The sequence below is a fragment of the Paenibacillus sp. BIHB 4019 genome, assembly GCF_002741035.1.
Classification (GTDB): Bacteria; Bacillota; Bacilli; order Paenibacillales; family Paenibacillaceae; genus Pristimantibacillus.
The window spans coordinates 1,832,501-1,947,843 of record NZ_CP016808.1; the positions used below are offsets into that span (position 1 = coordinate 1,832,501).

At 49.3% G+C, this 115,343-nt stretch carries 98 protein-coding genes, 1 tRNA gene, 1 other RNA gene and 3 riboswitches (2 of these 103 running past the window's edge); of the genes, 32 read left to right on the forward strand and 68 right to left on the reverse strand.

Annotated features, from left to right (window positions below):
* The 14 genes from BBD42_RS07720 to rpoE form a co-directional block, all read right to left on the reverse strand.
* Positions 1–11 carry the start of a pro-sigmaK processing inhibitor BofA family protein gene (locus tag BBD42_RS07720; protein WP_237163412.1) on the reverse strand. It extends 256 nt beyond the left edge of the window, so only the first 11 of its 267 coding nucleotides appear in the window; it begins with the start codon at positions 9–11; its stop codon lies beyond the left edge, outside the window.
* Positions 8–301, reverse strand: a complete 294-nt coding sequence (locus BBD42_RS07725) for a DUF2508 family protein (RefSeq protein ID WP_237163413.1) — start codon at positions 299–301, stop codon at positions 8–10. Before BBD42_RS07725 ends, BBD42_RS07720 begins: the two co-directional genes overlap by 4 nt.
* Before the next feature lie 214 nt (positions 302–515).
* Complete coding sequence (gene recR / locus BBD42_RS07730) at positions 516–1,115, reverse strand: recombination mediator RecR (protein WP_046229552.1); 600 nt, start codon at positions 1,113–1,115, stop codon at positions 516–518.
* Between the two features lie 43 nt (positions 1,116–1,158).
* Positions 1,159–1,470: a YbaB/EbfC family nucleoid-associated protein gene (locus BBD42_RS07735; RefSeq protein WP_056037661.1), complete on the reverse strand. Its 312-nt coding sequence runs from the start codon at positions 1,468–1,470 to the stop codon at positions 1,159–1,161.
* 22 nt (positions 1,471–1,492) lie between these two features.
* Positions 1,493–3,280: a DNA polymerase III subunit gamma/tau gene (gene dnaX / locus BBD42_RS07740; protein WP_099517698.1), complete on the reverse strand. Its 1,788-nt coding sequence runs from the start codon at positions 3,278–3,280 to the stop codon at positions 1,493–1,495.
* A gap of 178 nt (positions 3,281–3,458) precedes the next feature.
* Positions 3,459–3,726: signal recognition particle sRNA large type (ffs, locus tag BBD42_RS07745), an RNA gene on the reverse strand.
* Between the two features lie 134 nt (positions 3,727–3,860).
* Positions 3,861–4,277: a hypothetical protein gene (locus BBD42_RS07750; protein ID WP_099517699.1), complete on the reverse strand. Its 417-nt coding sequence runs from the start codon at positions 4,275–4,277 to the stop codon at positions 3,861–3,863.
* An 86-nt stretch (positions 4,278–4,363) separates the two neighbouring features.
* Complete coding sequence (gene rpmE / locus BBD42_RS07755) at positions 4,364–4,561, reverse strand: 50S ribosomal protein L31 (RefSeq protein ID WP_056037655.1); 198 nt, start codon at positions 4,559–4,561, stop codon at positions 4,364–4,366.
* 240 nt (positions 4,562–4,801) lie between these two features.
* Positions 4,802–6,058 carry a radical SAM family protein gene (locus BBD42_RS07760; protein WP_099517700.1) on the reverse strand — a complete coding sequence of 419 codons (1,257 nt, stop codon included), beginning with the start codon at positions 6,056–6,058 and terminating at the stop codon, positions 4,802–4,804.
* Between the two features lie 22 nt (positions 6,059–6,080).
* On the reverse strand, positions 6,081–7,448 hold the full coding sequence (rho, locus tag BBD42_RS07765) for a transcription termination factor Rho (RefSeq protein WP_056037649.1): 1,368 nt from the start codon (positions 7,446–7,448) through the stop codon (positions 6,081–6,083).
* A gap of 131 nt (positions 7,449–7,579) precedes the next feature.
* A complete protein-coding gene (locus tag BBD42_RS07770; RefSeq protein ID WP_056037646.1) occupies positions 7,580–8,839 on the reverse strand; it encodes a UDP-N-acetylglucosamine 1-carboxyvinyltransferase in 1,260 nt (419 codons plus the stop codon).
* Between the two features lie 418 nt (positions 8,840–9,257).
* A complete protein-coding gene (locus tag BBD42_RS07775; RefSeq protein ID WP_056037642.1) occupies positions 9,258–9,653 on the reverse strand; it encodes a response regulator in 396 nt (131 codons plus the stop codon).
* Positions 9,654–9,792: 139 nt separating this feature from the next.
* Positions 9,793–11,397, reverse strand: a complete 1,605-nt coding sequence (locus tag BBD42_RS07780; protein WP_056037640.1) for a CTP synthase — start codon at positions 11,395–11,397, stop codon at positions 9,793–9,795.
* 397 nt (positions 11,398–11,794) lie between these two features.
* Positions 11,795–12,367 (reverse strand): DNA-directed RNA polymerase subunit delta, encoded by a 573-nt coding sequence (gene rpoE / locus BBD42_RS07785; RefSeq protein ID WP_056037638.1) that lies wholly within the window; start codon positions 12,365–12,367, stop codon positions 11,795–11,797.
* Between the two features lie 411 nt (positions 12,368–12,778).
* On the opposite strand from rpoE, the gene BBD42_RS07790 reads away from it, so the two are divergent.
* Positions 12,779–13,912, forward strand: a complete 1,134-nt coding sequence (locus tag BBD42_RS07790) for a S8 family peptidase (protein WP_237163414.1) — start codon at positions 12,779–12,781, stop codon at positions 13,910–13,912.
* A 198-nt stretch (positions 13,913–14,110) separates the two neighbouring features.
* On the opposite strand, the gene BBD42_RS07795 is transcribed toward BBD42_RS07790, so the two are convergent.
* The 22 genes from BBD42_RS07795 to BBD42_RS07900 form a co-directional block, all read right to left on the reverse strand.
* A complete protein-coding gene (locus BBD42_RS07795; RefSeq protein ID WP_099517701.1) occupies positions 14,111–15,490 on the reverse strand; it encodes an ABC transporter substrate-binding protein in 1,380 nt (459 codons plus the stop codon).
* A 51-nt stretch (positions 15,491–15,541) separates the two neighbouring features.
* Complete coding sequence (locus tag BBD42_RS07800) at positions 15,542–16,162, reverse strand: YdcF family protein (protein WP_099517702.1); 621 nt, start codon at positions 16,160–16,162, stop codon at positions 15,542–15,544.
* A gap of 12 nt (positions 16,163–16,174) precedes the next feature.
* Positions 16,175–17,572: an MBOAT family O-acyltransferase gene (locus BBD42_RS07805; protein ID WP_056037626.1), complete on the reverse strand. Its 1,398-nt coding sequence runs from the start codon at positions 17,570–17,572 to the stop codon at positions 16,175–16,177.
* A 4-nt stretch (positions 17,573–17,576) separates the two neighbouring features.
* Positions 17,577–18,623, reverse strand: a complete 1,047-nt coding sequence (locus BBD42_RS07810) for an SGNH/GDSL hydrolase family protein (protein WP_099517703.1) — start codon at positions 18,621–18,623, stop codon at positions 17,577–17,579.
* 396 nt (positions 18,624–19,019) lie between these two features.
* Positions 19,020–20,690 (reverse strand): pectate lyase family protein, encoded by a 1,671-nt coding sequence (locus BBD42_RS07815; protein ID WP_150131527.1) that lies wholly within the window; start codon positions 20,688–20,690, stop codon positions 19,020–19,022.
* The gene (locus tag BBD42_RS07820; RefSeq protein WP_099517705.1) at positions 20,690–21,565 is read right to left on the reverse strand and encodes an SDR family oxidoreductase; all 876 of its coding nucleotides are present in this window, start codon (positions 21,563–21,565) and stop codon (positions 20,690–20,692) included. The genes BBD42_RS07815 and BBD42_RS07820 overlap by 1 nt, the downstream gene beginning before the upstream one ends.
* A 16-nt stretch (positions 21,566–21,581) precedes the next feature.
* Positions 21,582–22,157 carry a sugar transferase gene (locus BBD42_RS07825; RefSeq protein ID WP_099517706.1) on the reverse strand — a complete coding sequence of 192 codons (576 nt, stop codon included), beginning with the start codon at positions 22,155–22,157 and terminating at the stop codon, positions 21,582–21,584.
* Positions 22,158–22,195: 38 nt separating this feature from the next.
* Positions 22,196–22,945 carry a glycosyltransferase family 2 protein gene (locus BBD42_RS07830; RefSeq protein ID WP_099521511.1) on the reverse strand — a complete coding sequence of 250 codons (750 nt, stop codon included), beginning with the start codon at positions 22,943–22,945 and terminating at the stop codon, positions 22,196–22,198.
* Between the two features lie 66 nt (positions 22,946–23,011).
* Positions 23,012–24,322 carry an O-antigen ligase family protein gene (locus BBD42_RS07835; protein ID WP_099517707.1) on the reverse strand — a complete coding sequence of 437 codons (1,311 nt, stop codon included), beginning with the start codon at positions 24,320–24,322 and terminating at the stop codon, positions 23,012–23,014.
* 43 nt (positions 24,323–24,365) lie between these two features.
* Positions 24,366–26,186 (reverse strand): polysaccharide biosynthesis protein, encoded by a 1,821-nt coding sequence (locus BBD42_RS07840; protein WP_099517708.1) that lies wholly within the window; start codon positions 26,184–26,186, stop codon positions 24,366–24,368.
* A gap of 43 nt (positions 26,187–26,229) precedes the next feature.
* Entirely contained in the window at positions 26,230–27,372 is a 1,143-nt protein-coding gene (locus BBD42_RS07845; RefSeq protein ID WP_099517709.1) for a glycosyltransferase, read from the reverse strand.
* 27 nt (positions 27,373–27,399) lie between these two features.
* Positions 27,400–28,926: a lipopolysaccharide biosynthesis protein gene (locus BBD42_RS07850; protein ID WP_172455426.1), complete on the reverse strand. Its 1,527-nt coding sequence runs from the start codon at positions 28,924–28,926 to the stop codon at positions 27,400–27,402.
* Positions 28,907–30,235 (reverse strand): UDP-glucose 6-dehydrogenase TuaD, encoded by a 1,329-nt coding sequence (gene tuaD / locus BBD42_RS07855; RefSeq protein ID WP_099517711.1) that lies wholly within the window; start codon positions 30,233–30,235, stop codon positions 28,907–28,909. Before tuaD ends, BBD42_RS07850 begins: the two co-directional genes overlap by 20 nt.
* On the reverse strand, positions 30,235–31,119 hold the full coding sequence (gene galU, locus BBD42_RS07860) for a UTP--glucose-1-phosphate uridylyltransferase GalU (protein ID WP_056037596.1): 885 nt from the start codon (positions 31,117–31,119) through the stop codon (positions 30,235–30,237). Before galU ends, tuaD begins: the two co-directional genes overlap by 1 nt.
* Positions 31,120–31,151: 32 nt before the next feature.
* Positions 31,152–32,399 (reverse strand): Wzz/FepE/Etk N-terminal domain-containing protein, encoded by a 1,248-nt coding sequence (locus BBD42_RS07865; RefSeq protein WP_172455427.1) that lies wholly within the window; start codon positions 32,397–32,399, stop codon positions 31,152–31,154.
* Between the two features lie 68 nt (positions 32,400–32,467).
* Positions 32,468–34,666 carry a glycosyltransferase gene (locus BBD42_RS07870; protein WP_237163505.1) on the reverse strand — a complete coding sequence of 733 codons (2,199 nt, stop codon included), beginning with the start codon at positions 34,664–34,666 and terminating at the stop codon, positions 32,468–32,470.
* 421 nt (positions 34,667–35,087) lie between these two features.
* A complete protein-coding gene (locus BBD42_RS07875; RefSeq protein WP_099517714.1) occupies positions 35,088–36,035 on the reverse strand; it encodes a glycoside hydrolase family 26 protein in 948 nt (315 codons plus the stop codon).
* An 85-nt stretch (positions 36,036–36,120) separates the two neighbouring features.
* Positions 36,121–36,209, reverse strand: a riboswitch (cyclic di-GMP riboswitch).
* Between the two features lie 81 nt (positions 36,210–36,290).
* A riboswitch (cyclic di-GMP riboswitch) is annotated at positions 36,291–36,378 on the reverse strand.
* A gap of 88 nt (positions 36,379–36,466) precedes the next feature.
* Positions 36,467–37,726 (reverse strand): mannosyltransferase family protein, encoded by a 1,260-nt coding sequence (locus BBD42_RS07880; RefSeq protein WP_099517715.1) that lies wholly within the window; start codon positions 37,724–37,726, stop codon positions 36,467–36,469.
* Between the two features lie 3 nt (positions 37,727–37,729).
* Positions 37,730–38,740 (reverse strand): glycosyltransferase family 2 protein, encoded by a 1,011-nt coding sequence (locus BBD42_RS07885; RefSeq protein ID WP_099517716.1) that lies wholly within the window; start codon positions 38,738–38,740, stop codon positions 37,730–37,732.
* A 610-nt stretch (positions 38,741–39,350) separates the two neighbouring features.
* The gene (gene argS, locus BBD42_RS07890) at positions 39,351–41,030 is read right to left on the reverse strand and encodes an arginine--tRNA ligase (protein WP_099517717.1); all 1,680 of its coding nucleotides are present in this window, start codon (positions 41,028–41,030) and stop codon (positions 39,351–39,353) included.
* A gap of 2 nt (positions 41,031–41,032) precedes the next feature.
* Positions 41,033–41,479, reverse strand: a complete 447-nt coding sequence (locus BBD42_RS07895; RefSeq protein ID WP_099517718.1) for a YwiB family protein — start codon at positions 41,477–41,479, stop codon at positions 41,033–41,035.
* A gap of 81 nt (positions 41,480–41,560) precedes the next feature.
* Positions 41,561–42,079: a DNA-deoxyinosine glycosylase gene (locus BBD42_RS07900; RefSeq protein WP_099517719.1), complete on the reverse strand. Its 519-nt coding sequence runs from the start codon at positions 42,077–42,079 to the stop codon at positions 41,561–41,563.
* Positions 42,080–42,240: 161 nt separating this feature from the next.
* Between BBD42_RS07900 and BBD42_RS07905 the strand changes: the two genes are divergently transcribed.
* On the forward strand, positions 42,241–42,522 hold the full coding sequence (locus tag BBD42_RS07905; RefSeq protein ID WP_099517720.1) for a hypothetical protein: 282 nt from the start codon (positions 42,241–42,243) through the stop codon (positions 42,520–42,522).
* A 54-nt stretch (positions 42,523–42,576) separates the two neighbouring features.
* Here BBD42_RS07905 and BBD42_RS07910 read toward each other — a convergent pair whose 3' ends face one another.
* Positions 42,577–43,260, reverse strand: a complete 684-nt coding sequence (locus tag BBD42_RS07910; protein WP_099517721.1) for an LrgB family protein — start codon at positions 43,258–43,260, stop codon at positions 42,577–42,579.
* Positions 43,257–43,631: a CidA/LrgA family holin-like protein gene (locus BBD42_RS07915; protein WP_099517722.1), complete on the reverse strand. Its 375-nt coding sequence runs from the start codon at positions 43,629–43,631 to the stop codon at positions 43,257–43,259. The genes BBD42_RS07910 and BBD42_RS07915 overlap by 4 nt, the downstream gene beginning before the upstream one ends.
* A gap of 113 nt (positions 43,632–43,744) precedes the next feature.
* Between BBD42_RS07915 and BBD42_RS07920 the strand changes: the two genes are divergently transcribed.
* A complete protein-coding gene (locus tag BBD42_RS07920) occupies positions 43,745–44,638 on the forward strand; it encodes a LysR family transcriptional regulator (RefSeq protein WP_099517723.1) in 894 nt (297 codons plus the stop codon).
* Between the two features lie 166 nt (positions 44,639–44,804).
* Positions 44,805–45,356 (forward strand): guanylate kinase, encoded by a 552-nt coding sequence (locus tag BBD42_RS07925; RefSeq protein WP_056035029.1) that lies wholly within the window; start codon positions 44,805–44,807, stop codon positions 45,354–45,356.
* Positions 45,357–45,431: 75 nt separating this feature from the next.
* On the opposite strand, the gene BBD42_RS07930 is transcribed toward BBD42_RS07925, so the two are convergent.
* The 3 genes from BBD42_RS07930 to BBD42_RS07940 form a co-directional block, all read right to left on the reverse strand.
* Positions 45,432–46,643, reverse strand: a complete 1,212-nt coding sequence (locus BBD42_RS07930; protein ID WP_099517724.1) for an acyl-CoA dehydrogenase family protein — start codon at positions 46,641–46,643, stop codon at positions 45,432–45,434.
* Between the two features lie 24 nt (positions 46,644–46,667).
* The gene (sfnG, locus tag BBD42_RS07935) at positions 46,668–47,744 is read right to left on the reverse strand and encodes a dimethylsulfone monooxygenase SfnG (RefSeq protein WP_099517725.1); all 1,077 of its coding nucleotides are present in this window, start codon (positions 47,742–47,744) and stop codon (positions 46,668–46,670) included.
* A gap of 330 nt (positions 47,745–48,074) precedes the next feature.
* Positions 48,075–48,689, reverse strand: a complete 615-nt coding sequence (locus BBD42_RS07940; protein WP_172455429.1) for a TetR/AcrR family transcriptional regulator — start codon at positions 48,687–48,689, stop codon at positions 48,075–48,077.
* Between the two features lie 243 nt (positions 48,690–48,932).
* Here BBD42_RS07940 and BBD42_RS07945 point away from each other — a divergent pair, with 243 nt between their 5' ends.
* Positions 48,933–50,372 carry a 4-hydroxyphenylacetate 3-hydroxylase family protein gene (locus BBD42_RS07945; protein WP_099517727.1) on the forward strand — a complete coding sequence of 480 codons (1,440 nt, stop codon included), beginning with the start codon at positions 48,933–48,935 and terminating at the stop codon, positions 50,370–50,372.
* Positions 50,373–50,423: 51 nt separating this feature from the next.
* On the forward strand, positions 50,424–51,575 hold the full coding sequence (gene ssuD, locus BBD42_RS07950) for an FMNH2-dependent alkanesulfonate monooxygenase (protein ID WP_099517728.1): 1,152 nt from the start codon (positions 50,424–50,426) through the stop codon (positions 51,573–51,575).
* 212 nt (positions 51,576–51,787) lie between these two features.
* Here the strand turns inward: ssuD and speB are convergent, their stop codons facing one another.
* Together speB and speE are read right to left on the reverse strand one after the other, a co-directional pair.
* Positions 51,788–52,657 (reverse strand): agmatinase, encoded by an 870-nt coding sequence (gene speB / locus BBD42_RS07955; RefSeq protein ID WP_046229589.1) that lies wholly within the window; start codon positions 52,655–52,657, stop codon positions 51,788–51,790.
* A 31-nt stretch (positions 52,658–52,688) separates the two neighbouring features.
* Positions 52,689–53,516 carry a polyamine aminopropyltransferase gene (gene speE / locus BBD42_RS07960; protein ID WP_099517729.1) on the reverse strand — a complete coding sequence of 276 codons (828 nt, stop codon included), beginning with the start codon at positions 53,514–53,516 and terminating at the stop codon, positions 52,689–52,691.
* A 370-nt stretch (positions 53,517–53,886) separates the two neighbouring features.
* On the opposite strand from speE, the gene BBD42_RS07965 reads away from it, so the two are divergent.
* The 7 genes from BBD42_RS07965 to BBD42_RS07995 all read left to right on the forward strand — a co-directional run bounded on the left by BBD42_RS07965 (position 53,887) and on the right by BBD42_RS07995 (position 61,574).
* Complete coding sequence (locus tag BBD42_RS07965) at positions 53,887–55,941, forward strand: transglycosylase domain-containing protein (protein ID WP_099521512.1); 2,055 nt, start codon at positions 53,887–53,889, stop codon at positions 55,939–55,941.
* 139 nt (positions 55,942–56,080) lie between these two features.
* Entirely contained in the window at positions 56,081–56,356 is a 276-nt protein-coding gene (locus tag BBD42_RS07970; protein ID WP_056035225.1) for a hypothetical protein, read from the forward strand.
* A 392-nt stretch (positions 56,357–56,748) separates the two neighbouring features.
* The gene (gene cyoA / locus BBD42_RS07975; protein WP_099521513.1) at positions 56,749–57,711 is read left to right on the forward strand and encodes a ubiquinol oxidase subunit II; all 963 of its coding nucleotides are present in this window, start codon (positions 56,749–56,751) and stop codon (positions 57,709–57,711) included.
* A 24-nt stretch (positions 57,712–57,735) separates the two neighbouring features.
* Entirely contained in the window at positions 57,736–59,709 is a 1,974-nt protein-coding gene (locus tag BBD42_RS07980) for a cbb3-type cytochrome c oxidase subunit I (RefSeq protein WP_099517730.1), read from the forward strand.
* Positions 59,709–60,341, forward strand: a complete 633-nt coding sequence (gene cyoC, locus BBD42_RS07985) for a cytochrome o ubiquinol oxidase subunit III (RefSeq protein ID WP_056035047.1) — start codon at positions 59,709–59,711, stop codon at positions 60,339–60,341. Before BBD42_RS07980 ends, cyoC begins: the two co-directional genes overlap by 1 nt.
* 1 nt (position 60,342) lies before the next feature.
* Positions 60,343–60,666, forward strand: a complete 324-nt coding sequence (gene cyoD, locus BBD42_RS07990; protein WP_056035051.1) for a cytochrome o ubiquinol oxidase subunit IV — start codon at positions 60,343–60,345, stop codon at positions 60,664–60,666.
* A gap of 179 nt (positions 60,667–60,845) precedes the next feature.
* Entirely contained in the window at positions 60,846–61,574 is a 729-nt protein-coding gene (locus BBD42_RS07995; protein ID WP_099521514.1) for a peptidylprolyl isomerase, read from the forward strand.
* 51 nt (positions 61,575–61,625) lie between these two features.
* Here BBD42_RS07995 and BBD42_RS08000 read toward each other — a convergent pair whose 3' ends face one another.
* The 3 genes from BBD42_RS08000 to BBD42_RS08010 form a co-directional block, all read right to left on the reverse strand.
* Positions 61,626–62,612, reverse strand: coding sequence for a LacI family DNA-binding transcriptional regulator (locus BBD42_RS08000; protein WP_099517731.1), 987 nt, complete (start codon positions 62,610–62,612; stop codon positions 61,626–61,628).
* Between the two features lie 727 nt (positions 62,613–63,339).
* Positions 63,340–66,702: a GH36-type glycosyl hydrolase domain-containing protein gene (locus BBD42_RS08005; RefSeq protein ID WP_099521515.1), complete on the reverse strand. Its 3,363-nt coding sequence runs from the start codon at positions 66,700–66,702 to the stop codon at positions 63,340–63,342.
* A gap of 130 nt (positions 66,703–66,832) precedes the next feature.
* Entirely contained in the window at positions 66,833–67,033 is a 201-nt protein-coding gene (locus BBD42_RS08010) for a hypothetical protein (protein WP_099517732.1), read from the reverse strand.
* A 344-nt stretch (positions 67,034–67,377) separates the two neighbouring features.
* On the opposite strand from BBD42_RS08010, the gene BBD42_RS08015 reads away from it, so the two are divergent.
* The 4 genes from BBD42_RS08015 to BBD42_RS08030 all read left to right on the forward strand — a co-directional run bounded on the left by BBD42_RS08015 (position 67,378) and on the right by BBD42_RS08030 (position 71,331).
* Positions 67,378–68,640, forward strand: coding sequence for a sugar ABC transporter substrate-binding protein (locus tag BBD42_RS08015; RefSeq protein ID WP_099517733.1), 1,263 nt, complete (start codon positions 67,378–67,380; stop codon positions 68,638–68,640).
* 97 nt (positions 68,641–68,737) lie between these two features.
* Positions 68,738–69,625 (forward strand): carbohydrate ABC transporter permease, encoded by an 888-nt coding sequence (locus tag BBD42_RS08020; RefSeq protein WP_099517734.1) that lies wholly within the window; start codon positions 68,738–68,740, stop codon positions 69,623–69,625.
* 21 nt (positions 69,626–69,646) lie between these two features.
* Positions 69,647–70,477, forward strand: a complete 831-nt coding sequence (locus BBD42_RS08025; RefSeq protein WP_099517735.1) for a carbohydrate ABC transporter permease — start codon at positions 69,647–69,649, stop codon at positions 70,475–70,477.
* A gap of 62 nt (positions 70,478–70,539) precedes the next feature.
* The gene (locus tag BBD42_RS08030; protein WP_099517736.1) at positions 70,540–71,331 is read left to right on the forward strand and encodes an alpha/beta hydrolase; all 792 of its coding nucleotides are present in this window, start codon (positions 70,540–70,542) and stop codon (positions 71,329–71,331) included.
* Between the two features lie 76 nt (positions 71,332–71,407).
* Here the strand turns inward: BBD42_RS08030 and BBD42_RS08035 are convergent, their stop codons facing one another.
* From BBD42_RS08035 to BBD42_RS08050, 4 genes are read right to left on the reverse strand one after another with little or no spacing between them, the layout of a single operon-like run.
* Positions 71,408–72,040, reverse strand: a complete 633-nt coding sequence (locus BBD42_RS08035; RefSeq protein ID WP_099517737.1) for a hypothetical protein — start codon at positions 72,038–72,040, stop codon at positions 71,408–71,410.
* Entirely contained in the window at positions 72,037–73,239 is a 1,203-nt protein-coding gene (locus BBD42_RS08040) for a hypothetical protein (RefSeq protein WP_099517738.1), read from the reverse strand. The genes BBD42_RS08035 and BBD42_RS08040 overlap by 4 nt, the downstream gene beginning before the upstream one ends.
* A 25-nt stretch (positions 73,240–73,264) precedes the next feature.
* Positions 73,265–74,014 (reverse strand): zf-HC2 domain-containing protein, encoded by a 750-nt coding sequence (locus BBD42_RS08045; protein WP_099517739.1) that lies wholly within the window; start codon positions 74,012–74,014, stop codon positions 73,265–73,267.
* Positions 74,011–74,505, reverse strand: coding sequence for an RNA polymerase sigma factor (locus tag BBD42_RS08050; RefSeq protein WP_099517740.1), 495 nt, complete (start codon positions 74,503–74,505; stop codon positions 74,011–74,013). Before BBD42_RS08050 ends, BBD42_RS08045 begins: the two co-directional genes overlap by 4 nt.
* Positions 74,506–74,773: 268 nt before the next feature.
* On the opposite strand from BBD42_RS08050, the gene BBD42_RS08055 reads away from it, so the two are divergent.
* Positions 74,774–75,679: a nucleotidyl transferase AbiEii/AbiGii toxin family protein gene (locus tag BBD42_RS08055; RefSeq protein WP_172455430.1), complete on the forward strand. Its 906-nt coding sequence runs from the start codon at positions 74,774–74,776 to the stop codon at positions 75,677–75,679.
* 41 nt (positions 75,680–75,720) lie between these two features.
* Here BBD42_RS08055 and BBD42_RS08060 read toward each other — a convergent pair whose 3' ends face one another.
* The 3 genes from BBD42_RS08060 to BBD42_RS08070 form a co-directional block, all read right to left on the reverse strand.
* Complete coding sequence (locus tag BBD42_RS08060) at positions 75,721–76,605, reverse strand: type IV toxin-antitoxin system AbiEi family antitoxin domain-containing protein (protein ID WP_099517742.1); 885 nt, start codon at positions 76,603–76,605, stop codon at positions 75,721–75,723.
* Between the two features lie 433 nt (positions 76,606–77,038).
* Positions 77,039–77,551, reverse strand: a complete 513-nt coding sequence (locus BBD42_RS08065) for a YwhD family protein (protein WP_056035079.1) — start codon at positions 77,549–77,551, stop codon at positions 77,039–77,041.
* Between the two features lie 21 nt (positions 77,552–77,572).
* On the reverse strand, positions 77,573–77,824 hold the full coding sequence (locus BBD42_RS08070) for a hypothetical protein (RefSeq protein WP_099517743.1): 252 nt from the start codon (positions 77,822–77,824) through the stop codon (positions 77,573–77,575).
* On the opposite strand from BBD42_RS08070, the gene BBD42_RS08075 reads away from it, so the two are divergent.
* The 5 genes from BBD42_RS08075 (at position 77,805) to BBD42_RS08095 (ending at position 83,811) form a co-directional block, all read left to right on the forward strand.
* Positions 77,805–79,850, forward strand: coding sequence for a M1 family metallopeptidase (locus BBD42_RS08075; protein WP_099517744.1), 2,046 nt, complete (start codon positions 77,805–77,807; stop codon positions 79,848–79,850). The two genes, BBD42_RS08070 and BBD42_RS08075, sit on opposite strands and share 20 nt — an antisense overlap.
* 15 nt (positions 79,851–79,865) lie before the next feature.
* Positions 79,866–80,681 carry a hypothetical protein gene (locus tag BBD42_RS08080; RefSeq protein WP_099517745.1) on the forward strand — a complete coding sequence of 272 codons (816 nt, stop codon included), beginning with the start codon at positions 79,866–79,868 and terminating at the stop codon, positions 80,679–80,681.
* Between the two features lie 430 nt (positions 80,682–81,111).
* Positions 81,112–81,283: riboswitch (cyclic di-AMP (ydaO/yuaA leader) on the forward strand.
* A 1-nt stretch (position 81,284) separates the two neighbouring features.
* Positions 81,285–81,755, forward strand: a complete 471-nt coding sequence (locus BBD42_RS08085; RefSeq protein ID WP_056035094.1) for a C40 family peptidase — start codon at positions 81,285–81,287, stop codon at positions 81,753–81,755.
* Positions 81,756–81,889: 134 nt separating this feature from the next.
* Complete coding sequence (locus BBD42_RS08090) at positions 81,890–83,281, forward strand: cryptochrome/photolyase family protein (RefSeq protein WP_099517746.1); 1,392 nt, start codon at positions 81,890–81,892, stop codon at positions 83,279–83,281.
* Between the two features lie 2 nt (positions 83,282–83,283).
* Positions 83,284–83,811 (forward strand): GNAT family N-acetyltransferase, encoded by a 528-nt coding sequence (locus BBD42_RS08095; protein ID WP_099517747.1) that lies wholly within the window; start codon positions 83,284–83,286, stop codon positions 83,809–83,811.
* Positions 83,812–83,869: 58 nt separating this feature from the next.
* Here BBD42_RS08095 and BBD42_RS08100 read toward each other — a convergent pair whose 3' ends face one another.
* From BBD42_RS08100 to BBD42_RS08115, 4 genes are all read right to left on the reverse strand, one after another.
* A complete protein-coding gene (locus BBD42_RS08100; protein ID WP_099517748.1) occupies positions 83,870–85,078 on the reverse strand; it encodes an aminotransferase class I/II-fold pyridoxal phosphate-dependent enzyme in 1,209 nt (402 codons plus the stop codon).
* 54 nt (positions 85,079–85,132) lie between these two features.
* Positions 85,133–86,596, reverse strand: a complete 1,464-nt coding sequence (pdxR, locus tag BBD42_RS08105) for a MocR-like pyridoxine biosynthesis transcription factor PdxR (protein ID WP_099517749.1) — start codon at positions 86,594–86,596, stop codon at positions 85,133–85,135.
* A gap of 166 nt (positions 86,597–86,762) precedes the next feature.
* Complete coding sequence (locus BBD42_RS08110) at positions 86,763–88,043, reverse strand: EAL domain-containing protein (protein ID WP_099517750.1); 1,281 nt, start codon at positions 88,041–88,043, stop codon at positions 86,763–86,765.
* 163 nt (positions 88,044–88,206) lie between these two features.
* Complete coding sequence (locus BBD42_RS08115) at positions 88,207–88,500, reverse strand: hypothetical protein (RefSeq protein WP_056035103.1); 294 nt, start codon at positions 88,498–88,500, stop codon at positions 88,207–88,209.
* A 163-nt stretch (positions 88,501–88,663) separates the two neighbouring features.
* Here BBD42_RS08115 and motA point away from each other — a divergent pair, with 163 nt between their 5' ends.
* Complete coding sequence (gene motA / locus BBD42_RS08120; protein WP_099517751.1) at positions 88,664–89,464, forward strand: flagellar motor stator protein MotA; 801 nt, start codon at positions 88,664–88,666, stop codon at positions 89,462–89,464.
* On the forward strand, positions 89,448–90,287 hold the full coding sequence (gene motB / locus BBD42_RS08125; RefSeq protein ID WP_099517752.1) for a flagellar motor protein MotB: 840 nt from the start codon (positions 89,448–89,450) through the stop codon (positions 90,285–90,287). Before motA ends, motB begins: the two co-directional genes overlap by 17 nt.
* A gap of 107 nt (positions 90,288–90,394) precedes the next feature.
* On the opposite strand, the gene BBD42_RS08130 is transcribed toward motB, so the two are convergent.
* The 3 genes from BBD42_RS08130 to BBD42_RS08140 form a co-directional block, all read right to left on the reverse strand.
* Positions 90,395–90,925 (reverse strand): DinB family protein, encoded by a 531-nt coding sequence (locus tag BBD42_RS08130; protein WP_099517753.1) that lies wholly within the window; start codon positions 90,923–90,925, stop codon positions 90,395–90,397.
* 101 nt (positions 90,926–91,026) lie between these two features.
* Complete coding sequence (rluF, locus tag BBD42_RS08135; RefSeq protein WP_099517754.1) at positions 91,027–91,782, reverse strand: 23S rRNA pseudouridine(2604) synthase RluF; 756 nt, start codon at positions 91,780–91,782, stop codon at positions 91,027–91,029.
* A gap of 45 nt (positions 91,783–91,827) precedes the next feature.
* Positions 91,828–93,705: an ATP-binding protein gene (locus BBD42_RS08140; RefSeq protein WP_237163416.1), complete on the reverse strand. Its 1,878-nt coding sequence runs from the start codon at positions 93,703–93,705 to the stop codon at positions 91,828–91,830.
* Between the two features lie 215 nt (positions 93,706–93,920).
* Between BBD42_RS08140 and tadA the strand changes: the two genes are divergently transcribed.
* Positions 93,921–94,391, forward strand: a complete 471-nt coding sequence (tadA, locus tag BBD42_RS08150; protein WP_056035119.1) for a tRNA adenosine(34) deaminase TadA — start codon at positions 93,921–93,923, stop codon at positions 94,389–94,391.
* Between the two features lie 4 nt (positions 94,392–94,395).
* Here tadA and BBD42_RS32825 read toward each other — a convergent pair whose 3' ends face one another.
* The 4 genes from BBD42_RS32825 to BBD42_RS08170 form a co-directional block, all read right to left on the reverse strand.
* Entirely contained in the window at positions 94,396–94,590 is a 195-nt protein-coding gene (locus BBD42_RS32825) for an aspartyl-phosphate phosphatase Spo0E family protein (RefSeq protein WP_056035122.1), read from the reverse strand.
* A gap of 554 nt (positions 94,591–95,144) precedes the next feature.
* Positions 95,145–95,987 (reverse strand): methyl-accepting chemotaxis protein, encoded by an 843-nt coding sequence (locus BBD42_RS08160; protein ID WP_099517756.1) that lies wholly within the window; start codon positions 95,985–95,987, stop codon positions 95,145–95,147.
* 362 nt (positions 95,988–96,349) lie between these two features.
* Positions 96,350–96,880, reverse strand: coding sequence for a chromate transporter (locus BBD42_RS08165; protein ID WP_099517757.1), 531 nt, complete (start codon positions 96,878–96,880; stop codon positions 96,350–96,352).
* 26 nt (positions 96,881–96,906) lie between these two features.
* Complete coding sequence (locus BBD42_RS08170) at positions 96,907–97,536, reverse strand: chromate transporter (RefSeq protein ID WP_099517758.1); 630 nt, start codon at positions 97,534–97,536, stop codon at positions 96,907–96,909.
* 264 nt (positions 97,537–97,800) lie between these two features.
* Between BBD42_RS08170 and BBD42_RS08175 the strand changes: the two genes are divergently transcribed.
* Positions 97,801–99,000: an ROK family transcriptional regulator gene (locus BBD42_RS08175; protein ID WP_099517759.1), complete on the forward strand. Its 1,200-nt coding sequence runs from the start codon at positions 97,801–97,803 to the stop codon at positions 98,998–99,000.
* A gap of 151 nt (positions 99,001–99,151) precedes the next feature.
* Positions 99,152–99,228, forward strand: a tRNA-Arg gene (locus BBD42_RS08180).
* A 195-nt stretch (positions 99,229–99,423) separates the two neighbouring features.
* On the opposite strand, the gene BBD42_RS08185 is transcribed toward BBD42_RS08180, so the two are convergent.
* A complete protein-coding gene (locus tag BBD42_RS08185; RefSeq protein ID WP_172455431.1) occupies positions 99,424–99,726 on the reverse strand; it encodes a hypothetical protein in 303 nt (100 codons plus the stop codon).
* A 36-nt stretch (positions 99,727–99,762) separates the two neighbouring features.
* On the opposite strand from BBD42_RS08185, the gene BBD42_RS08190 reads away from it, so the two are divergent.
* Together BBD42_RS08190 and BBD42_RS08195 are read left to right on the forward strand one after the other, a co-directional pair.
* A complete protein-coding gene (locus BBD42_RS08190; RefSeq protein ID WP_172455432.1) occupies positions 99,763–101,586 on the forward strand; it encodes a histidine kinase in 1,824 nt (607 codons plus the stop codon).
* Positions 101,583–102,512 carry a response regulator gene (locus BBD42_RS08195; RefSeq protein WP_099517762.1) on the forward strand — a complete coding sequence of 310 codons (930 nt, stop codon included), beginning with the start codon at positions 101,583–101,585 and terminating at the stop codon, positions 102,510–102,512. The genes BBD42_RS08190 and BBD42_RS08195 overlap by 4 nt, the downstream gene beginning before the upstream one ends.
* A gap of 208 nt (positions 102,513–102,720) precedes the next feature.
* On the opposite strand, the gene BBD42_RS08200 is transcribed toward BBD42_RS08195, so the two are convergent.
* Together BBD42_RS08200 and BBD42_RS08205 are read right to left on the reverse strand one after the other, a co-directional pair.
* Positions 102,721–107,904: an InlB B-repeat-containing protein gene (locus tag BBD42_RS08200; RefSeq protein WP_150131528.1), complete on the reverse strand. Its 5,184-nt coding sequence runs from the start codon at positions 107,902–107,904 to the stop codon at positions 102,721–102,723.
* Between the two features lie 464 nt (positions 107,905–108,368).
* Positions 108,369–109,661: a galactokinase gene (locus tag BBD42_RS08205; RefSeq protein WP_099517764.1), complete on the reverse strand. Its 1,293-nt coding sequence runs from the start codon at positions 109,659–109,661 to the stop codon at positions 108,369–108,371.
* A 213-nt stretch (positions 109,662–109,874) separates the two neighbouring features.
* On the opposite strand from BBD42_RS08205, the gene BBD42_RS08210 reads away from it, so the two are divergent.
* Entirely contained in the window at positions 109,875–113,192 is a 3,318-nt protein-coding gene (locus BBD42_RS08210; protein ID WP_099517765.1) for an OmpL47-type beta-barrel domain-containing protein, read from the forward strand.
* Between the two features lie 337 nt (positions 113,193–113,529).
* On the opposite strand, the gene BBD42_RS08215 is transcribed toward BBD42_RS08210, so the two are convergent.
* On the reverse strand, positions 113,530–115,122 hold the full coding sequence (locus BBD42_RS08215; protein WP_099517766.1) for a bifunctional metallophosphatase/5'-nucleotidase: 1,593 nt from the start codon (positions 115,120–115,122) through the stop codon (positions 113,530–113,532).
* 192 nt (positions 115,123–115,314) lie between these two features.
* On the opposite strand from BBD42_RS08215, the gene BBD42_RS08220 reads away from it, so the two are divergent.
* Positions 115,315–115,343: the 5' end (the start) of a phosphate/phosphite/phosphonate ABC transporter substrate-binding protein gene (locus tag BBD42_RS08220; protein WP_099521517.1), read on the forward strand. The gene runs 961 nt beyond the window's last position; 29 of the gene's 990 nt are visible here — the first part of the coding sequence; the start codon lies at positions 115,315–115,317; its stop codon lies off the right edge, out of view.

Consider the following 115,343-nt stretch of genomic DNA (forward strand, 5'->3'; position numbering starts at 1 on the left):
GTATTCATCATTGAACCGCCCTCCATTCCGACCAGCTCTTGCAAGCTCTTTTGGCGGTGCGGAGCAAAGAGTCATATCGCTTTTCAGCTGTAATAATGGCGTATATCGCATAATCAATTTGATCTTTGCCCAGAGCATAGTCAAAAAAACGATTTGCATTTTCCCATTCCAGATGGGCCTCATAAATTTCCTGGCGCAGCCGGTCGGTCCACTGCAGGGCATCCATCTCCCCCTGTGCCCCATTAGCCAACTTTTCCTCCGCTGTCTTGCTGCCGATTCTCCATTTATTGAGCTGCTTCATTCCCTCATGACCTCCCGCTTGTCCATTCAAAAGCCAAGGCTGCCTTTATTCCATATATAAGCGGGGAGCCTTGCAAATAGAACTAGCACCGAGATCATTCAGCCACAGCAGCCTCCTAAACGAAAAGGCAATGCGCTATACCTGCCCAATATATACTTCATATAAAAAAAGCTGCCCCTATCGTTTTGAACGATAAGAACAGCTTTGCCTACCTTTAACCCAGCTCTCTGCGGCCTTCCAGTGCTTTGGACAGCGTAACTTCATCGGCATATTCCAAATCGCCGCCAACCGGCAAGCCGTGAGCGATTCGCGTGACCCGTATGCCAAAAGGTTTCACAAGCCGCGATATATACATAGCGGTTGCTTCTCCTTCGACATTCGGATTGGTCGCCAGAATAAGTTCCTGTACTCGCTCATCACTGAGGCGGCGCAGCAGCTCGGCAATTTTGATCTGATCCGGTCCAATTCCCTCCATAGGAGAAATCGCCCCTTGCAGCACGTGATAATGCCCCATGAACTCCTTCGTCCGCTCCATCGCCACCAAATCTTTCGATTCTTGTACGACGCAAATGACGGAGTTGTCCCTGAGCTTATCTTGGCAAATACGGCAAGGGTCCGTATCGGTTATATTACAGCAGATGGAGCAATAAGTCAGATTGCGCTTCACGCTCACGAGCGCTTTAGCAAAATCAATGACATCGTCTTCCTTCATGCGAAGCACATAGAAAGCCAGTCTTGCAGCTGTTTTCGGTCCAATACCCGGCAGCCTGGTGAAACTGTCAATCAACTTCGCTATCGGTTCGGGATAATGCAACAGGTGTAGCTCCTTTCAAATCAGAACGAGCTGCGGCTTGTTTTTAGAACAAGCCCGGGATTTTCATGCCACCTGTAAATTTGCCCATGTCCTGGTTCGCGACATCGTCCACTTTTGACAAGGCATCGTTTACAGCTGTAATAATCAAATCCTGCAGCATTTCAACATCTTCCGGATCGACAGCTTCCGGTTTAATTGTAATATCAAGAACTTTTTTGTGCCCGTTTACGGTAACGTTAACTACGCCGCCGCCTGCTGTGCCTTCAACGGTTTTGTGGACAAGCTCTTCCTGCGCTTTCATCATTTGCTCTTGCATCTTCTTCACTTGCTTCATCATTTGATTCATATTGTTCATTATAATCACCTCTTATTTATAGTTAAAAATCCTCTTTCACAACGACGAGCTCTTCACCGAAAAGCTTTACCGCTTCTTCTACCCATTTAGGCTGGGCTGGTGCTGCATCCGGCATATCCGATTGCAGTTCAAACGCTTCATCCGGCGTTGCTGAACCATTATCGGTGGCCGATTGCCATTCTTTAATCATAACCGTTGCAAGCTGAAGCGGCTGCCCAAACACACTTTGCATAACCCGCTCAATAATTTCTTTATGCGTCGGCTTCTCCGTTGTTTCTCGGTGCATCGTATTTTTAAAAGCAACCAATACATTGCCATCCACAACGGATACCGGCTCGCCATCCATCAACCACGCATGAACCGTGATCTTGGTTTCCTTCACCCGCTGCAGCAGCTCGCTCCACTTCATGCGAACTTGCCCCGTTTCACTGCTGCCAGCAGCGGATAAATAAGGCCCCAGCTTAACTGGCGTCCGAACAGATACCGAGTTAGAGCCGCCGCTGCGGTTATTAAAGGCAGGACGATTGCCATTCGCCCCGGCCCGAGCCGCTGCGCCGCTGGCAGACGCTCCTCCGCCAGCAACTGGAACGCCATTTTGCAGCAGCTGCTCCAGCTTATGCTCAAGCTGCTCCACCTGCTGGCGCAGACGGCCCACCTCTGCGGAAGAACTCGCCGTACCACCAGATGGCTGGGCAGCGTCCCCCGCAGATGCGCTTTCGCGGCTATCGCTGATGGTGCAAATTTTCATCAACGCGACTTCAAACAGCGTCTGCGATTGAGCGGCATGCTTCATTTCGGATTGATAGCTGTTCAGCGTATCAATCATGCGAAACAGGCGGTCCGGCGTAAAAGCATCCGCCATTGCCTGGAAGCGTTCTGCATCAACGACGCGTTCCGTCGCCGCTCCGCCTTGCGGGGCAAGCTTGAGCACAAGCAAATCCCTGAAATAATAAATCAGGTTTTCCATGCACTTATCCGCGCTTTTGCCCGCTTGCGTCAAGCTTTCGACAAGCGGCATCACAGCGCCAACATCCCGGTCGCGAACCGCTTCCGCCAGCTCGTAGAACTGGTCGGCCGCCATTCCGCCCGTCACATCGACAGCGCCGTCGAGCGTAATGCTTCCGCCTCCAAAAGCTGCTACCTGCTCCAGCAGGCTGATCGCGTCACGCATGCCGCCTTCTGACAGCCTTGCAATATAAGCAATCGCATCATCTTCGGCGGTAATGCCTTCTTCCTTGCAAATCTCATGAAGCCGCTCCGATTGCTCTGCAAGCGACACCTGCCGAAAATCAAAACGCTGGCAGCGAGAAATAATCGTAGCAGGAAGCTTATGCGGTTCAGTTGTTGCTAATATAAAGATAACATGTGCAGGCGGCTCTTCCAATGTTTTGAGCAAAGCATTGAATGCCTCTGAAGTAAGCATGTGCACCTCATCAATAATGTACACTTTATATCTCACTTCAGATGGGGCGTAGCGCACCTTATCCCGAATATCGCGAATTTCGTCGATGCCCCGGTTGGAGGCAGCGTCAATCTCCACGACATCCATAATATGACCAGCTGTAATACCGCGGCATGCGTCGCATTCATTGCAGGGCTCCACTGCCGGGCCGGATTCACAATTGACTGCTTTCGCCAATACCTTAGCTGTCGTCGTCTTCCCCGTCCCCCGGGGACCGTTGAACAAATAGGCATGCGAAACGCGATCCTCTTTTATCGCATTTTGCAGCGTCTGCACAATATGCTGTTGTCCCACCATGTCCCGAAACGTCTGGGGACGCCAGGCACGGTACAAGGCAATATGAGTCACATGGACCGTTCCCTTCTTGTTTCCTTACAGGAATTCTGCAAAAATACTCTATAATACTCTATCTCTTATTATACATCATCAAAGCCTCAAGCCAAACAAAAAACACCCGCAGCACCATTCGAGTTCATCGAAAAGCGTCGCCGGTGTCTGTTAACATCCGTAATATAAAACTTTAATACCGTGCACCTGCCCTTGATTAATGTAACCCAGGCGGCACTCTTGCACCACAGCTCGAGCCAGGCACTCCCCCGGCACATGAACTAACTTACTTACGGCTGCTTCCTTCCGGACCTGACCGAGTTCACAAGCGTCCATTGCGGAGGACCCAACTGTCAACACTGCTCGCAAGCGCCAAACCCCGCATAGACATAACCTCAAACAGGAATTCAACCTCGCTAAAGCGGATTGCGAGTTACAGGGCACCGCTAACTCCCCATCTAGCACGGCAAAAATAAGTATAGCTGATAATGTTACAAAGCGCAACTTTTCTGAGGACAAGACATAAAATGCGCCTTTTCATCAAGCGTGAACAGCTTGGCCTTTCTTTGACGAAAGGCATTGTTTCGCTTAAAAACGGGTATTATCGGCTCGTTTTGACCCGTACCTCATAGCGCGGCATATTATATTGCAAAGTCTCCTCTGCTTTATGCTGAAGCTGCTTCACCTGTGCATCGGACATATCCGGCTTGGCGGTCAAATGAACGACCAGATGCTCCCCATTAAAATGAATCCAGCTTTTTTGAACGCCGTCCATCTTCTTGATCAACTCGCCAACGAACTTGCCGTCTGAGCCATAATTTAAATACGAATGCTTATTCGGTATGTTCGGGTTGCTGTTGGACAGCCCCATATAGCCGTCATGCCCATAGGATTGCATCTGCTGTTTATGATCAGGCTGGCCACAGCCGGCAGCACTTGACGCTGCGAGCAGCAAGATGCCTGCCAATAACAGCATGCGCGAGCTTTTTAAAGGCAATACGCTCCGGTTCAATCTCATCAAAAAAACCTCCCTTATAACCATTAGAATGGCTACGGGAGGTTCTTGTATTCTGCCAAATATAGACAAAATAGACATCACAGCAATTAGATGCCGTATTTCTTTTTGAAACGATCGACGCGGCCGCCCACATCCAGGAACTTCTGCTTACCCGTATAGAATGGGTGGCATTGGGAACAAATCTCTACACGAAGGTTCTGTTTAATGGAACCAGTCTCGAAAGTGTTACCACAAGCGCAAGTTGCTGTAGTGATATGGTATGTCGGATGAATAGCTTGTTTCATCTCTTTCACCTCTTTCTGCCCTGAGCCACAGGCGGGCCCAGAATTAAGTCATACATCTCTGAATTATAGCATAGCCCCGTCCTTGTTGTAAAACACAAGGTGAAACGGTTGTCGCCGTCCTTTGACGGCGCGGCACGTTTCAGCCCGAAAAATATAGAGAAAGTATGGAGAAATCATATGCTTTCCTATATTTCAAAAGAAGGAGCTGTCCGTCACCGGAACAACCGCTCTTCTGGGGCATCAAGATTGAATTAAGCTCGCAGGCGGAACATGCGTGAATGAGCCAATTACAACATCTGGCAGCTCGTCGCGGAAAATTTCCAGCATCTGCTTCATTCCATAAATTTCGCCTTGTGCCGGCGGAATCAAGGATAAATAGCTTTCCGGGTCGATGTTCAGGTTCCGCATTTGGATAAGCTTAAGGCCGGTCCGCTTTACAAAGCCGATCATGGCCTCCATCTCTTCCTCACGATCCGTCACACCTGGAAAAATCAAATAGTTGATCGACGTATAAACACCCTTGTCCGTCGCATATTTCAACGACTTCTCTACATTGGCGAGCGTATAGCCACGCGGCTTGTAGTAGGCATTGTAATGATCATCAAGCGCACTGATGGTGCTGACACGCATCAAATTCAATCCCGCATCAACAATGGCACGGATGTGATCTGTCAGCCCAGCGTTCGTATTGATGTTAATGTAGCCCAGCGACGTCTGGCTTCTCACCCGGCGCATCGCATCGACAATAATCCGCACCTGCGTTGAAGGTTCGCCTTCGCAGCCTTGGCCGAAGCTAATAATGGAATCTTCATGGCGAAGATGCTCCAGCATAATCTCCGTCACTTCGTCCACCGTCGGCTTGAAATTCATCCGGGTTTGCGGAGCAACAAAGCCGCTGTCATCCGGCTGTTCGGAAATACAGCCAAAACAACCCGCATTGCACGAATACGATACCGGAACCGCACCTTCCCAGCGCTGCAAAAACGTATTGGACGACGTCAAGCATTCATATCCCAGTGCACAGTTCGACAAATGCTTGTACAGACGATTTTCTGGATATTTGGACGTGATGCGCTCGACTTGCTGCTTAACCTCATCGCGGTCGCAATTGAGCGGATCCCAGCGTTCCGGATCATCGCACTGCTCAGCTGCAACGTAGAAACCATTGTTTTTCCATACGACAGCCGTATAACCGAACAAAGGCAGCTTTTCATTTTTATCCGCTTTTACATAGCCTGGCAGGGCAAGCCGCGTATAGCCTTGCGGCAAAAGCGCGCCTACCGCCTGCTTATTGCCTGGAAGCAGCTGCATTTCGCCCGTATCCGGGTTCAGGCCAACCGCCTTCGTAAATGGCAAGCTTACAAGCGTCGCCCCTTCCGGCAACGGAATGAGCTCGTCCTCCATCATTTCGACAATCATATCGCCGCTGCGGCCTAAAGCTATATAGTGAGGATGATCAAAGACATTTCCTTGCTCATCAGCATATACAAGATTCATGATGTTCTCCTTTCAGGCAGCGCTATGAGCTATGCGTCGTGCGAGGGGCTGCCGAACGGCGTCCAGCCGCTGGCGTTGATGATGACGACGAACTGGTACTGCTGCTTTTGATCGTGCTGCTGCGCTGCGGCGGCTTCGTCTCTGGCATGGAATCGAGCGACATGAGAAATTCACTATTCGTTTCGCTGTTTTTCAGCTTTTTGAGGAAGCCGTCAACGAACTCAATGGAATCGTTCATATTTTTGCGAACTACCCATAGCTTCTCCAGCTCTTCTTGTGTCAGGAGCATTTCTTCTCGGCGCGTACCCGATCTGCGGATATCGAGCGCTGGGAAAATCCGGCGTTCAGCCAGTTTTCTGTCCAGGTGCAGCTCCATATTGCCGGTACTTTTAAACTCTTCATAAATGATGTCATCCATACGCGAGCCTGTCTCCACAAGCGCTGTCGCGAGGATCGTCAAGCTTCCGCCCTCTTCCACATTCCGCGCCGCACCGAAAAACCGCTTCGGACGATGAAATGCAGCAGGGTCAATACCACCGCTCAGCGTACGGCCGGATGGCGGCACTACCAAGTTGTAGGCACGAGCCAGACGCGTGATGCTATCCATCAAAATAACAACATCCTTCTTATGCTCCACCAGGCGCAGCGCTCTCTCCAAGACAAGCTCTGTTACCTTAATATGATTTTCCGGCACTTCATCGAAAGTGGAAGCAATAACTTCGCCCTTAACCGAACGCTGCATATCCGTTACTTCCTCAGGCCGTTCATCAATAAGCAGTACGAACAGCTCGATTTCTGGATGATTGGTAGAAATGCTGTTGGCAATCTCTTTGAGAAGCAACGTTTTGCCGACTTTCGGAGGTGCAACAATGAGTCCACGCTGGCCAAGTCCAACAGGCGCAATTAAATCCATAATTCGTGTGGAAAGTTTAGAGGATGCCGTCTCAAGCACCAGTTTTTTCTGTGGAAAAAGAGGAGTCAATGCGGGAAAATGTAACCGTTCAGCTGCGAGTTCAGGACTCGTCCCATTAACTGCATTTACTTGCAGCAAACCAAAGTATTTCTCCGAATCTTTCGGAAGCCGACATTTGCCGGATACGAGATCGCCCGTACGAAGATCGAACTTGCGAATTTGGGAAGCCGAAATATAAATATCCTCTTTGCTTGGCAAATAGTTGATAGGCCTAAGAAAGCCGAAGCCTTCCGGCAAAATTTCCAGGACGCCTTGCATGAACATCAAGCCGCTTTTCTCAGCCTGGGCCCGCAATATTGCGAAAATCAATTCCTTCTTCTTGAGTTGGCCATAATACGGAATTTGATACTGCTTCGCCAGCTTGTACAAATCCGTCAGCTTCAACTCTTCCAGATCGGCGATCTGAAGATCTGTCATGTTCTCACCACTTTATTCAGTTTTATGGTACAACAAACCGCTATATTCCGATCTATCAGTATATACCAGAGTTGGCGCCGGATATTCCTCATCCCATTGAACCAGCGCCAAGCTCCAATCTTCCTGCCTATTTAGGAGGTTTCCGTCTCGCGCCACACATCTGCGCCCAGTCTGCGCAAATTATCAACCAAGTGGTCATAGCCACGGTCAATATATTCCACACCGCTTATTTCGGTAATGCCTTCCGGTACAGTCAATCCAGCAATAACAAGCGCCGCGCCTGCGCGCAGATCTGCTGCTCGCACCTTAGCAGCGTTAAGCGGTCCGCCTTCAATAATGGCCGATCTTCCTTCAACACGAATGTTGGCGCCCATGCGCGCAAGCTCAGGAACATGCTTGAAACGATTACTGTATACATAGTCGGTTAAAATGCTTACACCGCTCGCTTGGGTCAGCAAGCTCGTCATAGGGGACTGCAAATCGGTCGCAAAGCCCGGATAAACCAATGCTTTAACATCAATGGCATTGTACTTTGGAGCGCCCACGATGCGGATAGATTCATCCATTTCGTATACGGTAACGCCCATTTCCTCCAGCTTCGCCGTCATAGCTTCCATATGCTTCGGGATGACGTTGTCAATCAGGACATCTCCACGCGTTGCCGCGGCGATAATCATGTAAGTTCCAGCTTGAATGCGATCAGGAATAATGGAGTGGCGGCAGCCATGCAGGCTATCCACTCCTTCGATCCGAATGGTTTCCGTGCCGGCCCCTTTGATTTTTGCGCCCATGGCATTGAGAAGAGTAGCTACATCTATAATTTCAGGCTCTTTTGCCGCGTTTTCGATTATCGTAGAGCCTTTGGCCCGAGAGGCCGCAAGCATAATGTTGATCGTTGCTCCTACACTTACCACATCAAGATAAATTTTCGCTCCCCGCAGCTGCTTCGCAGATATGCGCATCGAGCCATGCTCATTCGTTACGGTTGCGCCCAGCGCTTCAAAGCCTTTAATATGCTGGTCGATAGGCCTTGGTTCAAAATTGCAGCCGCCAGGCAAGCCAATAACGGCTTCTCCAAAGCGTCCTAGCATCGCTCCCATCAAATAGTAGGAAGCGCGCAGCAGCTTAACTTTTCCATTCGGCATAGGCTTTGCTTTAAGATTAGAAGGATCAATACGCATCATGTCGCCTTGCCAGTCAATGACCGCACCAAGATCTTGCAAAATTTCGCTATAAACAGCAACATCACTCAAATGAGGCAAATTGTCCAGCACAACCTCGGACTCCGCTAGTATCGCAGCGGGAACCAACGCTACGGCGCTGTTCTTAGCACCGCTGATTTGGACCGTTCCTTGCAGCGGACGTCCGCCGCGTATCATCAATTTCTCCATCAATTTTGTAGTCCTCCCGTTGTATCGAAAGAGAACAAAGGAAAAACCGCCACAGCGAGCACACGCCGCCGCATGCACACTGTTAGAAGGCGGTTCGTCATCCCGTGCTCCTGTTGTTACGCTTGATTGTTACTTCCGAACAAGCGGATTTTCTCTTGAAATACGGCTTGCTTTGCAAAGCGAGCAGGAGCCAGGTGTCTCCATGGATGAATGCCTTGTCCATTCGCCGACATCATTTTCGAGAATTGCAGAGCTGCAAGCCACTTGGTTCTCTGTGTTTACATTTATTTTACCAATACCTAATGCGATAGACAAATAAACAGCTTGATTCTGAGCCATTATACCATAATGGCGTCAGGAATGGTAAAGCTCTTTTGCCAAGGTACAAACCGTAGAATAATAAAAAAGGGCCCGCTAATCAGGACCCTATCGCGAAACGACTGCTGGAACCGCCTTCTAGCTGCATGTTCACCGCTATTCGCATTTCATCAATATCAAACGGTTTGGTGAAATGCATCAAAGCTCCGAGATCGGTCGCTTCCTTAATCATATCCAGCTCACCATAAGCCGTCATCATAATGACTTTTATGTCTTTATTAATGGCTTTCACATGCTTTAAAATTTCTAAACCGTCCATCCCGGGAATCTTCATGTCAAGCAGCACCAAATCAGGGCTTTCCTTCTTCACAATTTCCAAGGCAAGCTTGCCGTTGGAGGCCTGAAAAGTCGCATAACCCTCGCTGCTGAACACTTCCATCAAAAGCACACGGATTCCATTCTGATCGTCCACTATTAATAGCTTCTTTTGTTCCAAAATATAATACCTCCCACGACAGAGCGACAACAATTGGTCAGCTCTTCCATCATCGTTAATATATTCGCGGATCAAGTCGGAATATCCTTCTGCCCCAGGAAAAAAATTGGACGGTTTATACATTTATGTTACGAATACACTATCTCTCCGAAAACGCAAGCGCAGCGCGGACAAAACCGCGGAACAGCTTCTGTGGACGATTAGGTCTGGAAGTGAATTCCGGGTGGAATTGCACGGCCAAGAACCAAGGGTGATCCTTCATTTCCACCATTTCTACCAGTCTGCCATCCGGCGAAGTTCCCGAAATGGTCAAGCCAGCTGCTTCCACTTGCTCGCGGAATTCATTGTTGAACTCGTACCGGTGACGGTGACGCTCATAGACGAGCTCATCATCATATTCTGTAGCACCGAGCGAGCCTGGAATAAGCTTGCAAGGGTACAGGCCAAGACGCATCGTGCCGCCCATGTCTTCAATGTCCTTCTGCTCAGGAAGCAGGTCAATAACAGGGTATGGCGTCGATGGGTTAATCTCCGAGCTGTTGGCGCCATCAAGGCCAACCACATGACGTGCATATTCAATAACGGCCACTTGCATGCCAAGGCAAATACCAAAGAACGGCACTTGCTGTTCGCGAGCATGGCGAATGGCAATCACTTTGCCTTCAATACCACGATCACCAAAGCCGCCTGGCACGAGAATGCCGTGAACGCCCTGCAAGCGGTCTGCCACATTGCTGTCCGTCAGCTCTTCTGCATTTACCCAGCGGATTTTCACTTCGGAATCTGCATCAATACCTGCATGAGCAAGGGATTCCACGATGCTGAGGTAAGCATCATGCAAAGCTACGTATTTACCAACAATTGCGATTTCTGTTGTTTTGTGCAGCGACTTCACGCGCTGAACGAGGCTCGTCCACTCCGTCATATCCGGCTCGTTCGTGCCGAGCTTCAAGTGGTTGACGACGATATCGTCCAAGCCTTGCTCGCGAAGCATCAAAGGCACTTCATACAACGTGGAAGCGTCGCGGCATTCCACAACTGCATTTGCATCAATATCGCAGAACAAGGCGATTTTGTGCTTCAGGTCTTCCGCCATCGCATGCTCTGTACGGCATACGATTACGTTCGGCTGGATGCCGATGCTGCGAAGCTCTTTTACACTGTGCTGAGTCGGCTTCGTTTTCACTTCGCCGGCAGCTTTAATAAAAGGAATCAGGGTAACGTGAATATACATCACATTGTCACGGCCAATATCGCTCTTGATTTGACGAATAGCTTCCAGGAATGGCAAGCTCTCGATATCGCCAACCGTACCGCCGATCTCCGTAATGACAACGTCGGATGCCGATTCTTTGCCTGCGCGGAATACACGATCCTTGATTTCATTCGTAATATGCGGGATAACCTGCACCGTTCCACCTAAGTAATCGCCACGGCGCTCTTTGGTAATAACGTTGGAATAAATTTTGCCTGTCGTTACATTGCTGTTTTTGGAAAGGTTGATATCGATGAAACGCTCGTAGTGGCCAAGGTCAAGATCCGTCTCTGCGCCATCATCGGTTACAAACACTTCACCGTGCTGATAAGGGCTCATCGTTCCCGGGTCTACGTTAATGTACGGGTCGAACTTTTGAATCGTTACTTTGAGGCCTCTGTTTTTCAACAATCGACCAAGCGATGCGGCTGTAATCCCTTTACCCAAGGAAGAGACAACGCCTCCGGTTACGAAAATATATTTTGTCACTGTGCCAATACCCTCCAAGCTCTAGTGTGTATTCCTATAGGTTTCCCAATCTATCCAATAAACATAGGCGCTTTCGCGCCACAGCGGTTTATCTGTATCATCAAACGAAAAGCCGGAGCCTTCCGTCGCCGAACATGTTCTTCTACAAACAAAAAAAGTGACACCCGTAGAGTACGGGGCACTTTTCGTTTGGCGTATTATTAAGCGGTTGTCTTAACCGAATCTAAAGCCCATGCAATAGTTTACTCTGACGTATACAACCTGTCAAGTATAAACGGCGCTGCCTGTCATACTTGGCGTCAGCGAGCGTTCTGCCCGGAAATAGAAGGGTTGGCTAAGAAACCTCCTTACCCTTTCTTCGATTTCAAGCCTGCACGATTCATGGGTGAACAAGGACTTACTTGTCGTCCTCTTCCTCTTCATCTTCTTCAAAATCGTCCGCTTCCTCGCCGTCTTCCAGCTCCTCATCCGAATCATCCTCTTCATCTTCCAGCTCTTCGCCTTCGATTCCGGTTTCTTCGTCTGCTTCGGCTTCTTCTTCAGCTTCCTCGAACTCACGATCTTCATCATAAACATCGTAGTCCTCTTCGTCCGCTGCGTAAGTTTCCTCTTCTTCATCCGCGAACAGATCATCATCATCGAGATCGTCGTCGTCGTTAATGATTCTGGAGCGTTTGGCGTTGGAAATTGGGTCTTCGCTGCGCTCTACTGGATACCAGCGCTTAAGGCCCCACATATTTGTGCCGACGCAAGCGAAACGGCCGTCAATATTAATTTCAGTATATACTTGTGCAATGACCTGATTAATCCCATCCGTAGACAATCCGCGTATTTTAGCAATCTCCATCATGAGATCACGGTAGTAATACGGCGTATTAGCTGTCTTAAGAAATTCAAATGCCAAATCAACCATTGGCATTTCCTTAATCCGCTCAGGGTCCAGCTTCAAAGTGATGTTGCTGCCGCTCATATGGACACATCCTCTCTTGCCATCTTCATTCATTATCAAACTATAGTAAAACCTATTTCTTTCAAAAAAGCAAGCGTCAGCCTATCCATTGTGAAGCTTGTCCACAAAGCTCACACCGCGATAATGAATTTATTAGCGCTAGAGCGGCTTGAACCCTCCTTCACAGCTTGGACAACAGGATAAAAAGCGAAGGAATCCCTTCGCTCTGACTGTATCCATCCGGGCCGCGCTGGCCGCTAACGTTCCGGAGAGGTAAGAGCCCCATAGAACTCTTACATCATCCTATGTGCGACTGTGCATTTTGACACGGTTTCACGCCTAATTATATCAAAAAAGGCAAGTGGCTCATGCAGCTTGCTCCTCTCCGTCATACAATAGCTCAGCATCGTCCGTCGGGAGGGGACGCGAAATTTGGACACTACCGTTTTTCTCCATTGGTTGCAAGGCGCGATGGCAAGCTCGGAGCAGACGACACCAAAGCGCATTATCCGTTTTTACCAGCAGAGCGAGTACCAGCGCTTTATAAAAGACTGGTCGGAGCTGCCGAATGGCAAGGCTGCGCTTAAAGCCGTCAAACAGATGCCCATCATTCGCGCTATTTCCTGTCGTCTGCCTGTCGAAGAAACCCTCGCCCGATTCTCAACAGGGGTATGGATTGAGGATGATCGACGCATTACCGTTCATGCCGTTACACCCAAATCCTTAATGTCCGAAAAAGGAGTTCCTTGGGGCGTGCAGCATGTCAAAGCTCCGCAAGCCTGGGGCATGACTACCGGCCACCGCATTAAAATTGGCGTCATTGACACCGGCGTCGATTTCAGCCATCCCGACCTGCGCCAGTCGCTGTCGCGCGGCATTAATTTGCTGAACCGCAGCATGCTTCCGCATGATGACAACGGACATGGCACCCATATTGCCGGAACAATTGCAGCCGCCAATCAGATGCAGGGCATGATTGGCATTGCTCCGCGTGCGCAGATCTATCCCGTGAAAGCGTTCGACCACAACGGCAGCGCTTTCGTCTCGGACATTATACTCGGCATTGACTGGTGCGTAAGAAACCGGGTTAACATTATCAATATGAGCTTCGGCATGAAAACCCGCAGCAAAGCGCTGCTTACCGCCATTACCAATGCTTATAACGCAGGAATCATAGTAGTCGCCTCATCAGGCAACGACGGAAAACGCCGCTCGGTTGATTATCCGGCCCGTTATCCGCAAACGATTTCTGTAGGCGCAACTACACGGCTTAGGCGCGTCGCCCCTTTCACCAATCGTGGTGCCCATATCGATATATACGCCCCTGGCGATAAAATCGTTTCCTCATGGCTGCGCGGCAAATACCATGAGATGAGCGGCACCTCCATGGCAACCTCTCATGTCAGTGGCGCTGTTGCGCTGCTGCTCGCCTATAAACCGGGCCTATCGCCCGCCGACATTAAATGGATACTCAAGCGATCCACCCAGCCGCTGAGGGGCAGCAAAGCCCAGCGGCTCATCGGGGAGCTTGATATTATGCGCATGCTGCAAGCCGCCGACCGATGAGGTCAGCGGCTTTTTCGCTTGCTGCTGAATAGGCGATGCAGAAGAGCAGCCTTATCCATCAGGCTGCTGTCCTAACGCAAATCAGACTGCAGCTCGCGCGTGCAGCCTGTTGCTTTCATCGCTTTCATCTATCATGCAGCCAGTAGCCGCCGCCAAGTTTTGCGGCCACATCCTTGCCCTTGCCGCCCCTTGCCGCAATTAAGGCTTCGCCGGCGCGCTGGAGGCGCCCTCAGACGCTGCGGCAGCATCAGTTGATGCGCTGCCTGCTGCATCTGCTGCCGGTGCTGTGGCCCCAGCTTTGCTAGCTAGGTCAGCAAGGCTGCGATTGATTTCTTTTTCAGCCTGATCCAATATGGCCTTCGGCTTCCAGCCCTTCTCCATGCCTTTGGCGAGCTGTTCGTTCCACAGCTTCTGCACTTCATTATCCAGCGCTGTGTATTTGCGCTCATGCATCTTGCTGGCGAGCTCTACATTAAGCGGATAAACGATTTGCCCGCCTAAAAATGTCGAAGGCTCCGGCTTCTGGCTGCTCTTGCTCAGCACGGGGGCATAGGCCGGAACCGCATTGCCGAGACCGTATTTCGCATGATCCGTTACGACATAGTTCATGAACGCCCATGCCATCTCCTTGTGCTTGCCGCCAGAAGGCAGCAGAAATACGGAGCTGTTCTCCCAGCCGTTCAATTTCAGCGGCAGACGCGTTTGCCGCCACTTGCCTGCCGTTTCCGGCGCCCATTGCTCCAGCACCGAATCTCCCCAGATGCCCAGGTACACCATAGCCAGCTTGCCGTCACGGACAGCCTGTTCACCTGACTCTTCCCAGATGTTCACGCCAGGCACATGCTCCTTCAAGCGCTGCGTCAGGGCAATCGCCTGCTCAAACGTATCATTATTGAAGGCAAACTGATGGTTGTCATTCACCAGGCCGGTCTTTTGGGCGCTGGCGAACAGATTTATCGTCTCGCCGTACCACTGCGTAATGCGAACGCCTTTATTTTGCAGCGTATTGTTCATCTTGACCCAGTTGTCCGGATCATCCATATACGTCGCCAGCTTCTCCGGATCGGTAAGGAAGCCGTATTTTTTCAAAATATCCTCGCGGTAATAGGTCACCTTTGGCGATGAGGAGAGCGGCCAGCCGATCAGGCGCTTTCCGTCGAACGAAAGGTTGCTGTCCCACAGCGGCTGGCTGAAGCCAGCCTTGTACTCGCCAGCATTGTAAGGAGCGTCGAGCAAATTTTCCAGCTTGTCGCTATCCCCAAAGTTCGGAAAGGCGGCGCTATCGAGCATAATGACATCGGGAACGCTGCCTGAGGCAAGCGCCTCGGTATATTTTTTAACTTGATCGGCGTAGGTAACCTCTGTCACCTTAATCGCAACCTCCGGATACAGGTCGTTAAAGGCTTTTATCGTGTCCTCCCAGCCGCCGTAATACGTCCAGAAGGACAAGCTGATTTTTTCCGCAGGCTTAGCCGGAGACGCTTCCGGAGAGGCACTTTGCTGCTTCTTTTGGCCGAAGGCCAGATAGATACCTATCACTAGCACAAGCAGCGCAAGGACCACCCACAATTTTTTCATCACAAGACCCCCTTTGTAAAATCATTCTGGCTGCAGCTGTCGTTGTCCCATTCAGAATACAGCTTTATTCAAGCGTTTAAGCAGGCGTTTGGCCTCCTTCCCATCGATACCGAGCCAATTCCCGCCCAGCTTGATATATTCGTTGCCGGTGATCATCAGGCTGGTTTTGCTGCTCCACCATTTGGCGGCGTTAAACTGCGGACTTTCGTAGCTGGCATAGGTGAGCCGGATATGCCCATCCTCAAACGTTTGCTCAAAAAGATACCTCGCGCGGCGCATATGAAAATCAGAGGTGACCACAATAGCGGAGCTAAGCCCATGCTGGTCCATAAGCTCCCGTACGTAAGCCGCATTTTCTTTCGTGCTTCGCGCCTGCGTCTCCAAATAAACCCCGCTTGGCGGCAAAACAGCGAGGCGAAGCTCCTCTTGAATATAATGGTCGTTTGCGCTTGAAATAATGAGTGCTTCTGCTCCATATTGCTGAAAAACTTCCAGACCCTTCGCCAGCCGCCCCTCCTCGCCGCTCAATACAATGATCGCCTGCGAGGGAGCAGGGTTCGGCGCAACCGCCAAAAAGTAGCCAGCGCGCCATACGGCAAGCGCTAGCATAACGAGCAGCATGCCAAGCGTCCATAAGGTGACACGTTTCCTTCGACTCCATTGCCGATTCACGCCTCGTCCCCCTTAAAACTGAAAATAAATAAATGGTGTGGAGGCTGTTGGCATAAGCAATAAGAGTGCGAGCAGTACGAAAAATAAAATAAACAAGCCGCCAAAGGTCGTTAGCTTAACGCGAGGATAATCTTTCAACCGTACCCCAACGATATGGCCGGCCAGTACAAGCACAAGCACGAAGCCCAAATAAGGGTAGAACCACATGAGGCCGCCGGTGTCGATGAGGAACATTTTGCGCAGCACCAGCCAGGAATGCTCAAAGCTTTGGGAGCGGAAGAACACCCACGTGATGCAGACAAATACAAATGTAAGCGCCCATGCAGCCGTTCGGTACAGCCAGTGGTTGATTTCCTGTTTTTTGAGCACATGGTTGAAATAAAGCTTGTGTATGACGAGCGCAAGGCCGTGCAGAAGCCCCCAGAATACGAAATTCCAGCTTGCTCCGTGCCAGAGGCCGCCAAGCAGCATAACAAGAATAAGGTTAATGTTCGCACGGATAGGCCCTTTGCGATTGCCGCCCAGCGAGAAATATAAATATTCTCTCAGCCAAGACGACAGCGAAATATGCCAGCGCCGCCAAAATTCCGTCACGCTGCGGGACAGGTACGGCATATTGAAGTTGCGCGGAATGTCGATGCCCATACATTTTGCCGAACCGATCGCCATATCGGAATAGCCGGAAAAATCGCAATAGATTTGCACCGCATACGCAATGACGGCGAGCCATACGGTAAGTGGCGAATATTCGCCGGGACTTGCGAACACCGGATCGACAAACATCGCCATATGGTCGGCAATAATAATTTTTTTGACTAAACCAAAGATGAATATTTGTCCGCCTTCAATTAAGTTGCTGCGCTTGATGACGATGTCACGGGCCATTTGCGGCAGAAAATGCCGCGGCTTAAGAATTGGCCCTGCGATCAAATGCGGAAAAAACACGATTAAAAGCGAGAAGTCCCAAATGGACGACGGCTTAATGTCGCGCTTGTACACATCTATCGTGTAGCTCATGACCTCGAACGTAATAAACGAGATTCCTACGGGCAGCACGATCGACAGCAGCGGAAATGTCATGCCAAACTGATCCAGCAAGCCATTCGCCGAATCTATGAAAAAATTAAAATATTTGAAGAAGCCCAGAATTGTGAGATTGGCAATGACGCTGAATATGAGCCAGCGCTTGCGTACCGCAGCCTCTGTTGCCCGGTCGATCGACACGGCACTCACATGGTTTATAAGCGTCATCACGATCACGAGCAGGACGAAGCGGTAATCCCATACGCTGTAAAAATAATAGCTGCCAATCAGCAAAACTGCTTTTTTCAGCGCATGTATTTTAATAGTAGATAACAGGATAAGCATTACGGCAAAAAACAGCAGATACTCCCAGCTTGAAAATATCATTTTCTCATCTTCCTTCGAAATAATTCGCTACTGCTTTGCTCACTAAATCATGCCCCGAGCTGTTCATATGCCCAGTTCCATACGTAGTGTTGGAGAAGCCATAGGCTGGCAGCCCCGTATCCTGATAGGCCTTCACAAAATCCTGTCTCATATTCAGCATCGGAATACCCTGCTCCTTGGCTGTGCGCTCGGCTAGCTCTTCAAAATAACCCGGCTGCTGCTCATCCTCTGGCGACTGAAAATCAATTTGCGGTAAAAAAACGAAAACAAGCTGCGGATATTGCTCTTTCAAAATTCCGAATATCCACTTCACCAGCTCTGCATCCCCCGCTTGGGGCGCGAAGTCCGAGCCTTTCGTCTCTTCCGCTGCCGCATCGTCCTTCTCCAGCAGTTTTTGCATATGATCCGAGCCAACGCGCACTACGGACAGCCGCAGCAAGCCGTAAAGGGCTTGAAGCTTCGCGGCAACCGCATTGCGGCTAATAAAGTCTTCATTAAAGACAAGCTTATACGAGTCTCCGTCCTTCTTGGCATAGTAGCTCGTATTTTCACCATACAAATCCTTGAGATCATTCTCATTAATTTGGATGACAACGGCATCCGGATCGACCCGCTTCTTGTAAAAGTCCGCCAAGTAGGCATAATGCGCAGGGGAGGCGGAGCTGCGTCCAGCATCATAGGTCATCACCTTGCGGGAATCGAGCTCGGGCATCCTAGTCTGCACTTGGCGAAAAAACTTCACTTGATCGCCAACTTGAAGCGCTTCCGTATAGGAGTCGCCCAAAAACAAAATCCGGTACTCTGCCTTGCGGGCAGCATCCGTCTCATTGGGATCAGGGAAAGGCTGCGCGATGGCGCCTTCCGCATAAATTTTAGTAATGCCGTAGCCTTCCTGCCCATTCACATACAGCCCCGGGTTCAAAATGCGCCCCAGTTCCGGATGCTGCTGGAAGCCTGTCGTACGAATCGTTGTAACCTCCAAAATGCCTTCCCAGGCCACGAGCGCAACTAGCAAGGCCAGCAGCGCTTTACCCGCAAGTTTGTACCTCATTATTCCCACACCCCATTATCAGCTTCCACTGCGCATTACCTGATGTTAAGCAGCTGCATCCAAACGACAGCTTAGAAAGTGAACATTCCACACCAGTAGTAGTGCTGGCGGACACCAGAGCCGCTATTTCGGTAAAAAGCCGCCTTTTATCCGCTAGCCGGACAGCAAAGCCGCTATTGGTCCATTTCCCCTTTGTTTTTCGGGGTTTTGAAGGGAATAGCTGACCCCCTGTCCGCATAACTGCCCATTCTTGTTGTAGCCGTATCAATAGCGGCATCTCAGTCCGCTGCCACTATTCTTCCGCAAAAGCAACCTACTACCAAGTAACTACGACCGAATCCCACAAGAAACCCCTGTCCACGCAGCGCAGCTCTCTCTTCACCAAGCAAAGCCCGATTATCCGCCGCTATAAACCGCAGGGTAATGGGTGGATCTCGTAAAGATACCAAACGAATTAATAACCGCCTTGCCGCTGCCAGCTGTAACGCCGACCCAAACTTTCTTCACATTATCCTTTACGTCGAAGTAGATCGGGTCGGCCATATCGCGGGCAGACATATATACACCGCCGTACGTATCGGCGAAATAAAAGCTGTTGTTGCTCATGCCGCGCAGCCAATTGCCCGAGCTGCTGAGCTGCTTGCCATTTTTGTCATAGCCGCGAACAATAACCCGTCCACCCAGCTCATCCTGCGCCGCCCGCTTAATAACGAACTGCTTAACGACCGAGACATCAACCATGGCACCCACAGCTACACAGCCATTGGCAAAAGTAACAAAGCCTTTGCTGCTGCTGATGCAGGCAAAATTATTCGTCGCTGTTGGCTCGCCGCCCTTATTGCTCAAGAAGGACATGCCGTCCAGCGTGACCGCAGTATTCGTCTTGCTCCAGCGCTCCGACAAATTAAACGATTCGCGCAGCGTGAACTGGTCAAAAAAGCTCGATTCCTGCGTTGAAACAATTTGATTGCCGAACTCCGACTGGTCATCCAGCTTGGCGTCGCCGTAGCTGACGTTGAAGGTATTGTTGTTGCTTTTATTTTTCAACCGGGCCATATAAACGCCATTCGTCTCATTGCGAACATAATCAAACGTATTGTTGAGTCCATGCTCAATGACGATCGGCACACTCTCGGCAGAGCCTGTCGTATTTCGCTGATTCAGCTCAAAGCTAGGCTTTACAAATACATTGTTGTTATTATTCGTATAAGAGCCATCCTCGGTCGTAATGACAATGCCGTATCGGCTCTGCGACGTATTGTTGCCGCTCCAGACCGCAAAGTTGCCGCCCGAATACAAATTTTCATTATTCCAGCCGGATACTTTGGCCTTATTTCGCTTGTTGGTCACCTTGAGCCCGATTTGGTTGGAGGTGATTTTGCCAAGTCGAATGTCATTATAGGCGAAGCCTGTCCCAATGCCGATCGTCTGTACACCTACGGAGAAATTTTCAGCACGTTGAATGTGGATACCGGAATTGTTGGCATTTATTACAAGAATGCCGATGGACTTGTGCGACTTGTCCTTGGACCAATCGACCAGCTTGCTTCTCCGTACATTAAGGCCGCTATATTCAGCTCCCGTTACTGTACTTTCCTCGCCCAGCGTCAGAAAAGGCTCATAGGCCGTTCCGGTATAAATGAGCGGAGCACGCTGAACTACCGAAATATTCGCCGGTATTACAATGGCTTTGGAGGAGCGGAATTCCGTTAGATCGGGAAAAAGCAGGGTAACCTGCCGGCCCTTGTCCCGTAGCGCCTTTGCCTTGGCAATCGCTTTGGATATCCCGCTCCAATCGTCCTTTTTCCCGTCGCCTACCGCACCGTAATCTACTACATTGATATAAGCGGCATCTGCGCTGCTTGTTGCAGCAGCGGCGCTCGCCACCGGATTCCCCTCTACCTCCAAATGGAAGCCTGTGCTCCCGCCAGTTGTAGAGGTTTGCGCCTTGTCCGACTTCAGCGATGGCAAAGCCAGCGCGGCCAAAATGACAACTACTAAACTAATTCCCCAAATCCAGCTGCGTCTCATCGTGTTGTTATTTCCCTCTCTCGTGAATCGGCTCATTATATCGTCCCATGCTTGCGCAGCGCTGCAACTTCCAGCACGATCGCTTCATCGAAGCCAATCGGCTTGAAATCGAGCTCTTTCGCTGCTTTGGAGTAGTCAAAGTTTTTGTCCTCGTTCAGGCGGAGAACCTTCTCGTAATTAATAATCCGGTTCGGTATTTTCTCTCCGATTCGGCCCGCAATCAGAGCAAGCTTATAAGGAATATGCAAAAATACAATCTTCTTGCCCATCGCCCCCGCAATCAGGCTAAGCAGCTCCTTGTATTTCAGCGGCGCCTTTCCCGCGACATCATATTCCTGGCCGCGCGTCAGCTCCTCGCGATTCAGCATTGAGACGAGCACCTTGGCCAAATCGTTGGCGTAAATCGGATGCATGAGGCCATCCCCAGCACCCAAAATCGGATAAACGGGAAAACGCTTCATGATTTTGACGAGCATATGGATGTTGCCATCCTGTTGATTGCCGCAAATCATCGACGGACGAATAATCGTATAGGTCAGGCCGCTGGCACGCAGCAGCTGTTCATTTTGCAAATCAATATGCGATGAGCTCTTGAACTTGCTGTAGATGCCGGTGCTGTTCACGTAATAAATGCGCTGGATGCCATGCTGTAGGCAAGCTTCAAGCACATTTTTCAGTTGATTGCGCGGCGCCAGATGCAGCACCTCCGTTATGCCCTCATGGCCGAGAGCCTTCCTCACATCGTCTGCATCGCGCAAATTGCCGTAGACGAAACGCTCGCCTTCCTTCATCCAGGAAACGTCGCTAGATTCCCTGACCATGTAGCATACTTGATCACGCTTGAAATCCCGCTGAATCTGCTCATATAGAAATCGGCCCGTCAGCCCTGTTATGCCCGTTACCAGAATCATTGCTCCTACCTCCGCCTTAAGCTTTAATATCGCTTGCTTTGAAAACTTTGAAAATAGTGATGAAAATAATTTTGATGTCAAAGCCGAAGGACATCTGCTGCAAATAATGCTCGTCCAGACGAACCTTCTCGTCATCGGAGATGGAATCCCGGCCCGACACTTGGGCGTAGCCCGTCAAGCCCGGCTTAATATCATTGATTTTTCGTTCATTTCGCTTCTCAATAAGGGAATATTGATTGTACAGCGCAGGCCTTGGGCCAACGACCGACATTTCCCCCTTCACGACGTTAATGAGCTGAGGCAGCTCGTCGAGGCTTGATTTTCGCAAAAATCTTCCCGTCTTCGTTATGTAGGATGCTGGATCCTGCAGCAAGTCCGTCGCTACGTTCGGCGTATCCGTCCGCATGCTGCGAAACTTATAAATGGCGAACAGCTCGTTATTTTGCCCCATCCGCTGCTGAACGAAAAACACAGGACCCCGTGATTCCAGCTTGATCAAAATCGCCACCACCAGCATGACCGGGCTGAATACAATTAGCGCGATGCCAGCGGAAATAAAATCGAATGCTCTTTTCCCAAATTGATTGTACATGCGTCTTCACTCCTCCCCACACTATATGGCATCTATCTCTACAATCTCTTAAACACGGCGTTTTTAACGTAATTCGTCAAACACCATAACGCTTTAAACGGGTTTAGCTTCTCTACATCGCGGTACAGACGCCACATTTTGTAGACAGCTTTCACTTTATTGTTCGAAATCGAGCCTTTCACGAGGCGATAATAGCTCAGCTCGACAGGCAGGCCATAGGCCAAATGCCCTTTTTTCAAAATCGACAGCCACATGCCCGTGTCCTGCTTCGCCCGAATGTTCGGCATTTGCACCTGGCCGAGCTTATGCCGATCCAGCATGACGGTTAAACAGCCGATAATCGTATTTTTCAATAACGTATCGTAATTAATAGAAGGAACTACTCCGATCACACGCTCCGTCAGCTCCCCTTCCTCGGACATCACCCGGTAGCTCGTGAAGGAGAAGCCGATATCCTGCGTACGCATAAAATCAAGCTGCAGCGCCAGCTTCGTCGGGAGCCACAAATCATCGCTATCCAGAAAAGCAAGATAACGGCCCCGCGACATATTCATCGCGGTATTGCGGGCTACGGCCGCCCCGCTGTTCTGCTGCAAACGGTGCAGCTTAATCCGGCTGTCCAGCGCAGCTTCCGCTTCAATAATCTCGCAGGAATTGTCCGAGGAACAATCATCTACGATAATCATTTCCCAATCGGTGAACGTCTGGGCTTTGACTGAAGCAATCGTTTCCTTAATAAAACGCGAGCAGTTGTAGGACGGCGTTACAATCGTAACGACCGGGTCCATCAGATTAGACACGAATATCCCTCCAGCTTATCATTAGGGCGCTTGCGGCGCGGGCAGGCTCACGGCCTACTTCCTGAATAATTCCAGCGGCTTGCGCTCTTGGAGCGTAGCATAGGGCAGCAGCCAGGCTATCGCTACATAGCAGAACAACAAGCGATTTTCATTCAAATCGCCGGACACATTGGCATTCAGGAACAGGAACACTACCGAGAAAACAGTAACTAAAGTGAAGCGGTCTGTCATTTTACCAGCTATAAAGTGCGCAGCTGCTCGAACCGCTCCCCAGAATATCGCCAGAAACAGCAATACGCCAGCAAGCCCAAGCTCGCTCCACAGCTCCAGAAAAATATTATGCGGATAATTCGAAACATCCTCATGGGCAAAAGCGATCGTAAAGCTGCCAATACCGCCGCCGAAGAAAAAATGATCCTGTATCATTTGCCACGCTACCGCATAACGCTCCACCCGGCCCTCCGCCGACTCTCCGCCTCCCGGCTGGTTAAACAGCACCGAGATGCGGTAAATGAAGGTGTCCATGACGCCAGAAGCCACGAGTGGTACTGCGAGCGCAGCGAGCAGCAAAATAATGAAAAAAAGCGTGCCTACTCCTTTGGAGAAGGTAATTTTGCCCCGGTTCACTTTCACAGACAGAAACATAATTAGCACGATCGTTCCGACCAGCGTAATAAGCGGCGTCCGGGCACCACTGACAGCAACCGATAGAAAGGTCAGCGCCAGAAATAGGCTGGCGACAGTTTTGGCCGGGGTCCGCAGCAGCGGATTGTATAAATATAAACCGATCAAGGCGATAACCGCGATGCCATTCGTTCGGCCAAGCGACAGATAATCCGAGCCAAGCACCTCAATCTGTCCAATGAATTGGCCAGCTTGCAGCTTCTCCAGAAACATCTGCAGGCAATAAAAGGTCATTAGCGAGGAGACGGCAATAATGCCGACGAAAAATCGCTCCAGCCCTTTTTTATCACGAATAAGCAAAAAAGGTCCGATGAAGGACCAGGCGGTCAGCAGCATGAAACGGGATGTTTTCTGAATCGCGAAGGAATAGCTTGTTGAATATGAAAAGCTGAACAAAATGTAGCCAATCAGCAGCACAAACAGCAGCAGCGGAATTAGCGCCGGCTTCGGCAGCTCTTGGGATTGCAGAAGGCGAACAAAATAAAGAAACATCGTCACTGCCATTAGAAAAAAGGTTAAGTCCACGGGAAAGGAAATGCCCGATTTAATATAGCCGGATAATAAAAATAAGCCCAGCAGAAATTCCCCTGACGCCAATATCGCAAACGGGGCTGCCAAAGCCCCCCACTTCCGCTTGGTGCCAGGCAAGAGCGTGGCCCCAAATGCATTCGATTTCAACATGAGCGACCACCCTCCCTTTCCTTCATAAAAGTATGCTGTAAAGCTATACGGCGCTGCGGTTCTGGGATGTTATCGTCCGCTTCACGAAGGCTTTAACCTCCGACAAATCCGAACGGATAATGCCTTCCAAATGCTGAAGCTCCAGCATAACCGGCTCAATATCCTGCGCCATTGGCTTACCGATGAAAATGCGGTTGTTGAGCGTAGCCGACATGCCTTCAGCATCGGTCAGCAGCTCTTCATACATTTTCTCGCCCGGACGCAGGCCGGTGAATTTAATGTCAATGTCGCGGTACGGCTCGAAGCCGGATAAGCGAATTAAGTCTTTGGCCAGCTCGTAAATTTTGACAGGCTTGTCCATATCGAGAATGAATACCTCGCCGCCCTTGGCAAAGGCGCCTGCTTGCACGACCAGTTGGGAAGCCTCCGGTATCGTCATAAAATAACGAATCATCTCCGGATCGGTTACGGTAACCGGGCCGCCCTCGGCAATTTGCGCTTTGAACAGCGGAATGACGCTGCCCCGGCTGCCCAATACGTTGCCGAATCGTACAGCTGCAAATTTCGTATTGCTGTAAAAGCTGATCGACTGCACGATAATTTCCGCTACGCGCTTCGTCGCGCCCATGACGCTCGTCGGGTTGACCGCCTTGTCCGTCGAGACGAGGACAAATCGCTCCACACCGTGCTGGTCACAGGCTTCGGCTACATTTTTCGTACCCATAATATTGTTCATGACCGCCTGCTTCGGATTGCGCTCCATCAAAGGAACATGCTTATGAGCGGCCGCATGGAAGACGACTTGCGGACTGTATTCGCCAAACAGCGCGAACAGCGTTTCACGGTCTTGTACATCGGCGATAATCGCCTCCGTCTGCAAGTCCTTAAACGTCTTGCCCAGCTCCATATCAATTTGATAGATGCTGTTCTCCCCATGGCCGAGCAGCAGCAGCTTGCCTGGCTTAAACGGCGCAATTTGGCGGCACAGCTCTGAACCAATGGAGCCGCCTGCTCCCGTCACCAGTACAACCTTGCCTTCCACGTAATTCGCGATGCCTTCAAGGTCGATAGCCACTGGGCTTCTGCCGAGCAAATCTTCTACTTCGACATTGCGAATCGACGATGCCGTCACTTTGCCGAGAATAATGTCATCCAGCCGCGGCACAATTTTCAGCTCACAGCTTGTTTCCTTGCAGAGATTGATAATTTCGGAAATATCCTTCTTGCTTGCCGCCGGAAGCGCGATAATGATGTGGTTGATCTCATGCTTCTCCACAACTGCGGCGATATCATTGCGATTGCCTAGTACGCGAAGGCCGCCAACTCGGTTGCCCCGCTTCTGCTCATCATCATCAATGAAACCAACCGGATAGCTGTTGTTGATGTATTTGTTTTGCTTAATTTCCTTAGCCACCATTGAGCCGCAGTCGCCTGCGCCGATAATCAATACTTTGATATCGCCGGTGCCTTTTTTGTTGTACGTATCGCTTCTGAGACGCAGCGCAAAGCGCGTGCTGCCTTTAACAATCAGCGAAGACTGGAAAATGAACAACAGCAGAGCTAGATCCACCCATTCCCACTTCAAAACGCTAAACAACAGTCCGCTGACGATAACGCCAAGCGTGACCGCTTTGAAAATCGACACAAGCTCGCCGACGCTCGAATACTTCCATATTCGCTGGTACAAATTGTAACGAAGCATGAATAAAATCGTTGATGTCGACAGGACTGGCGCAAAAATAAGCACCGCATGCCAGTAGCTCGCTCCTTCGCCTTCATACATTAAGGCGAAGCAGATTAATGTGATGAGCGTACTTGTTAAAATATCAACGAATAACAAGAGTGGAATTCTTTTTTTCCACATCTCTCTTCTCTCCTCCTATACCAACTCACTATAATTGTAGACTCTATTTGGTCAGCAGCTGCGAGTAGAAACTAAGCAGTTTGTTCTCTTCATGTACCCAGTTCAGCTGTTCGCGCACGGCCCGCTGGCCATTGCGTCCCATTCTCGCCGCTTTCGCCGGGTCGTTCTTTAGTTCATTAATCGCTCGCAGTACCGCCGGCCCATCGTTAGGATCGACCGCAATGCCGCACCCATGAAGGTTCACGAACGCTTCCCAGCTTGGAAAATTGGAGCAAATGATTGGCAGCCCTGCATTCATATATTCAAAAAACTTCGTCAGCTCTTTCTTCGCATAATGCTCAGTCGGCGGAAACAGCGCGAGACCCGCCAGCCAGCGGCTCTCGGCGTAATAAGCGTCAATCGCATCCCGGGCGATAAACTTCTCCACTCCGTCGATCGTTACGCGATCCGCCGCAGCACCGGCAGCTTCGGCAACCCGGTCTGCAATCGGCTGCGCGCATTTGCCTACATAATGCACATGAATGCGCTCATCCAGCTTCGCTATCTGAGCATGCAGCTCGGAGCCGCGATCCAGCGTGACATTGCCCGTGTACAGCAGATGAATGGCATCATCGTGCTGCGCTGTGCCAGCTTCCGCGTCTGCAGCAGGCTTGTCCGCCATCGGCTGCAGGATCGGATAGTTCAGCACATCTACGCCGCGCAAATATTTGTCCCGGTAATATTTTTCTGCCAGCACAATTTCGAACTGATTAATACAAAGCTTCTCTACAATGCGATAAATGCCCGCAAGCGTATTTCTAGCCCAGACCGGCAAATATTTCTTCTGCCGAATGCCCGTTTCGTAATCCTCATGGATGTCGTAAACGACATGATTGCTTTTATTTTTGAGCAGCCAGCCTACCCAAATCAGCTCGGGATCATGAAAATGGTACACATCCGCCTCAAGCTGCTTCGCGAGCCGGTAAGCCTGCCAGCTGTTCTTCGTCATACGAACCCAGCGGTTCGCTGCTTTCTGAAGCTTGATCAGCTTGAAAGCCGGTTTTACCCGGTCCAGATCCGGATGGTCCGTCGCAATCAGCGTCACATCATAGGCCGCATTCGCGAGCGAGGCGCATTCTTTATGGAAAATGCGGGTATCCATCGGATGGTGCACCGTTGTCATATGAACCACCTTATGTTGAACCATCGTAAACCACCTTCTGCCTGAAAAAATTTAAGCTTGCCGTTTTCTGCGCACCTTGCCCAGCACCTGCTGCATTTTGCCCCGGAGCGCCGTTCTGCTCGTATGTACCATCACTTTAGGGAACAACAGCACAACCACTGCAAACCATACCACCGCAAAAATGCCTGATCCTACAAGATTGACAAAGCTGGCCATGCCAAGCGGCCTGATCGCCTCCGTCACGGCATATAAGCCAACCAGCGTCCACACACTGCCGAGCAGCGCAGGCAAATGCGCCTTCCCCAGCTCCCGCCACGTGCACGACAAAATCGTTTTACACAAGTACAGCATATTGAAGTAGTGCAAGCTTATGGCAATTAAAACGCCGAAAGCGGCCCCGGACAACCCCCAGCGCATGCCAATCCCTGCGCCCGCGATAACAAGCAGGACGTAAAGCACCTGTCGTGAAGCCCGTTTGTACACATACCCTCTTGCCAATACGAGTGAATTGCTGATTTTGTAAGTTGTACGGAATAACATGCCAACGCATAAAATTTGGAATGGAATCACGACCTCCGTCCACCCGCTTCCCAGAACGACAGCGACAATCTCGGGAGCTAGCAAATAACAGATGACGCTAATAGGAGCAACAAGCAGGGATGTATAAGAAATGCTTCTAATATAAGAGGCTTTTAGCTGCTGAAGATCATCCTGAAGCTTGGACATCGACGAAAACAGCACTTTATCGAGCACTTGCCCAAGCAGCGTGGCCGGAAGCACTGCAAGCTGATAGGCTCTGCCGTACAATCCCAGCGCAGCTGCGCCAAGCCCGCGGCCAATGATTAAATTATCGCTTTGGACCGCCAAATAATTGCTTAGGCTGTCGATGGTTGCGCCACCGCCAAATCGCAGCAGCGATTTCGCCGCCTGCGCATGTCCACTCGTCTTTTCCCGCAGAAACCGGGGCGGCTGCGCGGCAATCAGCATCGTAAAGCGGATAGCCGTCTGCACCAAATGCGCTGCTAACAGCGCCCAAATGCCATAGCCATACACACCGAGCGTAATGCCGACGATGCCGTAGCCCGCCGTATAAGATACGATTTGCGACAGCGATAGCTGACGGAACTTCAGCTCCCGTTGCAGCAAAGCTTCAGATACAATGGCAACGCCATTGAGCGGAAACACGAGCGCCAATATGCCTAGCACTTCTGCAAGCTGCGGCATTTTGAAAAAACCTGCCAGCAAATCAGAGGACAGCCAAAGCACCGCTGCCACTACAACGCCAAGCATAGAAGAAATAAAGAAGGAAACCTGCAAGTCGACCGTGTTGATTTCCTTGCGCTGAATAATGGCCGGACCTACACCAATACTGGCAAACAAGGTCGAGAAGCTGACGATTACGAGCGCCATATTAATGAGTCCAAACTCCTCGGCACCGACGAAGCGGGCAAGGACGACAAGCACGACCATCTGAATGACATTTTGCAATCCGGTTCCCGTGAATGCCCACAGAAAGCCCTTGCGGGTTCTGCGGGTCAAGCCGGCTTCCGAAACGTGATTATCCGATTTGGCTGGCATAAGCGTTAATATCCGGGCGACCGATGGAAGCATACACGAATTGCCGCTTCTCCATCTCTGCCAAATCAAATATGTTGCGTCCGTCGATCAAAATCGGCTGCTTAAGCCGCTTTTTCACTTCATCCAAATCCATCTTCACCACTTGCGGCCATTCGGTCAAAATGACACAAGCATCGCAGCCGTCAACTGTTTGCAGCAGATCATCCGAATAAACAACATCCGTGCCAATAACCAGCTTCGCTTGTTCAACCGCTACCGGATCATAAGCATGCACTTCAGCACCGCGGCTGATAAGCTCGCGAATGATTGGAATCGAAGGCGCAGAGCGCATATCATCTGTCTCCGGCTTAAACGCCAGACCGAGCACGGCAATTTTTTTGCCTGCAACAGAACCTACAATTGTATCGATTTTTTGCACAAAATGGATCGGCTGATTTTTGTTCGTCGTAATAACCGATTCAATCAGCTTGAATTCGTACCCGACATTTTTGGAGATGGAAATGAGTGCTTCGGTATCCTTCGGAAAGCAAGAACCGCCAAATCCGATACCGGCGTCTAAAAATTTATTTCCAATGCGGCTGTCCAGACCTAGCCCATAAGACAAATCAACGACATTCGCACCGACCCGTTCGCAAATGTTGGAAATATCATTAATGAAGGAAATTTTCATCGCGAGGAAGGCATTGCTGGCATATTTAATCATTTCAGCCGTCTCAATGTTGGTCTCGACAATGGTCGTGTTGAATGGTTCATGGAGCTCGCGAATGAGCTGCATCGCCTGCTTGCTTTCAGCGCCGATGACAGCGCGCTCCATATTCATGCAATCCTTAATGGCCGTGCCTTCACGCAGAAATTCCGGATTGGATACGACATCAAAGGCTGCCTCTCTTCCGCCTAGATGCCCCCGAATGATCGACTCTACCCGCTTGCCCGTTCCAACGGGCACTGTGCTTTTGTTCACGACGACTTTATAGCCGTTCAGCGACTTCCCAATCGTCTCGGCCACGCCATCAACGTAAGTCAGATCCGCTTCGCCGGTTGGCGACATTGGCGTGCCCACTGCAATATAAATAATATCCGAAGCCTGAATAGCCGCTTCCACGTCGCTTGAGAAGGCAAGTCTTCCCGCTTGGCGGTTCGCGTGTACCAATTCAGCAAGACCCGGCTCATAGATGGGAATTTGCCCGTCATTCAGCTGGTCAATTTTGTTTTGGTTAATGTCGGCACAAATGACATGATGGCCTTTCTCTGCGAAGCAAGCGCCGTTCACCAGGCCAACATAGCCTGTACCAATTATCGTAACTTTCATTATGCATTCACTCCACTTTTCGCACGGCTTAAAATCTGTTCAAGCGATTTGATTAAATCTGCGGAAAACTCCTGACGTTCGAGTGCGAACTCTACATTTGTCAAAATAAAGCCCGGAATTTCACCGACATCGTAACGTCTGCCCTCAAATAGATAAGCGAGCACGTCCTCGACCTGGTTCAGCTTTTGCAGCGCATCGGTCAATTGGATTTCCTGGCCAGCTCCAACCTCTTGCTGCTCAATCAGGTTGAATACTTCCGGCGTCAGCACATACCGTCCCATAATGGCAAAGTTGGAAGGTGCTGTGCCCAGCTTCGGCTTCTCCACCAAATTGTTCACTTTAATAAACCGATCATTCACCTCAGATGGATCAATAATGCCATAACGCGCCGTTTCTTTATCCGGTACATGCTGTACGCCGATAACCGATTTGCCCGTTTGCTCAAAAGCATCAATCAACTGCTTCGTGCATGGCGTCTCGCCTTTAACGATGTCATCACCGAGCAGCACGGCGAAAGGCTCATTGCCGATAAACTTGCGTGCGCACCAAATCGCGTGCCCGAGGCCTTTTGGTTCTTTTTGACGAATATAATGAATGTCGACTTTGGAAATTTCCTGTACCTTCTCAAGCAGATGCAGCTTTTGATTTTTCAGCAAATTCGCTTCCAGCTCAAACGCATTGTCAAAATGGTCCTCGATCGAACGTTTGCCTTTGCCCGTTACAATAATAATTTCTTCAATCCCGGATTGTACGGCCTCTTCTACAATATATTGAATCGTTGGCTTGTCCAAGACGGGGAGCATCTCTTTCGGCATCGCCTTTGTTGCTGGCAAAAACCTCGTTCCAAGTCCGGCTGCCGGAATAATCGCTTTTGTTACTTTCATCGCAAATCCCTCCCAAGTTAGATAAAACGTGATTACACTTCAATAAACACGATACTATTTATCTGAACATCCGTTGCCGCAAGACGGCTTTTCCATTCCTGTGCAACCGGAGCGAGTACCCGGTTCTCCTTGATTACGAGCGTATGCCAATCGGCCAGCTCTGCAATCGTCTGCGCTTCCGAGCAATGAACATAAGAAGGCAAATCCCAGATTACAACTTCGTAGCTGTCCCGAAGCTGCGCCATCAATTCCTCAGCCGAAGTTTTCATGGATAGGCTTCCGCCTACCACGCATACCTCGATGAAATCCAGCTGCTGTCCAGCGGTTTTGATTTTGCCATAAAAGCCAGGGCTAATCGGCCATTCCGCATAGCCTTTTTTGCCGGAAGCCGTATTTGGCAGCTTGCCGTTCGGGTTAAACCTCACCCAAGCGACCTTGCTTTCCACAGCCAGCTTCTGCGCCAGCTGCTTGCTGATATTCCCGCTCGCACTCTTGCGGTCAAGCGTTCCAAAGGCCAATGTACGTTTCCCGCTTTTCTCCATCACATGGCGGTAACGCATTGCACGAGACTTCGCTTCCTCTGCCGCACGGCGCTTCAGCCATCCCCCATAAAACGGAATTGCAGCTTCCGCCCGGCTGGCGAGCTTCGTCGTTTCCATCGGAACCTCGGCGAATATCGCTTGCACTTCCGGTGCTGTCTGCAGCTTGCGCGACATCATATGCAGCAAAAGCCATAAGCACAATAAGATAATCAGTCCGCCAACAAATGAGAGCAGCATATAAAATAACGGATTGGCGCTCACATAAACCGCTTTTTCCGGGCTTGCTTTATGCAATAAAACAACATTGTTGATTTTGAACAGCTCCAAGCTTTGCGAGCGGAACACGCTAACGATGGTGTTGGCAATGGACGCTGCCTGCTTACGGTCACCATCGGTTACGGTAATTCGGATAACCTGCGAGAGCTCGACGCTTTTCGCGCTAACTTTGGCAGCCAGTTGATCTGTGCTGTAAGGCAGGCCAAGCGCCGCAATTACCTGCTCCAAAATCAGTGGATTTTTCAAAATAACATTATACGTATCCATCAGCTTGAGACTGCCTTGAATGGAAGTGAAATTATCACTTGTCTCTTGTGAGGTTATTACAATTTCAGCCGTTGCCTTATAAGACGGAGGACTTTGCATTTTCACATAGCCCACTGCGACTGACAGCAGCAGTGCCGGAATAATGACAAACGGCAATCTGCGGATGATCAGCTTAACCATTCTGTGTATTTCCAAATCTCTCATCCCCTTGCAAAACAATCATTCGCCCGTCATAGCCTGGCGTTTATTCCTATTCAGACTGTCTATGACTTGGAGTTTGCTTCTGCCGGTACAATGCCAGAACGCAGCTCCTTGCTTGGCGGTATGCTGCTGGACTCCCCCAGCAGCAGGCTTAAATCAAAAGCTTCATCAAATACAATGGCCGCTGTCATCTTATTGCGCTTGGCCCAGCCCACGCGGATAAGGCGACCATTTGCCTCGAACGCCGAGCCGATAATTTGCAGCCTGACCTTCTTGCCTTCATGCATCGCCGCCTTCTGCGGAAGCTCAATTCGGCAGCCCGTGTAGCTAATATCCAGCAGCTGTGTCCGGTAGCGGTCTTCTTGATCGACCACGATCGAAGCACGCCGCTTCAGCCTAACTCTCGGGGACTTGCGATTTATCGACTTATAGGTGTACTTGAAATTAGAAAGATAACTGGTTATAGAAGTCCATACGCCCGCCTGGAAAATGCCCTTAACGAACTCATCCGCACTGCCGTATACTTCAGCAAGCCATTTGCGCTCCTCATCGATGTTGCTCCAATGAAGCTTGAAGCCCACCTGAAATCCGGAGCCATGCTTATCATAAAATATTTTTTCGGCAGCTACGCGTATAGCGTCCTGGGATAATGGAATATCCAGCTCCATGCGCTCTGGAAGCGGCAAAATCGAGTCCGTATAAATACGGCAGCCTGTTTCGCTAATATCCAGTGTCCTGACGCTTTCCATCTTCAGCTCTTCATCTTCCATATAACGAAGCGTGAGCGGCAGCTCCTTCGCAAAGCGTTCCGCCTCCCGCATGCGCGGGCGTTCAAAACCAAGCAACAGCGCGAGAAGCAGGAATACTCCGTTATAACCTAGCCAAAATAAATTAATAAGCATAGGCTGCAATTCATTTTCTCCCGCCCCTGCAATACGCCCCACATTTAAACCCATCAGTACAATTGACAGCGCCAGCAGAACAAACAATGGCATCATATAACGATAATTAATAGACGTTTTGTTCTGATAAATGCCTTTCGGCGTCACTTCAAAGGGAATAGCCTTGCGGAAGATTGTTTCCTGAAGGGCTGCGAGGAATAACGTTGGCGTCATGGCCGTCTCGTAAACATTGTTCCAGAACACATTAAGCTTCTTATTCGTTAAATAAGGTACAACGGTAACCGAGAACAAGAAATATGGCAGCCAGAAAATAAGCAGTTGTTTCAAGCTTGTTTCAAGAATCGCCACACCAAAGGTTAAAAAGAGCATAGGGGACAATATGTACATAAAGCGTGTGACGCCAAAGTACCAATACAGCAGGTTGGAGAAATAAAGCAGGCGCTGCATCAATGATAAACCCTTTGCCTCAAGCGGATTGGACATCCTCGTCGTCTGTATCGTGCCCCTTGCCCAACGGGCCCGCTGTTTGATTTGATCGGATATGGACTCAGACGTTAGTCCTAGTGCCAGCACCTCATTCAAGCAATAAGAATCAAACCCATTGGATTGAAGCTTCATCCCTGTAGCCAAATCCTCTGTTATCGTTCCAATAACGAAACCACCAATATGGTCAATGGCGCTGCGCCGGAAGATGCAGTTGCTGCCCACATAAATAACAGCATTAAAACGGTCTCTTCCAGATTGAATAAGCCGCATAAACATATCTTGTTCGTTCGGAATGTTACGCCCTTGGTAATAGTTGTATTGGAAAATATCTTCGTTGTAAAAAACTTGGGGCGTTTGTACGTAAGCAAGCTTCTCATTCTCTGCAAAAAAACCTACCGTTCGCTGTAAAAAATCCGGTTTTGGCATCATATCGGCATCTAAAGTAAGGAGCAAATCGCCCTTCATCTTCGTCAGCGCATGATTCAAATTGCCCGCTTTAGCATGCTCATTTCCGGGACGATCGAGATAATGAACGCCTAAACCTTCGGCTAATTCTCTCATTTCCGCTCGTTTTCCATCATCGCACACCCAAATATTTAACAAATGTTCCGGATAATTCAAGTTTTTACAAGCAAGGATGGTTTTTCTAACCAAGGATGGCGGTTCATTGTAGGTAGCGATTGTAACATCCACAGAATAAAGGTTGTCAGGTAATGGCGCAGGCTTTCTTTCAGTGGGTTTTAGCAGAAGAATGTGGAATAAAACGGATTGAAAAATAGAAATGATTTCAAAAAATAGTAACAACGATCCAAAAATTAATGACCAGCCAGATGGGAGCGTTTGTACAAGTCTCCATACTAGATACACGATCATGATAGCAATGGATACTGTTGTTAATATGTACCTAGCTTTTGTTTTCAAATAACCCCAATCCTTTGCGCTCTATTTATTCGCCATAATTCCATTCCTTTTCTGACTAATCTACAACATGGATTGACTATACTGTCTATTTTCGCTGTCGATATTTGTTAAATCGGCCGGAAATATGATATTTTTGGCGGCTAAGGCTCAAATTCAAAGTTATCTTATCACAATCCTTGCCCCTTTAAAAGTTAATTTTTCTTCTTAACATCGTAATCTCATTGGCAAAAGTGTAGAAAAAAAGCGAAAAAACTCTAATTTTACGCGGTTTACGCGAAATTAGAGTTTTTTCAGAATACCTATTTAGTATTATATCAGCCATTGTTTGATAGAGTTGAAACCAGGACTTAACTACTAGCCCAGTCTAGTTCTATTAAAGCGTTTTTTGCAGCGTTTGGTAAGCGCTCAGGCTATCAGCCGACGAATCGATATGCCAGTCCAGCTCTTTGTTTTCGTTGAACCAGATCAGGCCTTTAATTTGGCTGTACGCTGGCGATTGAACTTGATTCATCGCATCAATAACCCACTCGTTTTTGCTGCCGCCGCTTTCTGTTGTGCCAGTTTCAGCGATAATGATCGGCTTGCTCGACATGCTTGTCAACGCTTTGTACGAAGCGTAGAACACGTCGTTAAAGCTTCTCCACGAGCTCCACGATTCTTTCGTTCCAAAGTTGTAGCCATCGATCGAAAGCAGGTCTACGTAAGCATCACCTGGGTACATAGCTGTAAACGATGCGTTTTTGCCAACATTTTCAGCGTTTACGTTGTACATGAATTTCACATTCGTTGCGCCTTGCTCTCTGAAAATCGTAACGACACGTTGGAATGCCGCTTTGTAAGTCTCGTTTGTGTTAACTGTGCTGTCGCCAACGCCCCAGCCGTACCAGTTGCCATTGCCTTCGTGGAAAATGCGAAGCCAAATTTCAGGGTTTTTGTTAGCTGCTTGCCAGTTAACCAGTTGTTTTGCCGTTTGTTTCAGGTAAGCGTCTACTACGCCTCTATTTATATCAGCAGTCGAATATTCTTTGTAATTTTTATTTTTAAACTCAAGGGTAAGTAGGTTAATCGAACCATTATTATTTACATAGTCCATAAAGCCCTTCCATTCATTAATCCCTTGGTTCGAGTTGACAAAAGTATGTACAACATCTTGGTGTCCACCAATCAGTTCCTCGTAAGCAGCGATGTTGTTCAAGCTTTGGTTCGGCCAAGTGCCGATCCATGCTCCGTTGTAAAAGTTGGTTTTTGCGCTAGCAGGGAGTGCCCAGAGTAATGTCGATGCGAGCATAAGGAGTGTAAGAGCGAATTTTGTAGTTTTCATAGTAAGTTCCTCCCCTGAGCGAATGATGGTACGTGGTCCGAAGAACACGCCACACCTTCATCAGGCAAAGGAGGCTATGTCGGGCTTCGGCAGCTGGCGAGCATATCCTGTTAAAGGATGAAGCCCCTGTAGCTTTGCGCACATCAGGTTTCCCTGAGTTTGCCTTTTCGTGCTTGTAAGCAATAAAAAAAGATAGTCCCTGCTCCCGAAAGAACAAAGTCTACCTTGATTAATAAAGGAAGAATCGATGTTGAATTCGGTAGCTGGCGAGCATATTCCGTTAGGAATGAAGCCCCTGTAGCTTTGCGCACATCAGGTTTCCCTGAGTTTGCCTTTTCGTTAAACGATCTAGGTATAAAGTACGAGCTAAAGTAATATGGTGCTATTGTACACCTTAAGCGCAAATTTCGTCAATTTATTTTTTCATAAATTTATACAACGAAAAAATATCCATTAAAGTAGCAAATCGCATACACAATATGAAGCAGGAAAAACATCATGAAATAAAACATTTGCAGCGCCTTATTATTTTTCAGCACATCCGCAAAATAAAGGTAAAAGGGGAACGCCACCATGACATAACGTGGAATGCTCTGCAAAAATTCGGCGCTGGCGAACGGAATGAGCATAAGCAGCAAACCATAGGCAAAAAACAGCCATTCATGAGCATTACGGCGAATATCTTTCCAGCGCATAATAAGAAAGGCAGCAAAAATGACGAGGACGGCATTCGCGATAATAAAGGCAAGCAGGCCATTTTCCCAGCCGCCATTTCCTGAGAAATAAGGCTTTTGGAGAAAATGAATATAGTTCGAGAACGGAGCAACCGTCTTGCGATACCAGTTGATGCTTTGCTCGGTAATCGGAGCCAGCATATCGCCAGTAAGCCATTTCATGTACAACAGATAACCGGCTAGCGGCAGCGCCGAAATGATTGCATAGCCTAAATACTTCGTGTCCTTCCACTTGAAACGGTACAGCCTGTGTTCGATCAACAGCGTACCCACAACGAAAAACAAGTTGACGAAGCCCAAGTTGCGCGTCACAGCGGACAAGCCCCCGAACAGAAACGCGAGAAAATATCGTTTTTGCATCGCATAATAGACGGTCATTAACGATAGCATGAGGAACAGGCTCTCTGTATAAGGCACGGCATAGAAGATGGCGGTCGGAAAAATGAGCAGCAGCAGCACCGCGACTTGGGCATGCTCCTGTTTCAGCCCTCTTTTTAAACAAATGCCATAAAAATAAAAAAGCGATACGAGCAAAAACAAATTCGATAAAACCGATCCTACGACTGTCGCATCGTATTTAGAAATAGACTCCACCAAAAAGACTAACAAAGGGTATAAAGGAAAAAAAACCCAATTTGCACTAGGATGCGATTCGTTGATGTTATACGTATCATAGCCATTTTCGGCAATTCCCAAATACCATACGCTGTCAAATTTCCTTAGATCCTCGAAGCTCGGCTTCTTCAGCTGTGAAATATCCGTCTGGATCGAGAGCTGGCTCGATGTAAAATCATGCCCCTGCACGACCGTATAGTCTGGCGGAATTTGATAGTTCGGGAACAGATTCATGCCGAGAAAGCCTGCAAAATAAAGCAATATTCTCGTTATGACAAACAAGGATAATAGGAAGATCAAAACTTGCGTATTCGATTTTGCTTTAAGCAGCAGCGATTCCATTCGTCACCTCGTCTCTTGTAATTGCTGCGTTTTCGTTTCCACCGGCACAGCGTTATGCAGCACGGTTTCTACGAAGTATTTCGGCCGTTTCTTCGTTTCAATGTAAATTTTGCCGATATATTCGCCAATTAGTCCAATGCACAGCAGCTGAATGCCGCCTATGAACCAAATCGAAAGAATCATCGAGCTCCAGCCGGATACCGTGTTGCCCTGCAAATGCCTGACGAATACATAAAGGGCGAATACAAGACTCATGACCGACATAAAAAAGCCGACAACCGACACCGCGCGGATAGGAGACACGCTGAACGAGGTAATGCCTTCCCATGCGAAGATAAGCATTTTTTTCAGTGGATATTTCGATTCCCCAGCGGTTCGCTCCAGACGATCATAATACACGCTGTCGGATTTGAAGCCAATGGTAGGAATAATGCCACGCAGGAATAAATTGACCTCCTGGTACTCCTCCAGTTTGTCAACGATCTTCCTGCTCATCATCCGGTAATCCGCATGATTATAAACGACATTTACACCAAGCTTAATCATTAATTTGTAGAAAAACTGCGCGCTGAACTTTTTGAACATCGTATCGGTCGTCCGCTTGTTCCGCACGCCGTACACGACTTCATAGCCCTGCTTGTACTTCTCAATAAACTGGTCGATCACCGTAATATCGTCCTGCAAATCGGCATCGATGGAAATAATGCAATCCGCATATTCCTTTGCTGTCAACAAGCCTGCCAGCAGTGCCCGCTGATGCCCGACGTTCCGGGAAAGCTTCAGCCCGCTCACAAAACGGTTGCTCCGGTGAAAGGAATCAATGAGCGACCACGTTTTATCGCGGCTTCCATCGTCAACAAGCAGCATTTTGCTGTGCTCGGATACCTTTCTTTCCTTCACCAGCCGTTCCAGCAGCAGGGACATTTGCCGCACCGTTTCCGGCAGCGCTTCTTCCTCGTTATAGCAGGGCATGACGATCGATACAATAGGCAAATCGGACTCATCGCCTCTCATGACTTTTCCCTCGCTCTCTATGATGTTGTCCATTTTCGACAATTAGTATAATAGCATACATTGGTTAAAGCAAGGTGAAACGGATGCGGCATTCCTCTGGTGGCGCAGCGCGTTTCAGTCCGAGAAATATAGAGAATGGATGCATATTCATATCCTTTCCTATATTTCAAGGTGAAACGGCTGTCGCCTTCCTCTGGCGGCGCAGCGCGTTTCAGTCCGAGAAATATAGAGAATGGATGCATATTCATATCCTTTCCTATATTTCAAGGTGAAACGGCTGTCGCCTTCCTCTGGCAGCGCAGCGCGTTTCAGTCCGAGAAATATAGAGAATGGATGCATGATCATATCCTTTCCTATATTTCAAGGTGAAACGGCTGTCGCCTTCCTCTGGCGGCGCAGCGCGTTTCAGTCCGAGAAATATAGAGAATGGATGCATGATCATATCCCTTCCTATATTTTAAAGTAAAAAACCGCGCTCCACCTCTGGAATTATCTAGAATAACCTGTCTTCTAACCGTATTATGCACCATTTTCAAAAAAAAGCCCTTGCTGCAAGGGTAGCTGTCTGCCACCGCTGCCGCAAAGGCTGATCTTTGTCTGCATGGGAATATTACATTTGCTGAGGAGCCGAAACGCCCACGAGGCGGAGCGCATTCGCAATGACGGTGCGAATAGCGCCAAGCAGCGCAAGGCGCGCCTGAGTCTGCGCCGCGTCTTCGGTAATGACGCGTTCTGCTCTGTAATAGCTGTGGAACTGGGAGGCCAGTTCATATACATAGCGAATGATGCGATGCGGCGCATATTGCTCCGCCGCCTCTGCCACTTCCTGCGGCAGCTCGCCGAGCTTGCGCAGCAGGTCGTATTCAGCCTCCGACGTTAGCTTGCTGAGGTCGATCTGCTCAAGCGGCAGCAGCGCGAGGCTCTGCTCCTGCGCCTGGCGGAAAATGCTGCAAATACGCGCATGCGCATATTGCACATAAAATACCGGATTCTCGTTGGATGTAGAAATCGCGAGATCCATATCAAAATCCAGATGCGAGTCCATGCTGCGCATCGTGAAGAAATAACGGATGGCGTCTACGCCTACCTCATCCATCAAATCCTGCATCGTAACCGCTTTGCCGGTACGCTTGGACATTTTCACCTTTTCGCCGTCCTGGAACAGGCTGACCATCTGGGCAATCAATACGACCAGCTTGCTTGGGTCGTTGCCTAGCGCCTCCATCGCCGCTTTAACGCGCGGAATGTAGCCGTGGTGGTCTGCGCCCCAAATGTTGATCATCCGGTCATAGCCGCGGCTGTACTTGTCCATATGGTACGCGATGTCCGGCGTCAAATACGTGTAGGAGCCGTCATTTTTGACGAGCACGCGGTTTTTATCGTCGCCGAAAGGCATCGTATCGAGCCAGGTTGCGCCCTCTTCCTCATAGACGTGGCCCTTCTCCTTAAGCGCCTCCAGCGCCTGTTCAACCTTGCCGTTCTTGTATAGCGATGTCTCGCTGTACCAGATGTCGAAGCCGACACGGAAGCGATTAAGATCATGCTTGATCTTGTCCAGCTCGCGCTCCAGGCCGAAGCTGCGGAAAAACTCCAAGCGCTCCTCTGTGCTCAAGCTCAGCAGGCGATCACCCTCCTGCTCAGCCAGCAGCTCTCCAAAGCCGACAATATCCGCGCCGTGGTAGCCATCCTCCGGCATCTCCGCTTCCTTGCCCAGCGCCTGCTGGTAGCGTGCTTCAATCGACTTCGCCAGGTTGTTCACCTGATTGCCGGCATCGTTAATATAATATTCGCGGGTCACTTCATAGCCCGCATATTCAAGCACATTGCACAGCGCATCGCCTACCGCTGCGCCGCGTGCATGTCCAAGATGCAGGCTGCCCGTCGGATTCGCGCTGACGAATTCCATCTCCACGCGCTTGCCTGCGCCGATTTGCGTGCGTCCGTAGTTGTCTCCACCTGCGACAACCTCGCCAACAACGGCGTACAAGTAGCTTTTGTCCATACGGAAGTTAATGAAGCCTGGTCCGGCGATTTCAGCCGATTGAATCGATGCTTTCGCATAATCGAGATTGGCGATAATCGTTTCGGCAATCATCCGCGGATTTTTTTTCGCCAGCTTGGTAAGCTGCATCGCTGCATTGGTCGCCAAGTCGCCATGCTCTTTATCCTTAGGCACCTCCAGCACGAATGCCGGCAGCTCCTCGCGCGCTGCGAGCCCGCCCGCTACTGCCGCGTCGGCAATAGCCGCTTTTACCTGCTCATACAATTGCTCTAATACATTTCCACTCATCGTTACTGTTCCCCCTGAATATACAGCCGAATATGAAATCGGCCAGATAAATGCTCGTCAATCCATAAATCATATTTCCACTCTATTGAAAAAGGCGGCTCCGCCAGCTCTCCCGCAGCAGCGCCATCCGCATGAAGCACAAGCTGCTTCGTCTCCGTCTCCATTTGAAAATTCATAAATGGAGACCGATAGCGTCCAGCCCGCTTGCCGCCCACAGCGAAAAGCTGCTCCGATTCTACCGCTCCCCTGCGCGTAATAAGCAGCTCGCCTTGGCGATAGCGAATAAGCGACCTGATTGGCTCTGCATTCGCTTCTCCCTCGATCGGCTCCTCATAGCGGATATAGAGCGAGCGATCCTTGCGAAACAGCTCCCCGCGATGCTCACCCACCTGAACAGCGCCATCCTGCCTGCTTTCCAGCTTAATGCTGACGTTCATTCTATCTGACATGCTCGTGCTCCTGTATCTTCAGTCTTGACGTATGCTTCTACTATATACACGTATCCTTTCAATTTCAACGATTACCGTTGATTACTGCTCCTCTAGAAAAGGAACAATGCCGCGCCACGCTGCGATCCGATCTTCGAGATTTCGCATTTTCTGCGTCGGAATCGGGCTCGTGGATGGCATCTTGAGCAGCGCCAGCGAGTCAAACGCCGGATGCTCGCGAAAATATTTTCGAAACGTATCGTACGCCTTCGTTCCATTAAATGCAAAGCAGCGCAGCCCTGGATATTGCGCCAGCAGCGCAGGTAAATCATTCGGCTTCTCATCTTTAATGTTCACATCAAGGCTGCCTTCGCGCTCACAGGATTCAATGACGTCGAACACCGCCAGCCGATGCTCCTGCAAAAAAACGAGCCGCTTCGCATAATCCTCATCCGGCGCCCCGGCATCAAACAACCCATACACCATTCCCCAAAAATAGTTCCGCGGATGCCCGTAAAACTGCCGATGCTCCAGCGATTTCACGCTCGGCGCCGTCCCCAGCACCAGCACGCGGGCCCGCTCGTCAATGACGGGAGGAAATGAATATACACGCTCTGTCATCGCTCTGTCACCCCCTGCCAGCTGTTTTAACTATTATGGCATTTTTGGCGGTAAATTTCTCGCGCACAAATTAACACATGCTAATAAGAAGTACTACACAAAGTTAGTACTTCTTCAATCCGCATTATTTTTCTAAAATAAAAGGACAAGGAGCTGATTAAATGAGCACGGCGCACAGCAAGCTTACCTTAATAGCTGCATTAGCCGCATGCATGGCACTTTTAACCGTTTATTTTTTAATGACAAAGCAGCAGCTTTTCGGCTCACAGTGGCTTATTGGGTTTGCAAGCAGCCTGGCAGGCTCGATTCTAAGCTTTTGCGGACCGTTTCAGGCTAGAAAACAATCCCTTTGGCACGCAGCTGTCGCTTGGGTCAACTTCCTGCTGTTCGGCTGGTACATTTTTATGTTTTCACCGCTCGCCGTGCTTTTTTTCGGGCCTTAAGCTGCGGCAAGCAAAGCCTCTTCGCTTCCCCCTCCGCTTACTACCTATCCTCACTTACCCATGCATGAACAGCCCCGTCAGCCAAGGCAGCAGCGCCAGCGAGATAAAGGCGGTCGCGATCATCGCAATGCTCGCAATCGATCCCGGCACAAGCCCAAACTCAAACGCTTTATGAGCACCAGCGCTATGTGCGCTGCTCCCCATGAGAACTCCTTTGGCGATATCGCTGCGAATGCGTGCCATTCGAATAACGAGCGGCCCAATAATCGTGCCAAGAATGCCTGTAACCAGCACGAAAATAGCCGTCAAGGTAGAAATGCCGCCGATCATATCGCTAATAGCCAGCGCAATCGGCGTTGTCGTCGACCGCAGCAGCAGCGAGTCAATCAGGCTATCGCTCAGCTTCAGCGAACGGCTGAACAACAGCGCCGCCATCATGCCGACAACCCAGCCCGAGAGAACGCCCGCAATAATTTCAAGCGCATGCTTTTTCATAATAGCTGCATTCTTATACATAGGAACCGCCAAAGCAATCGTTGCCGGACCCACCATGCTGCTGAGCAAATGGCCGCCCTCATTATAATTTTGATAAGGAATTTTCCCTAATGCCAGAATAAGAATGACGGCAATCGGTGTCACAAGCAGCGGAGACAGCAGCAGCACGGGCTTCAACCGGTGCAGCCGCTTCGCTCCCCAATAAATGCCTACTGTCAGCAAAATATAGATCAGCGCCATCATCCTCTGCCCCGCTCTTTCCTGCCCGCCATGAATTGCGTCATTACGCCAGCGCACACCATGACGAGAACAGAAGTCACCACAATAACGAGCAAAATTTGCACGCCGCTTCCCAGCAATAAATCTTTAAACTGCATCATGCCCGCAGCAGGAGGAATGAAAAACAGCAGCATTTCCGCCACCAGCCACTTCGAGCCCAGCTCGACCCATTCCACCTTAATCACTCTAAATTGCAGCAGCAGAAAGACGAGAATGAGTCCCAAAATGCTTCCCGGCACCTTCAAGTGCAGCCAAACCGATAATCCATTAAGCGTCCAAAACAGTGCTACAAAAAAGAGAACCTGGACGAGTCCAAGTGTTATTTTTCTTATCATGCGTATAGCCCCTTCCTTCATCCAGTGTATACCTGCGAATTGACATAGGTAAAATGAATAATTAGAATGATTCATATTGATATTATCTATGCCAGAAAAATAGGAGTGCCTGAATGGACATTCGTCATTTGGAATATGTGCTGGAGGTCGTGCGCCATGAAAGCTTCACGAAAGCAGCCGAGGCCCTGCATATTACGCAGCCTACCATTAGCAAAATGATTAAAAACCTGGAGGATGAGCTGCAAACTCCCCTATTCATTCGATCCGGCAAAAAAGTGCAGCTGACCGATGCAGGTCAAGCTATCGTGGCCCAGTCGCAGGATATTGTCCGCTTGTTCAAAACCTTGCAAAACGAGCTTAACGATGTAACTGATTTTCGCAAAGGGCTGGTGCGCATTGGCCTCCCGCCGATGATCAGCTCGATTATGTTCCCTGAGATCGTCAGCCTGTTCGTGAAGCGCTATCCCGGCCTGACGATTCGGCTGATCGAAGAGGGCTCGCTGACCGTAGAGGCCGAAGTAGCTAGCGGCGCCATTGATGCCGGGATCGTCATGATGCCGGTGAGAAATGACCAATTCGAGGTTTTTCCGGTTCAAAATGCAAGCCTTAGAGTCGTCATGCACCGCCAGCATCCTCTTGCAGAACGCAGCAGGCTGACGCTGCGCGAGCTTGAGCAGGAGGCGTTCATTATGTACCGCGAGGACTTCGCTCTGCATGCCCGCATCATAGACGAATGCGCGCGTCTCGGCTTTAAGCCCAAAATCATGCTCGAAAGCTCCCAGTGGGATTTTATTTGCGAAACGGTGGCGGTTGGACTCGGCATCGCTCTGCTGCCCGAAGCCATTTGCCAGAAACTCGATACGTCGCGCATCCGCACGATTGCTATGGTAGATCCCGTCATTCCTTGGAATCTTGCGATGATCTGGCGTAGAGACGGGTATTTATCGTTTGCCGCCCAAGAATGGATACGGTTTACGAAAGCTTATTTTGAATCGAAGAGGTCTTGATTTACCAATTTATTGAAAATTATTATGACCGCTTCTTCCATAAAGAAGGATTCACGCGATTTTTGTCGAATGCTATCTTTAAAATATAAGACATTTTAAGTGAAGAGCTTATAGATGAGCTTATAAATGGACTTATATTTCTACGCGATGAAGGAGGCGACAGGCTATGGCTGGACCTTATATCTTCATTTTCACCGGTACTAGCGGATCTGGAAGAAAAACAATGGCTCACCGGATTGGCAAGGAACTTGGCATCAAGCATGTCAGCTCTTACACAACACGCCCTCCACGAGATTCTGAGCCGCCTGACCGCGACTATCACTATATTGAGCAAGAACGATTTGACCGGATGAACGCAAGCGGCGATTTTATTGAAACGGCCGTTATCCATAAGCATCATTATGGAATCCGCACCCATGAGCTTACAGATTTGCTGAGCGAGGGCAAGCATGTGTATATGATTCTCAACAGCGATGGCGCTTCACTGATCAAGAAGCTATACGGCGAGCAAGTCGTCCGCATTTTCCTGTACGTAGAGAAACGTACCGTCATTGAGCGGCTGGAGGCGAAGGGACTTCCTGCGGAGGTTATCAACAGCTACATGTCGATTTACACCGAAGAGGTCGTGTACCGCAAGCAATGTGAGCATGTGCTGGAAAATCTCGACCTGAATCGCACGATGATGAAAATTCGCGAAGCGATTCAATCGCATTTATAATTGCAAAAACGGGTACCGCTCTACTTTCAGAGCAGTACCCGTTATTTATTTTGCTAAAAGCTGCTTCCTTCTCTATTAGTCTCCGCCCTCATGCCACAGCTCCAGCGGCAGACCGACTAGCGCTTTGCCGATCCACTCTCTTGCGATATTGTTGGAAGGCCCCATCGCAATGCCGGCTCTGGCGTCTCGAAACAAACGCTCGAATACGCCTTTTTTGTAGCCATAGCCTCCTGTTACATCCAATGCCGCTTTAGTCGCTTTGTTCGCCACCTCGGCCGCATGCACCTTAAATTCCACCAGCGGCAGCAGCAGCTCTACCTGCGGCCTGCCCTGCGCTTGCAGCTCATCCAGCTGCTTCGCCAATGATTGCTGCCACGGCTTAAGGCTCTCGATTAAAATTTTCACTTCGGCCAGCTGCTGGCGAATAATTTGATAATCGGCCAGCCGTTTATTGAAATCCCGGTGAACCATGCCTTTCACATAAGCGGTCGCCGCCTCCAGAGCAGCCTCCGCAACGCCCAGCCAGGTTGATCCAAGCCCGATCAGGTATACCGGAGATACGCCGCTCTCCAAAATCTCCCGGCCTTGTCCTTCGATTCCTAATTTGTCCTGCGCCTCCACCCGTACACCCTCATAAGTAATCGGGCCGCTATGATTGCCTCGCACACCTAATGCATCCCATACGCCAGGTGTAATGCCAGGAAGCTTGCTATCCACAAGGAAAAAACTAACATCTGTAGGGGTCTGCGCACCAGGCGTCCTCGTCTGGAACACATAAAAATCCGCTTGGCCCGAGCTGGTTGTAAACGACTTCTCGGCATTCAGTATATAATCGTCCCCATCGCGGGAAGCCTCGCTGAAGTTGAACCACCAATGACCGCCTGATGCTTTCTCGCTTGTTGAATAGGTGCCTACAAGCCCCTCGCTTACCGGCACAAGCCAGCGCTCCTTCTGATCGTCGTTGCCGTACAGCGCAATCGTCTGGACGGCACCCACATGCATCACATATACGAGCGAGGTAGAAGGGCAGCCCTTGCCGATTTCCTCAGCCGCAATCGCGAAGGCGACATGATCCAATCCGCGCCCCTTCCATTGCTCAGGGATCAGCACGCCATTCCAGCCAGCTTCAGCCAGTGCTTGCAGATTTTCTATAGGAAAGCGGCCTTCTCTATCCGTCGCCTCCGCTCTTGGCTTAATCTCCGCTTCTACCAAGCTGCGAATTTCTTCCCTTAACTGCTCATAGTCAGGCTTAACATGGTCTGCAGCCGATGCTATTTGTACACTCATCTTCATCTCTCCTTACGTTTCTTATTATTGGGATGCTACGCTCAGCAATGCTGCTTCCTTCTCCCGAACGAGAGGAATCACTTTTTCGCCAAATGCTTTAAGGTCTTCATCGTAATGCAGAAAGGCGGTCAGAATGAGGTCTACCCCAATGGCCTTTAGCGCGATGATCTTGTCAGCCACCTGCTCAGCCGTGCCAATGAGACCCGTCTTAAAGCCATCGTTGTACTGCACCAGATCGTTGTAATCCGAGTTCGCCCACATCCCCTCCTTCTCAGGCGAGGCTTTCCCGGCGAACTGCACTTGGCTGCGGAAGCCTTCCACAGCCTCGGGGTCCGAATACGCAATAATGTCCCTCAGCACCTGCCTTGCCTCTTCTTCCGTATCCCGCACGATGACAAATGCATTTGCCCCTACTCGCAGCTCCCGATTATTAGCCGCCGCAGCCGCCTTAACCTCATCAATTTGCGCCTTGAAGCCGTCGATTGTATTGCCATTCATAAAATACCAATCCGATACTCGCGAGGCCATCTTTCGTGCTGCCGAGGAATTGCCGCCTTGAAATACGGGTGGAATGACGACTGGCTTTGGCTTCAGGGGTGCAGCATTAAGGCGGTAGAAATCGCCCCGGAAGGAAGCTTCATCCTGCGACCACAGCTCTTGCAATACACGGATAAATTCCTCCGACCTGCGGTAGCGCTCGTCGTGATCCAGCCATGGCTCGCCATAGCCATGAAACTCTCCCTTAAACCAGCCGCTGACGATGTTAACGGCAGCTCGTCCATGGCTGATATGATCAATGGTCGAAATCATTTTGGCGACGGTCCCCGGATGCCATAGACCCGGCAATACAGCCGCAATCCATTTAATCTTTGAGGTCACTGCCGCCAGCGCAGAAGCCATGCTAATTGCCTCCAACTGATTGTCTGCTCCATAACTGGCAATGAAACGGGTCTGCAGCAGCGCAAATTCGAAGCCCGCTTCTTCCGCAATTTGCGCATATCTCGCATTATCATCGAACGACCATCCGGTTTTTTGCGGAATTTTGGAGATGACCAAGCCTCCGCTTACATTTGGCACCCAATAAGCAAATTTCAAAGTCATTTTACTCACCTCTACTGATTTTTTTGTCAAGAGGATAGCCTGTGCTATCCATCCTTGCGGCCCAATTTTTGCGCACGAAAAAGACACCTGAAGCTTTACTTGAATCAGGCGCCTTTAGTGGTCTAATCGGCTGTTTTTGATGATGAAACGTTTTAAAAAAAGAAACCCTTTAATTCCTATAAAATTAATCGTATTTGATATTTATAATAGCTAATCACGCTAGCAATGCAACCGCCATTTATAGCGAATTTGTTGGATATCCTACATTTAGCGTATGGAATAGCAGGGATCAAAACAATAATCCACTTTGCAGCTGAATCTGTAGTGAGCTTATTTTTGCAGCCCCATTGCCGCATACGTTCCCGAAAGGGAGAGGCGTGTAAGCTGGAGGGCAATGTAACGCGGGGAATAAATCATCCGCTGGTCAAGCCAGCTTTGGATAATGCCCATAATGGATGCGCTCATGTAATCGAGCAGCAAGTCCATAGGAACCATCATCTTCTTCTCCAGGCTCATCGCTGATATTTGGGCATAGCAGCTTTCCCGAATGACATCTGCCATTTTTACCCCGAAAGCTTCGCTCGGCTTTTTAGCAAACATCGCGCTATAAAAGCATTCATTGTCCGCAATATGCTCGAATAAAGCGAGAAAATACGGATCAGGCGCTTCAAAACCCGGCCGCTCTCGCTCCGGCTTCGCGAGCTCATGTTCCATAAGAACGCGCAGGGCAGAAAACTTTTGATCCACGATTTTATCGAGCAAATCATACTTATCCAAATAGTGGGCATAGAACGTTGAGCGATTCACATTGGCTTTCTCCGTAATATCCTTAATGATAATGCTTGAAAATTCCTTCTCCATCATGAGCTTCACAAATGCATCAATAATCGTCTGGCGCGTGCGTTGAATACGGCGATCAACAGAATGAGCGTTTGAATGTTCCATCTGATGAACTTCAGTCCTCCTCCGCTTAGTCCGACACATGAATTGAATATGTTGGAAAAATAGGCTATGGGCAAAGCACGGCAACATATGGCCGCTTAATGTTGGTTTAGCAATAAAACCAGGCAGATTGTTTGTTGCTGCCTTCAGGTTACTAGCTATAATAATAAATAAATCAAACTAAATCAATTGGTTTTTGCGAGATTAAAAAAGCAAGGGTTTACCCATGAAAGGAGACCAGCTTCAGTGCGGGGAGGACATTTTCTTCAAAGCTTGAATGATGGAAGAAGCGTATGGCTTGGAGGAGAGAAGCTAAGCGATTTGCCTGCCCATCCAGCCTTCAAAGGCACGCTTGAGACGATCAAAACCTTATTTAATCAACTCGACGACCCGGAAGTGCGAGATAAAATCGGCTTTCAAGTTCCAGGGACCGAGCGCTATGCCCACAGCTCCTTCCTTGTGCCCTATACTTCTGAGCAGCTTGCGAAACGCAGCGAGTCGTTTGCTTTCTGGTCACAGGAGACGCACGGCATGATGAGCAGGCTGTCCGACTATGCTCGGTCGATGGTAACCGGATGGTATGCGGCAAGATCCGAGCTGGGGCAGCTTGATCCCCATTTCGAATCCAAAATCACCGCCTATTATGAGAAAGCGCGGGATCAGGATTTATTTTTGACCACCGCCATTATCGACCCGCAGATTGACCGTTCCAGCAGTCTCGACGACAGCCGCATCGCCGAACGTTTTCTGCATGTGGTGAAGGAGACGAGCGAAGGCATTGTCGTGCGGGGTGCCAAAATGATAGCGACAGGCGCGCCCTACACCCATGATTTCCTCATTTTCTCCTTTCTTAAATTCAAGTCTGAGGAGCGCAAGCACGCTCATGTGCTGATCGTACCAGCTAACTCGCCAGGGCTGCATATTGTGTGCCGGGAATCCTTCGCGGACGGCAGAGAGCAGAATCATATTTTGAGCTCCCGTTATGACGAGATGGATGCGGTGCTATTTTTCGATGATGTGCTCATTCCTTGGGAAAGGGTGCTGCTGCACGGCGATTCCGAGAAGGTGCTCGCGCTCAGAGCGAACAAGACCGCCAATGCGCTGGCTTTCCATCAAAATGTTGTGCGCTATGTCGCCAAGCTCGAATTTGTAACCGGCATTGCATTCGCGATTGCGGAGGCGATTGGCGCCAATGGCTTTCTGCATGTGCAGGAAAAGCTCGGGGAGCTGCTGACACAAATTTCGGTCATGAAGGCGCTTGTTATCGCCTCCGAGACACAGGCCCGGCCCGATGCTGCCGGCGTGCTCGTTCCGGAAATTTCCTACATTGATGCAGCTCGCAATATTGGAACGAAGTTTTACCCGCGAGCCATTGAAATTGTCCAGCAGATCGGCGGCGGCGGATTTGTGCAGGCACCCGCAGGCGTCGAGGACTTTTATGGCCCCATCTCGAAGCTGATGCATCTTTATTTTGAGGGTGCCTCCGTCAGCGCCGAGAAGAAGGTCCAGTTGTTCAAGCTGGCTTGGGATTTGGTCGGAAGTCCGCTCGGGTCACGGCATGAGCTGTATGAGCGTTTCTATGCCGGGGATCCCGTCCGGGCTTATGCCAACCAATATCTCGGCTTTGATAAGGAAAGCCTGACTGACCCCGTCTGGCGGCTGCTTATGGAAAGCAGCAAGCGCTGAATGACAAGCTTGCGATGAAGCAACGATTTTAACAAAGGAGGCCACTACGGCATGGAAATATTCTGGTTTATTCCCACACATGGCGACGGGCGATATTTAGGAACACGCGAGGGAGCGCGAGCCGTCAGCTACTCCTATTGCAAGCAAATTGCCCAAGCAGCTGATGAGCTCGGCTACAGCGGCGTTTTGCTGCCGACGGGCAAATCCTGTGAGGATGCCTGGGTCGTCGCCTCCAGCCTTATCCCGGTTACAGAACGGTTGAAATTTCTGGTGGCGGTCAGGCCCGGGCTCGTATCGCCTACCCTTGCCGCCCGCATGTCCGCGACGCTAGACCGCTTCTCCAACGGGCGATTGTTGATTAATGTCGTAGCGGGCGGCGATCCCGTAGAGCTGGCCGGTGACGGCCTTTTCCTCAGCCACGATGATCGGTATGCGCTGACGGACGAGTTTTTGGAGGTGTGGCGCAAGGAGCTCGAAGGGGAATCGGTGGATTTTGCAGGCGAGCATATCCGCATCGAAGGAGGCAAGGCGCTGTATCCATCGATTCAAAAGCCCTATCCTCCACTCTATTTCGGCGGCTCCTCGGAAGCAGCCATGGAGGTCGCAGCCGAGCATGTCGATGTGTATTTAACTTGGGGCGAGCCGCCTCAGCAGGTTGAGGAAAAAATCAACCGGATGCGGAAGCTCGCAGCCGCACAGGGCCGAACACTGCGGTTCGGCATTCGTCTGCATGTCATTGTCCGTTCTACTGATGAAGAAGCATGGACGGCTGCAAATGAATTGATTCAGCATTTAGATGAAGAAACGATTGCTTCGGCCCAGCAAATTTTCGCCAGAATGGACTCCGAGGGCCAGAAGAGGATGGCGAAGCTTCATGCCGGCGACCGCTCCAAGCTGGAGATCAGCCCTAATCTGTGGGCGGGCATCGGACTTGTTCGCGGCGGCGCAGGTACGGCCCTGGTCGGAAGCCCGGACAGCGTAGCTGCGCGCATGAAAGAATACGCGGAGCTGGGCATTGAGACGTTTATTTTGTCAGGCTACCCGCATCTGGAGGAAGCTTACCGGACAGCCGAGCTGCTCTTTCCGAAGCTGCCCTTAAACCATAGGGATGCCGGAAGCAACCTTTCCTTCATCAGCCCGTTCGGTGAAATGATCGCCAACAATGAAATACCGGGCGGGGAGAAGCTGACGGCGAAGCGATGAATTCGCGAGATTTGCGTGCCTGTCCAGCAGCCAGCACAAGCACTAGCACAAGCATAAGCATAAGCAGCAAGTAACTATGTCGGTGCAGCATGAGCTGGCGGCCATCGCTACAGAAGCAGAAACCCTAAGCCCGAATGAAAAAGAAGCTTGCCCCAGCAATCTATGCCAGAGCAAGCTTCTTTCTGATTTCAAATGCTGTTTATATTTAAGTGCTACTTAATAAAACCAAGCAGCATTTCGCGAATGACCTTCGCCGCAACGATTTGCGTTTGCTCCGTCGGGTCGTAAGCTGGCGCTACCTCTACAAGGTCGCAGCCCACAACGTTCACACCGGAAGCCGCGATCGCGTGAACCGCTTCGATCAGCTCTTTCGATGTGATGCCGCCTGCTTCTGCTGTGCCCGTGCCCGGCGCTGCCGAAGGATCAAGCACATCGATGTCGATCGTCAAGTAAACCGGACGTCCTGCCAGCTCCGGAAGCACTTTTTTCAAAGGCTCCAGCACCTCGAACGGGTGGAAATTAATGTTCTCGCGAGCATATTGGAACTCCTCGCGCGAGCCCGAACGAATACCGAATTGGTAAATGTTTTTGCCGCCAAGCAGTCCTGCTGCTTTGCGCAGCGGCGTGGAGTGCGACAATGGCTCGCCTTCGTAGCTTTCACGCAGATCCGCATGCGCATCAAAATGAATGATCGCAAGATCCGGATATTTTGCATACACCTCTTGGAAAATCGGCCAAGATACGAGATGCTCGCCGCCCATTCCGACTGGCATTTTGCCATCGTTCAGTACGCCGCGAACAAATTCGCCGATGATTTCGAGGCTGCGTGCCGCGTTGCCGAATGGCAGCAGCAGGTCGCCTGCATCGAAGTATTCAATCTCTTCGAGGCTGCGGTCAAGATACGGGCTGTATTCTTCCAGGCCAATCGATACTTCGCGAATGCGCGGAGGGCCGAAGCGCGAGCCTGGACGGAAGCTGACGGTGAAATCCATCGGCATGCCGTAGATGACTGCTTTGGAAGCCGCATAATCCTCAGAGCTCAGGATGAAGACGTTGCCGGAATATTTTTGATCGAGTTTCATGAGGGCTTGTCCTCGCTTTCTGTACGTTAGCTTATTTAATCAGGTCTTCCACAAATTTAGGCAGCACGAATGCCGCTTTGTGAAGGCGCGGAGTGTAATATTTCGTTTCGATCTCGGCGATCGACGCTTCGTCAACCTCAAGCGGATCGTATTTTTTGCTGCCCAGCGTAAATGTCCACAGGCCGCTTGGATACGTAGGAATGTTCGCACCGTATACACGCACGATTGGGAACACTTCTTTCACATCTTTGTTGACGCTTTGGATCAGGTCCGCTTTAAACCAAGGGTTGTCCGTCTGAGCAACGAAAATGCCATCTTCCTTCAGCGCTTCGTAAATGCCTTGATAGAAGCCGCGTGTGAACAGGTTGGCTGCAGGGCCAACTGGCTCTGTGGAGTCAACCATAATGACATCATACGTGTTCTTATGATCGTGGATATGCATGAAGCCGTCATTCACGATTACTTCTACGCGCGGGTTGTCCAGCTCGCCAGCAATGGTCGGCAAATATTTTTTCGAATATTCAATAACTTTGCCGTCGATGTCAACAAGGACTGCCTTTTTCACCTTAGGGTGTTTCATGATTTCGCGAATAACGCCGCCGTCGCCGCCGCCCACAACGAGCACATGCTCAGGGTTCGGGTGCGTGAACAGGATCGGGTGAGCAACCATCTCGTGGTAAACGAACTCATCCTTCACTGTCGTCATAACCATGCCATCCAATACGAGCATCGTTCCGAATTCTTCCGTTTCAATCATATCCAGCTTTTGAAAGTCTGTTTGTTCCGTAACATAAGTTTCTTTAATCTTCGCCGTAATGCCGAAGCTGTCAGTTTGTTTCTCCGTGTACCACAATTCCATAGCGTGATATCCCTTCTTTCCGTCAATGGTTCAATCTGTATTATAGTAGAACGAGGTCAAAAAGCAACCTTTTACACCATATCCGCCCAAAAAATTAACACTCCGCTAACATAGGATGAATATAGCCTCCCTGCTTTTTCCATACTAATGAGGAATGATCGTTCATCCGAAGGGAGCACGCTCCATGAACAAGCACAAAATCAAGCCCGCCAAGCCGTCCTTAAGACGCAAGCTTTCCGCGTTTTCTGAACGGTTTTTCCCTAGACTCCGCCAGCGTCCAAGCTTGAACCGAAACCGGCGCGCACAAGCGGCCCCAGCATCCGCACATCAGGCATCCCGTCATCAGACGTCCCAGCATCAGGTACCCGGAATGGTTCAGCACCCTACAGCCTTTTATCGATTTAAAAAATGGGCAGGGCGGCTCGCCGCGCTGTTTCTGCTGCTGACCGCCTGCTTTGTCGGCGCTCTGCTGTATTTAAGCATGCAGTCGCTGCCTGCGGCATCCATTAGCCAAACCTCCCAAATGCTCGACCTGCATGGCCAGGTTATCGATACATTCCATACGGGCGAAAATCGCCGTTCCGTCCCGCTCGATCAAATATCCCCCAATCTGGTGAAGGCGACCATTGCAATTGAAGACAGGCGCTTCTACGACCACCCTGGCTTCGACATCAAAGGGCTGGGGCGCGCCATCGTGGCGAATACCGTTTCGTTATCAGCCAAGCAAGGGGCCAGCACGCTGACGCAGCAGCTCGCCCGCAATTTGTATTTGACACATGAGAAAACGTGGCAGCGCAAATTCAAGGAAGCGATCTACACGATGCAGCTGGAGATGCATTATTCCAAGGACGAAATTTTGGGCCTCTATTTGAACCAAATCTATTACGGGCATGGCGCTTATGGCATTGAGGCGGCAGCTTCGCTCTATTTTAATAAGAAAGCATCGGAATTGACGCTTGCCGAAAGCGCCATGCTGGCCGGCATTCCGAAGGGTCCCAAATACTATTCCCCATACATGGATATGAAAAACGCCAAGGACAGGCAGCTTACCATTTTGTCCATTATGGCGGAGGATGGTGTGATCTCGAAGACGGAAGCGGGTAAGGCATATGAAGAGGTGCTGCAATTCCAGCCGCTCGGAGCTGGCAACCAGACCGGATTCGCGCCGTATTTTCGCGATTATGTGAAATATTTAGCCGTGGACAAGCTCGGCATCAACGAGCAGCTGCTGAACGAAGGCGGCATTACGATTTATACAACCCTTGATCCTGTGGCGCAAAATGCTGCCGAAGCCGCTGTCGACAAGGAACTGGCGGACAGTGACGGTCAGCAAGCAGCGCTCATTTCGCTTGATCCGCGCAATGGCTACATTAAAGCTATGGTTGGCGGGCGGGATTACAAGAACAATCAATTTAACCGCGTATTTGCGGATACACGCCAGCCCGGCTCTTCTTTCAAGCCGATTGTTTATTTAACCGCGCTCCAAGACGGGCTGTTGACGCCCATTTCACGCTTCAAAAGCGAGCCGACCTCCTTTATCTATGATGAGGGACGCAAAGTGTATAAGCCGAGCAATTACAATGACAAGTACACCAATGACTTTATTACGATGCGGCAGGCGATTGCCAGCTCCGATAACATTTACGCTGTAGATACGATTATGGCGGTCGGCGCAGACAAAGTCATTGAGACGGCGCGCAAGCTGGGCATAACCAGCCCGATGAGCCCGCTGCCATCGCTTGCGCTAGGCACCTTCCCGGTCAGCCCCTACCAGATGGCTTCGGCTTTCGCTGTGCTGGCGAACGGCGGCAAACGGGTTGAGCCGATCGCTATTACAAAAATAGAGGATCGCAGCGGACACATCTTATATGAAGCGAAGCAACAAGCCGAGCAGGTTGTCGATCCCGCAAATGCATTCGTATTGACCAGCCTGATGGAGAGCGTCTTCGATACCGGAGGGACAGGAAATCGCGTAGCTGCCATGATTAAACGGCCTGTCGCTGGCAAAACGGGCACGACCGCTAATGATGCTTGGCTCGTTGGCTATACGCCAGAGCTGGCTACAGCAGTCTGGACGGGCTTTGACAAAGGCCGCAAGCTGACCGTAGCCGAAGCGCACCGCGCAGCGCCGATTTTCGCCGCCTATACCGAGCAGGCGCTGTCGGCGGTTCCGCCGAAAATTTTTCCGATACCGGAGGATGTCGTCAGCGTCTACGTCGATCCCGCCAGCGGCAAGCTGGCAGAAGCTACCTGCTCGGCGAAGCAGCTCGAATATTTCGTCAAAGGCACAGAACCTGTCGAAGTATGCGGCGAAGCATCGGGAGAGCCCGGGGACACCTCCGTTCAGGGAACAGGAGAGAGCAAAGCTGCCGAGGAGCGAAAATCATGGTGGAATGATTTGAAGCGCTGGTGGCAGCACGACTAATACAAAAACCTAAAAGTAAAGGCACTTCCCCTAATTTTGTCGGAAATTTGATCAAATCGTGAATTTTCTTTGAACATTTCGCATAAAGTGTGTTATAATGAGTGCAAGAAAGCACTTACAAGTAAACGGGGTGTTTATAATGACAACGAAAACAGCAACAATCAGCGACGTTAAATCTGCAACTGCAGCTAGTGTGAAACGTTTAGTAACCGCAATGACCATCATCGCTTGGACCGTTCTCTCTGTAGGCGTAGTCCTTTGCTTAATAAATCTCAGCCACTTCAGCGATAAGAACGTATGGCTTATGGTCGGGCTTGGATTTATGGTAGGCAGCGTATTTATCTACACCATTGGCACTGCTATTGGCCTTGTGCATGCAAGACGGGCCCAGCAGGCTGAAGAAGAGCAGAAGTAACCGTGCTGGAGCAGCACAGCTATTGAGAACGTACAATTTAAAGCCTCACCGTCGATTTGACAGTGGGGCTTTTTATTTTTTTCAACCTATATAATGCAGCCACAATTATGACGATATGATTCATGCAGCAGGACAAGCCTTAGCCCGCGCAAACCGCCAAAGGACGGCGACAGCCGCTTCACCTTTGATAAAGTCGGAGCTTTTTTGAGATCCAGTGAATGACAATTGTCGAACTGGTGAACTTTCTATTACGAAAAAAAGACGAATTGTTGACGTAATTGTTAAGTCAGCAGTTATTCTCCGTAACTTCTGCTAATGTTAAGGCTAAGAGTATATCCAAGGAGTTGAACCATTTGAGACGTTATATTCGTGTATTGACACCCCTGCTCATCATGCTGATGGCCGTTCTTCTCTCTGGCTGCGGCGAGCAGTATCTGGTGCTCGATCCAAAAGGGCCAATTGGCGAAAGCCAGAAGGATTTGATTTATTTTTCAACGATCCTCTGTCTGGTTATTGTCGTGCCCGTTCTGATCTTGACCGGCTACATCGTATGGCGCTACCGCGACAAAAAAGGCAACAACGCTCCCTACCAGCCGAACTGGAATCACAGCACGAAGCTGGAGATTATTTGGTGGAGTATTCCAATTGTAGTTATCGCTATTCTGGCAATCGTAACGGTCAAGTATTCGTATGAGCTGGAGCCATCCAAGCCGATTGCTTCTGCGAAAGCACCGATAACGATTGAAGTGACCTCGCTGGATTGGAAATGGCTGTTTACGTACCCGGAAGAGGGCATATCTACAGTCAACTACCTTCAAATTCCAGAGGGCACTCCGATTCAGTTCAGACTGACTTCTGATACGGCGATGAATTCGTTCTGGATTCCGCAGCTGGGCGGCCAAATTTATACGATGTCCGGCATGGCGATGACGCTTTATCTGCAAGCAGATGAGATTGGCAATTATTACGGCTCGGGCGCCAACTTCACTGGGGAGCATTTTGCCCAAATGACTTTTAATGTGAAGGCAACTTCCGAGGATGATTATAAAGCGTGGGTTCAAGAGGTGAAGACAACCGCTCCGGCGCTGACACAAGAAGGCTTTGAGAAGCTTACTGAGCCAAGCGTTGAGACGGTGCAATCGTTCTCCTCCTTCCCTGAAGGACTGTTCCAGAAAGTCGTGATGCAATACATTGGCGAAGGCGGCTCTGCCCATCATCATGGCGGCTCCACAGCTACAGAAGAAGACACCAGCAAGGATCACGACATGGATATGAGTGATATGGACATGAAAGATATGGACGGCATGGATATGAATCATGACCAACAATCTTCAACGAACGAGCATTCACACTAAACACAAGACGAAAGGAGACGCCGCATGTTTCAGAATCTAATCGATTTCTTGCTCAATGATTTTTTCATCACTGGCGACCCGCTCATACTTGGAGCACAGGTATCCATCGGCTTGTCCATGGTTGCCGTCGTTTTCGCCCTATCGTATTTCAAAAAATGGCGCTGGCTATGGACAGAATGGCTGACCACCGTCGATCATAAACGGATCGGCATTATGTATATTATCGCGTCGATTCTCATGCTTTTCCGTGGTGGCGTCGATGCCCTGCTGATGCGGGTGCAGCTCGCTGTGCCGCAGGTAGAGTTCCTCCACGCCGATCACTATAATGCGATCTTTACAACGCACGGCGTTATTATGATTTTATTTATGGCGATGCCGCTTATGTTCGGCTTATTCAATATCGTTGTGCCGCTGCAAATCGGCGCGCGCGACGTCGCCTACCCGTTCCTGAACTCGCTCAGCTTTTGGATGTTTTTCTTTGGCGCCATGCTGTTTAACGTTTCCTTCGTTATCGGCGGTTCGCCGGATGCAGGCTGGCTGGCCTATCCACCGCTTTCCGAACTTTCAGGAAGTCCGGGTCTAGGACAAGATTTCTATATTTGGGGCATTCAGATTTCCGGTATTGGTTCCTTAGCCACCGGTATTAACTTTGTCGTAACGATTTTGAAAATGCGCGCACCAGGCATGAAGCTGATGAAAATGCCGATGTTTGTATGGTCCGTACTTTCCTCGTGTATTACAATTATGTTCGCATTCCCAATCTTGACCGTTACATTGTTCCTGCTGTTTATTGACCGCTACTTCGGCGCTCACTTCTTTACGCTCGATGGCGGCGGCAACCCGATGATGTATATCAACCTCATCTGGATGTGGGGACATCCTGAAGTATATATTGTTATTTTGCCGGCATTCGGTATTTTCTCCGAAGTCGTATCGGCTTTCTCGAAGAAAAAGCTGTTCGGTTACAAATCCATGGTATTCGCCCTGATGTCGATTAGCTTCTTCTCGTTCTTTACATGGGCGCATCACTTCTTCACCATGGGTTCCGGCGCGAACGTCAATGCTTTCTTCGCCGTAACGACGATGCTGATTGCTATACCTACAGGGGTTAAAGTATTTAACTGGCTGTTTACGATGTACCGAGGCAAGCTGACGTTCCCAACGCCGATGCTTTGGACGATCGCCTTTATTCCTTGCTTTATCGTCGGCGGTATGACCGGGGTTATGCTCTCTGTCGCACCTGCTGACTTCCAGTTCCACAACAGTTACTTCCTGATTGCCCACTTCCACCAAGTGCTGATCGGGGGCGTCGTATTCGGTTACTTCGCCGGACTTTACTACTGGTGGCCTAAGATGTTCGGCTTCAAGCTGCATGAAGGCCTTGGAAAATGGGCATTCTGGCTGTGGAACATCGGCTTCTACGTTTGTTTCATGCCGCAGTACGCGCTTGGCTTGATGGGGATGACCCGTCGTTTCAACGAATACAACTTTGATATGGGCTGGCAGCCGCTTAACGTCGTCTCTACTGTCGGCGCGTTTATTATGGGTCTGGCGTTCCTGTTCCAAGTATGGCAAATCGCGCACAGCATCAAGTTTTACAAAAAAGAGCCAACCGGCGATTCATGGGATGGCCGCACGCTGGAATGGTCGATTCCATCTCCTGCACCGCTTTATAACTTTGCAAGAGTTCCGGTTGTAGACAGCGAGGATGCTTGGTGGGAAGAGAAGCAGCGCTTGGCAAATGGCGGAAAGCCTAAGCCGCTTGCTCCACTTGAACCGATTCATATGCCGAAAAACTCTGCCATTCCATTTTTGATTTCCGTTTCCTTCTTCGTTATGGGCTTCGGGTTCGTCTGGGATTGGAAATGGATGATTATACCTGGCGCAATCGGCGTTGCCATTTGCATGCTGGCGCGTTCCTTCAGCTACGATACCGACTACTACATTCCTGTAGATGAGATCGAGCGGACGGAAGCCGCATTAGGAGGGACAAAATAATGGCACAAGCAGTAACCGGTCATGATAAGCACGGCCATGGCGGCCACGGTCATCATGACGAGCACCATGAGCATGAACATGAATCACTGAAAACATTCGGCTTCTGGATGTTTCTGATTACCGACGTTATTTTGTTCGGTACGTTATTTGCAACATTTGTCGTACTTCGACTCAGCACGGATGGCGGCCCTACGGCCGATGAAATGTTCAAGATGCCTGGCGTTATCGCCGAGACGTTCATCTTGCTTACAAGCAGCTTTACAAGCGGTATCGCTGTGCTTCAAATGCACAGAGGCAATAAGAAAGGCCTTATTGGCTGGCTCGCCGTTACCGCAGTTCTCGGTCTTGCCTTCATCTATTTGGAGGTCAGCGAGTTTATTGAGCTGGTACACGAAGGCGTAACAATTGGCACTAGCGCTTACTGGTCTGCTTTCTTCACACTTGTCGGTACGCACGGTCTTCACGTATCGGTCGGTATCGTATGGATGACCGCGCTGATGATTCAATTGTACCGTCGCGGCATTACGCCAGTAACACAGCGCAAGGTTAATATTATTAGCTTGTACTGGCACTTTTTGGACGTCGTTTGGATTTTCGTCCTTACGGTCGTCTATCTGATGGGGGTGATGTAGCATGGATAACCACAACTCGCATTCCCCGTCTCATGAATCACATGGTTCCATGAGGTCCTATGTCATCGGGTTTGTATTGTCGATTATTTTGACGATTATCCCGATTGTCATCGTCATGAATGATATGCTGAGCAAGAAGCTGACGATAATCGTCATTCTGATTATGGCAGCCTTGCAATTCGTCGTTCAATTGTTCTTCTTCATGCATTTAAGAGACGAGGAAAAGCCGCGTTACAATACGATGGCACTTATATTCGGGCTCGTCATCTTGCTCACCATCGTTGCAGGCTCTATCTGGATTATGTCCTACAACGTTGTAGGTTAGCTTACGCATAACAACAAGAACTCCCGATCGCGCTCCCTGAGTGCTGGCGGGGGTTCTTGTTGTTTCGCTTTATTTTCCAATAGCGCTATAGTACACTTGGAATAGCTTTTAGCCTGATTAGACAGCTGCTACGCTGTGTCTCTACATTCATTTTAGGAGGAACCCTTTACATGTTGAAAATGAAAAGCACCAAAAAAGCTTTTTCGCTGCTCCTGATTCTGGCAGCCATAATGCTTGTTCTATCCGCTTGCGGCGCAGGAAGCGGTACAGGCAGCAATTCCAGCTCAGGAGCCGCTGGATCGGCAGCTAACGTGTCCAGCGAGTCTTCGGCACCTGCTGCATCGGCTGAGCCTTCATCCAGCCCATCAGCCAATCTGCTTGACTCGGACAAGCATCCGGTCGTAACGATTCAGATGAGCAATGACACCGTCATTAAAGTTGAGCTGTACCCGGAAATTGCACCGAATACAGTTGACAATTTTATATCGCTCGTCCAAAAAGGCTATTATGACGGGTTGATTTTTCACCGTGTCATTCAAGGATTTATGATTCAAGGCGGCGATCCGGATGGAACAGGCGCCGGCGGCCCTGGCTATTCGATTCCAGGGGAATTCACATCAAACGGCTTTCAAAATGATTTGAAGCACACGCGCGGCGTGATCTCCATGGCGAGAACGGGCGAACCGAACTCCGCTGGCTCCCAATTTTTCATTATGGTAGCGGATGCGCCGACGCTTGATAACGAATATGCTTCCTTCGGCGCAGTTATTGAAGGCATGGATGCGGTTGATCAAATCGTCAACCAGCCGACTAACAGCCAGGACCGTCCGAATGAGCCGCTTTTGATGACGAAAGTGACTGTCGACTTGAAAGGCATGACGTTCGAGGAGCCAGAAAAAACAAAATAGTTTTTGATTGGTGCATTGTATAATGTATCTGCCTTGCAACAAATAAAGAGGCTAGCGCTGTGCGCTAGCCTCTTTATTTGTGCCAACAGAGTCGCCTTCAACCAGCGTCACGTAAATCCGCTCGTTCTCGACCGGCTCTCCGGCTATGATTTTCAGGAGCTGCTCCGATGCAAGCGCTCCCCATTTATGTTTGGAATAATCAATCGTGGCCAGCTTTGGCTGCATATACGAGGCCAGCTCCACGTTGTCAAAACCGATAATATGAATATGCTCGCCTACGACATAGTCTGTCTGGGATACATAGTTGTGCACGCCAATCGCCATTTCATCGTTCAAGCAAAAAACAGCAGCAGGCTCTGTGTATTCAGCCAATATTTTTTTAGCTGCTTCCTCGCCGGATTCCTTGCGGAAGCTGCCTTCAATTGCTTCAAACGTCAAATCATCGCAGCGCTCCACCGCCTGCTTGACCGCTTGCAGCCGCTGACCTGCGTCATAAGACTCTTCCGGCCCCATAATCGCATAGATTTTGCGAAAGCCCCGATCCAGCAGATGCTCCATCGCCAGTGTAGCTCCTGCCTTGTTATCAAGCAGCACTTGATTAATATTCGGGTGGTTCAGCTCGCGGTCGAGTACAACTACTTTATGACCCAGCTCCGCGTACCGCAGCAGCTCTGTGCTATCGAATGTGGCATCAAGCACAATTGCTCCGTCAATCATCCGCTCTGGAAGCATGCGATGCGAACGCTTGCCGCTGCATACAATCGTATCATAGCCTTTGCGGTGCAGCATTTCATTCACCCCTTGCAGCAAATCCCCATAAAAGGCCCCACTGAAGTCGGTCAAATATACGCCAATAATTTTAGTCTCGCGCGTCTTAAGCGTACGGGCAGCCGCGTTCGGCACGTAGTTCAACTCTTTGGCTATAGCTAAAATTTTGGCGCATGTCTCCGCTGTCACCTTCGGGCTGCCGTTCAGCGCGTAGGAAACCGTCGATATCGAGACACCAGCTTTCTTAGCGATATCTTTAATACTGACCACTGCACTCTCTCCAATCTGTTGCTTCAAGCGTAAACGGCTTTAGCTACCTATGGTAGCAAAGCTCGTTTCGCGTAGAAATGTAAGCCTGATAATATGAGGTTCTCCTTATTATTCTTAGATTTCAAGCGTAAACGGCTTTAGCTACCTATGGCAGCAAAGCTCGTTTCGCGTAGAAATGTAAGCCTAATAATAAGAGGTTCTCCTTATTATCCTTAGATTTCAAGCGTAAACGGCTTTAGCTACCTATGGCAGCAAAGCTCGTTTCGCGTAGAAATGTAAGCCTAATAATAAGAGGTTCTCCTTATTATCCTTAGATTTCAAGCGTAAACGGCTTTAGCTACCTATGGCAGCAAAGCTCGTTTCGCGTAGAAATGTAAGCCTAATAATAAGAGGTTCTCCTTATTATCCTTAGATTTCAAGCGTAAACGGCTTTAGCTACCTATGGTAGCAAAGCTCGTTTCGCGTAGAAATGTAAGCCTGATAATAAGAGGTTCTCCTTATTATCCTTAGATTTCAAGCGTAAACAGCTTTAGCTACCTTCAGCATTAAAGCTCATTTCGCGTAAAAATAGAAACCGAGATTATATATAAGCCTATTAAAGGCATTTAAACTTATAAACACTTATATTTTAAAATATTCCTGATTAATTAACTATATCATAACAGATTAAAGTTGCCTCGACTTATGTGCATACGGCGATCCGAAACGAATCGCCGTACACTGTTCCTTACATGAAAATGTCGATAATCGTTTTTTCGCCTGTTTGATGCTGCTTCACCAGCTGCGGAGAAATTTCCAAACCGCCCGCGCGATAACGATTGGAGCCGAATGCAGCTTCCAATTCATTACCATTTATTTTCACGCTTTTCACAGTCGCATCGCCATCACCATTCAAATGGTAAACGAAGGTAATCGGAGCGCCCTGATATTCGAAATCGAATTGCAGGCCGTCCAACGACTGTGGCAGCACTGGATCAACGATCAGCTTATTTTCCACTTGGCGGATACCAAGCACGTTTGCTATAAGCTGGTTCATATAAATCCCTGGTCCGCTGGAATAAATTCTCCATCCGCCTTTGACCGGAGCAGAGCCATCACGCAGCTGTGCAAAACGATCCTGCGCCTCATAACGCGTATTAAATTTGCCATCCGAGCTGCTGAAATAAGAATTGCTTTGGCGAAGCTCCGCATTAGGCACAGCATCCTTCAAACCAATCGGGTTGATGATTGTAAGCCCATTCCATGCTTCATCCACCTTGCCGAGCTTAGCCATTGCTTCTACATAGCGGATATGGGCATGTACATATTGCAGCCCTACCTCGCGGCCAAAGTTCGCCGCCTGCTCAGCGCGCTTGAAATGCGTGCTTACACCACCGGTATATTTCGCCGGACGGTTCATCAGCCGGACGCCATCCGGGCAGTAAAGCTCGCGCTTGATTAGCGCATAATGCGACTCGGCCTGTTCAGCTGTAAGCAGCTCAGCAATCATGCTGCGGGTCATCGGAAGCAGGCGGTATTGAATGCCTGTTACCGCATCCGTTGGATGCAGCATCAGTTCCGCTTTATCTGGCTGCTCCATGTACAAGAAGCCAGGAATAACATCGGTTTGCAGCATATAACGGTTGAAATCTGCTTCAATGCCCGCACTCAATGCTCCGAGCTCTGCCGCCCACTCTTTATTGTGCGTTTGCATAGCCGCAGACAGATGTGTAAACACCTGGTACGTCAGCGCTACTGTCCAGCTGCTCACCATATACTGCTTAAGCTGGGCGTTGGCAGGCTGCAACGTGTCATCCCAATCGCCATCGCCGTAGGAGGACAAATGGGTGTCATGCAGAAAATGTCCCTTAATATAGGCGATTTCCTTCTGTGCATGTTCAAGCAGCGATGCCGTATGCGGCGTGAAAGCAAAACCTTCTTTCGTCGTATAAGGGATCTGCTCCTCCAGCACGGAATAATCCTGTGTTGCAGTCAAATAGTCGCTCAGCACCTTGAGCGGCCATACGATAATGTCGCCATGGCTTTCTTCCTGCTGTATATTCACGTAGTTGTCGAACATAAACCATTGCGGCCAATTGCCGTCTTCCTCATACTGATGGGAAAATACCGTCAGCAATATTTCGCGAACTGCGCCGTAATTTTGCATCGCCATAAAATATTCGGTCGGCCCTTGGCAAACATCCCGTGTACCCCATGCAGCGCCGCCATATTGCTCCAGCCCGTGAGGTACCGAATAATGGACGAGCATATTGTGCGTGTACCACCATGCCAGCGTATTGAACTTGTCCACTTCAGCGGTATTGCCGCCTTTTTGCGTCAGCTCAAACCCATTCATCACCCGCTTGTAAAAAGCACGGTAAGCCTGTGCCTGCACTTCTGCATCCTCTACGCTAACGTTTGCCGCTGGAAGCTCTTCGCCTTGCAGCAAGCCCTGCACCGTAGCCGTCCATTCGCTGCTTGCGCCTAGCTCCAGAACGACTAGCGATGCGCCGCCAGACTTCATTCCCGTTACGAGCTTTTGCTCATCCGCAACGTTCATCTCCGCTCCATCCACACGCAGACGGTAGCGAAGCTTCGGATAGACACTTGCGCTCAGCGCCGCCGAATCGGCCGTAAATTCAAGCCACTCCTGATTTTTGTTCATTTGATATGGCAAAATATATTCATTATCATTCATCAACACTTGATTCGTGACCAGATAACGGTACTTTCTTCCGCTTGTCGAGCGAACATGCATCCGGACTTCCGGCGTGTCTACGGTTGTATAGTTCGTAATGATGATGAGATCATCGGTTGTTTTGTAATACCATTTTGCAAAGTTAAAGCCCATTTCAAACATCGACGGCATCGTAAGCAGACGATATACGCCATCCAGCTCTACATAAATGCGCTGTCCCGACGTTTTCGGCACATTCAGCGCGTTGCGGGCATTCGTCACCCATTTGTGGAAGGTCGTGTTGCCTACAACCAGCTGCGAGTTGAACAGGCCGTACATATACGAGGTCGTCGTCAGCACATTCGTGTGCAAGCGGTCATTGCCGCCTGTCATTAAAATATGGCCGTGCGGACGCTCAACGAGCAGTTCTTTTTCCTTTAATACAACATGCTCATGGGTCGCAGTGAAAAAAGAAAGCAGAGACTCTCCCGCATACTCCTCCTGCGAGCGTTCAGGGAACAAACCGTTAATCTCTTCCGCCGTCATCGATACGGTTTGTAAAGGGGAACCAATAGCCTCCGCTTGGCGTACCGGATTCGCATCTTGCGATGGTAAAGCAGGCGCAGCACACACTTGCTCCCACGCTTGCTGCACTTCCGCCGAAAAGGCTAGCGACGTTACAGCCTCAGGATGATTGGCTTTAAACAAGCCGTAAAAAACAACATTCTGCTCGCCGTCCGCCTTAACAAGCGGTGTTTGCAAAGCTGTATAAGCAAATTCATATTGGTAAACTTCATTAGCCAATGATGGCTTGGTCAATGCTTCAGCAATATCCGTTTCCTTATAGCTCAAGCCATAGAACTGGAAGCCGTCTGTCGAATAGCCAGCCGCCCCTGTCCATGCCCCTTGCTGCAAATAAGGGAAGCTGCCGCTTTGCGGCATATTTTGGCGGGAACAGACGACATAACCGCGCTGCCCGTCCTCAAATACGGAGTGGTCAATGTATTGCGATTGATAAGCTTCATTGCTGCGAACAGCAGCTTGGTCAGCCAGCCCGATATCTTGACCGTAGATCACATCCACCGTCTCGCCATTGCCAACTACATTTATATCCCAGAACCATACGCCTGCTTCCGACAGCAGGAAACGAACTTGGTAACGAACGCCCTCCGCTTCTCCTGCCCATACGACTTGATTCGCACTATAGGAGACACGGCTATTCGAACGCACACCCAGCAGAGGAAAGGCCGAAATGCCCGATTCACGATGCAAACGCAAATATATATTATTTAGTGAACCGTCTACCGCATTGGATAGAAGCTGATTAATCATCGTGTTGTTGTGGGTAATTTGATAAAGATCGCCGCTGCTGAGAAAGGTGAATGCTAATGGTCCGGCCTCTACTCGAAAGCTGCTTGTGCTTGCTGCTGTCATGTTCATCACTCACTTTCCTGACTTTTTTAAAATATAAGAATTTATAAGTTTCACCCTTATAATCAGCTTATATTTCACCGCGAAACGGTAGCATTGCCGCCAGAAGACGGCTTCAGCCGTTTACGCTTGCTTATTCGTATACATAGGCTTTCATCAATAAACGCATAATAAACAGCTGATACCAGCGAAGTTGATGCAGATTGACGGCATTTGCCGAAATCAATCGAAACGTTTCTATTTTACAACTAAAAGGATTATAGAACGTTTTCAACTTCCCGTCAATTGCTCCCATTACCCGAATTTCATATAAGTGAAACGTTTCTATTATCATTTTAACGCTCCAGAAGCAAATTTCAATAGCCAAAAAAAATGTGTTGAATACGATTACATTCTGTTTTATAATGACATCGAAACGTTTCTATGGTCACTGGCATCTTCTGATGCAATCGCGTATAATCTAAAATCGAAACGTTTCTATGTTTCATAAGGCTTATATATTAAGGGGATCTTTTCAGGAATATGGGAGAGGAGGCATGTCGCTAAAGGCATATGTTCAGAAGGAAGCCAGCTGCTTTAATGCCAGCGCCATTGCATAAACCGGCAACAATAGAGTCATCATTTACTTAAGCCACTGCATCTTAAAATTACAGCTTCTTAAAGAGAGGAAGATTTGGAATGTTTAATAAATCCGTTAAAACTGCACTAATCAGCACCATGCTGCTTTCAGGTATTTTGACAGCGTGCTCATCCAATAATACAAATACAACTGGCGAAGCCGCTACTGGCGATCAGCCTGTCACCATTAAAGTTTGGGGCATGGGCGACCAAGAGCAGACGCTCAAAACGATTTCCGAGCAATTCGAAACAGACAATCCGAACATTAAAGTAGATGTGCAAGTTATTCCTTGGGGCTCGGCGCATGACAAGCTGCTGACAGCTGTTGCTTCCAAATCCGGTCCTGACGTGCTGCAAATGGGTACTTCCTGGATGCCGGAATTCGCAAATGCGGGCGCTTTGCTTGATTTGACGCCTTACATTGACCAATATCCTGAATTTAAACCGGAGAACTTTTTCGACGGTATCGTAAATACAACGCAATTTGATGGCAAAACGTTCGGTATTCCTTGGTATGCTGAAACTCGCGTCCTGTTCTACCGCACTGACCTGCTGAAAGAAGTAGGCTATGACAAAGCGCCTGCTACTTGGGATGAGCTGAAGGATGCAGCAACGAAGCTGACTGCACGCGGCGAAGGCAAATACGGCATTGACCTCGTTCCAGGCGAGCCGACGCTGGGTATTATGTTTGCCCGCCAGAACGGTTCCAAGATTTTTGATGAGCAAAATAAACCTTTGTTCAATCAACCGGAATTCGTTGACGCTGTAAAATATGTAGGCAGCTTCTATCAAGAGAAGCTTTCTCCTGTAGATCTTGGCATTGATGCCGTTCAAGGCTTTGCTGGCGACGGTGTTATCCCGATGTTCATCAGCGGACCTTGGATGATCAAGCCAATTAAAGAGCAAGCGCCTGATATCGATGGCAAATGGGCAACAGCCGTTCTTCCATCCGGTTCGGCGAACAACAACTCGATTCTTGGCGGTTCTGATCTGACTGTATTCAAATACAGCAAAAACCAAGAAGCAGCAGTTAAGTTTATTGCCTACATGAGCAAACCAGAAGTTCAGTTGAAATGGAAAGAGCTGTCCGACGCGCTTCCAGCTGTACAAAGCGTATGGCAGGATGCTTCCATGACTGCTGATCCTAACCTTCAAGTCATTGGGGAGCAGCTTAAGCATGCTGAAGCAACGCCAGCTCTAACCGCTTATGACCAAATTTCGCAAAAATATGTATCACACTTTGAGCAAATTTATCGCGCTAACGCTGACGTACAGACGGAAATGGACGCTTTGAACGTTGAAGCCGAAAAATTAATTAAATAATCTTTTAGCCGGCAGCTGCTTTTGGGTAGGGTTGCCGGTTATCCCTATTATTGTCCATTTGCGCTCAAGCGTAAATTTAAAGGATGTGACTTAGCCGATGAAAGGCATATTGAATAATAAAACCCCTTATTTCTTTATTGCGCCAACTTTGATTTTGCTCGCTATGTTCTCCCTGCTGCCCATCGTTATTGCGCTGGTCATCAGCTTCACAAATATGGATCTCGCCGGCCTTGCCGATGTATCCAACATTTCATTTGTGGGCATGCAAAACTACTTGGACGTATTGACTGATCCCTTATTTCTCCAAGCGATTACCAACACGCTTTATTATGTCATTATTGGCGTTCCATCCGTTATCGCCCTGTCGCTAGCGATTGCGCTGCTGATTAACTTCGGCAAATCAAAAGTATTTACAACGTTCCGCGTTATTTACTATTTGCCGTCCGTAACCAACGTCGTTGCCGTTGCGGTCGTATGGACTTATTTGTACAACCCATCGCTTGGCTTGTTCAACTATTTGCTGAACCTTGTGCATCTTCCAGATGTCCAGTGGCTCCAGCATCCGATTATCGCTAAAATCTCGCTGATCATTCTTGCCTTATGGCGGGCGATCGGTCTGAATATGCTTATTTTTATCGCAGCTATCAAGGGCATTCCACGCTCTTATTATGAAGCTGCGCAAATTGACGGAGCTAGCAACTGGCAGCAAATGCGGACAATTACGCTTCCGCTGTTGCGTTATGCTATTTTCTTCGTTTCCATCACCACGATGATTGGCTGGATTCAATTTTTTGAAGAGCCGCTCATTATGACCAAAGGCGGGCCGCTTAACGGCACGATGTCCGTAGCCTTGTTCATTTACAACAACGGCTTCCAATACAGCAAATTCGGATATGCTGCGGCAGGATCCTTTATACTATTTATTTCCATTATCATCATTACGCTCATTCAATTTAAGTTCCAGAACAAGGAAACAGATGTTTAAGGAAAGGAGAGGGGAATAATTATGGCACCGAAAACAAAAAGCGGCACAGCCCTTCAATGGCTGCTCGGCATTTTGCTGACTGGCGGCGGGATAGTAATGATGCTTCCGTTCGTATGGATGATTATGTCGGCGTTCAAAACGGAAAGCGAGGTCAAACAGCTTCCTCCTACGCTCTGGCCGAAAAATATAACGTTCGACAACTTTAGCAATCTGTTCGTCAATATGCATTTTGGCACGTATTTAAGCAATACGCTGCTGATTGTCTTTTTCTCCTTTATCGGCTTGTTCCTGAACGCAATGGCTGGTTATGCATTCGCCAAGTTCAAGTTCAAAGGCAAAGATAAGCTGTTCTATCTCGTACTCGCTACGATGATGATTCCCGGCCAGGTAACGATGATTCCTGTTTACCTGCTGCTCAATGAAATGCATCTGACGAATACGATGGTCGGCATCGTGCTTCCGGGCTTTGTCGGCGCATTTGGCATCTTCCTGTTCCGCCAGTTTATGTCTACGATTCCCGACGAGCTGCTGGAGGCGACCCGGTTAGATGGGGCAAGCGAAGTCCGCACCTTCTTTCAAATCGTGCTTCCGATCTCCAAAGCCATTCTGGCGATTCAAGGCATTCTGACGTTTATCGGCGGCTGGAACAGCTTCCTATGGCCGCTCATTATCGCCAATGACGAGAAGCTTTACACGCTGTCCGTCGGGCTGGCTTTGCTTAAGGGCGAGCATGGCAGCAACTATGCTTTGCAAATGGCAGGCTCCACCTTCATGGTACTGCCAGTCGTTATCGTATTTATTTTCTTCCAGAAGCAAATTATTGAGAATTATTCGATTTCCGGCATTAAATAAACGCAGCAGCTTTCACGATATGAATAGGCAATCAAGAGTGTTAACAAGGAGGTTCCATCGCAATGGCCTTGTTTCAATGTGATTTTTACTCGGAAAAGCTGGGCTTCTCGACCGGCATGTCGGTTATTTTGCCGCAGCCGTCATTAGCTGAACTTTCTTCCCGCAAGGAAGGAACGGATTGCAAATATCCGGTGCTGTATTTGCTGCACGGGCTGTCCGACGACCATACCGCCTGGACGCGTTATACGTCAATTGAACGTTATGCTTCCAGCAAAGGAATCGCTGTCGTCATGCCTGGCGTGCATCGCAGCTTTTATGCAGACATGGAGCAGGGAGGCCGCTACTGGAGCTTTGTCAGCGAGGAGCTGCCGCGTGTGGCCCGCTCCTTCTTCCCGCTATCAGCTCGCAGAGAAGACAATTTTGTCGCCGGCCTCTCGATGGGCGGCTATGGCGCGTTCAAGCTGGGACTGCATCATCCTGAGCGCTTTGCAGCTGCAGCGAGCCTTTCTGGCGCGCTTGATGTTGTCAGCCGGCTCCAGCATCCCGACTTCTCTTATACGGATGAAGGCGAGTTTGGACGGTTGTACGGCAGCATAGAGAAGCTGGAGGCTGGGCCAAGCAATTTGTTTAACCTTTTAGCCTCTGCAGCTGAACTTGCCCCTGAGCAGCAGCCGAAGTTTTATCAATGCTGCGGGACAGAAGATTTTCTATATGAAGATAATCTTCGCTTCAAGGCAGCAATGGAGGAGTATGGGCTGACTCTCACCTATGACGAGGAGCCGGGCATGCATGAGTGGGGCTACTGGGATCGCAATATCCAGCGCGTCCTCGATTGGCTGCCGCTTTCCCGCTAGAACCATAAAACGCTTGCTCCGGTTGTTATCTGGAGCAAGCGTTTTATGGTTCTTTTTTTATATAATCGATGAGTTCTTAAAAACCGCGCTGCTCGATTTTGATAGACTTTGGCAATACCAGCGTCATTTGAGCATTATACATATTCGACTGAATCGGTCCGTTATGCCGATCAAATTCGCCGACCATCACATACATGACCGACCCCACTACGCTTGTGCTAACGAGCTGCTCCGAAGTGTCGATCGGCTCTGCAGCCCAGTACTGCACCTGCCCCAGCAATTGCACCTTTCCGCCGTCTACTTGATCTACACTTACCGGACGGAGCGCTTGCACGACGATTTTATCGACCTTGTCCGGCACGGAAATAGGCGCCGTCTCGATCAGTGCCGTCCGTTCCATTTGGCGCATCGCCCCGCGGAACTCGTCCAAAATCCCTGTTGAAATCAGGCCCGCCATCGCAAGGCTGAAGCTTCCGATCATCCCTACAATAAACAGGCTGATCCAATCATAACGAAGCGTCGTCCGTTCGCTGCCCGCAAACCAAATGTACAATAAAATTTCTGCTCCGAGCAAAATAAAAACAAGCGGTGCCACCCACAGCAGCATATTGTATGCCCCTGTGCCGCTCCAGATGGAAACCGCCACAGCGATTCCCATCAATAATAAGGCAACGCCCATCGAAAGCGTGCCTACACGCCACTGCTTCATTCGCTTTTCCCCTTCCGCAGCGATTCCGTTGGTGTCCAATCTTTAGGGGGAAGCCCCTTATTTCGTTGGAATCCTCTGCCAAATGCCATGCGCAGCCCCGCGGCGATCATGACAAAAGCGACAAGGGCGGTTGGCAAATTATATTTTATATTTTGATACTGGGCATACCATCTTGGAAAATAATTCGCCGCGTAATCGGCCAAAACACGATCACCCATAAAATACAGCCCGATCAGCAGCAGACCGATGCCGATCCAGCGCTGATAAGGTGCAAACTGCGTAATAATCGCTTGATCCTTTAAGCCTTCCTTCGGTTCAGTCGAAAGCTGCCGCATGACATCGAAGAAAGCGAAAAACCAGAATAGCGGCATCAGGAATAGAAACATCGACAGCCGCAGCGCATCCATTAAATAGACGGAGGCGAGAAAGCCTGCCATAATTTGCAGGCCGCGTGTTTGAAGCCCGAGGTATAGATGCCCTGCACCGGGAAAGAGCGACAGCGTTGCAGCGAGCGCTTTATTTTTGCGCCCCTTGTTCATGTACTCCTCCATCTCTTCGAAAAACGGCCGATCCTCCAAGGGCTCGCCCCGTTTTTTGCGATGCAGCTGCTGTGAAGCATCAAAAATGCTGTAAATCCAGATAACGGGCACGCCTAGCAGAAAAATAAGAAACTCTCCTGTTCCCGTTACCATCGATATAAAAATAACAACGGCGAATAAGCCGATGGATGCAACGAGAAAGGCAATACCCCGCTGCATCAGCCCAAGCGCCATATGGCCCAAACCGGGAACGATGGAGAGCAGCAGCGTATTCGTACGCTCCTTCTGCTCGCTGTAGGTTAAGATATCTGCTTGTGTGCGCATCGCTCCCGGCGGCATGTTGCTGTACATCTGATCTGGTCTTGGAGGTGCGCCCACACCATAGGCGGACTCATCTGGATGCGGCTGCCGCCTGCCAATGAGCGTTACAATCATATCGAGCATATTGATGCCCCAGAAAAGAAACGACAGCAAGCATAGAACAAAAGCTGTATCGTCATTAATAGAGCTCGCCATAGCAATCAATACAAGCAGACCTAGCGGTCCGAACCCTCCCGCCGCATATAACACGAATCGTATTGGACGCCCCAGATAGGCATGGCCGAAGCCGGGAAGCATGGACAGCAGCAGCGCAACAAGGGGCTTTTTCTCCCTATTCATTCCTTGATCTCTCCTTCATCATTCGTTATTTAAACCGTTTGGAGGCGATGCCGTCCAGCCAGAGGGAAGTGCGGTTCATCATTTGCTGCGACCAGGAGGACTCGCGCTGCTCTTTGTCTCGGATGAGCTGCTCCTCTTTATGCTGCAGCCTGCTATGGTCTATTTTTTCAAGCTCCTGCGAAATGTTGTTCAGTACGCCTGTACCGAGCAGCAGCAGGGTAATGACCGCCGCGGCGGTATAGTGGGTTGCCGGATGCTGGAGCCAGGATCTGCGGCGGTATGATTTCTCTTGAAGGAACGGACCTGGCACGGACAGCTGCTCCTGTATTTCAGATTCCGACGCTCCGAACAGCTGCTTGCTGAGCTTGCGGCCCATCTGCTCAAAATCCGGAAGCTCAATCGCCTGATTTAACGGACTGGCTTCTGGAACGGCTCCTGCTATATGAGCCACAGACATAGGGGTGCTCCCCGCCATATCCGCCTCCAACACGAGCATAAATTGCTCTAAGCATTCGTCGCATTCTGCAAGCTGCCGCTCGATCTGCTCGCGTTCAGGCTCTGAAAGCACATTCGCCACGTACTGCTCCAGAAGGGAGGCCTCCACATGATTCAAATGATGCACATGTTTGGATGCTGAGGATGCTTCATCCGTCATTGGCATTTTCAGCTGTTCTATGGGCTGTTCTATGGGTTGTTCTACGGGCTGTTCAACCTGCTTGCCCTGCTGTTGCGTCCTTGAACTCTCGCCAACCTTGTATTCCTCATGATGACTCATTCAAAGTCCTCCCTTCTCCAGTGCCGCTTAATCCAGTTTCTAGCCCGGTATAGGCGCGATTCTACACTTTTGCGCTCCAGTCCGGTTGAGGACGAAATTTCCTCGTATGATTTCTGTTCTATATAAAAGGCATTTACAACTTCACGATAATTGTCCGGGAGCTGCTCGACCTGTTCTCGTATGTAGCGTTTTTCCTCGCGCTCGATCGCAGCGCGCTCCGCAGGCATCGCAGTTCCTTGCCCATCGGTGCCGGGTCCCAGATTGTCCACATATTCGCTCAGTTCTTCCGGCTTGCGCGCCTTGCTCCTCTTCCAATCAATCGCACGGTTTACAGCAATGCGGGTCACCCAGGTTTTAAAGCCTTCCAGCCTGCACTCGGGGAGAGAGCGGTGAATTTGCAGCAGCACTTCCTGGGTAACATCCTCCGCATCATGCGGCGAATGAAGCACAGCATAAACCGTTTTATAAATATGAGCGCCATATTCCTGCACGAATGACTGGAATTCCGCAGGCCCGCCGTCGCGGAGCGCTATTAACCATGCTTCATCTTGAATCTCTCTCTCCCCCTTCCCTTTATATTAGACGCCATAACCATGGCGTTCCCCTGCACCTTATTTCAAAAAAGATTATTGTGCTTCTAATGTATTAAATGATGTAATTTTCGCGAGAAGAAAATACTAGAAGAGGCTTCACAAAGCACTATTATATGTGAGAAAATGTAGATACATGTCGAAAATCAGGAAGTTGAGGGATTTACTAGTGGCCTTATCTTTGGAAGAATTACGACGTTTTAGAACTTTGACTATTATCGCTCTTTTCTCAGATGATGATCTCCTTGATACTCTGGTCTTAAAGGGTGGAAATGCCTTAGATATTGGATATGGCATGAACTCCCGCGCTTCAATTGATTTAGATTTTTCCATGTCTCAGGATTTTGAAAGCATTGGCCTTAACGACTTAGAGGAAGTACGTCAACGCCTCGAACTCGTACTTTCCAGGAATTTTTTTGATAATGGCTATAAAGTATTCGACGTTAAAATGATATCCAAGCCTAAAATAAGAACTCCAAAAACCCCCTATTTCTGGGCAGGATATGAAGCCAATTTCAAGGTCATTGAAAATGACAAATTTGAAGCGCATAAGAATGAGCCTATTTGGTTGATGAATAAATCAATTACAGTCAGCGATACAAAGAAAAATATAACAATAGATTTTGGAATGCATGAATATCTAGGGGATATTACAATGGCAGAACTTGATGGATATATCGTCCCCATCTATACGCCAACACTTATTGTTTTAGAAAAAATAAGAGCCGTGTGCCAACAGATGGCCGAATATAATGTTAGTATTGGAAAAGAAGAGAATTTCGGAAAAGCACGACCTAGAGATTTTTTTGATATCTACACGGTATTAGAAAGTTCATTAATACATATCGACTTTAATCATCCAGATACTATACGCCATTTAAAAGCTTGCTTCCAAGCTAAAAACGTACCCATTGAACTAATTGCCAAAATTCCAGATACACTTGAGTTTCATAAGCAAGATGAAAACAAACTAAGAGACAGTGTGGTTGGCTCAGAATTCAAAGGCTTTGATTTTTACTTCAACTATGTAGTAGATCTTTTATATAAAAACAAATTGCATATACTTGCTGCATAAACTAAGAACCGCTTGAACAATTCAAGCGGTTCTTAGAGTAATTAAGATAAATTTCGAGGGTAATATAGCTTCCAACGACTAGAATATGCTTTTTCAATAATATTGTAGGTTAAATAAAAATCATGTTCCATTGGTATATTTGACATTAATTTAAGCGCAGTATCATTGTACCCTGCTAACTCTAGGTAAAATCCAATTGGCTGATGGTATGGGTAAATATATTTTAATTTCTGAATATACATCCGCATTTTATTTATAGAAATTAAGCCCTTAGCGCGCCTATAAATGTTCAATACTTCATTAACGCCACCGGAATAATCTGGTCGTACTGCAATGTCAATCAAAGTTCTCTCCAAATCCGTAACTTTAAACCCATTTTTATCTATAATTCCCAATTGATTTGTATAGCGGCCATTCAAGACATATATACGACGACTCTCAAAATCAAAAAAATTATTTGTTTGTCGCATAGGCTTTAAAAATGCCTGATCTATATTCTGCTGTAATAACACCCCGGAAGGCGCCCCTTTTTTTTCAGATTGTTCCCTGTTTACATAAATAGATTTTACAATTTCATTAGTCAAATCATGTAAAGTAACTGCGGAATAATGGCTTAAATACAGATTGGAAAATAAAGAAACAGCAAACTCAGTGTGATCCAGTTGGCTGTTAGTTAATACATATCTAATTATTTCTCTACCACCTAAAATAATTACGACTTGGCGCAAGATTTTTCTTCGCTCAACAAGAAACTCTATAAATTCTTCGGTTGTTGTTGAAGCAGGTAATTTCCATTTATATTGATTGGAAAAAAGAACAAAATTTATATCAGAAATGCTGAAAATATTTTTTTTCAATTCTTGAAGTACAAATTCAATTTCTGACTTGTAGAGATCCATAATCTGATACCGATTAGGGCGTGGCATATCAGACCTCATTCCATAACTTATTAAATATCATCTAGTGTATACACTAGATGATACCACAATCACAGGAATAAGTCAACATCTGCAAGCTAATTAAATGCGTATGATGATTATATAATCAGGTGTATACACCTGATTATAAACATAAAAATTAAATTAGTCAAGATAATTTCCATAGGTTATACCTCCTTGGTAACTTGACACACAGCTTCAATAACAATCAGAAAGAAGCTTTTATAACATTCCATACTTTCCTTGCGCAATATTGGTTAAAAGACGTGCAATCTCGTAAGTCACCATCCTTATTAATATAAAATGTCTTGTATTTACGCACAACTATAACAAAAAAGGCGTTCAAGTTACGAACGCCTCTATCCTGTACAATTATCATATTAATAAATCGTAATTTCCATCTAAACAAGCGGATGTATCCTTATGCCTCCAAAGCCTGCTTCAGCTCATCAGAGGAATTGGTCCACCATTCTTCATTATGCTCGATTAACAGCTTGCGGAACGCAGCCTTTTCTTCCGCACCCAGCTCGCCCAAGTTGTAGCGGCGCTTAATCGCATGATCAAGCTTGTTGACATGGTCAGCGAGAATTTTCCAGCCGCGGCGTGCTTCCGTGTCAATCCACATTTCGCAAGCGGTTGCGCCAGCGTAGTTCGTGCCGTTCTCTCCGCGTTCTACCGCAACCCATACAATCCAGCATTGGCGGCCATTAGGCGTATCCTCTTTATTAGGAGAAAACTTGATGCCGCGCTCTACCTTGCTCTTGGCATGCATCGCGCCGTCGTCGATATAAGCGACGCCCGCATCAATAATAACGCAGGATACTTGGCTTAGGTCGATGGTGCCTGCACCAAAGCCTTTATGCTGTTTGTTGCTCACGACGTTAAGCGCGAGTGATTTCTTTTCTTTTTTCTCCGGTTGTCCTTGCTGTTCCATCCGTTCGTACACGTCCTCTCGTCACATTTCATCTATTGTACTGCCGCAGCAGCTTGCAGCCAATCTCTCCTTTCCATTTTGAACGTTTTTCCCCAATAACACAAGCGCACACGGCACAAATTCCTGCCGAATCCGCCAGCGGCTGCCGCTTTGCAAGCCCTCAACAGCATCGCTGCAAAAATCCGCAAGACTATTCCGGTACAAGCCGACATATACATGCTGTAGATGCTTGTCAACGGGAGGGAAACGTTCAATGACTCCAGGACCTTTCAAACGAATCGCGCTCATTATGCTCTCGGCCGTCCTGCTCGGACTGTCGCTGCATCATGGCTTCGGCAACGCTTGGCTATCCCAGTATACGTACGCCTCTGGCGCCACAGACCCGATTGGCATTGCCGATCTCACGACAGCAGCAGTAGAGCAAGCTGCTCCGCAAACGGCCAAGCCGCCTGCCCCGGCAGCGCCAGCACAGCCCGACCCTGCCCAGATTGAAACGGTACAGACGCTTAGCAAAAGAGTCGTCCAATACAACATGCAAGTGGCGCTTCGGGAGGATATCCGATATTTGGATGGCTCTCAGACCGTAACTTGGACGAACCCAGGCAAAAAAACGGTGTCCGAGCTGTATTTTCATCTGTACCCCAATGCCTTTCAGTCCGAAAAGTCGACGTTCATGCGCGAGTCTGGCGGTCAGCTGCGGGGTGACAAGGCCACGGCCGAAAGCCAAGGCTATATGAAGCTGCTTACCTTGCAAACGCTGGAGGGCGAGAGCTTGCTTCCCCGTCTGCATTATGTTCAGCCCGATGACGGAAATACAGATGACTATACGCTGACGAAGCTCAATCTTCCGGTTCCAGTCGCACCGGGCAAATCCGTAACGCTCTCCATGACCTATGAGGTCAAGCTGCCCGAGGTGTTCGCTCGCATGGGCTATTCCGGGAACTTTGTTATGGCGGGCCAGTGGTTTCCGAAGCTTGCTGTTTATGAACTGGCTGGCACACGCGGCCGAACGAATGAAGGCTGGAACGTCCACCAGTATCATGGCGATTCGGAGTTTTACAGCGATTTTGGCTTGTACAGCGCCCAGATTACAGTGCCAGAAAACTTTGCGGTCGCTGCTACCGGCATTCAGACCAAGGAAGCTGTGACGCAAAATGGCACAAGCACCTATCAGTTCTATGCCGAAGACGTGCATGACTTTGCTTGGTCAGCCTCGCCGGACTTCATATATGCGGAGGACACATTGTCAGGAACGGGTATTCCGGGTGTACGCATTAAGCTTTATTTGGACCCTGCCCACGAAGGACTGAAAGACCGCTATATGCATGCAGCAAAATCAGCGCTGTCCAAATACGCGGAGTGGTACGGCGATTATCCGTATTCGACGCTGTCCATTATCGTTCCTCCGAAGGGTGCGAATGGCGCAGGCGGCATGGAGTATCCAACGCTCGTGACCGCTTTAGCGGCTGAATCCGATAACCCTGGCTACAGCCTAGAGCGCACCGTTGTGCATGAGATTGGCCATCAGTATTGGTACGGGATGGTTGCATCGAACGAGTTCGAAGAAGCGTGGCTCGACGAAGGCTTTACTTCTTATGCCGAGGATAAGGTGATGGAGAACGCCTATGGCGTTGAGCCTAACTTGGCTATGGAAGCCAGCTATATTACGGCCCCTGCCCCATTGAAGCAGCCTTCATGGGCTTATCACAACAGCGATGAGTATGCGGAAAATGTATACATGCGCGCCAAGCTTGTGCTGGTCGGCATTGAGAAGCAGGTCGGAGCAAAGACGATGTCAAAAATTATGCGCACATATTTTCAAAAATACAAATTCAAGCATCCAACCACATCTGATTTCCAGCGTGTCGTTGAGCAGGTTACGAAGGAAAAATGGCAGGACTATTTCCACCAGTATGTATATGGCAGCCTGATGGCGGATTTTTCAGTAGAGGCTATTCGAGTGAATGAAGTGGAGCAGGATGGCCAAACGGAGTACGAGTCTACGGTGCTGATCAAGCGCAATGGCGGGCAAAATGGGCCAATCCCGCTTATATTCTCCTTTACAGACGGCGAAAAGATTTCGAAAACATGGGATGCCGCCGAGTCGCATATCCAGTATAAGGTTGTGCATGCTGCTCCGCTTGCCTGGGTGGCGGTTGACCCGAAAAACAGCAATGTGCTGGACAACAAGCATATTAACAATTTTATGCGCGCAGAAGTGCCCGAGCAGTCGCGCATTCGATGGAGCCTCGGTTTGACGAAGCTCATTGAAGGCTTGCTCGGATCCGTAGGCTGGTAGAGAGGAGGTTGAAAAATGAAGCAGCATATGAAGCAAGGCTGGCGGCTCGCTATCCGCCATTTCTATATCGTCATTCTGTTATTCCTTTACCAGCTATTATGGGGACTTTTCCTTTACCGTTTTGTTGATATGACTGTACTGCCGCTGCTGCGGCGCTTTCCGCTCCAGCATCCGTCTGACTCGGCCGTGTCGCTGTTCTTCAGCGAGGCCCAGTTTCAATTGACGAAGACGGATTTGATCAATCCTTATTTGTGGCTTCTGGGCGGCTTGTTCGCCGCCCGCATGCTGCTGACGCCGCTGTTCAATGCGGGGCTGCTCTACTCGCTGCATCATATGGGCGAAATAGGCGAAACGCAGTTTCTTCAAGGCATTCGCAAAGCTTGGAAGCCCGTGACGCTGCTCTATTGGCTGCGCACGCTGCTTATTTTCGCACCCGGCTGGTTCCTGCTGCCTCGCGCCTTCAAGCTGCTTATGGAGGGCCATTCGCTAGGCGAGCTGCTGCAAGGCACGCTGCCGGGCTTTGGCGGCTGGCTGCTATGGAGCTTCCTCGTTCACCTGCTGCTGCTCGCTATGCAGTTCGGCGCCGCCTCCGGCACGGGCTCCTTGCGCTGGCTTGGCCATGCGCTCCGAAATCTTTTCCCTTATGCCGGCATCTCTCTGCTGATGTGGCTGCTGGCTATTGCCGCTTCGCTCTGTGTGTCTGGGCTTTCCTATGCTTGGGCAGGCATGCTGGCACTCATCATGCATCAAGCCTATCATCTGCTGCGCACCTTGTTAAAAGTATGGACGCTCGCTGCCCAATACGATTGCCTGCAATCCAAGCAGAGCTGAGACCCTTAGAAAAATGAGGGCAGCCCTACCTAATTCTCATTTAGTATTCTCATTTTTCTAAAGTCCTTCTCATAAAAAAAACCGATTGCGGCCAGAAGGCCGCAATCGGTTTTTTGCCGTTATCCTGGACCTGCAGGCAAAGCCTCCATTTACTTCCCAGCCTATATGCCGACCTAGCACAAACTCTCTAAATCTTCATTTTACGCTATAATTCTTGCCTATTTACACGATTCTTAGCATATTGGCTGCCTATTTATCATATAAACTGACAAAATGTTTTTTTGCCCAAGAACGGCGATAGAACGAACATTTATTAGGCAAGAAACTTGTTTTAACGCAAAATTGAGCCAAAAGGTTACATGAGAATTATTAGAAATTCATTCATATAGAAGGAAATCACATGAAAAAACCGAATTATTAGCGCAGAGCAAAATTAAACCAGCCTAATTTTTTATACCGCAAAGGTATAGAAATACGGGGGAACCACTTTGGGTGAATTGATTTCGATGCTTGGACGGCTTGATTCAAGTGTCTTGGAAATCATAGGGAACCTTCACAACCGAACCCCACAGCTAACCTCGTCGGCACCGGAAGGAGTTTCAAATTTTGAAGAAGGTTACTGCACTACTCGTTGGTCTTGTATTAATGCTTGCTTTCCAAGCAGGCAGCGTGTTCGCGAGTTCGAAGATGGATGGTGTTATCGCTGATCTGATCGGCACACCGTACCAAAGCGGCGGAACAACTACGAAAGGCTTCGACTGCTCCGGTTTTACGAAGTATGTTTTCGACAAAATGGGCATCGATCTTTCCCGTACTTCCCAAGCTCAATCGAACGATGGCAGTGAAGTGAAGAAGAGTGACCTGATCGCTGGCGATCTCGTATTCTTCAACACGAGCGGCAAAGGCATCTCCCACGTTGGTATTTACGTAGGCGATGGAAAGTTTGCACATGCTTCCTCGAGCAGAGGCGTTATTATTAGCAAACTTAGCGAGTCTTATTATGCTGATCGTTACGTATCAGCTACACGCGTTATGAGCCAAGACGCTTACGACAAGTACGCAAGCGAGCAATAGAGCCAGACCACGCTTTTTTCGCTTACATAACGAAAAGCTGCTGTCTCAATCAGCAAAGCCGCAGTTGTTTGTCTTCGGACAAATCGCTTGCGGCTTTGCTGTTTTCTGGCACGGACACAAGGGGGCTCGTTTCCATGTATGTATATATTCACCGCAAAGACCTGCGTTCAAACGATTTGCGCAGTTTTGATTATTTGCGCCGCTCTGGGCAGCGCGGCTTTCATCTGCTCATTATAGATCCGGCTCTGGCGGACGGCGACCGGCTCTCTTGCCACAGCGGCCGGACCTTCCTGACACAGGCCGCCTCCCTATTGGAACAATACAAGGCGGCAGGCGAGCAGCTGCATGTGCTTTACGGTGATCCCGCTGCTATTACCGATGCGCTGCTGCAAGCACATCCCATTGAAGAAGTCGTCGTCCACATGGACTATACGCCTTATGCAAGGGCACGCGACCACGCTATACAGCAGGTTGTACGCGCAGCGGGACGCCGCTGGATGCCGCTCGAAGATGCGCCGCTGGCCGATTTGGAGGAGCTCCATACATTTTCCCGGCGCAGTGAGCCTTACAAGGTATTTACGCCGTTTTACCGCATGTGGCAATCCTTTATGCAGAGCCACTATTCCCCTGCGGGCGAGACAACACTGCAGCAGCTTAATACGCTGAAAAATATAGATGCCAGCATGGCAGAGCGCTTCAGTCTGCCGCGGGAGCATTCGGCAGCACCTGCCCTTCTGCAATTAGCTGACAATATACAACGCGGGCAATCGCATGAGGCGGGCAATCCAGCTGCCTTAGAAACGCTTCATGCAGCCGACGCGCTGGAGCAGTTTCTAAATCGCCGCCTGGCTGGCTATGCTGACAGCCGCGATCAGTTTGCAGTCGGCCAGACGAGCCATTTGGCGCGTTATTTGAATACGGGAGCGCTGTCAGCACGGCAAGCCTACGAAGCGGCGCAGCAGCAGTTTGGAGCCGAGGCGTGGATTAGACAGCTGGCTTGGCGGGATTTTTTTCTATATCAAGGAAAATACAATGAGGACTTCTACCGCTATGAGCAGAAGTTTGATTTATCTGCGCTGAGCGATCAGCATTTCGAGGCATGGAGCGAAGGAAAAACGGGCATTCCTGTTATTGATGCCGCTATGAAGCAACTAAATGAAACGGGAGAAATGCCGAATCGGCTGCGGATGGTTGCCGCCATGTTTTTGACGAAAAATCTGTTATGCCCGTTTACGCTGGGCGAGCAGTATTTCCGCCGCCAGCTGGCCGATTATGATCATACGCTGAACCGAGGCGGCTGGCTTTGGAGCTCGTCGCTTGGTTACGACGCCGCGCCGTATTTTCGCATTATGAATCCGGCTACGCAGTCCGCAGCACATGATCCGAGCGGCACTTACATTAGACGCTGGCTGCCGGAGCTTGCCCATCTGCCTGATAAGCAAATCCACCTGCCGCAGCCGCATGCCATCGTTGATTTGAAAGCTTCACGCGCCCGCGCGATTGAGATTTATAAGGAGATTGTGTAAGGATGACAAAAACAAGTGCTGCTCCTGCTGGTGCCCAGCCGCCATTTGGCTGGAAGATAGCCGCTATGGATACTTCCCATGCCCGGCAGTTGTGCGATTGGCGGTATGAGCCGCCTTACGGCATCTATCAATGGCCCGCATGGGAGGTTATGGAGCAAGCCGAAATGGAGTTTGGTGATCCGGAGCTGCGCCAGAGGCAATATGCGGCTATTTTAGATGACCGCGGGGAACTCGCTGGTTTTGCACAGTTTTTCCCGCTAGGGGAAGAAGTGCTGCGGCTTGGGCTGGGTCTTCACCCACAGCTTTGCAGCAGGGGCTCAGGCACCGCCTTTGTGGCGCTGCTGGTAGAGGAGGCTTGCCGCCGCGCTCCTAATAGCGAGCTGGATTTGGAGGTGCTGACCTGGAATGCACGCGCGATTCGTGTATACGAGAAGGCAGGCTTCCGTATTACCGACACGTATATCCGCCCGACACCGCAAGGCGCGGCGGAATTTCATTGTATGGTTTACGGAGGAGGGAAAGAAGCCTAGCGTCTCTCTTCCCCTTCCTCTTCCTTACCTAGCCCTTTCTTTACCCTTTCCGCTCCCATCAGCCACCGACCCGCTCCAACTGCTGCAACTGCAACGGTTCAGCCTGCCTCGTCTGGCTCATGTAACAGCCCATTCGCTCCAAAGCTTCCGACAGCTTTGCTGATGATACCGAATAGGAGCAGCGGATGCGCCCTTCACCGCCCGGGCCAAAAACATGCCCTGGCACGACGGCCACTCCCGCTTCCTTCATGAGCTTGAAGGCGAACTGCTCCGAGCTTAGTCCCGTATGGGCAATGGATGGAAAAGCATAAAACGCCCCTTCCGGCATATGGCAGGAAAGCCCCAGCTGCTGCAGGCCGCCCACGAACATCGCCCTGCGCTGCTTGTAAGCCCCCTTCATTGCATCCTTGTCTGCCAATCCGCTGCGCAGCGATTCCAGAGCAGCAATCTGTCCCATAATAGGCGCGCACATTGCCGTGTATTGATGAATTTTCAGCATTTGCGAAATAATTTCCACAGGGCCGCAGGCATAGCCAATACGCCAGCCTGTCATGGCAAAAGCTTTCGAGAAGCCATTTATGACGATCGTCCGCTCCTGCATGCCAGGCAGCGATGCGATGCTCACATGCTGGCTTTCATAAGTCAGCTCCGCGTATACCTCATCAGAGACGACGATCAGATTATGCGCCTTCACCAGCTCGGCAATGGGGAGCCAATCCTCATAGGACATGACTGCACCCGTTGGATTGTTCGGATAGTTGATCAGCAGCACCTTGGAGCGCGGGGTGATTTTTTCCCGCAGCGATTGTGCCGTTAGCTTGAATTGCTCCTGCTCATGCGTCTCAACGTTAACAATACTGCCGCCCTGCAGCGCTACAATGGGCGAATAAGCGATATAGCTTGGAACTGGGATCAGCACCTCGTCGCCCGGACAAATCAAGGTTCTCATCGCCAGATCAATCGCCTCGCTGCTGCCCACCGTCACGAGAATCTCATCCTTTGGCTCATAATTTAATGCAAAGCTGCTCGCCAAATAACGGGCGATTTCCTCGCGCAGCTCCAAAAGTCCGGCATTCGGCGTGTACATCGTCTGACCGCTTTCCAGCGCTCGTATGCACGCGGCGCGCACGCGCTCCGGTGTTGCAAAATCCGGCTCGCCCACGCCCAGCGAAATCATATTTTCATCCTGCCCGGCCATATCGAAAAACTTGCGAATGCCCGAAGCGGGCAAGCTCTTTACAAGCGGTGAAACGTTATACTGCACCATTATGCCTGCATCCCCTTTTCAAAATAATTAAAAGTATAGTTGTCGCTTTATTCCTTATGAAAGGCCCCACAGCTGTTTTGCCGTATCGCCAATAATCCGAATGCCTTGCACAATATCCTCATCCGCCACGCGGGAAAACCCCAGTCGCAGCGTATTGCCGCCCCGTCCATCCGTAAAGAAATGATGGCCCAAAGTAAAAATAACCCCTTGCTGCGAGCACGCCTCCAGAAGCTCCCGCACCTTGCACGCTTCCCGAAAGGTCACAAACAGATGCAGCCCGCCATCCCCCGACAGCGTCTCATAGGGAACATAGGCTTTGCAGGCTTGCAGCGTCAGCTCGTATTTACGCTTGTATTCCGCCCGCGCCCGCTTCAAATATTTGTGCAGATTGCCATTATGCAAATATTGATAGAGCAGCGATTGGTCAAGCGTCGAGGTATGAATGTTGCGGGCCCGCTTCATGCTTTCCAAATAATCAATCAGCTCGCGGTCTGCAAGCACCCACCCGACCCGCAGGCCGGGGAACAGCACCTTCGAGAAGCTTCCAATATAAATGACGCTGTTGCCGCTGCCCGCCGATGCGATGAGCGGCGGCACATGCGCTCCGGAGTAGCGCAGCTCCTCATTAAATCCGTCTTCAATGACGGGAATTTCATAACGGCTCATGAGCTGCATGAGCGCCAGCCTTTTCTCCATCGACATGACGATGCCTGTCGGATTGTGATAGGAGGGGACAAAATAGGCACAATCGTAGGGGCGCTCCTCCAAAGCCCGTTCAAGCTCCCCCAAATGAATGCCATCCGGCTCCATCGCCACGCCTTTAATGTCAAAGCCATGCAGCTTGAGATTTTTAATCGCGGTATGGTGGGTTGGATTTTCGCAGAGGACTGCGCCATGCTTTTGCCGGAGCGCAGCCAGTACAAGGTCAAATCCTTCCGTAAAGCCGGCAGTGATGAGCATATCCTTGCCCTGCACATCCACGCCCTTGTTCTCCATATAGGTCATCAAATACTGAATTAGCGGCTTATAGCCTTTGGCATAACCATAATTCAGCAGCACATGGCCCTCCACCGACATACGGCCCAGAAACGCCTGCTTCACATGATCCAGATCAAACAGCTTCTCATCCGGAGCGATGCTTGTAAAAGAAATCGTACTCTTGCCTGCGCGAATGCCGCGCTTCATGAGGTCCAGTTCCTCCGCAAGCAAAGCCTGCCTGCTCAGACGCTCCTTCCACGGCAACTGCCAAGACAAGGACGACGGGGCGGCGCTGCCCGCCGAATCCTCCGACACATAATTGCCTTTGCCTTGCAAGGCATATACGCGGCCCTCGTCCGCCAGCTCCGCATAAGCGGCAATGACCGTATTGCGGCTCACACCGAGCAATACGCTAAGCTCGCGTGTCGAAGGCAGCTTCTGATGGGGCTGCAGCGCGCCTTTTATCATTAAACGCTTCATATAATCTTTCACTTGAATCGATATTGGACGGCCTTCTATGAGCTTGAAATCATGATACACTTCTCATCGCCCCACCTTTATCATGGCATGTGGTCCCGCCCGAGCGTAAACGGCTGTCGCCATCCTTTGGCAGCTCGGTGCGTTTCAGTTCGAGAAATATAGAGAAGGGCTGAAACCATCATATCCTTTCCTATATTCTAACAAAAGAACCACGACGCCGGATTTTTCATCCTGTCGTGGTTCTGCAAGCAGCATCCTCTCGTTGCCGGTCCGTCTGCTGTTCATGATCCTTCATATCTGCAAATAAAATAAGGCCGGGGCCAGCAAGGACCGATACGGTCCGAATCCATTCACATGTATCTAAATCGACGTAGGCACGCGACACAAGGGTTCGCTGCGTCTCGCTTAACTGCGCAATGGTAGGAATGAAGTAGGGGCGCCAGCTCCAATTCGCCCCATAATATTCCTGCTGCCGCTCCCACTCGCCAGCCTCTACCCTGCAATAGTTGGCTGATAGCTGAATGCCGTCTTCCCGGCACAAATAAATGCGAACGCAGCTCGGCGGCAGCTCCTCCAACAGTCCGGCAATCCATCCATTGCCTGCTCCGGGTTCGCCCTCTCGACCAAAAGCGAAAGCTTGCTCCTTGTCGATGCACGCAGCAAGCTGCGCTGCTTCCTTCTGCCAATTCCTCTCGGTGCGCAAGCGCTGCTGGACATATTCCGCAAGCTCGGCCTCCAGCGCTGCGGCGAAACGATCCGCCCGCTGAAATTCCGGCTCGGCCTTGGAGAAGAAGAAGCCCTGCACATAGCGGGCACCTGCTTCAATCGCACGCACCAAATCCTGGCGCGTCTCCACTCCTTCAGCGAGCAGCGACGCTCCGATCTGCTCAGCTAGCGCGGAGAAGGAGCGAAGAGCGCCTAGATAGCCATTGTGCGTCGCGCTCTTTTTGATCATATGAATGTCGATTTTCAGTATATTCGGCTGAATATGGGCGATACGATCCGTACTGCTGAATCCGCTTCCTACATCATCAATCGCAATGAGGCACCCTCTCGAACGGTACAGATCCACAATGGAGCGCAGCTCATCCATCGGGCCATTAAAGCTTTCCTCGGTAATCTCGATGACGATGCGGCGGGGATCAATCCCGTATTTATCAATCAGCTGCAGCGTAAACAGCTCGCCGGATTGCTGATAGCGGTGAATCCAGTTCGGCTTTAAATTAATAAACAGCAGCGATTCGGAATTTTCCGCGCCCAGCTTGCGCATCGCCTGCTCCCGCAAAATCCGATCGACCGCAATATGATCCTCTACCGAAATGGCGGCGTCTCCAAAAAAAGGGCCCAAGCTTCGCACGCGCTCGCCTGCACAGGCTCTGCCCAGCACCTCATACCCCATAATGGTTCTGGTGTCCATCGCCAGAATAGGCTGATAGAAGGCAGCCAGCTGCTCGCCCTTAAGGCCCAGCGATTCCGGTATCTTTCGCATCGTTTGTCGGTCCTTCATCGCGTGCTCCTCTACATAAAAACGATGTCATATATTCTTCCATTGTTAAAGTTAGACCCTATTGTAGCGGAATCGACATTCGTTGTAAAGAAGCGACAGCGTTCGCTAAGACCGATTTTTTCCCCAGCTGTCCGGGCTCCGAACGCCCTGCTCGCCCTATGCTCTAAATCAACCGCACCATATGCGTGACATTATCGCCCTGTGCGACTTCAATGACATGATGCTTCGCGTGATAGGAAACTTTGCCTGCGCCCACCTCGATCAGCGCTTGCTCGCCCAATCCGAAAAACACATCGTCGGCCAACGCCTCCATCACCTCGTGCTTTTCTTCCTCTCCCAATGCCTCCCACTCTTCCTTCTCCATTTCAAAAAAAGAGTAGCTTCCCTCAATCGCGCTAACCGCTGTTGTCAGTTCCTTCAATATATCCGCATATTCCCTTGCATGCTTTACGCCCATAATAAGGTTCCACCTTTTCACTGATTTATATGATTCATTTTACCTCATTTTCACAATTTTTAATGCCTTTCTGTTTAAATCCTTTTCAGGTCTAATCTCACCGCCCCCTTCTGTCGATAATATAAATAGAGAACTTTCGAAATTGTATTGGACGGGGTGTATAATGAAAAATTCAACTATTATCGGTATTGTTCTAGCTATCATAGGTATCTTTGGCGGGATGGTCGTCAAGGGAGCTCCAATTTCCAGTCTCTTGAATCCTGCTGCCTACATGATTATCATCTTGGGTACCGTCGCAGCCGTAATGATCGCTTTCCCCATGTCAGAGCTTCAAAAAACCGGCAAGCTGTTTAAAATGGTATTTGGCACACAGAATTTGACTTCACGTGAACAACTCATTACTCAATTTATGGAATGGGCTGGCATTACGCGCCGTGAAGGCCTGCTCGCTCTTGAAGCAAAAGTAGATGAAATCGAAGATAATTTCCTGCGCAACGGCATGCGGATGATTATCGACGGCAACGACCAGGAGTTCGTTCGTGACGTTCTGCTTGAGGACATCGCGGCGACGGAAGACCGCCATAAAGTCGGCGCGCTTATTTTCACCCAAGCGGGTACATACGCTCCTACACTCGGGGTACTCGGCGCCGTGGTCGGCCTGATTGCCGCCCTGTCGGATATGAGTGATATTGAGAAGCTGTCCCATGCTATCGCCGGCGCGTTCATCGCAACGCTGCTCGGTATTTTCACAGGTTATGTGTTATGGCATCCATTTGCCAACAAACTCAAGAGGCTTTCCAAAGCCGAGGTTCAAATTCGTCTCATGATGGTAGAAGGCTTGCTCTCTATCCAATCAGGCGTATCCACCATCGCAATCAACCAAAAGCTGTCGGTATTCCTGACTCCGACTGAGCGTGAGAAGATGAGGGAGAAGGAGGAAGGGGCCGTTGAGCAAAAAGCATAGGCACGAAGAACATGAGGAGCATGTTGACGAATCCTGGCTCATTCCTTATGCCGACTTGCTCACTCTGCTGCTGGCACTGTTTATCGTATTGTATTCAATGAACTCGGTAGACGTAAAAAAATTCGAGGAAATGAGCAACGCCTTCAATATCGCCTTCACCGGCGGTACAGGCCTGCTTACCGATCCAGCTGCGGTCACTACGGGCGATCAAAGAGACAAGCAGGAACCGTCACCTAACGATTCAACGCAAAAGCCAGCTGCTGGTGATGACGAGAAGGACGATGCACAGAAGCGCCGTGAAGAGCTGATGAAGCAGGAGCAAGAGGATCTGGAGAAGCTGAAGAAGCAAATCGATGACTATATTAAGAAAAATGGTCTCACCTCCGACCTTGAGACGAAGCTCAACCAGTCCCAGCTGATGATTACTATTAGCGACGAGGCACTGTTCGCATCTGGCAGCGCTGAAGTGAAGGAAGATTCGCGCGAGCTCGCCACTTCCATCGGCACGATGCTCCAGCAGTACCCGGATTACGAAATTATCGTATCGGGACATACGGACAACAAACCGATTAACACCTATCTCTTCAGATCGAACTGGGATTTAAGCACCTCCCGTGCTGTACGTTTTATGGACATTTTGCTTGAAAACCAACAGCTCTCGCCGACCAGATTTACCGCAAGCGGCTACGGAGAAAATCGCCCGCTTGCCAGCAACGACACCGAGGAAGGCCGAGCGAAAAATCGCCGCGTTGAAGTATCCATTATCCGCAACTATGTAGATTTGGAGAAAGCGCAGGAGCTTAAAATCAAACCAAAAGAATAATCGGCTTGGCAGCACGAATGGGTAATAGAAAAGCCGTCGCCCCTATGCTTATGCATCGGGAGCGACGGCTTTTTTTGCTATTAATGAAAGCAATCGCATTAGTGCTTTTATTTCGACAGAACATTTTCGCTAAACCACTTTCTAAGCTGGTTGATTTGAGCTTGATGGTAGCGGCTATGGTCAGCCATATGCCATAACCCCCAGCGTATGGTTGCTTGCTTTTCATTTTCATGACCGAAAGTGACAACTTGATCCAGATCAGCATCTGTTAATTGTGCACAGATGTCTTTCAACATATTTATAACATCCTCATAGCTGGAAATAAGCGTATTCAAGGGCATGCCTTGGACCATGGGAAGCCGGTTATTTTCATCGATCATAGGGCCATATTGTTCTTTTAATAACTGCGGAAGCGGCTGTCCTTTTATTCTATAAACCCAGTTCAGATCAACATAGAGGATATGTTTGATTAACTGGGCCGTACTATTTGAATGATGGTTAGGTCCCTTGCTGTCTACTTCTTCTTGCGACATGCCGCTTGTGATGGATTTTAGTCGCTCACTGTTCTCTTTCACAGCGGAATATAACATCCCCACAATCGGCGGCATATTCGCTTCACCTTTTAAATCATGCAGCATCCAAGCTCAGCTCCTCATCGTTATTTGCTAGTGTTATAAAAAAAGAAAGCTCCCGAGCCTTCGCTCGAGCTGCTTCCTCCACATGATACGACCATTTCTAACTATTGATTCGATTCAGATTTAGACCCTGCTTTTGCAGACGATGACGGCGACGGCGAAGCTGGCGTATAATCCAGCAGATCAAACAGCTGCGCCTTCTCCAGCTCCGTCAAGTCTCTCCATTCGCCGATAGGCAGCTCGCCCAGCTGAATGTTCATAATGCGTACCCGCTGAAGCTTACGCACATGGTAGCCAAAAGCTTCGCACATTCTGCGAATTTGGCGGTTGCGCCCCTCGGTCAATACGATGCGGAATACGCGCTCTGCACTGCGCGTCACTTTGCAGGGCAGCGTCATGCTTCCCAAAATTTTGACGCCCTCCGACATGCCAATGACAAACGATTCGCTGATCGGACGATCTACCGTCACAATATATTCCTTCTCATGCTTGCCCTCCGAACGCAAAATCGGATTCACGACATCGCCGTCATTCGTCATGAGAATAAGCCCTTCCGAATCTTTATCGAGTCTGCCAATCGGAAAAATCCGCTCCTGATGGTGCACATAATCAACGATGTTGCCCTCAATATGCAGCTCGGTCGTACAAGTGATGCCCGCTGGCTTATTTAAAGCGATATACACATGACCTTTATGTTCACCAATACGGTTGCCGTCAATGCGCACATCATCGCCATGCTCGGCTTGACTGCCTAGAAGCGCCGTGTTGCCATTAATGGTCACACGTCCGTTCTCAACAAGCTTGTCCGCTTCCCTTCGCGAGCAATATCCGGTTTCACTAATAAATTTATTAATTCTCACTTGCGCTCACCTCATTCAAGTATGCCGCTCATTCTGCTGTTCATATTAACCTGCAGCGCTTGCTTTTTCTACTAGTATACCTCCGTCGCCCTCGTCTTTCAAAGCAGGGAGCGTAATCGTCACCGTTGTTCCGGCATTCACTTGGCTTTGAATATCAATCATGCCTTGATGGCTCTGGATAATGCGCTGGCTGACCATCATGCCAAGTCCGGTACCGCTCTCCTTGCCCGTCACGAATGGGCTGCCGATTTGCGAAATCAGTTCCTCTGGTATGCCGATGCCTTCATCTGCTATTTCTATCGTAATGTGGCCCGAATTTCGTTTCAAGCGTATGTAAATGGGCCCTCCAGTCGGCATCGCTTCAATCGCATTTTTCAGCACATTAATGAACACTTGCTTGAGCTGATTTTCCTCACAGGAAATCAGGCAGGGCTCTTCGGCGAAAACGGTCAGAAATTCCGCATTATGCAGATGAGCCTCGCTATCGAGAAACAGCAGTACGTCGCGCAGCACCTGCTTAACATCCTTTAAGGCAAACTGTGTCGCCTGCGGCTTGGCCAAAATCAAAAATTCGCTGACAATCAGGTTAATGCGATCCAGCTCCGACAGCATCAAGCTTGTGTGCTCGGTATTGCCCGTACGATTTTTCAGTTGAAGCTGGAGAAAGCCTCGCAGCGTCGTCAGCGGATTGCGAATCTCATGGGCGACACCAGCCGCCAGCTGGCCAACTGTCGTCAGCTTCTCGGAGCGGCGCAGCAGCTCCTCCATCTTGTTGCGGCTCCTCATGTCGCGGGTAATGCTAGCGAACGCCTTCACCTCGCCCGCGCTATCGCGAATCGGGGATATCGTGACGCTTACGGGGATAACCTCGCCCGACTTCGTTAAACGCTTCGTCTCCTGTGCAGGGAGCACCTTGCCCGCCAGAAGCGAGGCTAGGATCAGCTTCATTTCGCCCCGGTGGCTTTCCGGTATGAGCGTAAGCTGGCTGCCAAGCGCCTCTTCCGCTGTATAGCCATAAAGCTGCTCGAAGGCTTGATTCACTTGTATAATAATTCCCTGCAGATCGACAACATGGATCGCATCACTCGTATGATTAATGAAGGATTGCAGAAAATTTTTCATCCGGCGGTTTTCTTCAAAAGCTTTGCGCAGCTTGTCCATGTAAATGCTGAGATTTTGCGACATCGCGTTTATTTTCACAGCAAGCAGGCCAAACTCATCCCTGCTTCTCACTTTAATGAACGAATCAAAACGGCCGTGAGACACCTCATTGACCTTCCATAAAATCGATTTAAGTGGACGGAGCAGCATCCCCGACAGCAAATAGCTGCCAAATAAAATAAATAACATAAAGATGCCGGCATATTTCAGCCAATCCTTCACCTTGTACGCAGCCCGATCCTGAAAGTATTCGTAGCTATAGACGATGCGGATAACAGCGGGCTGCATATTTTTATTGCTATAGTAGCTCTTTAAATAAGCGGCGCCGTCCGCTTCGATTTCATTGACCCGATAAAGACGATCCTTGGCTGTCAGATTAATCAGCTCTTGCTCAAGCTCGGCATCATAGAGGCTCTGCTTGCCGTAAATAATATCATAGCTGGCTACGCTCGTAATCTGCTCCTCATGATCCTGAGGCCGTAATATGGTTATATCCAAAATGCGTGCGTCCCACTGCTTCCAGTCTTCAATCAGCCTATTAAGCCGCTCCTCCGTCTCTGCATCAAGTGGCTCGCCCGATGCCAGCTCGCTATTTGATAAAGCCAGCGTTTCGTAGAGCTGTACAGATGCTTTGCTCAGCATGCTGCCAAGATTTTTGTGCATATTGCGAAACATCGAATATTGGTCCACAATAAGTAGGGTAACAAACATGGAGAAGAATGCTATCGCAATTAGTAAGCAGAGCTTGAGTTTGAATGGCACTACGAAGACCACCTTTATCGTCGTAAATTCGAACGACTTATCCACATTTTATAAACAATATACGCTACTTATGCACATACTGGTCGAATATTTTGTGTATAAAAAAGTGCATAACCAGAAAGTTATCCCCAATGTTATCCACCACATGTTAACAACAGAATATTTGTTCGCTGAATAAACGCAATTGATTTTACATATATAGGAGGGATTGCATCATGCTGCAAGAGCAGGAAGACGAATTTTGGATGCAACAGGCTATTGAGGAAGCCAAAAAAGCCGAGCAAATTGGTGAGGTTCCCATAGGAGCAATTGTTGTTAAAAATCATCAAATCATTGGGAGAGGTTACAATCTTCGAGAAACGCAGCATGATCCTACTGCCCACGCCGAAATGGTCGCCATTCGCGATGCATGCAAGGAGTTGGACGCTTGGCGGCTGCTCGATTGTACCTTGTATGTAACATTGGAGCCATGTCCAATGTGTGCTGGAGCTATCGTCCAATCCAGAGTGAAGCGTGTCGTTTATGGTACCGGCGATCCCAAAGCAGGATGCGCAGGCACACTAATGAATTTGCTGCAGGAGCCGCGTTTCAACCACGAAACGGAACTGACTAGCGGCGTATTGCAACAAGAATGCGCCACAATGCTTACCCAGTTCTTCAGGAAGCTGCGACGGAAAAATATATAGTTGACTAGTCGTGTTTACGACGCATGGAAGAACCAATCATCTCATCACGCTGCATCTGTTGAAGGGCAACGATTAATTGATCTGCTTCCTCGCTAATCGCAAGAACGTCAGGGTCTGTCAGACTACCTCGTGCTTCGGCTATCTCATGGAGCTTTAGCCTTAGCGATTGCAATTGATCGAGTAGAATTATTTTGTCCATAGCTCGCTTCGTGGCCCACTCCTTAAATATAGCGCTCGTGTGGCAATTTTATTTTATTATACGCTTATTCCGGTGGGCTGTTTGTAAAAACGTGTCGACAATCACCTATAATTTTCAGGCAACTTTCGACAAAATCAGGATTAGCTTCCAAAATAGTAGTCCATTATACCCATTTTTATAGTTTTAATGATTAACCAAATCAGCAACATATTGGTAAACCTGACATTCATGAATGGTTGCTGCTGTTCATTTCTTCATTTGGGAAAGTCATTTTTATTTTCCCGACATGCGATGTCGATTTATCCACCACGATTTTGTCGTAATACAGCTTTTTTTGTAAATGAAAGCTGACATAATCATGGAAGGCGCGGCTATCTGCATCGTATATTTATGCGTTTTGCATAGCATAGAAGTACATTTCTGGAAGAAACCTTGATATAGCTGACATTTTGAAAAAAAGCCCTGCCTCCTGACGGTTATCGCCATGGGGCAAGGCTTCTCTCGCTTGCAAAATGCTGAAGGCATTTGTCCCAAACCGTTCTTTCATTCTGGAACTATGACTCCGTAAGATTGTAGGAAATCATCTGATCAGCAATGTCCTTCATCGATTGGCTTGAGCTTTGCAGACGCTCGATCACGCTCGTAAAAGCGCTAACCATGGAAGCCTGTTCCTCGGATGAGGCCACAATTTGCGAAATTTCGCGTTCCATGCCTTTTATCGACGTCTGAATATCGCCAAGCGCCTTCTCAATTTCTACGGTCGCTTTTTTGGAATCGACGGACAGCTTGCGCACCTCGGTGGCCACGACGCCAAAGCCTGCTCCTGCTTCACCTGCGCGCGCCGCTTCAATTGCTGCGTTCAGCCCAAGCATATTCGTCTGCTCAGATACCTCTTTAATAAAGCCTGCAACTTTGTTGATTTGCTTCGAGTTTTCCGCTGTTGTTTTCGAATTATCCGAAATTTGTTCACTCGCCGCTTGCAATTCCTCGGAGTGGGCTGCCATTTGCTGTACCATCTGCACCAAATGCTCTGTAATGGAATGGCTTTCGCGCACAAGATGCTCCAGCTGATTCTGGCTCGTTAAATTATAAGCGACACAAAAAACAGCCTCCACCTCGCCATTCTCGTTCTTAAGCGGTATATTTACAACATCCATCGCAATTCCAAACGCTTCCTGGGGAATATGGGTGATGCTTTCCTCCCTGCCATTTTTAAGCGCAGCAAAATTCATAAAGCCCTCAGAAAGCGTATCGCCTGTTTTGAACCCCATATCGACTCCCGGCATAGGCAAATAATAAAGCATATGAGTGCGGTCATATAGAGACAGGCTCGCACTCTCCCGCATCATCTTCCGGATGTAAGGCATGGCGTGGAGCATAGCTTGGACTGAATTCATATCGGTATCCCTCACTGTCTAATTCAAGTTGTTTAATTATATTTCGGTAAAAAAGGACTGATTTTTTAGGTCTTTTGAATTATTTTTTTATTAAATTTTTAGTAAAAACTCTTTAATTCGTTCGACAATATGTTCCACATGGAACATTATTCTTCGCGAATGCTGTTGAATCCATGATTAGAAAGAAAGCCAAAAGCCGCTTGTTTCAGGAGCTTGCTGCAAGGAGCAAACTCTCAAAGCAAGCGGCTTTATGCGACTTCTTAGCCCATCATACACCTTTGTACAGCTTCAAGCTGGAAAATAACGTTTTATTAGCAAACGAATGAACGGCTTTTTCATTGCGCACCCTTCGACAATGGCCGCTAAAATAAAATGATACCCGCTGCCCCTGCTCCGGCAATGATAATAAACGGAGGCAGCTTATAGCGTATTAGTAAAAACAAGCTGCCTGCAACAATGAGCAGCATCCCAGCGAACGACCAGCTCAGAATCGCGCCATCATTCGGATAACCGAAATGAATGGCCGCATAGACCATTAGGCCGGTAATCATCGGCTTCAAGCCGTAAAAGGAGGCCGACAGCCATTGATTATTTTGAAGGCGGAGGATAAACGCTGACAGCACAATCATGAGCACCAGCGACGGCAGCACCATGCCAGCAGTCGATATGATCGCGCCCGTGATGCCGGCTGTCTGATAACCGATTAATGTCGCGGAATTTGTTGCAATGGAGCCCGGCGCCATCCCGGCAAGGGAGACGGCTTGTTGAAATTCACCTTGCGTCATCCAGCCTCGGGATAGAGCCTCATATTGAATAATCGGAATAACCGCGTAGCCTCCTCCAAACGAGACACAGCCTATTTTCAAAAAAACAATAAACAGCTCTCCGAGCATGCTCCCTCCCCCTCTCCATTTCCCGTCTAAATGTAGTATTCAATTTCACTGTTGTTTCTGCTGACAGAAGCTTTCTCCGTCAATACCTTCATCCCCAGCAGCTGCTTGCCCTTCGTGAATACGATGCCTCCAAGCAGCCCTGCCACGACGACGTAAATCGGATTAATCGCAGTAAACAGCAGCACAGCGAGCGTCACAACCGCTACGAACGTCGTCGCAACGTCAAACAGCGCCGCCCGCGCCATGCGGTAAGCGGCCATCACCATTAAGGCGATAACCGCCCCATGTATCCCTTTAAGCGCCGCCATCAGCTTCGGATGATCGCCAAAGGCGCGTATAAACAAGCCGAGCAGCAAAACGAGCAGCAGCGTAGGGAGCGTAATGCCGGCAATGGCGATAACCGCCCCTGCTGCGCCTGCCTGCCGATAGCCGACCATCGCTGCCGCATTGACGCCTACTCCGCCGGGTGCCGACCCTGCGAGCGAAATGAGCTGCGTCCATTCTTTTTCATCCAGCCACTGCCGCTTCTGTACGGCCTCCCGCTCGATCATCGGCATCATCGCGTAGCCGCCGCCAAACGTTGTAGGCCCAATTCGAAAAAATATCCAAAACAGCTGCAGCAGCATGCCCAGCCGTTTATTTTGTCCATTTGCCATGAGGTTCCCTCCATTGATGGGTGATGCTTTCTCTCTATTATACCACCTTTATTCCATATTGGATTTATCTCATCAAAAAAAGGCTCATCATTTCGATTTATCGAAGCTATTCGATTGAATTATGAGTGATTTTGGTTGAGTTTATTTCTTTTCGAAAAAATGTTCGAAGCGGACGTGAACATAGCGACTGTCCATGAATTACGATATAATGAGGAGTGGCACTTTCATTTTTTTCATCCTACCTATAGTAAGCAGGGATTAGTTATGTACAAAGCGGAACGGAGCGTTCCCTCTCATAAAGAGCTTATTTATACACAAATCGGCGAGCAGGGCACCGTATCGAAAGCGGAGCTGCTGGACAGGCACAAGCTGACGAGCAGTACGCTAACGCGTGTATTGGAGGAGCTTGTGACGGACGGGCTGATTCAAGAGACGGGTCTTGGTCCCTCCAGCGGCGGCAGACGGCCGATTTTGTACCAGATTCATGCGGAGTACCGGTACATTTTTGGACTGGAAATTTCGCGTTTCTCTTCGACATTAGGCTTATTCGATATGCAGCTGAATCAGAAATCACTCGTTCGCTGGCGGATGGATGAGGCGATGACACCACAGGCGCTGGTGGACTACGCGTCGCAGCTGATGCGTACGCTGCTTCGGGATCACCGGATCGAGCGGGAGCAAATTCTCGGCATTGGCATTGGGGCGGTTGGGCCGCTTGACCGGAGCAGCGGGATGATTTTGGACCCGCTGTATTTTGCCGCTCGCGGCTGGACGCAGGTGCCGATTTGCCAAATGTTTGAGGAAGCGACCGGATTTACCGCGTTTCTTGAAAATGGCGCCAACACCGCGCTGCTCGGCGAGCGCTGGGCGCTGCGCCATGAAGACATCGAGCATGCGCTGTACGTGCATGCCGGCGTCAGCCTGCGCTCCGCGATCATGTCGTACGGCCGTATCGTCCATGGCACGATGGACATGGAAGGCTCGATCGGGCAAATGATCATTCACACGGATGGGCCACGGCTGTCTTCGGCAGGGAATTACGGCGCGCTGGAGGCATATGCTTCGATTCAGGCGCTGGAGCATCAAGCGCGCTCCCATGCGAAGATGGGGCAGGATTCGCTGCTCAAAGCGTATTCCGTCACGCCCGAGCAGCTGAACTATGAATTGCTGCTGCAAGCTCTGTCGGCGGATGATCCGTATGTGCAGGAGCTGTTCCAGCAGTCCGCCGTCTATTTCGGCGTCGGCCTGGCGAATTTGATTAATATTTTTCACCCGGAGCTTGTTATTCTGGGCGGCGCTTTAATCAATTCAAAGCCGATGTATTTTCAGACGGCTACAGATACTGCTAAGAAAAACACCTACTATTCCCCCGCCTATGAGCCGAGGTTTTCCAAAGGCCAGCTCAAAGAGGATGCCGTCGTGACCGGAGCGGCGCTGACTGTGCGTAATAAGATGCGGATATAATAAGCATGATGAAAATCGTGCAGCAGGGTAACAGGGCAGCAAAATGGTGGAGCGGACTGATGAATCTCAGCTCAATAGGCTGAATTAAGCGGCTAGGAAGGTAAGCATTGTTGCTTGATCCCGCCTTCCATGGTAAAATAATCAATGCTGCGCGCCCGTAGCTCAGCAGGATAGAGCGACAGTTTCCTAAACTGCAGGTCGTACGTTCGAATCGTATCGGGCGCGCCATAAAAAAGCCTTTAAACCCTTATTCCATAAGGGTTTTTCTTTTTCCTATTTTTATACAAGTGCATCGAAAACGAAAACCGGGAACAAGCTGGGAACATTTTTTGTTTGTTTCTTTTTTTGGCCTTTCTTTGCTTTGAAAAGAATCCCCGTCAACCTGATGATTAAAGGGATTTATATTCCCAATCGTTTGGGATTTTAAATTACACCCTTACGTTTGAGCAAAGTGACGAAACGATAAAAGTCAGAACTGCCGCCGTCCAGCGCATCGAACAGACCCACATTAACAGCTGCCGCAACGGAAGACTCTGTCCACGCCGGGACAACCATCTTTTGTTTCCCCTCTAGGTCTTTCAGGGGTTGCTCAAGTCCCTCCTTATCTTTCGTCAATTGATCAACTGATTTCTGTAAATCCTCAAATGCTTTTCTATCTGCTGCTGTCATTTCTTCCTTAACAAGACAGATTGAAGGATGAATCGAACCATGGTAGAATTGCTCCAAGAGTCGACAACATCCGAGTTTACTGGGAGTCTGTTTATGAGATCGGAATCTACTATATTTTCAATGAAAATAATGACCATTTTTTTAGCCATATCGCTTTGCACCGCATTCGTTTTCGTCATTTACTTTCAGGATGCGAACAAATCCAAAGATGATATCAGTATGGAGATTCTACAAGACGGTTCAGGAAACATGACCTTGTCCGATGTTAAAGTCAGCGATCAATTTGCAGCTTTGCCTGGAAATTATTCCAAGGTTGGCTATTCTCCGGTCCGACTATGGTTCAAAATAAAATTAAACCGATATAACGCGGATGAAATCAATTATCTTACAATAAACAACCCTCTTTTTGAAGATGTAACGATTTACCTCCCGACAAGTAACGATTACGTAACAAAGCATTTCGGGTACGCGTATAAAAGCCATTCCGATGAGATCGGCTATGTCTACCCCGCATTTAAAATCCCGCCGCATTTTGACCATAATCAGTACATATACATGACAAGCAAATCGTTATACGGACAGAACTTTGTTGTCGGGCTCGTAAATGACGATCTCTTTAGGAAGACAAGCATGATAAACGTCTGGGTAGGTGGCATCTTAGTCGGCGTTTTGACGGCATTGTTTTTTTATAATTTGGTCACGGGCTTAGCCATAAAAAACAAAACTTTTATAAAATACTGCTTTTATGTGTTCACCACCTTGTTATGGAACGCTGCAATGACGGGACTTTTAAACATCACGGGCTTCAAATACGCCTATTGGATTGCGGAATATTCCACAGGCATCGGCATTCTCATGTCGCTGGCCATCGCCATTTTTATGAGAGCGATTTTTCAGACCCAAACCAGGTTCCCCAAGATTGATTTTTGTTTAAAGCTACTCATCGCTTACTTCCCCATCACTTTATTACTGTTTTTTTTCATCAGTAAAGAGCTAGGAGCATTTGGTGCGGGCGCATCTTCTGTGGTGTTTGTATTGTATTTTATAATTATGTTTAAAGGAATAAGGAACAAAACCATTCGTTCGCCGCAGCTCATAGCGGCATGGCTCTTGTGCTTTGTGTCGGTAATCCTGTTTTATTTGATGGTTTTCGGAGTAATGCCTCAAAGTTACATTATTATTTATTACTTATTTTTTCTTTCTTGTGCCTCCGCTACCGCATTTGCCCTGTCTCTTGCAGAAATCATTAATCAATTAAATGAAGAGAAGCAGCGCAATCAAGTTCTATTTGAAAATTCCGAAATTCAATCCCGGCAGTTTGAGCTTGCTTTCATACGGGCACAAATGGACCCGCATTTTGTTCATAACACCTTGAATGTAATAGAAGGGGTTATTGCTGAAAATAAAGAAAAAGCGGGAAGCTTGGTAAACGATTTATCCCATTATCTTAGAAATATATTCGATTACAGCAATTCGGAAAGATATATTTCTATTCATGATGAGCTGGATGCAGTCAAGTTTTATGTTCGCATTGAGCAAGCCCGATTCCCAGGCAAAATATTTGTCAACTATGAAATTGATCCAGGCATTCAGTTGAAGGTGCCGCGCCTCGTTATTCAACCCTTGGTAGAAAATGCGATTAAACACGGGATACGTAAAAGGAAAATTGCAGGAACAGTCACGATTAGAGTTAAAGAGCTTGAACATGACTACTTGATAGCGGTAGAAGACGACGGCGTCGGCATTGAAGAAGCGGACAAATATAAACTGCTTGAATACTCCCCGGGCAAGGGCATTGGACTTGCCAACATAAACGCGCGGCTTACGGCCGAGTACGGAACGCAGCTTCAAATCGTCAGTGAGAAGGGTAAAGGAACCGCGGTTCGTTTTGACGTACCCAAAAAGGAGCAGCCATGAAAGTTATTATTGTAGACGACGAATATTATGCGCTGCGGAACTTGAAAAGCAAGTTCGAGAAAATTGCGGATGTCGAAGTCATTGCGATGTATGAAGACCCTGCAACAGCTTTGGAAGAAATGAGCAGCATACAGCCCGACCTTGCTTTACTGGATATCGAAATGCCGGAAATCGATGGCATAACCTTGCTCGGGATGATGTTCAAAAAAAGACCGGAAATGGATTTTGTTTTCACAAGTGCTCACCATGCCTATGTGTCGGACACGCTTGAAACAAAAGCGTTGGATTTTCTAGTAAAGCCGGTGAAGTACGAACAGCTTTATGTCACATTGGAGAAAATAAAGAAGATTAGAAGCAAAAGCGGCATGGGACACAAAATCGAGGTTAAGTGTTTTGGCGATTTTTCCGTATTTATAGATGGGAAATTGATCGACGACAATTGGCGAACCAAAAAAACGGAAGAGCTTCTCGCCTATTTGCTATGCATGAACGGCAAGTACGTATCCAGAGAACGGATCATTAATGACTTGTGGCCCGATTTGGAGATGAATAAAGGTTATGCAAACTTATATACGACGCAATATAACTTAAAGAAGCGATTCAACGCTTTTGGAATCCATCATTTGATTAAGAGTAGACTCGGGAACATCTGGCTCAACATTGAAGACATTAAAGTGGATTTGTTGGAGTTCGATCGTTTCAGTAAAAGTTATAATGAAGATAAGAGCAATATGGAAATCCTCGAGCAAATGGTGGAGCTGTACAAAGGCATGTTATTTGAAAATAAGCTTTATTCATGGACGTTAAGTATACAGCAATCTTACGATGTAAGTTACGATGATGCATTGAATACTCTGATCCAGTTTCATAGGCAACGCGGCGATGAGACAAAAGCCCAGTACTATGAGATGAAAGAAATGCTCTAAACAAATAGTGTCCTGACAAGCTAAAATGACTTCGTCGTCCTTCTGGGACGTGCGAAGCCTTCCTCTGGCGGCTATGCTCACGTTTCGCGTAGACGTATAGAGAAAAGATGAGCAAACTCATATTCTTTCCTATACGTAAATAAAATCGCCCGCATACTGTGACCAGATGCGGGCGATTTTAATGTTATTTGCATGATTTTCTATGAGCTTACTGTATGACAAAGGTATACGTCTTTTGAGTACCGTCCTGTGCGGTTACGACCAACCGATCGGTGCTTTGCAAATTTCTTCCGTGCCCCAGCTCCGTATCGTCCTGATCATAAACTTTAAAGCTTCCATTTAGAGGTCCAATGATAGAAGTATTAAAGGTCATATAGTACGTATACAGAGGTACGGTAATTGTCCCTGCGGCCGGATCAATTTGAAAGCTGGGCGATAGTGATGTCAAGGTTACATCGTTGTACAAAATAAGATAATCCGCAGTAGACGAGTCTTGAGCGGTAACACGTACGATCATACTAGATGTGATATCGGACATCTGATCGGCTACAGGTGCCAAGTCTTCATCCAAGACGTTGGCAGTAGCGTGCGGCGATACCGTTAACCCGCTCAACAACTGGACTACCGTCAAGGTGCTCGGAACCGAAAGGCTGCCCCCGCTCACATTCCCGTTCGTATTAGCCAGAACTGACTTTGCGCTGCTCAGGGACGGCGTCGGCGTCGTTGTTGGAGACGGTGCCGCTGTTGGTGCCGGCGTCAGTGCTGGTGTCGGCGCTGGCGTCGGTGCCGATGTCGAACAACTCCACTGTGCAGAATAAGATACGTCTTGGGCCGGCATTGTGCTTGCCAGCGCAGGCGACCAACCTGTAAAAGTACAGCCTGACTTCGTTATGGTTGGCGCCTGTATGGCAGTGCCATACTGAACTCGATCTGTGGAGCCGCCTGTGCCCCCGTTTGCATTAAACGTCAAATTGTAGCTGTTGCGCTGATAGTAACGCACGATCGTGAGGCTTCCATCGGCTGCAACCGTACTTGATGTCAATGCTTTACCGCTGCTGTCATAGGCTGTGCTATGGCCGTAGGTAAAACCGGGATACTGCTGAATCGCTGGCGCCGCAAGCGCACCAGTTGTTCCTTGAAAGCTTCCCGTGCTGGCTTCAACATAAAGCAAAGTGTTTCCGAGACCTTGCAGCCTGTTTGAAACACCGTAAGGCGTATCGTTACGTACCTTCCAGATCGCTGTGTAAGTGGTGTCGTTTGATGGCATTGTGCCTGGAATTGCCTGTGACCAGCCAGCAAAAGTATAGCCGGGTTTTGTAAAATTCGGCACTGCACTGCCCGGCACCTTCGAAAAGCTTCTGGCCGAATACACGATCGAGGTTCCGCCCGGATCGGCATAGAAGGTCATTTTGTGCTTGGTGGGCAAGTATTCGTAACTAAGTTTCAATAAGCCTGTTCCAAATATTGTGATTGTTTTTGTTGGCGGTGTATCATACCCTTCGATTGCTATCGGTACCGGCGAAACGGAAGCGCCGGCTGTACCAGAGAAGGTATTTTTTTTCTTGGTGGTGCGATTCCCTGTATCGGGATCTACCGTAATGTAATCGACCAAGTAAGGTATATTGGTATGCGGTGTCCACTGCGCATAAAGCGTTATATTTCCTGCTGGCATGCTGTCAGGAATGATGTAAGGCTTCTTACCTTCAGGATCCAAAGCCCAACCCTTGAATGTATATCCCGTTCTTTTAGGCACGTTTGTTAATCTCTTTACTTTCTTGATTGATGTGTCGATTAGTTCAACAACCCGCCCGTAATCGTTCAACTGAAGTTCACCGCTTGGATCTTTACCGTCTACTAATGGGACATTAGGGTTCAAGGTTATAGAGTGGTATCCGCTCTTGTACCAGGTCAAATTAATATCGCGCGAGTAGGGAAGGGAATTTAAACCCGTCGTTGAGCCCTTCCACGTTACGGTCATCCTGCTGGTGAGAATTTCATCCGCAGCATTTGGCGATACGGTTACACGGGATGTATTAGGATCGTACTTAAATTTATCGTTATTAAAAGTGATTGTGTAATTCTGTGGACGATCCTTACCTATTCTAATTTCGCCCGTTACCAAATTTAAATCGTTCAGTTTCAAGGCATCCTCAATCGATGGGAAAACTTTCTGCTCAAAGGCGACAAAGGAAGGCGCTGCTTCCTCTTCATAGGCAAAATCGATGAAATGACCATTTGGTGTGCCGGCTCTATAAAGCGGCCAGGACTCGCTATAAAAGAGGTCGGAATAAGAGATTGACCCGCCGAGGAGCTGTGCCCCCCACTCTGCCTCCGCATACATACCGATCTCGAGCAACAGTGCACCTAATGTTTTTGTCTGCGCCGAAGATGACTTTTCGTAATAGAAATACCCGTAGAGCTGGAGGTAGGCGCCTCCTTCTGCAGTGATTCCGACACTGTCCAATTCGATATGGAACAAGCCTGCCGCCAGTTCAAGACGAATTCCTGCCTTCAACCCCAGTGTTCCCATCACATAAAAATAGAAATTATAGGTGCCGTCGCCCGGCAAATCCACCGTGCTGAAAGAAGGCGATCCTTCGCTGAGTTTAAAGCTGGCTGTATATCTCTTCGCGGATTCATAACTGAAGCCGATGCCCAAGGCAATATTCGGATTCATGCTGATGACAAAGCTTCCTTTAAAGTTGATATGAAGGAGACCCAATAATAGGTGTTTATCGTATTCGAAGATTTCTTCTTCTACCAGGTCAACCCAATCCGTCTCGTTCTCCAGCATGGCTTGGTAGCTTTCCACCAACGTATCAGCGTTTACCTTGGCTGGAGCGGAAGGAGACTGCTTCAGAACCGCTTCCAGCTGCGCCTTAATGTCCACTTTATTTTTGGCAGTATCCCAAATATTCGCGTAAGCGTCAAGCGGAGTATCCGCTGGCACGGTGCCGATCTGTGCAGACGCGTCAATGCTCGTAAACGTGAACGCGTCCAGGTTGGCGCTTGCTTGATAGTCCTTGGGATATGGGAGATCGAAAAGTCCCAGATCAATATATCCCCAAACCGTATTGCCGTTCACACCCACGCTTAAAGAGATTTCTTCCGTAAATGCAGAGCTCATATGGATAAGAATATCGTTGTCCGCGCCTGTCGAAACTTGAATATCGCTTGAAACGATGAGATTCAGACGCAATCCACTCTTTCCCTGAAAATGGGATAGCTTCGATCCGATGTCTGCTGAAACTTGCAAGTTGTGCAGGGTAACGTCCGCGTTCTCTTCTCCCGGTGTCCCGGATAGTGCACGGACTTCTGGCTTTTTGTTTTTCGGCAAGGTCGATGAGGCGCTAGCTGCGAGCAATGTTTTGACGCTATCGGTTTGCAAAGCCGCGGTTGATAAATAGTTTGCAGCTTGATCGACAAATCCGCTTGCCAGCGCCTGCTGCTTGATTTGACCCTCCAAAGAAGCGATATCAGCTTGCGACAACAGGTCGGCCACTTCAATCGTTTCCTGCTTATAGAAATCCAGGGCGTGAGTGATGTCATCTTGCGAAGCATCGGTATAAGCAATGACATAATGATTCCCTGAGCTCGAGACGGACGTCACTTTTCCGTATCCTGAAGAAGCTCCCGTACGCATATTGACGAGCGCGAGAAAGTCCCCGACTCTGGCAACGGTAGCGGCGTTAAGACCCATAGGCGCATATTTGGCTTCGGAATAATCCATCGATGCCGGAGCGACTGTGATGGAGTGGTTCGTACTGTCTCCGTCAGTGTCCGACGCAGGGTCGACCGGAAGCACGTTCGGTTTAAGCAGAACGTTCATTGGGTTTGCACTAGTGTAGGAATAGATATTCCCGTTGATTGCTGTGATTGCTATATAGGCGATATCGCCATCATCGGAAGTATCCAAAGTGCGCAGATCGGGACGAGTTCCTTCATAAACGGAGACGGTATCGCCCAATTTCAAGCTCGTATTTCCGTCATATTGAAAGGTACCGCTGGCAACATTGGTCGAGTTCAGACTTGACCCGCCTCCAACATTTGCACTCATTACAGCGATTGAAGGAGAAGCAACAGATGCGCCATTCTGGCTCATCTGCGAGATATCGGAAAACTTCAAATAAATCATGTACGGATTTAGAGGCAGCTGCATGACCTCTTGTTTGGCAATACTAAAAATATAATTTTTGGTCGTTGCGTCTTTGCCTGTAAACGCGAGTCTTGTATCCGTCAAAGTGATTTGATAGGTGCTGCCCTCTTCAAATGCACCGCTTTTTGCAGCTACAGTATAGTTGCCGTTCGAGCCAGTTACCGCAATTCCTGCAAAATTAGGATTGGACGGAGATTTGAATGTCATGCCGGCTTGAACGGCCGCCGTCGTCATTTTACCTGTAGAATCTTTCACGGCCACCCTAAAGTTCGGTGCCTGATCCATGGCGTATGCATTCGGAGTAATGACTACAGCATCATCGGACGATGCAATATAATTGGCATACAAGGTCATGTCGCTCTTAACGGTATCGTCATTCATGACTGGTTGCGTAAAAGCACGATCCTTATACCAGCCATTGAAAATGGAGCCTTGCTTGAATGCGAGCGGAAGCTGATTCAGCGATTCGCCCCGCTTTAGACTCAGGCTGTCGATCGATGAGCCGCCATTCGGATTAAAAGTAACCGTATAGGTTATACCGTTGCTAGCAATCGCGACTTTGTCCGTACGCATAAAAAGCGCGGCCGCTTCAGCACGTGTCGCCTTTGAATGCGGCTCAAAATTGCCGTTGGCATCTCCGGTAAACAAACCGGCCTGCCAAAGCTTTACCGCCGCATCAACCGCCCATGGAGAGATGGCGGATATGTCGTTGGGCGTAGATGCGCTGGCGTTTGTTTGATAAGGGACGCCATCGCTTTCAAAATACTTCAATGTCAACGTTGCCATCTGCTCTCTTGAAATAGCGGCGTCCGGCGAAAATCTGTTGCTGCCTGTTCCGCTTGTAATGCCGCGTTCAATTGCCCATTGCACATAAGGCGCATACCAATCGCCTGGCTGCACATCTGTAAATGCGGAAGTTTTATATTTACTTGCATCCACTTTGGCAATTCGCCCAAGTACAGTAACAAACATGGCACGACTCATGGTTGCATCAGGCGAAAAGCGATCGTTGCTTGTGCCGCTGAAGAGCCCATTCTGCTTGACATACATGACCGCATCGTAGAACCAGGCCGAGGATGTCACGTCTTCAAACAAGCTTTGAGGCGTGGGCTGTGCAGCCGTTTGGTTTGCTGCCGCATATTGGACAGTAGTCGGTGAAGCGGCAGAAATCCCAGGAGGCATTAAGGTTACGAGTATACAAAATAATAGCAAACTACTTATTAGGCGTTTATACAAGTTCAATTCCCCTCCTCATAATCTTTCAACTTGCAGTCAGTTACTGATATTACCAGACGGATCTAAATGGGATCTGAACACCGTTCAGGCGATTGAGCCGAAATGCAATCAACCGCGCCCAGTATAATGGGAAGTAACTTACTAAGCCAATTGAAAGAACGCTTAAAATTGAAGCAACAACAAGGGTGGTCTCAACATGAGGAGGTTTTCTGTACTCATTTGTAATTCACTAATGACACTTTTTATCCTTTCTTGTAGACAGCCTGAACCGGATTGGGCATAAAGATTCGATTGCGGTTGAAACTGAATCGGGACCCTTTTTACAAGCAGACTATTAAGGCAAATAAGGTGAATAGGTAAGATTATCTTATAAAAACAAGAAGCCCTCCTCACCTAATCGTTGAGGGGGCTTCTAAAAATCTATGCCTATCGGATCAGCAGCGGACTAGCTCCGCATTTTCATCTTACTTCCTATCTAACAGCTCATTCAGGTGTACAGCCCCATGCTCACGCACATTCACGACCAGCACCGGTGTCTCCAGCATTCCGCTAATCCAGGACATATAGGCATCCGCATGCTCGTTAGGAATAATGGTCAAAATCACTCCAGCGAATCCTCCGCCATGAATGCGGCATGCGCCAGCGCCGATTTTTTTCAAATAGTTTTCGGTAAGGGACAGCGCAATTGCAATCTCCTGATGTTGAACAGCTCCGCTTTGATATACGTTCTGAAGCCACTTCCACGAAGAATTCCCCGAATCCGTAATGAGCGTCAAGAAATCATTGAACCTGTTCTCCTCAAGCGCCGATACCTGCTCATCCACACGACGGTTTTCCTCAAAGAAATGCAGGGCGCGCAGCACAGCCCGGTCTCCAGCCGCTGCTCTAACCGCCTCCAAATTAGTGTAAATATCCTCTGGCGACAAATCGCGACAGACCAATGCTCCTAGCGATTTGGCTACCGCATACATCTCATTAGGCACCGCGGCGTAATCCTCCGTTAAATCAGCATGGTTCCCGCCTGTATTTACAATGACCAAGGAGTAGCCATTTTTCTGAAAATCCCATTGAACTGGCTTGATAACAGGCTCCTTAGGCGTCTCAAAATCAATCGCGATTAAACCGCCATAGGCGCAGGCCATTTGGTCCAGCAGACCGGACGGCTTATTCCAGTAACGATTTTCAGCAGATTGGCCAATTTTAGACATGGCGACGGCATCGAGTGCCCCATCATTATAATAATGGTTTAAAATCGTACCGATTAGCATTTCAAAGGACGCGGACGAGCTGAGCCCCGACGCAGAAAACACATTGCTGGAAATATAAGCATTAAAGCCGCCCACCTGAAAACCGGCCTCAATAAACCCCGCAGCAATGCCGCGAACGAGCGATGTCGTACCATCATCCCCAGACTGCGGCTGTAAATCCTGAAGATTAATCACGTATTTCGTTGCATAGCCTTCCGAGAAAAAGGTAATCACGGGCTCGTCCACTTTCACCGCAGCGCCAATCGTATCCAGCGTAATGCTTCCGGCTAGAACCTTGCCGTGATTATGATCCGTATGATTGCCGCCAATCTCGCACCTGCCTGGAGAACTAAACAAACCAGCCTCCTGCTCTCCAAAATGCGCCTGAAAATGTTCCATAAGCGACTGATACCGGCTAGTTTGCTCTTTGAGCTGCTGTTTTCCATACATTTGGGCAAGCAGCGCTTGTCCTTCGTCTGTTTGCAGTCTTTTTAACATTTGATTACTCATCTTATTTCCTCCTATAGGTCGCTATTTATGTAATTATACGCCGCCTGTCTGAAGTAGCACAATCTAGCGAGAGACTAGTTCATCCTCCCCAATTTAACTCCTATATAGGAATATTTCACTATTTTTTACAAATTCCTATCACTATATCATAGGCTCGCATGCTAGAATATGGACGAACGTTAAGATTAATGATTCATGGGAGGAATGGAATTGATGAAGCTTACACAACGGAAGTCATCCTTGTCACACAAATGGATCAAGTCGCTTATCGCTCTATCTGTCGCTATTCCGCTGCAAGCTGGTTTATGGGGCGGCACGACAGCGGTTCACGCTGAGGGCCCCGCTGATCCGGCCCCTTTTATCCAGCCTAAAGTCGTGAACGAAAACGCTGGCAAAAAGATTTTATTCGACAATACCCATGCCCAGACCGCTGGAGCAGCAGATTGGGTCATTGACGGCGGCTTCTCTGATTTCGGCGACGCACTCGCTAATGATGGCTATTATGTTCAAGAGCTTCGCAAAACAACCCCATTTACCTACAATGACTTGAAAGATTACAGCGTATTCGTCATCGCCGAACCCAACATCCCTTTCAAAGCAACAGAACAAGCTGCTATGACGCAGTATGTAGAAGGCGGCGGCAGCATCTTCTTCGTTGGCGACCACTACAACGCCGATCGCAACAAAAACCGCTGGGACGGCTCCGAAGCGATCAACGGCTACCGCCGTGGTGCATGGACAGATCCGGCAAAAGGCATGAGCGCTGAAGAGCGCAGCTCAGAGGCCATGCAAGGCGTAACCAGCTCAGACTGGCTGTCCGACCATTTCGGCGTTCGCTTTCGCTACAACGCGCTTGGCGACATAAGCGCTAATCAAATTGTACCGCAAGAGCAGGCCTTTGGCATCACCGCTGGCGTATCCGCTGTTGCGATGCATGCGGGCTCTACGCTTGCGATTACCGACCCGACCAAAGCCAAAGGCATCGTATATTTGCCGCAAACGAATCAAGCTTGGGGCAGCGCCGTAGACCAGGGCGTATACAACGGAGGCGGTGTCGCTGAAGGGCCTTATGTCGCCGTTTCCAAGCTGGGAGCAGGCAAGGCCGCTTTTATCGGGGATTCCTCTCCGGTTGAAGATGCTTCGCCAAAATATTTGCGCGAGGAAACCGGAGCGCGCAAAACGACCTACGATGGCTTCAAAGAGGAAGATGACGGCGTATTGCTCGTGAATTTGGTCAATTGGCTCGCTGAGCAGGAAAGCTACACGAGTCTAACCGAGGTTGACGGGCTGCAATTGGACAGCGCTACGGCACTGCTGCCTTTTGAGGACCCTGCTGCTTCGACGGAGCCGCAGCCAGAACCCTGGTCCGCGCCAAGCGCAGGCTACAAATGGTACGACCGTTCTACGTTTAAGCCTGGCTCATACGGCGGCCCAACAACGAGCGCCAATGCCGCTTACAGCTTCGTCAAGCAGGCGACGCTACCGAATGCGCAGGATTTTCAAATTCGCGTAGTCGCCGACAATTTGCCCGCCAATACGACCGTATCAGGCTTTAGCGCCGGCATTTATTTGACCGGAGGCACACAGGTGGCCATGGTTCAAAATGAAAATGGCACTTGGCCGACTGCCTACGGCTACAGCTCGGCTTTTAGTGTCACATCGGACAGCAAAGGGCATGCCTTTAAAGATTTGACCGTCCGCATTAAATCCGGAACGTCTGGTGCAGCCAGCTTGCGCCTGCGCTTGAACGGAAGCAATCTGATTACGAACGCGGTAACCGTAGGCAATGTGCCGGCAGAGCCGCTTCCCGAAGAGGAAGGCCCGATCCCTGCTCTGGTCCCCATTGCAGAAGCTCGCAATAAGCCAGTCGGCTCGACCGTAACGGTTGAAGGAATCGTGACGACGGAGCCGGGCGCATTTGGCGGACAAGCTTTTTATTTGCAGGATGGCTCAGGCGGCCTTTATGTGTTCCAAAGCGCAAGCGGCTTCCATCAAGGCGACCGCATTAAAGTGACAGCCGCTACAGCTCTATACAACTCGGAGCTTGAATTGACCGATATTGTCGCTATCGAAAAAACCGGCACAGCGCCGCTGCCAGCCCCCCTTGCAGCAGACCGTGTCTCGGCCAACAACCAAGGGCAGCTTGTTCAGCTTTCAGAAGTAACGATTCAAAACCTGGTAAGTGCAACGCCCGCTGGTTCTTTCGAGTTTGATGCCGTCGATGCTGCCGGCACCAGCAACCATATCCGCGTAGACACACGTACAGGCCTATCACTAGCTTCCTTCCCTTATGCCGAAGGCCAGCAGATTAGCATTACGGGTGTTGCCGCTATTTTCAGAGATGTCTTTCAATTGAAGCCGCGCGGGCTTAGCGATTTCACCCTGCAAGGCGATACAGCCGCTCCGGAGACAACGGCTTCCCTTTCCACTTCGCCTAATGAGGCGGGATGGCTGAACCAAGACGTTTCCGTAACCTTGACAGCAACCGACGACACAAGCAGCACTTCCCCTCTTCGCACAGAATATGCCGTGAACGGGAGTGTCTACCAAGCCTATGAAGCACCATTTCTTATTAATGAAGAAGGAAGCTCCGTTATTTCTTTCTTCTCTACAGATGCCGCTGGCAACAAAGAAGCGGTGAAATCTGTAACGGTCAAGCTGGATAAATCAGCACCCAACGTCATTTTAACGCAGTCCGGAGGCGCGATAGCTGATGCTTCCGAGACGGATACGCTTATTTTTGCACTGAGCAGCTCGGATGCCTTGTCTGGTATTGCTAGCGAGCAGCTGCTGCTGGACGGCCAGCCTGTTAACAGCCCTTATTCCGTTAAAGGCTCTGAGCTTGGCCTTGGCGCTCATACCGTTGCTTACTCAGTAACAGATTTTGCCGGTAATCAAGCTTCCCTGCAAGCTTCTTTCCGCATTACCGGGCAGCCGCTTGCGGTTGGTGCTCCTGGAAAGCCTGTGCTTTCGAGCAACAACGGCTATGATACAGGCCTGCAAGACGGTGACTATACGATTTCCTTGAATATGTGGTGGGGCAACAATGGGACGAGCTACAAGCTTTATGAAAATGGCGAGCTGATTGACAGCCAGACGCTGCCTGATGTCTCCCCCTCTGCCCAATTCGCCCAAACCCATGTAATCGGCAAGGCCAATGGAACGTACACGTATACCGCTGAGCTTACTAATGCCAAAGGCACGACCCGCAGCGAGGTTTTAACGGTACGCGTGACCGATGCATCCCCGGGCAAGCCTGTACTGTCTCATGACAACTGGGACGGTGACGGCCAATACAGCATTACAATGAACATGTGGTGGGGAACGAACGGCACGGAATATCGTTTGTACGAAAATAACGAGCTCATCGATACCCAATCTCTGAAAGCAGCAGCCCCTGCCGCCCAACATGCCGTAACAGTACTGTCTGGCCGCCAGCCTGGTGCATACGAATATCGGGCGGAGCTGGTCAATGCAGCAGGAGTAACAACAAGCGAAACGATCACCGTTCAAGCAAGCGTAAACGGCTGAAGCCGTCCTTTGGCGGCAAAGCTATCGTTTCGCGGAGAAATATAGAGAAAGAGGATAAATTAATCATATAATTTCCTATATTTCAAGGTGAAACGGCTTATCGTCTTCCTTGGCGACGCGGCGCGTTTCATTCCGAGAAATATAGAGATAGGATAACGAAAGGATAGCCTTTCCTATATTTTTAAAAAATAGTTCTGCCAATACTGGAGACAAGCTCCCTGTACCGGACAGCAGCGCTTGCTCACCCATTTTTGCTTATTCATTTTGCTCTCGCGATTCCTTTAGGGAAACACGAGAGCTTTTTTATTTAGCAACGGTTTTTGACGCGCATCAACCTTTACCCTGCTGTAACCTTCCAATTCCCCGCGCGAGGGGCATCCAGCGGCTGATGCTTGCGGATGTAATTTCCGGCGAGCATCGCCATATCCGTATCACCTGCAAAAAGAACAGGCTTTCCTGCATACATCGCATAATTGCCGCCGCCAGCCGCACGATAGCTGTTCATTACAACCGAATACTGAGCATCCAGCTGCAAGGGCTCTCCCTCGCGATCAAGCTTGACCACCCGGCTTCCCTCCCGCCGCGAAATATCCAGCTCGTAGTCGATGCCTGCCCACATGTCGTAGTTATAATGCTGCGCCTTCGGCTCCATATACAATGGATTTACAATAATCTCCCCCCGATCGTCCAGTGAAAAATAACACGCGGCCTGCTCCAACGCAGCCCGAATGTCCTGCCCGCTTAGCTCCAGCACCGTAAGCGTGTTCGGATAAATAAAATTCGATAGCACATCCCGCATCGTTACCTTGTTCCCAAAGCCGCGCGCCTCCTCGCTCAGCAAAGCGGCGTTAGAAAGCTGTGCCCCCGTAGCCTCCATCTGGACCTGATGGACAAAAGCCATGAACGGATGGGCCGCCAGCCTCAGCTCAGCTGCATTCTGAATCGACAGATCGCCAATGATTTCGCCAATCGGCTGATCCAGCCAAGCTTGCGTACGCCGCTCCAGCTCATCGGTAAGCGCAACAACGGCGGCGTCTGGCAATGCAGACTCCTCTGGATAAAGCAGCTCAGCTCGCTTGCTCGTAATTTCCCAGCGTCCTTCGGGCTGCCGCTCCAGCTGCACCGCAACATGAGCAGCAGATGACCCGTTATAGCCCGACTGCACAATCGTGACGCCATGCAGCTCCTCCGCAAACGACCGATGCTGATGCCCGGTCAGCAGTACATCTATGCCTTCCACCTCGCGGCAAATGGCATAGGCTTGATTTTCACCCGTGAGCGGTTCAGCTGGTTGGCCTGTTGCCAGATCATTTTCGAAGCCCCCGTGATAGCTGACTATGACGAGATCCGGCTGCTCCTTGTCGCGTATGTGCTGTACCCATGTCCGAATCGTCTCTAACGCATCAAGAAAACGCAGCCCTTTCATATTTTGAGGCTGCTCCCAGTTGGGAATGTAGTGGGTTGTAGCCCCAAGCAGGGCGACTTTTACGCCACAGGCCATTTGCTTCATGATATACGGAGGCCCAAAAGCAGGCTCGCCACTTTGTGCATCGACGATATTAGCCGACAGCCAAGGAAATTTTGAAGCCTGGACGGCACGGTTCAGCATATCCAGACCGTAATTAAATTCATGATTGCCCAGGACAGCAGCATCATAGCCAAGCTCATTCAGAACCTCTATAAAAGGATGCGTGCCATAGCTGTCTTGAAAGGCAGCAGCGTAGGAAGCCAGCGGCGAGCCCTGCAGCAAATCCCCATTGTCCACCAGCAGCAGCTCAGGCGCCCGTTCACGCTCCTGCTTCATGCGCGCCGCCAATATGGCCAGTCCGTTATGGCTGTAGGCATTGGTCGGGTAATGGATCGGGCGGATCGCCCCATGCAAATCGCTCGTCAATATAATATCGCAGGTGTACTTGTTCGTTTGCGTCATCATAAACCTCTCCCTCGTTGCAGCATCATTTTTTCCAATGTAACTATTCTAGCAAAATCATTTTCAACTTAGCAGTGCATAAGCTTGTTTTACAATTAATTCATTTATCGTTGATACTCCGCAAATATAAATTGAATATAGTAAGCAAGTGTCAAAAAATACAATCTCTTGGAGGGTTTTTGATTGAAAAAGATGTATGCCTTTATGTTGCCTCTGTTGCT

Bases quoted from the DNA above. Each gene is read 5' to 3' on its own strand.
- BBD42_RS07725 (WP_237163413.1), bottom strand. From the start codon at position 301: ATGAAGCAGCTCAATAAATGGAGAATCGGCAGCAAGACAGCGGAGGAA.
- BBD42_RS07735 (WP_056037661.1), bottom strand. From the start codon at position 1,470: ATGAACAATATGAATCAAATGATGAAGCAAGTGAAGAAGATGCAAGAG.
- BBD42_RS07750 (WP_099517699.1), bottom strand. From the start codon at position 4,277: ATGAGATTGAACCGGAGCGTATTGCCTTTAAAAAGCTCGCGCATGCTG.
- rpmE (WP_056037655.1), bottom strand. From the start codon at position 4,561: ATGAAACAAGCTATTCATCCGACATACCATATCACTACAGCAACTTGC.
- BBD42_RS07760 (WP_099517700.1), bottom strand. From the start codon at position 6,058: ATGAATCTTGTATATGCTGATGAGCAAGGAAATGTCTTTGATCATCCT.
- rho (WP_056037649.1), bottom strand. From the start codon at position 7,448: ATGACAGATCTTCAGATCGCCGATCTGGAAGAGTTGAAGCTGACGGAT.
- BBD42_RS07770 (WP_056037646.1), bottom strand. From the start codon at position 8,839: ATGGAGAAATTGATGATACGCGGCGGACGTCCGCTGCAAGGAACGGTC.
- rpoE (WP_056037638.1), bottom strand. From the start codon at position 12,367: ATGAGCGGCAGCAACATCACTTTGAAGCTGGACCCTGAGCGGATTAAG.
- BBD42_RS07795 (WP_099517701.1), bottom strand. From the start codon at position 15,490: ATGAAAAAATTGTGGGTGGTCCTTGCGCTGCTTGTGCTAGTGATAGGT.
- BBD42_RS07805 (WP_056037626.1), bottom strand. From the start codon at position 17,572: ATGATATTTTCAAGCTGGGAGTATCTGCTGTTTTTTGCCGTAATGCTT.
- BBD42_RS07810 (WP_099517703.1), bottom strand. From the start codon at position 18,623: ATGAGGTACAAACTTGCGGGTAAAGCGCTGCTGGCCTTGCTAGTTGCG.
- BBD42_RS07815 (WP_150131527.1), bottom strand. From the start codon at position 20,690: ATGAGCCGATTCACGAGAGAGGGAAATAACAACACGATGAGACGCAGC.
- BBD42_RS07820 (WP_099517705.1), bottom strand. From the start codon at position 21,565: ATGATTCTGGTAACGGGCATAACAGGGCTGACGGGCCGATTTCTATAT.
- BBD42_RS07825 (WP_099517706.1), bottom strand. From the start codon at position 22,157: ATGTACAATCAATTTGGGAAAAGAGCATTCGATTTTATTTCCGCTGGC.
- BBD42_RS07830 (WP_099521511.1), bottom strand. From the start codon at position 22,945: ATGGACCCGGTCGTTACGATTGTAACGCCGTCCTACAACTGCTCGCGT.
- BBD42_RS07835 (WP_099517707.1), bottom strand. From the start codon at position 24,322: ATGTTGAAATCGAATGCATTTGGGGCCACGCTCTTGCCTGGCACCAAG.
- BBD42_RS07840 (WP_099517708.1), bottom strand. From the start codon at position 26,186: ATGTGGAAAAAAAGAATTCCACTCTTGTTATTCGTTGATATTTTAACA.
- BBD42_RS07845 (WP_099517709.1), bottom strand. From the start codon at position 27,372: ATGGTTCAACATAAGGTGGTTCATATGACAACGGTGCACCATCCGATG.
- BBD42_RS07850 (WP_172455426.1), bottom strand. From the start codon at position 28,926: ATGCCAGCCAAATCGGATAATCACGTTTCGGAAGCCGGCTTGACCCGC.
- tuaD (WP_099517711.1), bottom strand. From the start codon at position 30,235: ATGAAAGTTACGATAATTGGTACAGGCTATGTTGGCCTGGTGAACGGC.
- galU (WP_056037596.1), bottom strand. From the start codon at position 31,119: ATGAAAGTAACAAAAGCGATTATTCCGGCAGCCGGACTTGGAACGAGG.
- BBD42_RS07870 (WP_237163505.1), bottom strand. From the start codon at position 34,666: ATGATCGTGTATCTAGTATGGAGACTTGTACAAACGCTCCCATCTGGC.
- BBD42_RS07875 (WP_099517714.1), bottom strand. From the start codon at position 36,035: ATGAAAACTACAAAATTCGCTCTTACACTCCTTATGCTCGCATCGACA.
- BBD42_RS07880 (WP_099517715.1), bottom strand. From the start codon at position 37,726: ATGGAATCGCTGCTGCTTAAAGCAAAATCGAATACGCAAGTTTTGATC.
- BBD42_RS07885 (WP_099517716.1), bottom strand. From the start codon at position 38,740: ATGAGAGGCGATGAGTCCGATTTGCCTATTGTATCGATCGTCATGCCC.
- argS (WP_099517717.1), bottom strand. From the start codon at position 41,030: ATGAGTGGAAATGTATTAGAGCAATTGTATGAGCAGGTAAAAGCGGCT.
- BBD42_RS07895 (WP_099517718.1), bottom strand. From the start codon at position 41,479: ATGTCAGATAGAATGAACGTCAGCATTAAGCTGGAAAGCAGGCAGGAT.
- BBD42_RS07900 (WP_099517719.1), bottom strand. From the start codon at position 42,079: ATGACAGAGCGTGTATATTCATTTCCTCCCGTCATTGACGAGCGGGCC.
- BBD42_RS07905 (WP_099517720.1), top strand. From the start codon at position 42,241: ATGAGCACGGCGCACAGCAAGCTTACCTTAATAGCTGCATTAGCCGCA.
- BBD42_RS07910 (WP_099517721.1), bottom strand. From the start codon at position 43,260: ATGATGGCGCTGATCTATATTTTGCTGACAGTAGGCATTTATTGGGGA.
- BBD42_RS07915 (WP_099517722.1), bottom strand. From the start codon at position 43,631: ATGATAAGAAAAATAACACTTGGACTCGTCCAGGTTCTCTTTTTTGTA.
- BBD42_RS07920 (WP_099517723.1), top strand. From the start codon at position 43,745: ATGGACATTCGTCATTTGGAATATGTGCTGGAGGTCGTGCGCCATGAA.
- BBD42_RS07925 (WP_056035029.1), top strand. From the start codon at position 44,805: ATGGCTGGACCTTATATCTTCATTTTCACCGGTACTAGCGGATCTGGA.
- BBD42_RS07930 (WP_099517724.1), bottom strand. From the start codon at position 46,643: ATGAGTGTACAAATAGCATCGGCTGCAGACCATGTTAAGCCTGACTAT.
- sfnG (WP_099517725.1), bottom strand. From the start codon at position 47,744: ATGACTTTGAAATTTGCTTATTGGGTGCCAAATGTAAGCGGAGGCTTG.
- BBD42_RS07940 (WP_172455429.1), bottom strand. From the start codon at position 48,689: ATGGAACATTCAAACGCTCATTCTGTTGATCGCCGTATTCAACGCACG.
- ssuD (WP_099517728.1), top strand. From the start codon at position 50,424: ATGGAAATATTCTGGTTTATTCCCACACATGGCGACGGGCGATATTTA.
- speB (WP_046229589.1), bottom strand. From the start codon at position 52,657: ATGAAACTCGATCAAAAATATTCCGGCAACGTCTTCATCCTGAGCTCT.
- speE (WP_099517729.1), bottom strand. From the start codon at position 53,516: ATGGAATTGTGGTACACGGAGAAACAAACTGACAGCTTCGGCATTACG.
- BBD42_RS07965 (WP_099521512.1), top strand. From the start codon at position 53,887: ATGGTTCAGCACCCTACAGCCTTTTATCGATTTAAAAAATGGGCAGGG.
- BBD42_RS07970 (WP_056035225.1), top strand. From the start codon at position 56,081: ATGACAACGAAAACAGCAACAATCAGCGACGTTAAATCTGCAACTGCA.
- cyoA (WP_099521513.1), top strand. From the start codon at position 56,749: ATGCTGATGGCCGTTCTTCTCTCTGGCTGCGGCGAGCAGTATCTGGTG.
- BBD42_RS07980 (WP_099517730.1), top strand. From the start codon at position 57,736: ATGTTTCAGAATCTAATCGATTTCTTGCTCAATGATTTTTTCATCACT.
- cyoC (WP_056035047.1), top strand. From the start codon at position 59,709: ATGGCACAAGCAGTAACCGGTCATGATAAGCACGGCCATGGCGGCCAC.
- cyoD (WP_056035051.1), top strand. From the start codon at position 60,343: ATGGATAACCACAACTCGCATTCCCCGTCTCATGAATCACATGGTTCC.
- BBD42_RS07995 (WP_099521514.1), top strand. From the start codon at position 60,846: ATGAAAAGCACCAAAAAAGCTTTTTCGCTGCTCCTGATTCTGGCAGCC.
- BBD42_RS08005 (WP_099521515.1), bottom strand. From the start codon at position 66,702: ATGACAGCAGCAAGCACAAGCAGCTTTCGAGTAGAGGCCGGACCATTA.
- BBD42_RS08010 (WP_099517732.1), bottom strand. From the start codon at position 67,033: ATGATAATAGAAACGTTTCACTTATATGAAATTCGGGTAATGGGAGCA.
- BBD42_RS08015 (WP_099517733.1), top strand. From the start codon at position 67,378: ATGTTTAATAAATCCGTTAAAACTGCACTAATCAGCACCATGCTGCTT.
- BBD42_RS08020 (WP_099517734.1), top strand. From the start codon at position 68,738: ATGAAAGGCATATTGAATAATAAAACCCCTTATTTCTTTATTGCGCCA.
- BBD42_RS08025 (WP_099517735.1), top strand. From the start codon at position 69,647: ATGGCACCGAAAACAAAAAGCGGCACAGCCCTTCAATGGCTGCTCGGC.
- BBD42_RS08030 (WP_099517736.1), top strand. From the start codon at position 70,540: ATGGCCTTGTTTCAATGTGATTTTTACTCGGAAAAGCTGGGCTTCTCG.
- BBD42_RS08035 (WP_099517737.1), bottom strand. From the start codon at position 72,040: ATGAAGCAGTGGCGTGTAGGCACGCTTTCGATGGGCGTTGCCTTATTA.
- BBD42_RS08040 (WP_099517738.1), bottom strand. From the start codon at position 73,239: ATGAATAGGGAGAAAAAGCCCCTTGTTGCGCTGCTGCTGTCCATGCTT.
- BBD42_RS08045 (WP_099517739.1), bottom strand. From the start codon at position 74,014: ATGAGTCATCATGAGGAATACAAGGTTGGCGAGAGTTCAAGGACGCAA.
- BBD42_RS08060 (WP_099517742.1), bottom strand. From the start codon at position 76,605: ATGCCACGCCCTAATCGGTATCAGATTATGGATCTCTACAAGTCAGAA.
- BBD42_RS08065 (WP_056035079.1), bottom strand. From the start codon at position 77,551: ATGGAACAGCAAGGACAACCGGAGAAAAAAGAAAAGAAATCACTCGCG.
- BBD42_RS08075 (WP_099517744.1), top strand. From the start codon at position 77,805: ATGACTCCAGGACCTTTCAAACGAATCGCGCTCATTATGCTCTCGGCC.
- BBD42_RS08080 (WP_099517745.1), top strand. From the start codon at position 79,866: ATGAAGCAGCATATGAAGCAAGGCTGGCGGCTCGCTATCCGCCATTTC.
- BBD42_RS08090 (WP_099517746.1), top strand. From the start codon at position 81,890: ATGTATGTATATATTCACCGCAAAGACCTGCGTTCAAACGATTTGCGC.
- BBD42_RS08095 (WP_099517747.1), top strand. From the start codon at position 83,284: ATGACAAAAACAAGTGCTGCTCCTGCTGGTGCCCAGCCGCCATTTGGC.
- BBD42_RS08100 (WP_099517748.1), bottom strand. From the start codon at position 85,078: ATGGTGCAGTATAACGTTTCACCGCTTGTAAAGAGCTTGCCCGCTTCG.
- BBD42_RS08110 (WP_099517750.1), bottom strand. From the start codon at position 88,043: ATGAAGGACCGACAAACGATGCGAAAGATACCGGAATCGCTGGGCCTT.
- BBD42_RS08115 (WP_056035103.1), bottom strand. From the start codon at position 88,500: ATGGGCGTAAAGCATGCAAGGGAATATGCGGATATATTGAAGGAACTG.
- motA (WP_099517751.1), top strand. From the start codon at position 88,664: ATGAAAAATTCAACTATTATCGGTATTGTTCTAGCTATCATAGGTATC.
- BBD42_RS08130 (WP_099517753.1), bottom strand. From the start codon at position 90,925: ATGCTGCATGATTTAAAAGGTGAAGCGAATATGCCGCCGATTGTGGGG.
- tadA (WP_056035119.1), top strand. From the start codon at position 93,921: ATGCTGCAAGAGCAGGAAGACGAATTTTGGATGCAACAGGCTATTGAG.
- BBD42_RS32825 (WP_056035122.1), bottom strand. From the start codon at position 94,590: ATGGACAAAATAATTCTACTCGATCAATTGCAATCGCTAAGGCTAAAG.
- BBD42_RS08160 (WP_099517756.1), bottom strand. From the start codon at position 95,987: ATGAATTCAGTCCAAGCTATGCTCCACGCCATGCCTTACATCCGGAAG.
- BBD42_RS08165 (WP_099517757.1), bottom strand. From the start codon at position 96,880: ATGCTCGGAGAGCTGTTTATTGTTTTTTTGAAAATAGGCTGTGTCTCG.
- BBD42_RS08170 (WP_099517758.1), bottom strand. From the start codon at position 97,536: ATGGCAAATGGACAAAATAAACGGCTGGGCATGCTGCTGCAGCTGTTT.
- BBD42_RS08175 (WP_099517759.1), top strand. From the start codon at position 97,801: ATGTACAAAGCGGAACGGAGCGTTCCCTCTCATAAAGAGCTTATTTAT.
- BBD42_RS08190 (WP_172455432.1), top strand. From the start codon at position 99,763: ATGAGATCGGAATCTACTATATTTTCAATGAAAATAATGACCATTTTT.
- BBD42_RS08195 (WP_099517762.1), top strand. From the start codon at position 101,583: ATGAAAGTTATTATTGTAGACGACGAATATTATGCGCTGCGGAACTTG.
- BBD42_RS08205 (WP_099517764.1), bottom strand. From the start codon at position 109,661: ATGAGTAATCAAATGTTAAAAAGACTGCAAACAGACGAAGGACAAGCG.
- BBD42_RS08210 (WP_099517765.1), top strand. From the start codon at position 109,875: ATGAAGCTTACACAACGGAAGTCATCCTTGTCACACAAATGGATCAAG.
- BBD42_RS08215 (WP_099517766.1), bottom strand. From the start codon at position 115,122: ATGACGCAAACGAACAAGTACACCTGCGATATTATATTGACGAGCGAT.